This window comes from Thermococcus gammatolerans EJ3 (assembly GCF_000022365.1).
In the GTDB taxonomy this organism is placed as follows: Archaea; Methanobacteriota_B; Thermococci; order Thermococcales; family Thermococcaceae; genus Thermococcus; species Thermococcus gammatolerans.
Genome location: NC_012804.1, coordinates 223,381 through 332,226, shown reverse-complemented (window position 1 = coordinate 332,226; position 108,846 = coordinate 223,381). Strand labels below are relative to the sequence as shown.

Below are 108,846 nucleotides of genomic sequence, written 5' to 3'. Positions count from 1 at the left end.
TGTTCGAGAGAATTCTCTACCCAACGGACTTTTCGGAGGTTTCTCTCAAGGCCCTCAGAGAGTGCCTGCCTGAGATAGTGAGACCCGGGGTTAAAGAGCTTCATCTGCTCCATGTTCTCGATATCACCACCCTTGACGTCGAGGCATTCTCATTGCAGGAGGTTTACGAAGAAAAGCTTGAGAAGCTGAAGGGGGATATCAAGGGCATGTTTCCGGAAACGGAGATAGTGACGTACGTCTCGATCGGAATCCCGTCACTTGAGATAGCAGAGTACGCCAGCGGCAAGGGAATAGATCTCATAGTGACTCCCACCACCGGGGAGAACATCTGGAGGAGAATGTTCCTGGGAAGCACTGCCTCAAACCTCGCCAGAGCCACGAAGAAGCCGGTTCTACTCCTGAAATATGAGAAAAAAGAGGAAGAGATTCTGCCAACTTTTCCATCGTGCTCGGGGATCTTCAGCAGGCCCCTCGTTGCCCTGGATTTCTCAAAATGTTCAATCAGGATCGTGAAGACGGTGAAGAAGTTCGAAGAGCTGATAGAGTCGGGAATACTTCTCCACTCTGTGGACTACGGGGGCATAGACGAACTCGAGCACAACATCGAGATAGCCAGAAAGAACCTTGAGAAGACTGCAAAGGGAATTAAAGCCGAATTCGAGCTTGAAGTGATGGTGGGGACCGCGAGTCAGGCCATAATAGGAACCGCCCTGGCCAAGAAAGCAACCATTATCGTAATAGGCAAGAAGGGCAGGAGCTTCCTCAAGGATTTGATCCTCGGTAGCACAGCGGAGAGGGTCATGCGGGACTCAAAGATCCCTGTCCTTCTCGTTCCATGTGATTGACCTCAGACTGGAACGGCTTCCTCATCGCTCGGTAGCTACCCTGTTGCCATCATCGGTCGTTGCTTCCTCTTTTTCCTGCCTTATAAACCTACTCCTTCGTGCTTTCACCCGTCATAACGGCCGAGGCTATCATATGGGCCAGCCTCAGAGGTTCCGGTATCAAACCGGTCTTCGTCGTCGTTCTCACGATCTCGGCCGCAGTTTCGGGGGAGAGCCCAACGGTCTGAAGGTAGAGCTTTCCGGGGATGAGCTCGAAGAGCGGGGGTGCCCTCCTGAGGACTTCAAATCTCTCCCTCCAGTCCGGGAAATGCTTTCTGAGAGCTGCCTCCATGGCCCTCAGATCGGGTTTCTTCCTGATGACGACGAGTACGGGAAGGCCCGTCTCGAGGTAGAGTTTATCGAGGTCAACGATGTTGAAACCCCCGTAGGTGACCCCCTTGAGCATAATCACCCTCAGATCCTTGAAGCGGGAGTTCACAACGGCGTCGATCAGCTTCTCGGTGGCGTCTGTTCCATCGACCGTTATCCACCTGCTCAGAACCCCGACGACTTCCCTAGCCCCCTTCATCACGACTCCTACGAGGATCGTCCTCCCGTGGGCAACCTTTGAAGAAAAGGAGAAAGTCCCGTCATCGAAGCCAACGACGCGTATCTCGGGTTTGACTTTCCGGATCATCCAAAGAGCACCTTCTCCATCCATTCTGAGTACTCTCTGTTGAGCTTATCGAGATCGATCCTCGCTATCATAGGGATCTCGTAGGGGTGGAGCTCCCTGAGCGTGTTTTTGAGTTCCTTCCACTTGCTCACATCAGTTTTAAGGATCGCCCCGATCTCAGTGCCTTCCTCGATCTTCCCCTCCCAAAAGTACATGGAGTGGTGTTCCCTGAGGTTTGCGCAGACGATCAACTTTCTCTCAAGCAGCTCCCTGGTGATTCTTTTGGCACTCTCCCAGTCAGGAAACGTCGTGTAGACGAATATCGCCTCCATGAGACACCCCCGGAAGTATGTAAGCGGGTAAAGCTTAAATCCCTTGTGGAGAAATCCCCCCGGGATGGTGCATGAGGAAGGTTAGGGCGCACCTAAGAATATACGGACGCGTTCAGGGTGTGGGCTTCCGCTGGAGTATGCAGAGGGAGGCCAGAAAGCTCGGCTTAGCAGGATGGGTGAGGAACCTGCCCGACGGAAGCGTTGAGGCAGTCGTTGAAGGGGACGAGGAAAGGGTCGAGGCATTAATAGGATGGGCCCATCAAGGACCGCCACTGGCAAGGGTGACCCGCGTTGAGGTAAAGTGGGAAGAACCGGAAGGGCTCGAGGGTTTCAAGGTCATCGGGTAGAGAGACGCTCAAGCAATGCCCTCTTGGGGCAGTACTCCACCTCGCAGTACTCACACACGAATTTCGTCTTGTCCTTTTCAGGCGTTCTTATGATCAGCCTTCTAAAGCCTTCTGTTTCTTTGATTTTAACGAAGGCATCCACCGGCAGGGTTCCATCTATGACTATGTACAGCTTGCTCGGCTCCTCGCGGAGGTTCCTGCTGAAGACTTCCATCACCGGGACGTTGTGATCGTGCAGGAGTTTGAGGACTCTGTAGAACCCTTCCATGTACCTCTCCTTGTCGAGTTCGATCTCAAGCACCTCCCATCCCATGAGAGGTGCCACGTCGATAAGGCTTGGAAGTGGGTTTAGTTTCTCAAATATGAGCCTTAGAGCGGGTGTTTTCTCGATGTATTCAACCGTGTGGTATATTATCTTCCTGTTCACACCGATGACCCTTGCGAGCTCACTTATCGGGATCTCCACGTTCCTGAGGTATATCCTGCCGTTCTTCACGGAGAGACCGTTCTCGAAAAGGAACTCCACAACCTTCCTCCTCGCAGGGTAGTTTTTGAAGTACTCCTCGAGTATCAGCATCATTTTTGTTCACCTCTTACTCAAAGGTGGGTAGAAATGGATATTTAAGCTTTTCCCCGAAAGGGTTTTATCACAGTGCCCCGACATTTACCTGGTGCCATCAATGCTCGACCCCTTCGGGAGGAGGGCCCGTAAAATCATTGAGGACTTCGGTGGAATCGAGGCCTTCCTTGAGAGGATTCCAGGGTATGTGGACGTGGAGGAGGTTCTGGAGAGGGTTACGTGGGAGAATAAACCCCCCGAGAACGTTCTGAACGCCGAGGAGTGGAAGGACCTGATGACCTTTTACGCCCTTCTTGGAGCGCTTGCACTATCACCGTACGGTTTCGAGATGGAGCTCGTCAGGGACAAGAACGCCGAGATATATCTGACGAAACTTAGAAAGGCTGAAACTCTAGAGGACATCTCGCTACGAGTCAAGAGTGTCTCCGATGGAGAGATCCCGGAAAAAGACCGCATGATCCTTGAAAAGAGCAGGTACCGCGAGCTTGGAGAAGAAGAGCGGAAGAGACTGCGGATAGAGTACAAGATGTGGCTGAGGCACTTCATTCCCCTCTGGGAGGGGAGCCTGAAGGACGTCTACATAAGGAACAGCTGGGCCTATCTCCGCAGGGAGGAAGTCCTCAGCCTGTGGACAAAGGCCTTTGAGAAAAACTTGGAACGGGCCGTAAACGTTCTCTACGACGTCAGGGATGATCTCCCGGAGTTCTACTCAATCCTGAGGGAAAGGCTAGCCGAAATCGCAAGGGAGAAGTTCAAGGAGAGGATAGAAGCCATAGGTTCGACAGGCTCTCAGCCCCTTCGGCCTGATCTATTTCCGCCCTGTATTAAGAAGGCACTCTCCGGCGTCAGCAGCGGAATGAGGAACTACGCCATAACGGTTCTCCTCACGAGCTTTCTCAGCTACGCCCGTATATGCCCAAACCCCCCTCGGAGGAACGTCAGGATTAAGGACTGCATTGGGGATCTGAGCATCATCGAGCGGGAGATACTCCCCCTCATCATCGAGGCAGGAAACCGCTGTAAGCCACCCCTTTTTGAGGACCAGCCGAACGAGATCAAGAACATCTGGTACCACTTGGGATTCGGTTTTACGGAGAGACCGAGCCTCGAAGACAGCGGAAATTCAACGTGGTACTTTCCACCGAACTGCGACAAAATAAGGGCGAACGCACCCGCACTGTGCAAACCGGACAAGTACTGCAGGGGCATCAAGAATCCCCTGACGTACTACCTCAGGAGGCTGTACCTGGAACGCAAGGAGGGTGGTGAATGAGCCTGTTTCGGGAGGTCACGCCAGAAGAAAGAAAGGCCTACTACCAGAGGGAATGGAGCGCGGAAATGCTGCCAGACTTCATAGTGGAAACACTCGAAAACAGGGAGTTCGGCTTTGACCACACCGGGGAAGGCCCGAGCGACAGGAAAAACGAGTTCAGCGACGTAAGGGATCTGGAAGACTACGTAAAGGCCACCGCTCCCTACGCCATGTTCTCAAGCGTTGCACTCTACGAGAAGCCCTCCGAGATGGAGGGATGGCTCGGAGCCGAGCTCGTCTTTGACATAGACGCAAAGGACCTGCCCCTTAGGAGGTGCATGGATCTGCACCCCAGCGGCCAGGTGTGTCCCCTCTGCCTTGAGGACGCCAAAGAACTCGTTCTCGACACTCTCACGATCCTGAAGGAGGACTTTGGATTCGAGGAGATCCACGTGGTTTACTCCGGGAGGGGTTACCACATAAGGGTGCTCGACGACTGGGTTCTCGATCTTGACTCCAAGGCCAGGGAAAAGATTCTGGCCTACGTCAGCGCGGCCGAGGAGATAACGTTTGAGGACGTCCAGTCCCGGAGGATAATGCTCTCCGCGGGCTACTTCCGGGTGTTCAGGCTTCGTTTCGGGTACTTTCTCAGGAGGATAAACCTCAACCACCTGCTCAACGTGGGGATCAAAAGAAGACAGGCGGAGGCCATTCTCGAGGAGAGGGATGAGATCTACGAGGGCTTTGTGAGGAAAGCCATGTTAACAGCATTTCCCCAGGGTATTGGATACAAAACGCTCATGAGGCTCTTCTCGTTGTCAACGACGTTCTCACGGGCATACTTTGACGGGAAGGTCACCATAGACCTCAAAAGAATCCTAAGGGTTCCCTCAAGTCTCCACTCCAAGGTGGGGATGGTGACGACCTACATCGGCGACGACGAGAGGAAGCTTGAGAAGTTCAACCCCTTCAGAGACGCTGTCCCCGAGTTCAGGAAGGAGGAAGTGAAGGAAGCGTACGAGGAGTGGGAGAGCTCACTATGAACCGAGGAAAGGCACAGATAGCGCTTGCGATGCTTATATGGGGAAGCGTCGGAATATTCGGCAGGCTCTCGGGGCTTTCTGGCCTGGGCGTTGCCTTCTCCAGAGTTTCGCTTGGAGCGGTAGTTCTTCTTCCAATCCTCGGCCTCAGGGGAAAGCTCGGAAATGCCTTGGGGGAGCTGAGAAAGAGGCCGTATCATATGCTTGCGCTCGGGACGGCGCTGGCTCTGAACTGGGTCTTCCTGTTCACGGCCTTCAACCACACCACCATTGCAAACGCGGTCCTCGTTTACTACACCGCCCCGGTTCTGGCGACGCTGATTTCGTGGCGCTTTCTCCATGAAAGGCTCGACGCGAGAAAGGTTCTGAGCCTTGCCATAGCATTTACGGGACTGCTTCTCATAGCCTCGTCTCAGAGAATCAGCCTCTCTGACAGGGATTTCATAGGAATTGTGTTCGCGTTTCTGGGAGCGCTCTTCTACGCCCTGATTCCGAACCTCGGCAGGTTTCTGAGGGGCGTTGACGGGGAGAGCTTAACCTTTCTCCAGCTGGCAATAGCTTCTGCCGTTTTAATTCCTTTTGTGGTCCTTGAAAACGTTGGAAGCCCAGTCTGGTGGACAATAGCGGTTCTCGTCCTCGTGCATACTGTTTTAGCTCTCTACCTCTACATGGACGGGCTGAAGAAGGTGGAAGTTAAGGACGCCGCCCTGCTAAGCTACCTTGACCCGCTGAGCGCGATAGTTTACGCGTTCTTGGTCTTCGGAGAAGTGCCGGGAGTTAGGACCGTGATAGGTGGCGCCCTCATTCTGCTTGCGTCGGCGCTGGATTTGGCGAGGGGGTCGTAGCCCGCCTTCTGTATCAAGGGGGCATTCGACTGAGCGGCCTACCACGGGGCTCACACCGGGAACTCATCGCCCCAGCTACGGCCTTGCACCCCGCGGGACGGCCGTTTCACCGCATCCCCCGGGATCGTCTGCGGGTTAGCTCGGTGCCCGTCGCCGGGCCCTTCGCACGCGTCATCCACATCCCCCGGGGGCCGTGTCGTTTCTGCGCCGTTGCCCTCCCTCTCGGGAGGTGCCTTGCGGCACCGCGGCCCCGGTGCGGTGGGCGGAACTTCCTCGGGAGTGCCCCGAGAGCCCCCGACCCCCTCGCCGTGAGGGGGTAGAAAAGGGAGAATAAAAAGGTTTGGCTCATTTCTTCTTTCTGACCTTGGAGACGGGTTTTCTCCTCAGCCTCCGCGGAAGTTCCCTGTTCTCGATGAACCTTGGAAGTTTCGGCCGCTTAAACCTGCCAAGGGGAGACTTTCTCTTCGGCCTGGGCCTAACCCTGGGCTTCCGGGCCCTCTCCCAGGGACTGACGTACCCCTCCTCCTCACGGGATCCTAGAAAGATGCCAGCTGCCAGGATAACTACAACAATAACCGCCAGAACGACAATCACATAAGTCACTGAGCTACCCTTTCCCCCACCACCGGTCTGGGAACTCGTGTTCATTGACGACGTCGATTCTGTGGAAACTGGCCTTGGAGGCACTTTCACGATGCCGGTTTTGGTATCGAATGTTTTTCCATCCCCCAAAAGCATAAAGCTGTACTCAACCGTCGAGTTCCATGCCAGCTGAAAATCAAAGCTCTCGACGGTGGTGCCCGGTCTCAGCAGCAAACTCTTGGAGTCAGAGTAAAGGAGAACACCGTTGGAGGTCAGGTTGTAGAGGAGCCTAACCTTCATGGAAATGTCGTTTGGGTTCGTGATATTCACTTTAAGTCTCAGGGTACTTCCGTTTAACTCCCTTCCCAAGCCGGCTATGAATGGATAACCCAAGACCCTGTAGGTTCCCGTTGTATTGGCAAGAGAAACGTTATCGTGATAAAGTTCCATCATGAACATTAGCTCCCCGGTTTTCTTTGTGGGCAGGTCTACCCCCACAACCTGAGCCCCGGGATGTAGGGAAAGGGGAATAACCTTGGAAAGCACGAGGGAATCATCCCCCCAAACCGTGACGTTGAGGTTGGCCTCCAGTTCCCTCTCAGAGAGCACGGTAACGTATGCCTTCAGATCATCCCCTAGAAGAACGGAGTCTCTGCTCAGGGAAACGTTAATGTAATCGATGCCAGTGGAGACGTGAATAACACGCCAGAAATATTCCTTGCCCCGTATGGACGAAACCGTGAAAGTTACGTTGTAGTCACCGCTTCTCCAGTTCCATTCGACGGGGATTCTCCTCTCGATCTTAACAGTGCCGGGAGAGATCACTGAATGGCCGGTGGCGGTGTAGACAAGCTCACCCGTTGGGAGAAAGGTAACGTTGGTCCAGTGGACGAAGCCAGTTGGAGTGTTCCCAATGTTCTCTACTGTCGCCCTCAAGACGAGGGTTTCACCGTTGAAAGGATCAGGGGAGGGTGCGTTAGGCCTCTGAAGGATGTAAAGCCGGGCAGACTTTAAAACTATCGGGTTGTCACTGACACGAAGGGGCACCTTAAGGATGAGATCGTGGAGGGAACCGTCCTCAGCCATGCCCCTGAAGTGGAGAATCAGGCTGTAAAATCCGGGAGCAACGTTTGAGGAAACGGAAATGTTGAAGGGAAGCTCCTGGGATTCGCCGGATTTCCAGTTCTTAAAGACAGTGTAGATTGGGGTGAAGTTTATCAGATCCTTCGGACGGCCCGAGACGGTGTATTCGATGTAAACCACGGCTGTGAAGTTGAAGGGGGCTTCGTTGATAACTTCAATCGAATCGGATAAGAACTCCCCCGAGAGAACCGTTATTACATCCCTCGTAGTCAGGGAGGGATTATCGCTGGATGAAACCGGTGGAAGGGAGAATAGCGCCGTAAAGAGCACGATCAAAGTTAAAAACCCGAGCGAACGCATAGCCATCACCACCTTCGAGACTGATATGATAGGAGCGGCCCGACTTAAAAATATTTCGAGGGTTTAGAATAATCCCTAAAGGTTTGAGATACTTGCGTACATTAAAAAGAGGCCTGTCATGACCAGAACGAGGGAGAAAAGAAGTCCCAGCCGGTATATCATGTTGGAGCGAAAGTGCCGAAAAACAATGGCATGGATGGTAAGGAGCATGAGCCCATAGAGAAAGGCAAAGATCCCCAGTGCCATCCGGACGTCTATCCTCAGGATGAACAGGATGCCCAGCACAGCCCCCGCAAAAACGGTTATATGGGGTATCGTGAAGAAGTAGTAATCCCTCAGGATCCTCGTGTTTTCGTCCATCTCCATCACTCCGATATAAACGCATACGTTGTCGTGGTTGGGAGACGCCTTCTGATCCGGGGCAGGAGGTATCTGGGATACAGGGCCTCGGTCTTCTCGTTCAGGGGATCGTACTCACCAAGGATCTCATCTATTACCCTGACCTCCAATCTCCCCCTGACACGGAAGTAGCCCCGGTTAAGGGTGCTTATCTCAAGGATTATCGGGAGCTTAAGAAGTCTTGACTCATCTCCCAGGAGGGAGGCAAGGTACAAGAGCTCGTCCCTCTTGAAGTGATGATCGCTTCCATCCCTCAGGGTTACCCTTGGATCCTTCATATTGAGGAGCTCCCCAAGGGCAACCCTCCTCCGCGGCAGGTGAAGGTTAACCCTGAATATCTCCTTCTGGAGTATCTCCTCGGCGGTCGGCATGGTGATATAGAGGGGCCTTTAACTGAAAAACTTTGGTAAACACAAAAATGTCTATTTTTGACATAAAGATGATATTGATAAACAAATTTAACTCAAAACCTGTTCCTGCCCCAGAATTTTGCCGTTCTGACAAAAATTCATTCAAAAAGGTTAAATAGGTCATATCTTTCAGAAAATGCGTCATGATAATGAACATACATTCATAAAGGTGGTGCAAAAATGAACGAAATAAAGGGCCTCAGGGGAACCACTGGGGCACTCCCGATGGAGAGACCGAGGCCACACTTCATCCAACTGGTTTTCGTGGACATAAACGGCATTCCAAAGGGGATGGAGATCCCGATAACAAGATACGAGGAGGCAATCGAGGAGGGCATAGCCTTCGATGGCTCCTCGATTGCTGGGTTTCAGGGGATAGAGGACAGTGACCTCCTTTTCAAAGCCGATCCAAGCACCTACGCTGAAGTTCCCTGGGAGGGTATAGCGAGGGTCTACGGCTACATCTACAAGGATGGAAAGCCCTACGGGGCTGACCCGAGGGGAGTTCTTAAGAGGGCCCTCGAGATGCTTGAAAAGGAGGGGTTTAATGCATACATCGGGCCAGAGCCCGAGTTCTACATCCTAAAGAAGAACGGAACCTGGGAGCTCCACATACCTGACATCGGGGGCTACTTCGACCTCGTGGCCCTTGACAAGGCGAGGGAGCTGAGGAGAGAGATAGCCCTCTACATGCCGGCCTTTGGTCTCATTCCCGAAGTACTCCACCACGAGGTTGGAAAGGCTCAGCACGAGATTGATTTCCGCTACGACGAGGCACTCAAGACGGCCGACAACATCGTGAGCTTCAAGTACATCGTCAAGGCCGTCGCTGAAATGCGCGGTTTACACGCTACGTTCATGCCGAAGCCCCTCTACGGCTATCCGGGCAACGGGATGCACCTCCACATAAGCCTCTGGAAGGACGGAGAGAACGTTTTTATCGGCGAGGACGGGCTGAGCGAAACGGCGCTTCACTTTATGGCGGGAATCCTTAAGCACGCGAAGGCCCTAACAGCGCTGACCAATCCAACCGTAAACAGCTACAAGCGCCTCGTTCCAGGCTATGAAGCACCGGTTTACATCAGCTGGGGTTACAAGAACAGGAGCACACTAATTCGCGTCCCGGCCTTTTCTGGAAACGGGGCCAGGATAGAGTACCGCTGTCCCGACCCGAGTGCCAACCCATATCTGGCCATAGCCGCCGTACTCATAGCAGGCCTTGATGGAATCAAGAGGAAGCTCGAGCCAGAGGCATACGTCGAGACCAACGTTTACGAAATGAGCGAAGAGGAGAGGAACAAAGCTGGAATCGAGACCCTGCCAGGAAGCCTCGGAGAAGCTTTAGAAGAGCTCAGAAGGGACAAAATAATCAAGGAAGCGCTGGCCGGGGCATACGAGAACTTCATAGCCTACAAAGAGAGGGAGTGGAGTGAATACGTTGCATACATTGAAAGCAGGGAGCTTCCACTGGAGACTAAGAAGGTCACCGAGTGGGAGCTGGAGAGATACTTTTACATCTGAGCCCTCCCGTTCCTCCCTTCCCTCAAGTGCACGAGGACCGAGGCCCCTATTATGAGAGTCCCACCAAGGAGCTGGAGTGGGGTAAGCTTCTCTCCAAAGAGAAGGTACGCGAGGACTATCGCCACCACCGGCTCAACGGTCGCCACTATACTGGCCCTGCTGACCTCGACTTCCTTGAGGGCGTGGTTGTAAAGGGTGTAACCAAGGAAAGTCGGGAAGAAGGCCAGACCGAGGAGGTAGGGAATAGCACCTGTCGGAACGGAGAACTTCGAAAAGGGGGCTAGGAAGAGCAGGCCAAAGAGCAGGGTCATGAAGAGAACCCTCTCGGGCCTCTCGTTTCTGACACCGAACTTGGCCAGGACTCCATAGAGAGCGTAGGTGAAGCCCGTCGCTATTCCCGTAAGGAGTGCAACGTTGCTCACCTTGAAGTCCACGTTTCCCGCAACTAGGATGACCCCCACCAAAACCATTACCAGAGCGGTTATCTTCTCAGCAGTTATAGGTTCCCTGAAGATCAGCCTGCCGAGGATTACCGAGAAGGCCGGGGCGGTGTAAATGAGCAGAACCGCGAAGCCGACAGAGGAGATTTTGACGGTGTAGAAGTAGAGGGTGTAAAAGGCGAAGACCCCAACTAGGCCATAAACCGCGTAGAACCACAACTTCTCGCGGATGAAGGGATTTTCGCGGAGGAAGAGGGACACGTAAGTGCCGAGGATTACCAGCGCAAAGAGGACGCGCCAGAAGACCATCGTAAAGGGATCAACCTTGTAGCGGTAGATGTAAGTGGCGAATATACCTATCGTTCCCCAGGTTGAGGCGGCGAGAAAAACGAGAATGTAGCCGCGCTTCATCGGCTCACCTCACCCGGATCTAAGGTCGCTCATCATCCTCATGTAACCGAGCACTGAGAGCACCAGTCCTGTCAAGAAGAACACAAAGGCTATCAGTGATGCAGGTGCAAATGGGTAGTCAACGGCCCGGGAAGTGTAATCATAACTGACGTTCCCTGAAATAAGCTCAACGTGAGGCCGCGAGTTCAGGGTCAGGTTAAGGGTATCGTACACCTGATAGGTGATGTTGTTGACCTTAACCTCGCCGTACTTTGATTTAAGCACGAGAGTTCGGTTGTAGTAGTAATAGTCCCGTTCAAAATTGCTGTTGCCCAGCACGTTCAGTCCAGGTTTAAGCGTTCCGCTCTCGTGGTAGCTTTTATCAACGCCATAGGTCCCCGCAAGGGCTATAATAAGCGCTAGAAAGAGGAAGGTAAAGCCCACCTTGATGTGAGGGTACCTAAAAGCTAGCCTCAGGGGTTCGAGAACCATTTTGACCACCGATAAAAAGTGAAGAAGGGTCAGAACTTGCCCACAAGATGGCACTCGGCCCAGTGGTTGTGTTCGTACTCGATGAGCTTTGGCTGCTCAACGTCACACAGACCCTTCTGGGCGTAGATACACCTCGGGTGGAAGCGGCATCCGGGTGGAACGTTGGCGGCGCTTGGAACCTCACCCTTGATGGGAAGTTCCTTGATGACCTTTCTCCTCTCTGGCTTTGGTTCCGGAACTGCAGCAAGCAGGGCTCTTGTATACGGGTGAAGCGGGTTGTCAATAACGCGCTTTGCTGGACCCATCTCCACAATCCTTCCGAGGTACATGACTGCCATCCAGTCGGCGAAGTACCTTGCAGTGGACATGTCGTGGGTGATGTAGAGATAGGTGACGCCCATCTTTTCTTTGAGTTCCTTCATCAGCTCAAGGATCTCGGCGCGGATTGAAACGTCGAGCATCGAGACCGGCTCGTCGGCGACGATGAAGGTCGGGTTGAGAATGAGGGCCCTGGCTATAGCAACGCGCTGTCTCTGACCACCGGATAGCATGTGCGGGAACCTGCCAACGTAGTCCTCCGGCGGGGTTATCTTAACCATCTCAAGGGCCTTGTAGATCAGCTCCTCACGCTCCGCCCTTGTTTCACCGATACCGTGGATGAGAAGCGGCTCCTCGAGAATATCAAAGATCCTGAAACGGGGGTTCATAGAGCTGAAGGGATCCTGGAATATTATCTGAACCTTACGCCTGTAAGCCAGTACCTCCTCCTTTGTGACTATGTCTGTAACGTCCTGCCCCTCAAGGTATATTCTCCCGTCGGTTGGCTCAAGTAACTTAACTATGAGCTTTCCTGTCGTTGATTTACCACAGCCGCTTTCACCGACGAGGGCAAAGACCTGCTGCTTCCCTATCTCAAAGCTTATGCCATCAACGGCCTTGACGTACCTCTGGGGAGCACCCTTGAGGGTATCGATGAAACTCCTCTTAATCGGGAAGTATTTCTTAAGGTTTTCAACTTTAAGCACCGGCTCGGCCATTTCTCACACCTCACAGCAGCCAGCATGCGGCATAGTGATCCTTATCAATCTCCTTCAGTTCAGGCTCCTGCTCCTTACAAACGTCCATCGCGTAGGGGCACCTCGGGTGGAAGCGGCAGCCCTTCGGCGGGTTAATGAGGTTGGGCGGCTGTCCCGGGATGAACTCGAGCTTTTCAACGTCCTCATGGAGCCTTGGAATAGAAGCGAGTAATTTCTGTGTGTACGGGTGAGCGGGCTCGTAGTATATTTTCTCACTGTCGCCGATCTCAATGATCTTCCCCGCATACATGATGGCAACTTTGTCACTGATCTCAGCCAAGATGCTGAGGTCGTGGGTGATGAATATCATTGAGAGGCCAAGATCCTTCTTCAGCTTCTTCATCAGGTTTATGATCTGGGCCTGAACAACGACGTCCAGAGCCGTTGTTGGCTCGTCCGCAATGACAACGTCGGGCTCAAGCAGGAGGGCGGAAGCTATAATGACACGCTGCTTCATACCACCGCTCAGCTCGTGTGGGTAGCGGTAGACGATCTCGGGGTCGAGACCTACGAGCTCAAGGTATTTCTGAGCCCTGTCCAGGGCCTCGTCCTTGCTCATACCCTTGTGGAGGACTAAAGGCTCTATCATCTGGTACCCAACGGTGTAAACTGGGTTAAGGGCGTTCATGGCTCCCTGGAATATCATCGAAATCTTCTGCCAGCGGATCTCCTTCCTGAGGACATCTTCCGGAAGACCAACGATTTCCCTGCCGTCAATCTTGATGCTTCCGTCGACTATCTTCCCCGGAGGGGTTGGCATTCCCATGAGGGTAAAACCAAGGGAGGACTTGCCGCAACCGCTCTCACCGGCAAGTCCCAGGACTTCTCCTTTTTTGAGGTCAAAGCTTATGTCGTCGACGGCACGGACCATACCCCTGTTCGTGAAGTAATACATCTTCAGGTTTCTAACCTCGAGGATGTTCTTTGCCATTTAAATCACCTCACAGCCTCCTAAGCCTCGGGTTGAGTATCCTATCAAGCGCCGTACCGATCAGGACGAAGGTCAGGCCAACTAGGGCTATTCCAAGCCCAGGAGGAAGAACCCACCACCAGTAGCCCTTCGTCGCCGCGAACTTCATCTGGGCATCGTGAAGTATCTGTCCCCAGGTAACCTGAGTTGGATCGCCGAGGCCGAGGAAGCTCAGGGATGCCTCACTGATGACCGCTACGGGCACACCCAGGGCTATAACCGCGAAGGCGTAGGGCAAGAGCTGCGGGAGGATGTGCTTGAAGACTATCCTCCCCGTCCCGGCGCCGAGAGCTTTGGCAGCCTCAATGTACGTCTGCTCCTTGATCTGCAGTGCCATACTGCGCGAAATCCTAGCCACTCCCATCCATCCAAAGACCACAAGTAGCACCACTATGAGGGAGAGCCTTATGTGACCCAGCGTTGCTCCTATGAGGATGAGGATAGGCAGGGACGGTATGCTGCTGAAGAGCTCGTTTATACGCATGAGGATCTCATCAGCGTTGCCGCCGAGATAAGCGCTCGTGACACCATAAACGAGCCCTATTATGGTGCTCAGGAGGGAAACTGTTATACCGATGACCAGGGATATCCTGCTGCCCCAGACGATAGCTCCCCAGAGATCCCTTCCGAGGTAGTCCGTACCCATGTTCCCGTAGACGCGGCCGAGGAACGTAACCGTTATGTTGCTTACGTCAACCTTAGCCTGGGGGTAATCCCTGATAGTGATCCTGAGCGTGTAAGTGCCGTGAAGGGGTTTGGGGTTCATAATGATCTCTTCAACTACGCTCTCGTTTCCGCTGGTCTTGTAGGCGCTGGGATCGACAACGGCAAAGAGTGGTCTGACCATGTCCTGTATCAGAATAACGCTCAGGGGAACCTCATCGGGTGATATGGTCTTCCCGGTCGTGGTTTCGTACAGCCACATGTAAACGTTCTTGGCTATCTCACTGTCCCTTCCAATGGCCACTGTTATGCCAGAGCTGACCTCTTTGTTGTTGACCAGCTGCACTGATTTCCCGTCCGGTCTGTCGAGGTATATGTTCATCTTGGGTTTGAACGGAGTGCCCCCCGATTTTTGGAGCTGGAATCCCTTAATGATTATGCCCTTAGGACCATCGTAGTAGCCCTCAGGAAGGGTGTAGGTAGCCTTTATCTCCACTGTTCTCCCATTTCTGGTAATCTGAAGATCCTTTGAAGTGTAGACAACCTGACCCATAAGGTCGTGGGAAGTGAACTTGTTGTACCACGTTGGGGGAACTGTCTGGGGATACTCCTCCCAGTACTGGGGATCCTTCCATTTCTCAGGGAAGTTGGGCATCGTTATCAGTGGAGCGGCGGCGGCCACAATAATTAGGAGGATAAGAAGGGCAAGACCGAGCATTCCGGTCTTCTCACGCTTGAACTCGTTGACGAAATCCTGAAGGCTTTCTTTGAAATCAACCCACCTCATTTTATACCACCTCACATCTTAGCGGATGCACCAACCTTAACACGCGGGTCGAGGAATCCGTAGATCATGTCAGCGAGCACGACACCGGCAAGGTAGAGCACGACCGAGAAGTAGGTCAGTCCAATAACTATGTTGACTTCACTCTGGTTGAGTGCCTGCCAGTACAGCATCCCCATCCCTGGATACTGGAAGACCTGCTCACTGATGATGGCACCACCGAGGGATCCGAGGAGTGAGAAGATAACCATAGTGACTATCGGGGGCGCCGCGGCACGGAGGGCGTGGCCGTAGATGACCTTCCTCTCTGGAAGGCCCTTTGCCCTGGCCGCCATAATGAAGTCCTCCTGGAGTGTACCGATCATGATGTTTCTCGTTGTCCACGCCCAGCCACCAAAGGCGACAAAAACGTACGTGAGAATTGGAAGGGCCAGCTTGTGGATTTTGTCCCAGATCGTGTCCGTTGGCATGAAGTTGGAGCTCAGCGGGAACCACCCCAGCTTGTACGCAAAGATCAGGATGAACATCATCCCAGTCCACCAGAGGGGGAGACTGTATGTAACGAGGGCGAAGATAGACAGACTCCTGTCAAAGAGGCTCCCCGGGTTGTTGGCGGCACGGACGCCGAGGAAAATTCCCAGTATCATCGTTATTATTGAAGCTGTCGTGAAGAGGATTATACTCCTTGGAAGGTACATGAGAATGATCTTCCGGACATCATTGGTTCCGCCTATCGTCAACTGGCTCTTTCCGAAGTCCCATTTCAAAGATCTCCAAGTTTTTTCGAGCACCTGACCCCAGTATCCCTTGTCAAGGTTGTACTGCTCGCGTAGCTTTTTCTCGTATTCCTTCCGCTTCTCCTTGTACACTTCATCCCCAAGGGTCTGCCTTATCTGCTTGCCCGTAGTTTGATCCCACGCACGCAAAGCTTCCCTCATGTTGGCCTCGTTCTGGTCGATCGTAACCTTCACGAAAAGGGCGGACATTATAAAGGTTGCAATAATCAAAACAATAAGGGCGTTTATAATTCTAAAGACGAGGTACTTCCCATATCCCATTTTAGGCACCTCCACGCTTGGAATCTGAGGTGATCTTTTTCAGTCTTGTAAAACCGGCTTTAAATACCTTACTGAACACAAATGAACATTTGCACCAGAATAGTCATGGACGACGAGTGAACTCAAGCTCCAGAATGGAGAAACAAAAAGAGGGGAAAGGGGGTCACTTTCTCCTCCTGAGGAGGAGTGGGATTATTGCGAGGCCTATGAGGGCCGCTGGACCACAGATGCCTCCACCGCCCTCAGAAGTCGTCGTAGTCGTAGTAGTGGTCGTAGTAGTCGTGGTCTCGCCTCCTCCTGAGGTCGTTGTCGTGGTCTCGCCGCCACCTGACGTTGTGGTCGTGGTTGTTGTGGTGGTCTCCGGAGGAGCGTTGAGCTTGCCAACGAACGTCAGGAACTCCCTGACGGTAACGGTGTTCTTGTGACCGTGCTCCGGACCCATGCCGTTCGGAGTCCATCCGTACCAGTTGGTGTAGAAGAACGCCATGTAACCGTCAACCCACTGGCTCGGCAGACCGCTGGTACCCCAACCACCGGTGTAGAGGTTCCACTTGTAGTTGGCTGGATCCTCAGCAAAGACTACGGCACCAGCCTTCTTCCTGTCCCAGAGGAGCTTCTCAACCTTGAAGCCGAACTTGTCCTCAAGGAGCTTGGAGACGTAGAGACCGATCTCCTTCCTCTCGTCCTCGATACGGATGATGAACTTAATGGTGACCGGCTTGCCGTCGAAGTACCAGTAACCGTCAGCCTTCCTCTCGAGGGTGTGGCCGTACTTGGCAACCTGCTCCTTGGCCTTCTCCATACCCTCGTTGAGGAGGTAGAGTGCGTAGTCCTCGTCTCCGGCGGTGCTCATTCCAAGGGCCTGGTAAACAGGCTCGAAGTACTTGTCGGCCGGGTGGCTCGGCCTGATGCAGCCAAGCATAGCCTTGCCGCTACCCTGGTAGATGTTCTGCACGATATAGTCCCTGCTGACGAGCCAGTTGAGGGCATAGCGGATCTCCCTGACGGCGAACGGGTTGAAGTAAACGTTGTCACCAACGGTGACGATCGGAGCGTCCTTGTCCGGGTCGTGCCAGTCGTTAACGGTCAGCTCGTTGTAGGAGCTGGCGCTCTTGAAGAGCTTGAGCTTGCTTATGACGTCCTCACCGAGACCGCTGTAAACACCGGACGGGAAGGCGAACATTCCAATGTCGTACTCGCCCTTGGCGATCTGGAGTATGACGGTCTCCTGACCCTGAACACCAATGTACTCGATGACGTCCGGAACCGGGTCAATCGGAAGTCCGCTGTCCTTACCGAGGACGTTCCTCTCGCCGGTGAACTTCTCGAGCTTGAGGTAGAGGGCGTTCGGGTCGTACTTGACGAGCTTGTACGGACCGTTGCTTATGAAGAGGTTGCCGTAGTTGTTGAAGAACTGCTTGTCGGCGTTGAACCTGTCGGTGGCAGCGTTCCAGTCGATGTCAGTCACGTTGCCCTTGAAGTCACCGTTCATGATGGCGTCCATTATCTTGATGATGTCTTGATCGTGCTCCTTGGTGAGGAGGTCAAGCCAGAGTATTCCCTCACCGGAGCTGCTGAAGGAGTAAGTCTTGTCGATGCCGTACTTCTTGGAGTTGGCGACGAGCTCGCCCATAGCCCAGTAGAGCTCCCACGGGAGGCTCGGGTAGAACATGTAGTAAGCCGCTATCTGGTCGTCGGCGAGCGGGTGGACGTACTTACCGTAAACGGTGTAACCGTTGTCGGTGAACTCGAAACCGAGGATGTTCTGGAGACCAGCTGCCGTTGAGGAGAGTCCCTCATCATAGTACGGGTCTCCAGGATAGTCTTCATAGGCCCAGGCGTAGTAGAAGGCAATGTAGTTCTTTATGTCGTCGATGCTTCCCTTGACGCCGTTGTGCCACTCGCCAACGTCACAGGTGTAGGTGACCTTAACCTTGTAGTCCTCGCCTTTGTGAGCAGCAATCCAGCCCTGGGTCTGGTTGTAGATAACGGCATCGTCCGGAACCTTACCTGGGGTCTTGTCGATCTCCCAGGTGCACCTGTACGGGGAGTAAATACCGTCGAAGTTGGTGGCTCCACCATAGTCGGTGACGAGGGTTGAGACCCTAACGCTGTAAACGTCGTTGAGACCTCCAACGGGGTTGAAGGCGCTCATGAACATGGCTCCGGTTGAGGCGAACTGGGCGATCTTGAGCTTTCCGTCAGGGGTCTTGGCGGTCATCGGGCTCCAGCGGGTTCCGAGACCGACGTTGGGGTCTGAGACTATCTCCTTAACTCTCTCCTTGTTGGCCGGGAAGAAAGTCCAGGTCTCGACGAGGAAGACACGCGGGCTCTCGAAGATACCGAGACCCATGTTGATCTTCGCAAGATCCCAGAACTGGTCAGGGTTCGTAACATCAAAGGTCTTGTTGTTGAACTCGTGGGTGAAGTATGAGGTCAAGTATGCTGAGTCATCAAGGGTCATGTCGAGGATCCCGTCGAGATCCTCAGCGGTTTTGTAGTACTTGGTCTCGAATGCCTGGAGGGCGAATTTAATGTAGTCGTCGTCGCTGTACGCTGCAGCCGGGCGCACAAAGAAAACACTAAACACCATCAATCCTATTATAAACAAACTGAAAACCTTCCTGTTCATATTCCACTGCCTCCTTTCAGTTTTGGCAAGTCTGCCTTCTCTAGGCCATGGCAGCATTAGTTTATACATCTGATCCCTTTTAAGGATTACGATACTCAGAAGGCTATCACCCCCAGGGATAAAGCCTTAGGGCGTCAATTGACGAAAAGGAGAAAGCTGACGGTCGATACAAACGTAAAGGTTTTAACGAACTAGAACCAACTCAACGCGGGCTTCAATGCACGAGCTCGTTTTGACCGGAAAGTTCACGCTCAAAGGAGAAGTCGTGAGAGGAAGTATAGGAATTGACGAAGGCAGGATATCTGCTATTTACGCGCGTAAAATCCCTGGAGAAGAAACGATAGACCTTTCCCAGTATCTAATCCTGCCAGGTTTAATAGACACCCACGTCCACCTAAGGGACTTCGAGCAGAAGGAAAAAGAAACCGTTGAGAGCGGGACGAAGGCTGCTCTACATGGAGGAATCACGGCCGTTTTGGACATGCCCAACACAAAGCCGCCGGTCATGGACTCGAAGACATTTGAAAAACGTCTTGAGCTCTTCCAGAGGAAGGCCTACACCGACTATGCCCTCGGCTTTCTGATAAGGAGCAACTGCGAAGAGGCCAGAAAGGCCGGGGCCGACTTCTACAAGGCCTTTATGGGGGCCTCAACGGGTGGGATTTACTCGGGAGATTTTGAGGGCGACTACGCCTGCTCGCCAGGCGTTTTAAGCGTCCACGCGGAAGATGCGGAGCTAATCAGGGAGAACCCAGAGAGACCATCCAGGGCCGAGGAAGTAGCTATAAAAAGGGCCCTTGAGAGTGCTGAAAAGCTTAAAAAGCCCCTCAACATCTGCCACGTCTCAACGAGAGGAGGGATTGAAGCAATACTTCAAAGAAACCTTCCCTGGGTGAGCTTTGAGGTTACCCCACACCACCTGTTCCTAACGAGGGAGGACTACAAGAGAAACCCACTCCTGAAGGTCTATCCTCCGCTGAGGACGGAGGAGCACGTTAAGGCGCTCTGGGAGAACTTTTCCCGGATTCCGATAATAGCGAGCGACCACGCGCCACACACAGTGGAGGACAAGGAAGCGGGAACGGCGGGGATTCCGGGCCTTGAGACTGAGGTAGCTTTGCTCCTCGATGCGGCCAACAGGGGGATCATAAGCGTCTTTGACATCGTGAAGAAAATGCACGACAACCCGGTTAAGGTTTTCGGAATCAGGGGACGGGACTTTGCCATCGGAAACGAGGCCACATTTACGGTCGTTGACCTTAAGCGGGAGTGGACTGTCAAACCGGAGGAACTCTATACAAAGGCCAAATGGAGCCCCTGGGAAGGAAGGAAGCTGAAGGGGAAGGTCGTGATGACGATTCTCCGCGGAAGAGTCGTTATGGAGGATGGTGAAATCGTAGGAAAACCGGAGGGGGTTCGTTTGAATGTACAGCGTGGTTGAGCTGAGGGAGACCTGGGAGGTTGCAAAGAACGTTAGGGCCTTCAGGCTCTCAAAGGGGTTCGACTTCACGCCGGGACAGTTCGTCATGGTCTGGCTTCCAGGGGTTGGCGAGAAGCCCTTCAGCCTGGCCTGGAAGGACCTGCTCGTGATTAAACGCGTCGGGCCATTCACGTCGAGGCTCTTCGAGTTGCAGGAGGGGGATAGACTCTGGATTCGCGGGCCCTACGGGAGAGGCTTTGAGAGAAAATGGAACAGAGTAGCGCTCGTTTCAGGGGGAATTGGCATTCCACCGCTCTACGCGCTTGTAAGGGCCTGGAGAAATGAGTTTGAGGGGATAACGCTAATCTACGGCGCCCGCTCGAAGGAAGAACTGGCCCTCCTCGATATCGAGGACTACGTGGACGAGGTTGTAATCACTACCGACGATGGCTCGGCCGGCAAAAAAGGCTTCCCAACGGACGTTTTGGCGGAGAGAAGGGGAGAGTTCGATGGGGTTTACGCTTGCGGTCCAGAACCGATGCTCAAGGCTGTTCTGAGGATCATGGACTACGAAAACGTCCAGGTCTCGGCGGAGCGCTACATGAAGTGCGGAATTGGCGTCTGCGGTTCCTGCAACCTCGGGAAGTACCTCGTGTGTCGTGACGGTCCAGTGTTCGAGGGAGAAAAGCTGAGAGGGGTAATGTAACAACCGAAAGCTTAAATCATAAAGGGCCGTAAAATGAATCCGGGGGCCTTCAATGCAGAAGGAAGAAGTGATAATCGAAAAAAGTGGCATTAGGGAGGATCTTCTCTCCTGGAACATAAAAGAAGTTGTCGCTCTTGCCGAGAACTATGACGAAGCGTTCCATATTGTTAAGGAACTTTTAAGGGACAAGAACCCCATCGTGAAAACCAACGCGCTTCAGGTCATCAAGGAGATGATAAAGAGGGGCACGCTGGATCGGAGGAAGGTAACCGAGGTGGTAGAGGATATCGTGGAGCTCGCCAAGGACAAGGACGAGAGGGTCTCCCTCAAGGCTATAGAGGTCCTCAACCTTCTCCTAGAGAAGGAGGAACTGGACGAGAATCAGTACGAGCTTGTCACCGATGCCCTTATGGACATAATCAAGAGAGGTGCCCCCCTACTAAGTGAGTACGCTTCAGAAGGTCTTGGAAAAGCAGGTGCTAAAGTCCTCAAACTGGCAAGAAAATTAATAGGATGGCTGTTCTCCCTTATAAAATCTTCAAAGGATAGACAGGTTCAGAGTGCTGCTATCGCCGCCCTTACCGAGATGGCAGCGAGAACGGAGGATAAGAGGATATTCAACGAGATCTTTGACAACATGGCCGATCTTCTTGATCACATCGATCCATACATTCAGGAGAGAGCCCTCCTCGCGCTCGACAGAATGCTTTCCAGAGCGGAAATACTGACGAAGAGAAATAAGATAAAGGCCATGAAAAAAATCAGAGAGATCAGCAATGACGTTCGCCTTGCTTCAAAGGCAAGTCTGATCCTCGAGAAGCTGGAGAAGATAAGCGGAGAGGAAGAAGAAATTCTAACCAAGCAAGAACTCAAGAAAAAGCTGGAGATAAGTGAATACGGGCCGGATGACGTTGAAAGACTCCTTGACGCCGGTAAAACTGATATCGTAGCCGAGCTGGCAAAGATAGATCCGATAGTCATGTCGATGATCCTGGAAATGCTGCACTCCGACGATCCCGTGAGGAGAATGGACGCCCTCTGGGTTCTCTCAAAGGTAACCTCCCAGCTAACACCAACGGACGCTTACTCAGTGCTTCCCGTTCTTGCGGAATTCCTGAAGAGCAGAAATCCCTGGGCGAGAAAAACTGCCGCGGAAACGATGGCCGACATATATTCGCTCTATCCCGGAACCGCACAGTTCTTCACGTCACTTCTTGATGTTCTGCTTAGATCCTCCAGAGATGCAGACGTTGAGGGAGCTCTCGAGCTGATATTTTCCCTTCAGCACCGTCTCCCAACGCCAGAGTTCGAGATGGCAATGGTCTCAATACTCTCAGACCTCCTCCGGAGGAAGGAAACGAGGGCAGTGACGCTGCGCTTTATGGCCAGAGAGGCCCAGAGGCTTATGGATTTTGACTACGAGGGGCTTATCCAGCTGGAAAATGCCCTAAAGGAAATCTACGGGGATGAAGGTGGGAAGTACGACAACATAATCGCCTCGCTGATAGACCTCATCGAAGACCTCATAAAACTCAAGAAAAAGGAGTCAGGATCCCTCGGTCAGCTGTAGTATTGCCTCCGCTATGTCCCCTTTCGTTTCTTTCAACGCTTTTAGCGCGGTTTCCCTGTCAACGCCGGCCTGCTCCATGACGAGCTCGATGTCCTCTTCGGGAATCTCAATTACCTCCCTTACCTCCTCACTCCCGGGGACAATCTGATAGGTCTTCTCACCCTGAACGACCATGACCGTAACTACGGGGTTCCTGAGGACTATTTCCTTGCCCTCAAGCTTGAGAACAACCTCCTTAACGCCTTCTAACTCTTCCATCTTTATGCCGAGTTGCTTCATGAGCTTCTTCATCTGTCTCGGGTTCATTCCCATCATCCTGACCACCAGCTAAGGTTCGCGGGGGCTCTTAAAAGGTTGGCGGAAGATTTTAACGGCCTTCTTCGAAAGGTCTCCGGTGGTGACGATGCCCCACCGTCCGGAGGCGACGTAACCCTTAGAACCCTCGCGGCGGCGTTTCTTCTCACGGCCCTTGGCGGGGTGGCGCTCTACGTTCTCGCGGACTACCTCAAGCGCTACGCCGAACGGAAAGAGAAGGAAATTGAGGAGGAATTGAGGGAGCTCGAAGACTCTGGAGACGTTTACTGACCCCCTGAAGGCCAGCTTCAGGAGCGGCGGGTAACGAGGGTACCAAAGAATATAAGGAAAGTCAACCCCTTTAATTCTCAGGGAATTGTGAGGTCTCCTCGTTGGCCTTAAGGATTCTCTGCCTGTACTCCTCGTACTTCTTCCTCGCTTCTTCTGCCTTCTCCTTCTCGCCGAGGTACTCGTAGGCCTCAGCCACGTGCTTCCACCACATCGGGTCATTTTCAGCTTCCTTGAGGCAGTACTCGAGGAACTTCTGGTAGGCCTCTCTCGCGAGCTCTTCCCTTCCGAGCTTCCTCGCTATGTTGCCGACGTCCTCCCAGAAGACGCCCTCCTCCTGGGCCTCCTTGGTGTAGTACTCAAGGGCCTTCTCCCAGGCTTCCCTGGCCTTCTCCTCGTTTCCTAGTTCTTCGTAGAGCTTGGCAACATCTTCCCAGAACCAGGGCTCCTCCTCGGCGTACTTTTCAAGCGCCCTGGCGGCCCTCTCCATGTTTCCTGCCTTCTTCCAGTACTCGTGGGCCTCCTTCAGGTAGTAGGTGTCCTTCTCCTTCTCATAGAGCTTTTCGTAGAGCTCAGCTGCCTTCTCGTACTTTCCAGCTTTCTCGTAGGCCCACGCCGCGCTCTCAAGCCAGCCGAGCTTGAGGTACATCTCGGCGGCCTTCTCGTAGTTTCCGGCCTTCTCGTATTTCCTCGCGGCCTGCTTGTAGCGTCCCATCCTCTCAAGCTTTTCAGCCGAGCGGAAGCGGTCCGCTATGCTCAAATCGGGCTCGCTTATATACCAGATTCCGAAGGCGAAGAGCAGGATGAAGAACGCTATGATTCCTCCAACGATTTCCAGCTTCTGCCAGGTGAGCACGAGGTAGGAGCCGTAGCCCGCTATCGCGGTGAGGACTGCCAGAATGGCCCCGTACTTCCAGCTCTCGGCGTAAAGGGTCAGCGCCGTGAAAAACAGCAGTGCAAGCGTGAAACCTACGAAGCCTACCGCGAGGATTAACTGTAGCAGTTTAACCCATCCCCATTCGTACACTATGAAGCCCGCTATCGCCAGAACAGCTATCAGGAAGCCTATTATGTAAGCCTTCAGCCTGTCCATTCCTTCACCCCCTCAAGTTCGAGCAGGAACTTCTTTTCTTCAATCCCAAGGTTATAGTGGCCGATGCCCTCTCTGGAGACAACCCGATGACAGGGGACGATTATTGGATACGGGTTTCTCTTCATCGCCCCACCGACCGCTCTCGGCGACGTTTCAAGGGCCTTCGCAAGGCTACCGTAGGTTATAACGGTGCCTCTTTTAACGTTTTTCGTGAGCCATTCGTAAACGCGCCTCTCAAAGGGCGTTACGCCCTCGAAGGAGAGCTCGGGCAAAGCCTTCTCGTTCTCTAACTCGCCGATGAGAACGCGGTAGACGAGCTCGGTGTAGTTGCTCGGCTGGACGTCGAGGGAAACTCTAACGTCCCTTCCCCGCAGGAATTCGGCGAGGTTTCTGATTCTCTCCAAAAGCTCGCCCCTCGTGAAGGCGAAGCTTATCCCCTGAATCCTGCCGTGAAAGATTACCCCAATCCAAATGTCTCTCCCGTTGACCCCAAACCTCTCCACCGCGAGCATTCAGCATTCCTCCAGCCTCTTAACGGCCCTTCTCAGCGGGCCTATGAGGGTGTGCACCTCCCGACCATAGAGGAAGGCCTTGCCGACTGCCTTCCGGAAGACCTTGACGAAAACCTCTCGCCTCTCCTCGTCCTTAGGATACTCGAGAACTTTTAAAAGCTCGGCCCACACCCTAACGAGCGCCTCCTTTTCATCTCTCGTCGCAGGTTTTAGGGCTTCGACAGAGGGTTCGGGCCTGGTCTTTGAAAGCTCGTAGAGTATAACCGCAACCGCCTGAGCTAAATTCATGACGGGATAATCCTCGCTCGTCGGAATCGTGACGATTAGGTCGAGCCTCTCAAGCTCCTCGTTCTTAAGCCCTATGCTCTCCCGGCCGAAGAACAGACCGACCTCGCCGGTGTAGCCCTTCAGGGTTTCCCTCAGCTCCCAGGGATAAAGCGGTGCGCGGTAGGATATGAACCTCCTTCCGGGCTTTCCGGTGGTTCCAACGGTCAAATCGAACAGTTCTAAAGCTTCCTCGAAGGTTTCCACGATGGTTGCGTTCTTGAGAACATCCCTTGCGTGGACCGCATAGCTGTAGCTCTCCTCGCTTAAGTTAGGGTTCACGAGGACTAACCTGGAGAAGCCGAAGTTCTTCATCGTCCGCGCCACCATACCTATGTTCGCAGGCCCCTCTGGCTCGACGAGAACGACACTCGGCATCATAACGAAAGGGTTTAAAGAGAGGTGCATTAAAGGCTTCCGGTGAGAGAATGAGGAATAGAAACGAGCTCATCCCCTTCGCGGCCGGCATAGTGCTCGCCGCGTACCTCGTTCAACGTGTTCCCACAGAGGCCGTGAAGTACCTCGTTCCCTATGCCCTCCTGCTCATCCCAGGAATAAAGAGAAAAAGCCTTCCCTTCGCGGCTTCGTCGCTCTTCGCACTGGCCTTTCTCGAGTGGCTCCTAGTTCACGATTACATTGCAATCATCGTCATGGGAATGGCCCTTCTTGAAACTCCCATCAGGATGGGAAAACAGCCCGTAAAGCTCTGGGAAAGGGTTATCAACGTGATTGTAGCGGGTGCAGTGGCATACGTTTCCGTGATTTCACCGGAGACGGCCTTCAAGATCGTGGGGGTGCTAACGGCAATCGGACTCCTCTCGAGCAACAGGTCGATCTCAGGGGGTGCGCTCGTTACTGCCTCGGCGTTTTTCGTAGGAATAGCACTTAGCGGAACGAGCGACATGAACCCAGACCTTTTCATAGGAGTGGGAGCGCTGCTGCTTCTTTATTCGCTCAACCATCTGAGGAAACTTCTGAGGTGAGATCATGAGGATTTACGTACTCGGAGCGGGAAGCATAGGCTCCCTCCTCGGCGCGCTTTTAGCTAAAGCCGGAAACGACGTCCTGCTCATCGGGAGGGAAGAGCAGGTAAGAGCTGTGAACGAGAGGAGATTGAAAGTTATCGGCGTTGAAGAGTTTGAGGTGAAGGTTAACGCCTCCCTCCACGCACCGGACGAGCCACCTGAGCTTCTCCTCCTCACGACGAAGTCCTACTCAACGAAGACCGCCTTAGAGTGCGCGAGGAACTGCATAGGGCCAGAGACATGGGTTCTAAGCGTTCAAAACGGCCTCGGAAACGAAGATCTCGCGATGAAGTACACGGACAGGGTAATCGGCGGGATAACCACCAACGGCGCGATGCTCGTCGAGTGGGGGGTTGTCAGGTGGACGGGGAAGGGAATAACGGTCATCGGAAAGTACCCGACCGGAAAGGCCGAGTTTGTTGAAAGGGTCGCGAGGGTCTTCAATGAGGCAGGAATAGAGACGGAGGTCACGGAGAACGCAGTTGGCTGGAAGTGGGCGAAGGCGATAGTTAATTCCGTCATAAACGGCCTTGGCACCGTGCTGGAGGTCAAGAATGGGGCTTTGAGAGAGATCCCGGAGCTTGAGGGGATTTCAATCGAGATAGCACGGGAAGGCTGTATGGTTGCGCAGCAACTCGGCATCGAGTTCGAGGTTCATCCGCTTGAACTGCTCTGGGACACGATAGAGAGAACGCGGGAAAACTACAACTCGACCCTGCAAGACATAATGCGAGGAAGGAAAACGGAAGTGGACTACATTCACGGCAAGATCGTTGAATACGCCCACTCCGTTGGCCTTGAGGCCCCGAGAAATGAACTCCTGTGGGCGCTCATAAAAGCAAAGGAGGGCAAGATAGATAAACCCAACTTCCGTAATATTTTCGGGGGATGAAGATGGCGATCTTCGGTGGAAAGGAGAACGACGTTTTCAAGGCATTGAACGACCACCTAGAGGTCGTCCATGAAACGCTGAAGGCTTTTAGGGCGCTTGTGGAGAGCTACCTTGCGGGCAGAATCAACGAGGCTGAGAAGTTCGAGAGGGAAGTCAGCGAGCTCGAAACCAAGGCGGACAAGCTGAGGAGGAGCATAGAGATGATGCTCTATGAGGGAGCCTTTCTGCCTGCCAACAGGGGAGACTACGTCAGGCTGAGCGAGCTTGTCGACCAGGTCGCCGATGCGGCCGAGAGCGCTGCCCACACGATAATACTGGCAAAACCCCGCGTTCCCGGTGAACTCTCCGGAGAGTTTTTAGCCCTCGTCGATTCCGGCATAGACACCTATGAGAAGCTCATGAAGGCTGTTAAAGCCCTCAACACCGACGTTGACAGGGCGATGGACCTGGCGAAACAGGTTGAGGACGCGGAGGAAAAGGCCGATGAGATCGAGTACAACCTTAAGAAGCACGTGTTTGAAAGCGAGGAAATAACCACCTACGCAAAGATAATATGGAACCAGATCATAACGAAGATCGGTGATATAGCGGATCGTGCCGAGGACGCATCCGATCAGGTCCTGCTCATGTCAGTAAAAAGGAGGGGGTGAATAAATGAAAGTTCTCGTTGCGGCGCCGCTGCATGAGAAAGCCCTGGAGGTTTTGAAAAAGGCCGGTTTTGAGATTCTCTACGAGGAGTATCCCGACGAGGAGAGGCTCGTTGAGCTCGTCCGCGATGTTGACGCGATTATAGTAAGGAGCAAGCCGAAGGTGACGAGAAGGGTCATCGAGAACGCTCCCAAGCTCAAGGTCATTGGAAGGGCCGGTGTTGGCCTCGACAACATAGACCTCGAGGCCGCGAAGGAGAGGGGCATTAAGGTCGTCAACAGCCCGGGAGCGAGCTCAAGGAGCGTTGCGGAGCTCGTCTTCGGCCTGCTCTTCGCGGTGGCCAGAAAGGTGGCCTTCGCCGACAGGAAGATGAGGGAAGGCGTCTGGGCCAAGAAGCAGTGCATGGGAATCGAGCTCGAGGGCAAGACCATCGGAATCATCGGCTTCGGAAGGATAGGGTACCAGGTGGCAAAGATAGCGAAGGCCTTTGAAATGAACGTACTCCTTTACGATCCGTATCCTAACGAAGAACGTGCAAAGGAGGTCGGCGGAAGGTTCACCAGCCTGGAAGAGCTCCTCAGGGAGAGCGACGTGGTAACGCTCCACGTTCCGCTCATCGATGCCACCTACCACCTCATCAACGAGGAACGCCTTAAGCTCATGAAGAAGACCGCGATACTCATAAACGCCGCCCGCGGAGCGGTCGTCGACACGGAAGCACTCGTTAAGGCCCTTCAGGAGGGCTGGATTTACGGAGCGGGCCTCGACGTCTTCGAGGAGGAGCCGCTTTCGAAGGATCACCCGCTCACGAAGCTCGACAACGTGGTTCTAACGCCGCACATCGGAGCATCCACCGAGGAGGCCCAGATGCGCGCTGGCGTTCAGGTCGCGGAGCAGATAGTCGAGATTTTGAAGGGCTGAGGCCCTTTCCCTTCTTACTTCTGACGCCCGCTGAACCAGGTTCGGTGTTCTCGGGGCAGATACTACCAGTATAGTTGTGATAGTCTGGGCGAAATGTTTACCAGTATAATGGTAGAGTTTTGGCTGAAAGTTTACCAGCATAGCGATGAACTTTGGGGAGTTCTTATGGCATTCTCGCGTCAATCTTTTTAACTCCCACGCCCAGCTTAAACAGGTGAGTGCCTATTGATAGAGGCAATCGTCGAGGCGATAAGGCTCGCGGTGACAAGGATTCCAGACGACGTCGTTTCCGCTTTGAGAGAAGCCTACGAGCGCGAGGACAACGGGGTAGCGCGCTTCAACCTTGAGAACATCCTGAGGGCGGTAGAGATTGGCAGAACCGAGTCCATACCCGTCTGCCAGGACACGGGAACGCTCACCTTCTTCGTGAGGGCGGGAGTTGGTAGCCCTTTCCTTGGCGAGCTGAGGGGATGGTTAATCGAGGCAACGAGGCTCGCGATGGAAAAAGTCCCGCTCAGGCCCAACGCAGTGGACGTTCTCACGGGAAAGAACTCGGGCGACAACACGGGCAGGGGCGCTCCGATAGTCCACTGGGAGCTTACCGAGGGCGATGAAATAGAGATGGCAGTTCTGCCCAAGGGAGGTGGAAGCGAGAACTGCTCCGCCTTGGCAATGCTCACGCCAGGCGAGGGCTGGGAAGGAGTTAAGCGCTTCGTCGTCGAGAGGGTTAAGGCCTGCGGTGGAAAGCCCTGCCCTCCGGTTGTTCTGGGCATAGGCGTCGGCGGTGGCGCCGATTACTCCCTCCTGCTAGCGAAGAAGGCCCTCCTCAGGCGGGTCGGCGAGAGGAACCCTGACGAAAGGATTGCGGAAATCGAGGGGGAGCTTCTGGAGGAAGTAAACGCCCTCGGAGTCGGCCCGATGGGGATGGGCGGGAAAACGACCGCGTTGGATGTCAAGATAGAGGTCGCCCACAGGCACCCCGCGAGCTTCCCCGTTGGCCTAATAGTCCAGTGCTGGGCCAACAGGCGGGCCTTCGTGAGGATAAAGCCCGACGGGAGGGTCGAGGTACGGCAGTGAGGCTGAGAACCCCGCTGAGCATGGAGGATGTCCTTAGACTGAAGGCGGGGGACGTCGTTTACCTATCGGGGGAAATCGTTACCGCGAGGGACTCGGCCCACAGGAGAATTCTGAGCCTTCCGAAGGAGGGACTGCCCTTCAACCCTGAGGGGGCCGTAATCTACCACTGCGGGCCCGTCGTGAGGAAAACCCACGGGAGCTACGAGATAGTCTCGGCAGGGCCGACGACGAGCGCGAGAATGAACCTCTACCTCGACGGGGTTCTTGACCTGGGCGTCAGGGGGATAATTGGGAAAGGAGGAATGAAAGCTGAGCCGTTCAGGGGCAGAGCGGTTTACTTCGCCTTTACTGGAGGGGCCGGCTCGCTCGCGGCAAAGAGCATAAAGCGCGTTAGAGCCGTCCACTGGCTCGACCTTGGAATACCTGAGGCCCTCTGGGTTCTTGAGGTGGAGGATTTCCCCCTGCTGGTCGCAATCGACGCGCACGGGAACTCGCTCTACCGCTAAAGCTCCTCGCCGAGTCCCATCGGCTCCTCCCCAAAGATTCTCTCGTCCATTTCCCTCAGCTTCGGGCTGATCAGGGGCTCGAACTCCATGTTGGCGAGTATGTCCCTCTCGACGTCCACCCCGGGAGCGTATTCTTCGAGCACGAGGCCCTTCCTTGTGAGCCTGAAGACGGCCCTTTCCGTTATGTAGACCACTTCCTGCCCCTTTTCCAGTCCGAGGCTGGCGTTGTAGACGACCTTGTAAACCCGCCTCACGAACTTCCTGACGTTCCCCTCGCGGATTATCTCCAGGCGTCCGTTTCTCACCCGGAGCTCCTTCTTTCCGGCGGTGAAGTGTCCCGCGAAGAACATCCGCGGTGAGCCGTATGATATCACGGGGAATCCGCCCGGGCCGGGAAGCCTCCCCGGGAGGAGCGAGGGGTTAACGTTTCCCCTCTCGTCCACCTGCATGAAGCCCAGGCTGGCCGCGTCTATCACTCCCCCCTCGTAGTTGGCGAACTGGTCGGGCTGGGAGATTATCGCGAATGGCCCTATTGAGGCGCCGAAGTCCGGGCCGCCGAGGGCTATCCCGCCGAAGGGGCCGGATTCAACGGTGGTGAACACCCACTCGGAGAGGCCCTCCTCAATGGCGACCCCCGCAATTCTGTCCGGGATTCCTATGCCGAGGTTAACCAGGACGGGCCTTTTGAGCCTCTTCACGAGGTTTATCATCTCGAGCAGTATCCTCCTCGCGATAACCTTCTTGGTGCTCAGCTCCATGGTTTCGCCACCCTTCAGCGGCGGTATCACCTCCCCCGAGATCCTAGGGTCGTAGGTGATGTTGGCGCTCTGTCTGTGGTACTCCTCTGGGGAAACGACCACGTAGTCAACGAGCGGGCCGGGAACCCTGACGTTCTGCGGGTTGAGGGACGGATACCTCGCCACCCTCTCCACCTGGGCTATGACGATTCCCTTGCCGGGTTCGGCCTTCGCGGCCTGAGCTAAGTTGAGTATCTCCGTGAAGGCCCCTTCCTTTTCTGTGGTGACGTTTCCAATCTCGTCCGCGGTTGTGCCCCTGATGAGGGCAACGTTTGGCTTTGGGGCACGGTAGAACAGGTACTCCTCACCGTCTATCTCGACGACGTCTATCCTGCAGCGTTTCTTCTTCCTCGCCAGCTCGTTGAGGTAGCCCCCATCCTCCCTCGGGTCGAGGAAGGTTCCTAGGCCGACCTTCGTGAGGACGCCGGGCAGACCCCTCGAGACTTCCCTGAAGAACCACGAGGCGGTGCCTATTGACCACGTGTAGCCTTCTATCTTATTCTCCTCTATGAGCTTCTGGAGGTAGGGCGACCAGCCCGGATAGGTTACCAGCATCCCGGCTAGGAAATCCTGATCCTCGTCGCGGTAGAGCTCTTCGAGTATCCTGTCAAGCACCCTTCCGGGGGCAGTTGGAATTGGGTTTACCTCGAGGAAGATGCCCTTAGGGTGGCCGGTCTTCCTGTAACGTTCGAAAAGCTTGAGGAGCAGGTACTCAGGGGCAACCAGAAGGTTGAAGCCTGAAACCGCTATAACAGCTCTATCTGGAACAGCTTGGACGGCAACGGTTGATTCTACGACCTTCATACCCATTACCCCTGCCGCTTATTGTTCAACTTACGGCGGCGGGGCTTATATGGTTACCGCCATCCGAGGGGCGCGATTCCTCCGGCAGAACTTCTCCAAACAAATCCAATCTTCTCCTCTACTTCTGCAAGGCCCTCTCTGAGCTCCAGTAACTGGGTGTGTATGCCGAGAGAAGTGTCTCCTTCGTGAGCGGAACATCCCCGCGCGCCTATCCTACCCCAGTAGCTAATTGGCATTTGCATGTTAAAAGTTATCCTTTTCCAGTGGAAATTAAACCCAAACATGTCCAACAATGCACCGCGATGAACCAAAACTTTTTAAAGTCAACTAGTCCCCACTATAAGCGGGTGTGGGCCGGTAGCTCAGCCTGGTACGAGCGCCGCCCTCGCAAGGCGGAGGCCGCGGGTTCAAATCCCGCCCGGTCCACCATAGAAACCTTTTCTGACAAAATTTTGCAACAGCCTCTGGGAAAGGCTGGGGAAATGACCGCCCCTCCTCCAAATGAGCAAAAAGTTAGTCGTACACTCTCAAAGGGGTTTATTTTCCTTGACGCCCTTCGGGCGTCGATTTAAAAGTAAACCCACAACCAGGGACAATTTGATGAGTTCCCACTCTCAAACTGCCAACTGAAGAAAAAATCACTCGAAATATAACATTCCAGAAGGAGCTACGAACCTTGGTCAAACTTCGCCTGCGCGAAGTTTGTAACTGGTGGGCCCGCGGGGATTCGAACCCCGGACCTCCACCTTGTAAGGGTGGCGTCATAACCGTCTAGACCACGGGCCCGCCCGAAAGGGAAAAACTGAAGTGGGATATAAAGCTTTCGCTAAACTTCCTCCAAAATCTCCTCAGGAGCCCCAGCGAACTCAACCAGATACTCAGCCTCAACAACGTGGAGCCTTCCCGGCACGATAAGAACGTGCGGCTGTCTCCCAAAGTCCTCATGGATCATGTCTTTAACGTAGCCCGCCCTTATCGTCGGGTTCAACGAACCTGCTCTGGCCAAAACCACGACGAGTGTTTCCGGCGTAAAGATTCCCTCCTTCTTCATATCCTCAACCTGAAGGAGTATTTCCATCGCCTCATTAGCTGTCATATAACGGTTCTGCTCGGCCTTTATGTCAAGGAAAAGAAGGGTGTGCAGGCCACGCTCCCTGTTTTCTTTAATCACGTCGTAGTAGCTCGTTGGAAACCAGTTCCTCTCGGGATAAGCGACGGTCGCGCTCTTTCCAAACTTGTAGATCTGAAGTCCCGTCACTGCCACAGCCGAGTATATGCTGGGGGCGTGGATTACGTAGCTCTCAACACCTGCTTTCTTCGCCCGGATTCTCAGGTCGGAGTGAGTGGTAGCCACCATTGGATCGCCCGCCGTAAGAAAGGCAACGTCTTTCTCCTTGGCCTCAGGTAGAACAATTTTTTCAAAGTTCAGCTCGACATCTTCCCGGCTCAACCGGATTATCGGCTTTCCTATGAGCCCTTCAATCCTCTCCATAGTTGTGCCGGCCAAAAGCGAGGTGTAGAACTCGGCGAAGATTTTATCGCATTTCCTGGCCGTTTTGAGGCCCTTGAGCGTTATGTCCCTCTCATCGTATAGTCCGAGGCCGATGAAGTATAGCGCCATAGTTACCACCGGTTCAAGAAGGGAGTAAGGACTTAAAAAGAAAACGTGAGTTCAGATGATGAGGGACACCAAGTCCCTTATTGCCTTCTCGGGATCCTTAGCTTTGGTAACACCGCTTGCAAGCAGAACTCCAACGCTTCCGAGCTCAAGGGCCTTCTTGACATCCTCGCCAGTGCTTATTCCTGCACCAGTGAGGACTTTAACCTCAGGGTTAACTTTCTTGACGAGCTCAACTGTATCAGTTATGACCTCCGGCTTGGCCTTGCTGACGGGGATGCCGGTGCCTATAAGTTCTGGCGGTTCGACGGCAACGTAGTCTGGGCCGAGAGCTGCCACCGCAGCCGAAACGGCTGGATTGTTGGAGCAGACCATCGTCATAAGTCCAACTTCTTCGGCTCTTCTAATGCTCGCCTCAAGGTCCGCCAAGATCATCCTGTTCTCGGAGTGGTTGAGGAGGGTTCCAACGGCCCCGGCTTCCTTAACTGCCTCGGGAAGGACGTGACCGGTGTGGCTTCCGGGCTTAATCGGGTCTATGTGCTGGGCGAAGACCGGGATCTCAACGCTCTCCGCTACCATCCTGAGGTCGGCGAGCTGGGGCGCGACGACTATGGTTATCCCCGTCTCTTTGTAGACCTTTTCAGCGGCCTTCGCTATTGCCAAAGCTCTCTTTCCGGTTGCCTCGATGTAGGTCTTGAAGTTAATCGCTATAATAGGTTCCTTCAGCTTCGTCATGGGTATCACCGTTGGTGTTATGGGTTTGATCCTTAAACGTCTTTCCCAAGAGATAACCACAACCCATCGTAACAACCTACACAAAAGAGTTAAGTATCACCGGGCCCAGTATAAAGCGGGGATGGTCATGAACAAAGCGCTGTTAGTGATGGCCATAGTAACGCTGGCCCTCTTTGGATACGCCGTCAAAACGGCCCACCTGCCACCCGCGAGCGTTTCATACCATGAAGTTTTCTACAAGGACAACACAACGGTGGTCTTCGTCGAAAAGGACGGGTGGGGCCTCTTCGAGATTGACCTAAAGCCCAAAGTCAAGGACTTCGAGCTGAGCATGAGCTTTCCCAAAGGAACCGAGTACCTCGTTGAGTACAACGGGAAGCAATACAATGGGACGAATGAGTTCAAGGTAAAGGTCACCAAGGGGGGCACGATGTACGTCCACTTCAAGGTGCCCCTCGACATCGTGAACTCGATCTACCACCAGAACGGAAAGGCGGAGATAAAGGTGCACATGGAGAAAATCCCCTTCTGGCGGGACGACTACACCTTACACCTGATCCCCAGGAAGGAAGACTGACCGTCCAAGGAATGTTCCCAACTCCCCGAGCGTTTCTTTTTCATCGATCAGCCTCACCCGTAGTCCTATCTCCTCCGCGTAGCTGAGAACCCAGCCAGGGCTCGCTTTGAAGGGCGTTACAATCCAGAGCTCTGGAAAACCGGCACGGTGAGCCTTGACAACGTCGTAAAGAACCCTCTGGGGGAACCACTTGAAAGAAGCCTCGAGCTCTATCGCCAAAACCTTTTCTTCGCTCTCAAGTATTGCAACGTCTATCCTCGTCCCGTCCGGCGTTCGGTATTCTGGAACGGCCTTGAAGCCGAGCTCATCGGCGAGCGCGATTATCTGACGTGTTAGGGTTTTGACCTTGATTGGGGACACCTCGTGAGTTGAATCAAGAGGAGAAAAGAAAAGCTCACCCGAGCCTCCTCTTGACCTCCTCTATCGCCTCCTCTGCCTTCAGCGGGTTCTTTATCCTGCCCTGGGCAAGTTCTTTCCTTCCGCCACCGCCACCGCCGGCGACGGAGGTTATTATTTTCGCCAGCTCTCCCGCTTTAAGGTCAAGGCCGTCGCCAACGGCAACGACAAAGTGACCCTCCCTGCTGATGAGGACTACAACCCTCTTCTCCTTCCTGAGCCTGTTGGCGGCCTCGCGGAGGTCGTTCATCGTGCCCTCAACCACAGCTCCGATGAACTCAATATCGCCAACCTTCTCGACCTTGTTCTCCAGCTCGTAGACGAGAAGCTTTGCCAGCTCTTTCCTGAGCTTCTCGACCTCTTTCCTTGCTTCCTTCCACTCGTTGAAGAACCTCTCCGCCGTCTCTGGCACCTTCTCAGGCGGGACGCGGAAGATTTCGGCGGTCTTCTTGAGAAGCCTCTCGGTCTCCTGCATCCAGTCGATTGCCGCTTCTCCCGCCGCGAAGATTATCCTCTCAACGCCATCCTGTATGCGCTCGGTCCGCAGAATCTTAATCGGGCCGATTAAACCTGTGTTCGGCAGGTGCGTTCCACCGCAGGCCTGGACGTCCCAGTCCTCTATTTTAACGACCCTTATCGTTCTTCCGGGAACGACGCCGCCCTGATAAAGGCGGAAGCCGTACTTCATCTCCGCTTCAGTCCTCGGAAGCCACTCCCAGGTCACCTTCCTGTTCTCCATGACGACGCGGTTGGCGAGCCTCTCAATTTCCCTGAGTTCCTCCTCGGTTATGCGCTTGTAGTGGGAGATGTCCAGCCTGGCCCAGTCGGTGTGGAGCTGACTTCCAGCTTGCCAGACGTGCTTTCCTAAGACCCTGACGAGCGCGCCCATGAGGACGTGCGTTCCCGTGTGGTGGCGCATGTGCTGTATCCTCCTGTCCCAGTCGAGCTTCCCATGAACTTTGGCACCTTTCTTGAAGAGCTCCGGTTTATCAACGCGGTGGAGGATTACCTTCCCGACCTTCTGGACGTTCGTAACCCTGACTTCTTCCCCATCAACCTCGAGCGTTCCGGTGTCGTAGGGCTGACCGCCACCTTCGGGGTAGAAGGCCGTCTGGTTGAGCACGACCCAGTCGTCTATGACCTTAACGACTTCTGCATCGAACTCCTTCATGAAGGGGTCCTCGTAGTAGAGCGTCCTCGTCTCGGGTAAGTCCTTAACGAGTTCGAAGTCCACTACATACTCAGCGACGGTCTTCTTCTCGGTCTTCTCGGCCTGTTTAGCCACGAGCGTGTAGAAGTTGTCGGGAATCTCGACCTTTATGCCCTCCTTCTGAGCCACTTCCGCCACTATCTCAGGGGTAAGGCCGTGGCTCTCGTAGAAGAGGATGAGCTTTTCGAGCGGAAGCTCGTTTATGCCCTTCTTCTTGAGCTTCGCTATCTCTCTCCTGACGAGGTCGCTTCCCCTCTTGAGGGTCTCGTGGTAGCGCTTCTCTTCAACGTTGATTATGTCGAGGATAACATCCTCCATCTCCTTGAACTCTGGGAACGTCGGCGAGAGCTCCTTTATGTGCATCGCGACGATTTCAGCGAGCGGAACTTCGAGGCCGAGCTCCCTCAGATGTCTTATGCTCTTCCTTATGAGGAGCCTCGCGAGGTAGCCGGCCTTGACGTTGGACGGGATTACGCCGTCGGCGAGCATGAAAGTTAAGGCCTTGGTGTGGTCGGCTATCGCGTAGATGAGCTCGTAGGGCCTAACAGCCTTCTCAAGCTCCTCGACGGTTATTCCAACGCGCTTGGCAACCTGCTCGCGGAGGTAGCGCAGGTCACCCATGTCCTCGATGTCAAACATTCCAGCGAGGCGGGAGTTCTCCATCAGAATTCTCTCATCTATCTTTTCAACGCCCGCCATCTTCTTGAGCGGTTCGATGACGTAGCCGAGGACGGCGTCGTAAGCGGTGGGCGTGCCGTGGCTCATCCAGACGAGCCTCTCAAGACCGTAGCCGGTATCGACAACCTTCGTCTCCATCGGGACGTAGTAGTCTCCCTTTATCTCGACCACCTGGCTCGGGTCGGCGTTTTCTGGGGCCTTCTTGTACTGCATGAAGACGAGCGTTGCCACTTCCAGACCGCGATAGAGCACCTCAAAGGCCGGGCCCGCGTTCCCACCGCCCGCCCAGGGGTTCTCCTTGAAGGTAATGTCCTCTGGCTTCATTTTCAGTTCCTTCGTGAAGAACTCGAAGGCGAGCTCAACGGTCTCGTCCATCCAGTAAATCGGCTTCCCCGGGTAGTTGAAGGCGTGGTGGGCCATCATCTCGAAAATCGTAAAGTGCCTGCCCGTGATTCCGACGTTGTCTATGTCGGTGAAGCGAATCGAGGGCTGGCTTATGGTGAGCGGGTTGGCTGGAGGGTCGGCCTCACCGCTGATTACCCAGGGCTGGAAGTCCATTATACTCGCTCCAACGAGGAGGACATCGTCTCTCCAGCGCGGAAGAACCGGGTAGCGCTTGACCCTTCCGTGGCCGTGCTTCTCAAAGAAGCTCAGGAACTTCTCGCGCATCTCGTCAAGGGTGTACTTCTTCGGTATGCCAGGCTTTCCTATGAACCCGTACTCGTCACACGGCGGGTCGCCACAGGTTTCCCTGTCCGGGTCAAGCGTCCAGAAGTATTTACCGCACTTAGGGCACTTCTTCCTTACCCAGCCTTCCTCTTTAAACATTCTCGTGGTCATGTCCATGCCCATGCTCTTCACCCCTTAAGCTGGAACTAAAAAGAGGCCAACCCTATTAAGGTTTTTCTCCACAGTTCTGGCCAGAATCGGGATCCTCAAGCCCCTCTTCCTGAACTATTACAAACGGTATCTTGAGCTTTTTCAGGAACTCGATTATCTGTTTCTCCCTCCTCTCAAGGAGTTCTATCTTATACCTGAGGCTCGTGTTCTCAATGCTAAGACTTGTAACCTCTTCCGTCTTCCTTTTGAGCTGCATTCTGAGCTCTATTATCTCCTCTTCAAGCTCGCGAATCGAACGTTCGAGCCTCTCGATCTCCTCTATGTACTCTCGACAGAGACGCCGTTTTATCATGCCGGTCAGCCCCGCGAAACCTCTTCACAGATCAGGGGGCTCCAGACTCATCATCCCACCATATCTTCAGCTACCCACCTGGGCTCAAGGTCTCATAAGCCTTTTCATTGAGCAATCGAATATGAAGGAAATTTCCTTTATAAATTTCAAGATTAAGGTTTAAAAGGATCAATTACATAGGTGTACTGATCAGTGGCTACATGCACAATGTACGTGGTAGAAGAGCAATACTGCACATGACACAGATAAGAGGTGTTGAAAATGAGTGCCATTGTGGACTTCATAAACTGGCTCGATGGGGAAGTCTGGGGCGTCCCCATGATAGTGCTGCTGGTGGGTACCGGCATATTGTTAACAACTATTCTAAAGGCGATACAGTTCAGAAGACTGGGGTGGGCGATACGCTTCACCCTGTTCGAGGGGCGCAAAAAAACGGGAGAGGGTGACATCACGCCGTTTCAGGCGTTGATGGCAACAATATCCGGAACGGTTGGCATCGGTAACATCGCTGGCGTTGCAACGGCCATACACTTCGGCGGTCCGGGGGCGTTATTCTGGATGTGGATAACCGCGCTCGTGGGAATGGCCACGAGGTATTCGGAAGGTCTACTCGGCGTCGCCTTTAGAGACAAACTGCCAGACGGAACGCAAATAGGCGGAACTTTCAACTTCCTAGAGAAGGGCTTTGCCATGAAGAACATTCCGAAGACGGGCAAATACATAGCGGCTGTCTTTACGCTCCTCTTCGCGGTATTCGTGGGTCGCGACGCCATGAAACTAAGCGGTGCGACGCAGGTAGGAGCAATAATAATTGCGGTGCTGTTCGCTATTCTCGGTCTGTTCCTGCTCAAGGACGACGCGTACCCAACGCTCGGCAAGGTTCTTGCGGTGCTCTTCGCACTGTTCGCATCGATCGCGGCCTTTGGAATTGGAAACATGACCCAGTCAAACTCAGTCGCTGATGCGTTGAAAACGGCCTTCCACATCCCCATGTGGGCCACCGGACTTGCCCTAGCAGTCCTGACCTTCATAGTCGTCATCGGCGGTATCAAGAGGATCGGCGAAGTGGCTGAAATGCTCGTTCCGTTCATGGCAATAATTTACTTCATCTTCGCCATAGGCGTGTGGATCAAATTCGCAGGAAAACTCCCATCTGCCTTCGCCCTCATAGTCAAGGACGCCTTCACCGGCCAGGCAGTCGCAGGTGGAGCGATCGGTCAGGTTGTGCTCTGGGGAGTCAAGAGGGGCCTGTTCTCCAATGAGGCAGGTCTCGGTACGGCAACGCTCGCCCACGCCGCAGCTAAGACCGACCACCCGTCAAGGCAGGCCCACGTGGCAATGCTCGGTCCCTTCATCGACACCCTCATAATCTGCACCCTCACCGGCGTCTCAATAGTCGTCACTGAGGCTTACCTCGACCCCAACCTCAACGGTGCCCCGCTGACCCAGGCTGCGTTCGCAGCAGCGTTTGGACATGCTGGTGAAATAATGGTGGCAATAGGCATAGTCCTCTTCGCGTACTCCACGATACTCGCCTGGTCGTTCTACGGCAGGCAGAACGTCATGTACCTGGCCAAGTGGCTCGAGAAGGATCCGGAGAAGTTCGCGAGGCTCTATCCCAGGCTCCACCTGATATACAACCTGCTCTTCGTCGTCTTCATCTACATCGGGGCCGTCACGAAGCTGGAAACCGTCTGGAACTTCTCGGACATGATGAACGGACTGATGGCAATTCCGAACCTGATAGGCCTTCTCGTGCTCTCCTGGTACGTCAAGGAGAAGACGGAGGAGTTCATCTCAGCCAACCCGTGATTTCCTTTTTTTACACTTTTAACGGCCGGAGGGGAGGAAATGTATTCTGATTACCCGCGAATAGTTGTTAAACCGCCCGGCCCAAGGGCGAAGAAACTTATAGAGCGCGAAAGGAGTGCCATCTCGCCGGGTCTCGGCGTCAAGCTCTTTCCCCTCGTCCCAGAGAGGGGCAGGGGTGCCCTTATTGAGGACGTTGACGGGAACGTCTTCATAGACTTTCTGGCGGGAGCGGCCGCCGCTTCCACCGGCTACTCCCATCCCAAACTCGTGAAGGAAGTTCAGGAGCAAGTAGCTAGGATACAGCACTCGATGATAGGATACACCCACAGCAAGCGGGCAATAGAGGTCGCGGAAAAGCTGATCGAAATGGCCCCTATCGAAAGACCACTCGTACTCTTCGGAATGAGCGGGAGCGACGCTGTTGACATGGCCCTTCAGGCGGCGAGGTTCTCCACAAGAAGACCGTGGATTTTATCCTTCATAGGTGCCTATCACGGGCAGACATACGGGGCAACGTCGGTGGCGGCCTTTCAAAGCTCACAGAAGAGGGGCCTCTCCCCGCTGGTGCCCAACGTCGTGTGGGTTCCTTACCCGAATCCTTACCGGAACCCCTGGGGAATCAACGGCTACGACGAGCCCGACGAGCTGATAAACCGCTTTCTGGATTATCTGGAAAGTTACATATTCGCCCACGTCGTCCCGCCGGACGAGATTGCACTTCTGATAGCCGAGCCGATACAGGGCGATGCGGGGATCGTCGTTCCTCCCGAAGGATTCTTCGCTGAGCTCAAAAGGCTCTTGGACGAACATAACATACTCCTCGCGATGGACGAGGTTCAAACGGGAATCGGGAGAACGGGAAAGTGGTTCGCGAGCGAGTGGTTTGGGGTGAAGCCTGACCTCCTCATCTTCGGCAAGGGCGTGGCGAGCGGCATGGGTTTGAGCGGCGTAATTGGGAGGAGGGAGCTCCTCGAAAACCTGACGAGCGGTTCCGCACTCCTAACCCCGGCGGCAAATCCTGTTGTGAGCGCGGCCGCCAAAGCAACGCTGGAGATAATAGAGGGGGAGAACCTTTTAGAGAACGCCCTCCGCGTCGGCGAGTTCATTAAAAAGCGCCTCGGCGAGATGAAGGAAGATTACGAGGTAATTGGGGACGTTCGCGGGAAAGGCCTGATGAGAGGGGCGGAGATCGTTAAGCCCAATGGAAAGCCAGACCTTGAGCTCACGGGGAAGATATGCTGGCGCGCCTTTGAGCTTGGGTTAATACTGCCCAGCTACGGCATGTTTGGAAACGTAATCCGGATTACGCCGCCCCTCGTCATAACTGAAGAGATTGCCGAGAAGGGCCTCGAAATAATGGAGAGGGCCCTAAAGGACGCACTGGCGGGAAAAGTGACCCACAGAGTTGTGACATGGCATTAAACCTTTGAAAAAAAACCTTTTCCCTTATATTTAAAAATGATTTCAGAGGCCGAGGAGCTCGAGCAGCTCCTCGACGATGCCTTCTTTTTTCACGACCCTCTGCTCGCCCGTTTCCATGTCCCTTATCGTGACGTTGCCGTTCTCAAGGTCCCTTTTCCCGATGAGAACCACGTACGGCACGTTGAGCCTGCCAGCGTGGTCGAGGGCCTTCCTCAGCTTCCTTCCAGTGAGCTCTACATCAGCTTTAACACCAGCCCTTCTGAGTGCAGAGACGACCTCGACGGCCGTCTTCCTGAGCTCAACGTCCTTTCCGATGGGAATCACATAAACGTCGGGCCTGAGCCTGATTTCGGGTATGAGGCCCTTCCACTCGAGTATCGGGATGAGCCTCTCTATGCCTATTGCGAAACCCGTCGCTGGCGTAGGCTTGCCACCGAAGACCTCGATGAGGTTGTCGTAACGGCCACCACCGCCAATCGAGCCGATTCCAAGGTCGTTCGGCGCTATCGCCTCAAAAACCACGCTCGTGTAGTAGTCAAAACCGCGCGCTATTCCGAGGTCAATCCTAATCCATTTCGAGACTCCATAGGCGTCGAGCAGGTCAACCAGCTCGTAGAGGCGCCTTATCTCAGCCTTGGCTTTCTCGCTCGTAAAGAGCTCCTCGGCCTTTGGGAGAACCTCGTCAGGTTCCCCTTTAATCTCGACGAGCGAAAGTACCTTTTCAACGTCCTCATCGCTCAGCCCGAAGTCTTTCAAAGCTTTGACGAACTCCTCTTGGGTAAGCTTGTCCTTCTTGTCTATGAGCCTCATGAGCCCGATATCGTCTTTGACGCCGAGCATCTTGGCGAACTCGTCGAGCAGAACGCGGTCGCCGATGTTCACCGTGAAGTCCTCAAGGCCTGTGGCGAGGTAGCTCTCGGTGAAGAGCGCTATAACCTCAGCGTCAGCCTCAACCTTATCGCTCCCGATGAGCTCAACGCCCGCCTGCCAGAATTCCCTAAAGCGACCGCTCTGCGGTTCCTCGTAGCGGAACATATTGGCGATGTAGTACCACTTGATGGGCTTGGGGGCCGTCTGGAAGGCTGAAACGTAGAGCCTCGCGACGCTCGACGTCATGTCCGGGCGGAGCGAGATGTCCCTCCCGCCCTTGTCGAGGAAGGCGTAGAGCTGTTTTACAACCTCCTCACCGCTCCTGAGCTTGAAGAGCTCAGTGTATTCGAAAGTTGGCGTGAGAACCTCGTGAAAGTTATAGCGCTCGAAGACCTCGCGAATCCTCTCGAAGACCCATCTCCTCTTCGCCATCTCCTCCGGTAAAAAGTCCCTCGTCCCCTTAACGCGCTCAACTTTCATCCCTCTCACCTTTTCGGAAGAGGGAAGGGAGGAGTTAAAAGGTTATCCCGACAAAGTTTGACGTTTATCCAGAAAATGTCATGAGGAGGTATATCCCGACGACGCCCTCGACCATCATCTGAGCCCCAATGGCCATTATGAAGAGACCGATTATCCTGATAGTAACGCTCAGGAAGGTTTTGTTGACGGACTTCATCATGTAGAGCGCCACGAACATCGAGAGCGCAACGACTGCAATCGCTATGGCCGTTGCGGAGAGCGAGACGAGGTAGCCGTACTCGGCGGTGAGTGTTATTACCGCAGTAATAGCGGCGGGACCAGCAATGAGGGGCATCGCGACGGGGACGGCGGCCAAAGCTAGAATATCACGCTCCCTCTTCAGCGTGAACATTCCACCGCCTTCTAAAGCCTCGAGACCAATTTTGAAGAGAACGAAGCCCCCGGCAACCTTCAGGGCGTTTATGTCGATGTGAAAAATCTCCTGGAGGATTATCTGACCTGCCACCGCGAAGCTCGCCAGGAGAAGGAAGCCTATCAGGTTGGCTCTCACGATTAGGGCCTTTATGTCCTCTATGTGAAAATCCTCGCGCAGGAAGCTAACGAGGAGTATCTTGTCGCTCGGGTCAATCATGATGAGCATCAGCAGTGCCGAGCTGAGTATCGTTGAGAACTCGCTCATGCTGGAAGCTGGGGAAAGCAATTTAAAAACCTATGCCAACCCAGGGCGAGCGATGACGAAACCGGCACTGGCTGAGTCGTGATGAACACTCGGTTGGCGGAGCTACCTTGAATAGAGCCACTTGAGCAGGGGCGGCGTTATCACAGTCGTAACGAACACCATGAGAATCGCCACGGTCAGGGCGTCGGGGCCTATTATTCCGCTCCCCATAGCAACGGCCAGCATAGCCAGCTCAACACCCATCCTCGGAATCATCCCGACGCCTATCCTGAGGGAGGACCCCCAGTCAAAGCCGGCCAGCCTGGCGCCGAGGCCGCAGCCGACTATTTTGCTCACTATGGAGGCAATGGTGTAGAGAACCGCGAAGAGGCCCGCGTGGAGGATGTAGTCCAGCTCTATCTTCATCCCGACCTCGACAAAGAAGAGCGGGATGAAGAGGGAATAGCCGAGGACGTTCATGTGGTCCATTATCGTCTTCTTCTTGGAGCTCTGGCCGAGGGCGAGGCCCGTTAGGTAGGCACCGAGAATCGAGGCGAGGTTCAGGTGCTCGGCGAGGAAGGCGAAGACTATGAGGAAAACAAGGGCAAAGGCCGTCTCGCTCTCGGGCAGGTCAACTCTGGAGAGAATGCGAAAGACCCTGTCCGCGAGGCCGGGCCCGAAGTAGAGGAAGAAGAAGAGGAGCAGAGAGACCGAGAGAACGACCTCGGCGAGGCTCGCGTAGTTGACCTCGCCTCCCTTTATCATCGAAATCGCCACAGTGAGAACAAGGATTCCGAGGACGTCATCCACGACCGCAGCCGCTAAAATCGTCGTCCCCTCGCGCGTGTTGAGCTTCCTCATCTCCATGAGCACCTTCACCGTTATGCTCACGCTCGTCGGTGTCATCATCGCGCCGTAGAGGATTGCCTCGTGGAGGGGGACGAAGAGGTAAGCCACGGCAAAGCCAAAGAGGAAAGCGACCAGAACGCCGAGGCTCGCAACGACAACGCTCTGCTTTCCAACGCGCTTGAACTCCTCAAGCTCGCTCTCAAGACCAGCCATGAAGAGAAGCAGGAGGACGCCGAGGTTGGCGAACTGGCCTATCACCGGGTTAGTTTCGAAGAAGATGCCAATCAGCAGGCCCCCGAATATCTGGCCGAGGACAACGGGCTGACCCAGTCTCTCGAAGAGATACCCCATCAGCTTCGCCGTCGCGAGCATTACCGCTATCAGGAGGAGTATCTCCATGCTACCGCCCCTATTCCCTTGAGAATGCCCACTTCAGGAGGAACGGCGTCACTATCGTCGTCACCAGAACCATCGTGACCGGTATGGAAAACGTCCCGCTGTCGAAGACGCCCTCGTTGAGGGCCACGTTGGCCATGATGAGGGCCACCTCCATACGGGGTATCATGCCAACGCCCACCTGAAGGGACTCAATCGGTCTGAACTTCGAGACGAAGGCACCGAAGCCGCAGCCGACCACTTTACTCACTATCGCGAGTATGGCGTAGATTAGGGCAAAGGTTCCCGCGTGGGCTAAAACCCGCACGTCGCTCTCTATGCCGATGCTCACGAGGAACACTGGAATGAAGAGGGAGTAGCCTATCGTCATGAACTTTCTGTCAACTTCCTTCGCCTCGTCGGTGCTCGCCACGAGAAGACCTGCCAGGTAGGCACCGGTTATGCCCGCTATCTGGAACTGCTCGGCGAGGTAGGCGAAGATTAGCATTATCGCTATGGCAAAAGCCGTAACGGTCTCAGGTAAAGTAATTCTCTCCGAAAGCTTCAAAGCCTCCCTGACGGCGGGATTGCCGATAAGAAGGCCAATGCCGAAGTAAAGGACGACCTCGCCGAGGATTATGAGGAGGTCCTTGAAGTAGACGCTCCCCCTGGTGTTTATTCCAACGAGTATCGTGAGCACGATGATGCCGAGGACGTCGTCAACGACGGCAGCAGCTAAAATCGTCGTTCCAACCCTCGTGCGGAGCTTCTTCATCTCCATGAGTATGCTCGTTGTGAGACCGACGCTCGTGGCAGTCAGAACTCCACCGAGGAACATGGCCTGTATGTTCGAGTACCCCCAGGCCAGAGCCCCAACATAACCGAGGATGAAGGGTATGAGAACGCCGAGGGATGCTATTATGAAAGCGGGAATACCAACGTGCTTGAACTCCTCAACGTCGGTCTCAAGGCCCGCCAGAAAGAGCAGCATAACGACGCCGAGGTCGGCCAGAAGCTTCACGGCCTCGTCGAAGCCGACCAGTCCCAGAATGGACGGCCCGATTAGAATCCCGCCAATCAGCTGGCCGAGGGCCGCTGGAAAGCCGAGGCGAACGGCGAGGTAGCCGAAGAGCTTCGCAACGATTAGTATCAGCGCCAGCTCTAGGAACACGTCCATGATTATCATCCCTCTGCGGTTTTAGGGGTTCATGACGAGACTATGCGTATCAGACGGATTATGTCCTTGACCTCAAGGATGCCGTGAACGCGGTTTTTATCATCAACCACCGGGAGGTGGTGCTTTCCGGTTTCGAGCATTATCCGTATCGCCCGCCCGAGGTTCTCATCGACGTGAATCGTTATGGGCTTGCGAACCATTATGTCCTCCACGCGGGAGGCGTTGCTTATGGAGTACTTTTTGAGCAGGTTTATGCCCACTATGGAGTACCTCCTCGGGGGTTCGAAGAAGCGGAGGAGGTCCTTCATCGTGATGAAGCCGAGGAGTTTACCTTCATCGTCAACAACCACCGCAGAGCTCTCCTCACCCCTGAGGCTTTGGACGAGCTTTGATAAGGACTCCTCCGGGTGAAGGGTCAGGAACTCCCTGTCCATTACGAGCTTCACGGGGACCTTTGAGATGTAGCGGATGTTATAGCTCAGCTCATCCTTGCGCTTGAGCTGGAGCATTCTGCGCTTGGTGTGAATGAGATGAACTTTCTTCGCCTTGCTCCACTTTCCGGGGGGCACTTCCATCGGTAGGCGCACCATCTTTTATCTTTCCATCCAGAGCGTTTAAACCTTTCGAACTTTCCAGATTTTATATACTATCATTGATAGTATGTGAAATTCGGATAGAAAAAAGTTTTAAACCTTCCAGTATTATAACTCTTGGTGGTTTTCATGAAATGGAAGGGAGTAGCTTTGATAGCAATGCTCTTCCTTAGTATGTTTTCCGGAGTCGTGAAGGGAACTACAGCTTCAAGCGGGGCATCAAGTAACGATTTGAATGAAAATATAACAGCGTTCAGCATTTTCTGGGAAACCCTCGGTTAGGAAGCCCAGCTCGTTGCAATCGTTAACTCCACCGGAAACAACGTAACCGATCTGATACAGAACTCCATACTCGGTGAGGAGAACGCGGCCAACATCTCCGCCCTGATCTGGGAGGCCTACACCGAACTCAGGAGAAGCGGCGTAAAGATGGACTACTCGGAGGACGAGCTCAAGGACATGGCGAGAGAGATCGCCCAGAACGGTCTTCCGGATGAAGTCGTTGATGAGCTCCGTTCCTCAGGCTGGAACGATGAGGAAATAAAGGCTCTTGAAGAATACATAAAGGAAAACACAGACTCAATAACCGGTTCCTTCAGCATGTCCGCCTTCCTCCAGGCGCTCTCGGATTCGTTCATCTTCACCGGGTGGAAGTACGCCAAGTACGAAACCTGGGCGGTTGAGAGGGAGTTCTGGCCTGCCTCGCCATCTCAGGCTCCATCTGGAACGCTGACCTCGAACCCGCTCGTCAGCACCTCCTCGATCCGGAGCGCTATCATAAATCAGAACCCGAACTCGCTCGTTTACGCCGTCAGATCCACTAAGAGCGACGTCGTGGACACAATTTACTCGGCCAGCATCTACTACTCAAACGGGGGCATTGGATTCTCGATGGTAACAATAGACAGCAGGGGGAAGACCGTCAGACGGTACAGCTGGGAAAATGCGCTCAAAGCGTACAGAACTCTCGGCGAACTCTACACCATCGCCGTCGCGATAGAGAAGGGCAACTCCAATCCGGAGCTCTGGGGCTTGGCAAGGCAGAAGTACGATGAGCTTGAGGAGTACATGAAGGTCAGGCTCGTCTCGACTTCCTTCACACCGAACCCCTCGCCGCCAAGGCCGCGTCCTATGCCAACTCCCCTCCACCTCTCCACCCCCGAGCCGCTAACTTCCACCTCATCCCAGGAGCCCGTTTTCAGGATAAACGCCGTTCGCGTCGTCAGAGCCTCTCATGATGCGAACCCCATTAAATACCACGTCGCCATCGATTACACCGTGAGCGGCGGACAGGTCGTTGTCTACAACGTCACCTTCAACACCGGCAGCGAGGAGCAGGCGGTAACCCCGGGAATCCTCGATCCCGGGAGTGGAACAATCGAGAGCGGAAACCTCACCACCTCTGTCGGAGTCCTCGACGGCTCGCTGAAGGTCAAAGTCAGCGGAATAGTCACGATAACTTACAGGCCGGTAACCGGTCCGGGAGGAGAGAATGTCGTGATAAAATCCACATCATCGGTCGAAAGCGTTAGTGAGCCCGCCACCCTGGACTACGGTGACGAGACTACCTCGATAAGGGTGATAAAGCTCGAATACACCGGAACCTTCGACCTCATATCCCAGCTCGACCCCGAAAAGGTTAAGGTGAAGGTGATGCCATCGAAGGACGTGGCCGAGGTGGGCGACTCGATAACCTTCAGGCTCAGAATCGAGAACGGAAACACCCTGCCGGTTAGGGGTTACTACACCCTCTACGCCCAGGTGCCTGATGGTTCGGGCAAGAGGACGGTAAGGCTCGGCGGCGGGAAGCTGACCCTCGGAGCGAACAAGGAAACAGAGGTAACGGTCTCCACCGTCCCCTACCCTGAACCCGGCAGGTACGAGTACTTCGCGGTGTTCTCCTACGCCGGCTTTCAGGCGGAAGACAGGGGCAGCGTCCTCGTCCAGAGGGAAGACGATCCCGGGAAGGTGTACATTGAAGGGGTCGAGGTTGATCCCGACCTGCCAAAGGAGTACGAAACCGTTAACTTCACAGTAACTCTGGGCAACACCTATCCCACCGCAGAGGACTTAAAGATCGCCCTCTACATCGACGGCAGAGTTGTAGACCAGAAGAGCGTGGAAATTCTCGCGAACTCCGAGAACAAGGTTGTTCTCAGGTGGTACTCTGCCGAGAAGGGAGATCACCACTACTATATCGAAGTCAACAGAACCCTCGGCGACATAAACCTAGGGAAAGTTGATACGTACTCCGGAAACATCACCGCGTTTGACGGAGACTTTGGTGTCTCGTTTACGGTCTGGCCAAGGACGCTTGACGGTGGAGGTAGGGTATGGTTTACCTTAAAACTAAGGGTGTATCACTCAAAGTATGACTTCAAAGATAATTCAAATGACCCATTGCCTGATATTTTAATGTCTACCTCACCCACTGTTACATATCATATCAAAATTGTTGACCAAAATGGAATTGTGATTAAGAACTTCAATTATGACATACCGGACAAGGCAGGAGTATATACCCTCTGGATCTCCGGCCCAATACTTTATAGAACCGGTAACTACACATTTAAACTCGTCGTCGACGATTTCATTTACAACGAGGAAGGTAAACCCCTCGGCCTTGGAACGGAAGAACAGAGGGAAGCAAAAGTAGAAGTGACTCCCCCAACCACCAAGAAAGCATTTATGGGGTGTGACAACATGAAGCTATCCGCGGAGAAGGGCAACTTAGTCTTAGACATGAAATGCGAAGTATACTTCACAAACCCCACAGACGTCGAATGGAATATCACCCGCATTGATATTGACCCCAGTCGCATCCTTGCAACAGAGCGTACGAAAGATGTGACCATTGGAATACCAGCTGAGACAATAATAACACGTAAGGTGGCTCCCGGGGGAGTTGGAGAGTTTTAAGCTTGATTACCATGGTGTCCTGTCAGAGAGCAACTTACTCCAAACGGCATTTGATTTGAAGGATTTAGCAGGGTTCAAAGTCCCAGTGCAGGTCAACTTCACGGTCTATGCCAACGGTCACCCATACGTTGTAACGTCTAATGGAACCATCCTCGACCTGGGATACACAGTAACCCAATACGTGACAATAACCATTAATCATGACAGAGTAATAGAACATATTGCAATTCCTGTAACTATCGGAATAACTACTACAATTGCAGCTACGTATATACTTGAATCTACTGAGGCAGGAGCCGCCCTTGGTTCAGTTGTGCCTGGGGCTGGAACTTTAGTTGGAGCGGCATTGGGATTTATAGCAGGAGTTATAGCGTATGAGTATCTTGATGCACCGTAAAGGAGGTTAATTCAAATGAGATTCATAAGGAGTTTCCTTTCGGGATTTTTTCTTATCCTTTTGTCCTCCCTTATTATGGTGAGGGTTAGAGGACTTGAAAGCGGGCTGTATGTGTTCGCAATAAACGTGATGTTCATCCCCATGTGGGGAACAATGGTTCTCTGGTCCAGAGGCACAGGGAAAAATCTGCTAATCAAGCTCATCACATTGACATCTCTCCTCTCGTCAGTAGGTGCTCTGGGAGTGATAGCTCTCGTCTACAATGATTTTGAGAAAGCAACCGGGGTAATTGTCTCATTTTTGGCATGGTATCTGCTCTTTATTGCTCCCATGTATTGTGCAAAGAAGAGTAGGGAAAGAAGTGGGGAACAACTCAGTTATCCCCCAACCGATGCAAAGTACTTCTGGGTGTTTCAGTGGATTGATACAGGCATTCTCGCCGTTAAGTCTGACGAGCCGCTAAAAGTGTTTCTGTACTTACTACCAGGCCTAATTGGAGGTTACCTGATAATCCTCGGGCTCATAGAGGCTAAACGTGCGGGTGACAGCATGGGAGATTCTTAAGATGGCCCAAGGATTCATTAGGGGAATAACAAAGAGGTGGTGATTTAAAATGGTTGTTGAAATTTCAACGTTGTTCCTCTATCTTTCTCTTGTTTTCGTGATGGCTATAAGCGCTAAAACAAAATCTTGCCATTTAGGACTGGCAATTTTGGTATTTTCATCAACATTCATAGCTGGGAGTGAATACAACAACACATATATCGCAGTTATTTCGTGGTTAGCACTATCTGCATTGTTCTCTTATTTGTTCTACTTGGAATATGAAAGACCCCTTTCTAAACGTGAAGAGAATGAAAGTGTTAGTGACGTTATATTGGGGTACCTATTAGGATTTTTCATATTAGTGCTTCTTAAGTCTCATGGTGCTGGTTGGATCCTTTCCCTTCTAGCTAGCTATTGGGTGTTCCATTTAATGCTACTAATAGACCACAGGGAAAATAGAAGAGCCTTTTATCTCCTTAAAGTTCCCTATGTTGTCTTATCGTGGGGTGCCTTAGTCGAGGAGTTTGGATTTCAAAGGGAACTAATACCTTTCCTCATTGCTTACTTGGTTGTTTTCGTCCTATGGCTGAAGTTCGATCTCCCGAGAATATGGAGGCCTCCAAGGATAACTTAATTGTGCTCAATGAACAGAAGAATGAGGAGGACCCATGAAGCGGGAAATTAATATTGGAAAAGCCAATCAGCAGTTTGCCGTTGAGTTGGAGGCTTTCCCACGGAGTTGACGGGTGGTGGGATGGTGTACTTCACGGTGAAGGTCAGGAATTACAGGCCTGATAAGCTGGACGTGCGTGGATTCATCGAGGACGAGGCTGGAGCCGTTATAGTTAAGATGGGGGACAGTGGGGTATACACGATTCCAGCCAGGGAAGAAAAGAGTTTTAGCTTCTCATACACCCTCTATGGAATCGCAAATCACACTTTCAAGCTCTTCATCGACAACACCGACGGTAAACCAAACGGCAACGGAGATGAAAAGTGGAAGAAGGTGAAAGTGGAAGTGAAGCCGATAAAAGGCATCGGATTAAAGCAAGTGGGAGTTGAATGCGACAACTTATACTTTAAATATGATATGGGCAATTATAAAGCAAAGCTGGCTTGTAAATTTGTAATTTACAATGGATACAATTTCAGCTTGGAAGTGAATGGCAAAATTATGGCAAAAATGAATGCATCAGTACTAAACAAATACCTACAATCCGATAGTTTAGTTACTTCTATTAATCCACATACAATATCTGCAGGTCAATATTTTGCCATAAACTCCACAGCATACTTTGAGATATCAAAGTCTAGTCTTCCTAGGCTCATAAGGGTACTAAGTGGTGCTGGGTTAATCTTCCCATATTGGGAAGATGCCGCAAATGATATCAGAGTAGAAACAGAATTCTATGGGGCAACAATTCCAATAGAAATAACGTATGATGTGCCATTTGATAGAATTGGGATTCAGCGTTTCACTTTTATAGAGAGCACATATATAGAAGTCGATCAGATAGCAGTAGTTACAGATGTTGCGACTGATGTATTCTTAACATATGAACTCAAGACAAAAACCATACCCCTGGCTGATATTGAGTTCATCCAGAATGCCCTTAATAAACTTCCACCGAGCATCAGACAAAAGGTAAGCCCAATCACTAACCCTCTCCTCCAGCAGATAAGTATTAATTGGCTTGCCAATTGGATGAAAGAGAAGTTGATAACTGAATGGAGGGGGTAATCGTTTATGGGTGATTTGGGATTGAAAAAGTCATTTCTCCTTCTCTTTCTCTTTTATCTTGGGATAGCTTTCATTTTAAATTATGAGAATGTATCTGTCGAGTATATAATATCCCTAGTGGTTTTTCCATTGGCACTTGTGGTTATGATTCTTTTGTTGTTAGGATTCAAGGACGACGTATTTTTTGGATTCTTCTTTTTGCTTATCGGCTTTGTAGCAGCTACAAGTTTGAGAGTTCCAATATTGATTAAGCTACTTGTCATTTTTGGTGTTCCAGTGTTTTGGTTTTTGTTGTACCTTGACCTTAAAGAGATGGATTGGATTGGCTCTCTGGTGTATAAAATCTTGCATCTAAACTGGAAGAAAAGACTGTTACTGCTAATTGCGGATTCTGTCTTTATCCTGACGATTACATTGGAGCTGTTGAAATGCTCTTCTATGTCCATAACGGTTAAAATTTTCATCCTCTTGGCATGCGTAGTGGTTTTTGTGATTTTCGCAAAAATATCTCAGGAATACAAAGATGTGAAAACTAAAAAAGATATCCTCAGAGTATCGGCATGGCTCTATGTTTTTATTTACGTTATTGTCAAAATGGGTTTTGATGCAATATGCATGCTGCTTCAAATCATCGCCCCTCTCGCGTGGGTGGTCTTACTGGCGTTGATAATAGTTCAATCCAATTAATATTGACCCTAATCAAACGGAGGTTTTACTTGTGCCTCCTATCCACATTCCAGGAAACAAGAGCATGCTTGACTATAGGTACATATACAATCCTGCCATTGGGAATTTGCTTGGACGGAGACAAATTACACATTAGAAATTCAGCTTGACATGCCATATTCCTCAGAATGACACGACTAGTGCACTTCATGAGAAGTTAGGCTGGCCGTAGAGGTGTTAACCATGAATAAGTGTGAAAGCATGATACTCTATGGGGTTACCTCTCTTTTCATTTCTTCTGTCCTAATTTCCCATTTTGGAGTCCTTAGAGGAATTTACGTTCTCTCAGCAAACCTAGCAGTGCTTGTTCCATGGTTGAGCCTTATGGCTCTCGGGAGTTCGGGGAGAGCTAACGAATTCCAAAGGAGAGTTGTTCTCTTTCTCAGTGGAATCTTCACTGTAAGCCTTCTGATTTTAGGGTCGAGTTTTGGAGCTTGGGATGCCGTTTTGGACATAACAGAGGTGTTCGGGCTTTTCATGACATTCCCGGCCATAGTTTTGGTTTTCAAGTGGAAACTGTCAAGGATGGGGAAGAAACTTCAGTACCCACCACGAACGGTGAGAGAGTTATGGTTCTTCCAGTGGATAGCGGACATCTCAATAGCCCAAAAGGCTTCTAATCCGGTATGGGTTTTTGTTTTTCTCCTTCCGTCTCTCTTGGGTGGCTATCTAGTTTATAAGGCGTTTGAAAATTATTAAGGCAATCCTTATGATTAACCTGGCCGTGATACTCACCAGTGCTTTTGTTATTGGGTTAATGATGGCAGTGCTCCTCTTTGTAATCTTCGCCGTTCTTCATGGCTTTGTGCTACTGGTCGACTACGGTCTAAGCAGGGGGCCGGTTGCTCCCAGCGCAGATTCAAGGCTAAAGTACTTTGGGATACTCCTCGGGTTCTTCTCCATGAACCCGCTTATTGAGGGGCTCTCGACTTCAAACTGGGTTGAGGCATTCGCCGCGTTAACGCTGGTGCTTGGCGTGTACATAGTGTTTGAGGACGTGAGTAATGAACTTTATCATATTAATGTTAATTAACATGGAGAAACATTGATAAATTAACCAAAAACTTGCCAAAAGATTTTTAAGGCCAAAGTCATAGACCTCGGCAAGGGAAATATGGTCTCCGGGAACGGAAGCGGAAGGTTCTACGATGTTGTGATTATCGGAGCAGGTCCCGCAGGACTTTTCGCGGCCTACGAGCTGGCTGAAAAGAGCGACCTGAGCGTTCTCGTCATTGACGAGGGCGGAGACGTAAAACAGAGAGTTTGCCCCATGTTCGAGCTCGGTTATTGCGTCGAGTGTAAACCCTGTCACATAATGAGCGGTGTTGGAGGAGCTGGCGGATTAAGCGACGGCACGATAAACCTCCGCCCGGACATCGGAGGCGATCTGAGCGAGCTGACAAACGACGAGAACTACGCCTGGCAGCTCGTCTGGGAGGTCGACCAGATTTTTCTAAAGCATAAAGCACCGAGGAACCTCTACAAGGGCGACCCCGAGCAGGTTAGATACTGGGAGCAGAAGGCGGCGCAGGCGGGAGTTAAGTTCGTCCCGATAATCCAGAGGCACATAGGCTCGGACAGGACGCCCGAGGTTATAGACGACATAAAGAGGCACCTTGAGAGCAAAGGAGTTAAGTTCCTCCTCTGGACGAAGGCTTTGGAGTTCGGCCAGGGCTGGGTGAAGGTTAGGCGCGGAAAGGAGGTCTTCGAGATTAAAGCCCGCTACATCATAGTCGCTCCCGGGAGGGGTGGAGCCGACTGGTTCCACGAGGTGGCCCAGAGGATAGGGCTTAAAGCCCGTCACGGCCCGATTGACGTTGGCGTCCGCGTTGAGGTTCCGGCCATAGTCATGGAGCCCATAACGAGCATAAACCACGACCCCAAGTTCCACATCTACACCGACACCTACGATGACTTCGTTAGAACCTTCTGCACCAACCCGAACGGCTTCGTAGTCGAGGAGCGCTACGACGGCTACGTTGGAGTAAACGGACACTCGATGCACGAGAAGAAGAGCAACAACACCAACTTCGCCTTCCTGAGCAGGATAGAGCTCACCGAGCCGGTCGAGGACACAACGGCATACGGCAAGAGCATAGCTCAGCTAGCAACAACGATAGGCGGTGGAAAGCCCCTTATTCAGCGCCTCGGCGACCTGAGGAGGGGCAGGAGGAGCACGTGGGCGAGGATAAGGAGGAGCGACGTCGAGCCGACGCTGAGGAACGTGACGCCGGGAGACATAGCGATGGCCCTGCCCCACCGCGTTGTTACCAACATAATCGAGGGCCTTGAGAAGCTTGACAGGGTTCTGCCCGGCGTTGCCAGCGACCACACTCTCCTCTACGCGCCGGAAATCAAGTACTACGCCATGAAGGTCGAGGTGGACGAGAACCTTGAGACCAGTATCGAGGGAATCTTTGCGGCAGGAGATGGAGCCGGCCTGAGCAGGGACATAGTCAACGCCGCCGCGACAGGTTTGCTCGCCGCTCGCGGGATACTCAAGAAGGAAGGCCTCCACACGGAGAAGGACTTCAGGAAGCCCGGGAACTGGCGTAAAATAATCGAGGAACTGCCGTAAAATTCAAAAAAGTTTAAGCCAAGATGTTTCCAAATAAAACATGGGTGGGAGCTATGGGAATAATCGGGAAGGTAATTGGGGCGGTCTTCATACTCCTCATTATCTGGGGCGGATACATTGCATACGCCCTGAACAACGCATCCCCCAAGGTTTCGGTGGCGTGGGGCGAGGTAACTGAGGAAAAAACGGAGATCATAATAAACGCGAGCATTGGAAAGCCCCTGCTGGTTCCCGTTAGTATCGATGAGCTGAGGTTTCTGTTCATGGGCATGCAGATCGGAAGACTCGGTGAATTCAATTACTCCCCCTTCGGAACCAGGATTCAGGCCAGCCTTGAAATGGATAATGAGAAGATCGTAGACGCGATCCTGAAGTACTTTGAAAAAGGAGAAAGGGGGAACCTAACGGTTGTGATCAAGCCAAAGATGCTGTTTCTCTCCAAGGAGGTTGAGGTCAGCCAGGAAATAAACGAGAAAGTTCTCGAAAAGATCCACCTGAAAGCCCAAAGCCAAAACATAGCGGGGCTTTCGATCATCAAGACCCCAGAGCTGAAGGACACAGTGGTAAGGTACCTGGGAAGGGAGGGCAACAAAGCCGTCTTTATGACGGATCTCGTTCTCTACAACCCCAACCCGTACCCATTGCCAATACTTAAAACGAACTATAAGGTGTGGGTGAACGGCCTAAAGCTTGGGGAAGGGGAGTCCCTCAAAACAACGGTCATCCCAGCTGGGGGAACGGTAAAGCTCCCAGTCAAAACGTACGTTCTCGTCTCGAACATCCCAAAGGCATGGGAGATGCACGTGAGGAACAACGAAACGAGCATCGTACGGGCGGAGGTGTTCCTAAGGTTGCAGATATCAGTGCCGGGGTTCTCCGGAACAAAGGATGTAACGCTCAAGACGATTGACCAGACTGTAAAAACGGACATAATGGGCGAGATAAACCGGGCACTTTCCGAGGTCTGAGCTCAAATTTTTAAACTCCTCTCCCCCTTTTCTTCCGGTGGGAGAGATGAAGGTTAAGGAAATTCACGAGTTTCTCAACAGGCTATGGGACGACATATTCACGCTCAACGATGAACTCAAAGCCGAGCTGACGGGGAAGGGCTTCAAGGTGGAAGATGTAGAGGAGGTCTTTGGAGCCTACATATTCCTCGACGGCGAGTGGGTCAGAATGGACTACCCCCACCCGGCCTTTGAGATAAAGCCTCAAATTGAGGTCGGGGCGACGCCTGAGAGTTACTACTTCGTCGTTGCCGTTCCAAAGGAGAGGATAAGCGAGGGGTTCCTTAGCCTGTTCCTTGAACTCTTCCCAAGGAGCTTCATCTATGGGAGCGAGAACTTCCTGAGCGACGTCTACAACTGGAGGCGCGACGGAAGGGTCTCGCCGAGGGAAGTCCTTGAGAGGATTGAGGGGAGCGAGGAGAAGGTCTTCCAGTTTGAGGCGAACTTTGGAAGTGTAGAAGCGCTCAAAAAAGGCCTTGAGAGGCTGATTGACGTTGGAAGGGAATGGGAAATCTTCGACCTTTGAGGCATTTCCGGCGGAGCTCAGGGAGTACTACAGGGAACTCTTCGGGAGTGAGGCAGAGGAGATAATGGCATCGCTCAGAACGCCGGTTGAGAAGTACTACATTCGGGTGAACACCCTAAAGACGAGCAGGGACAAGCTGATGCGAATCCTCAGGCGGGAGGGACTAAAGCCGAAGAGGAGCCCCTACCTCAAGGAGGGCATATACTTCGAGAGGGAAGGCCCCAACTTTCCAGACGACTACGAGCCCGGGGTGAAGGTCGTGAGAGCCAACAAGTTCGCGAGCGAGAGCGTCTACCAGGGGGCGAACCTCTACGCGCCGGGAGTCCTTCAGGCAGACAAGAGCATAAGGCCCGGCGACGAGGTCGAGATTAGAGACCCGAGGGGCCTGCTCGTCGGAATCGGGATTGCTAAAATGAGCGCCAAGGAGATGGTAGTTTCGATGAGGGGTTTGGCCGTTGAGGTTACCCTGCCAAAGTTCAGACTCCCAAGTTTAAGTGAACTCCAGAGCTTCAAGGAGGGCCTGTTCTACGCCCAGAGCTTACCGTCTATGGTGGTCGCCCACGTCCTCGAGCCGAGCGAGGAGGAGCTGATAATCGACATGGCGGCCGCTCCCGGCGGAAAGACGAGCCACATAGCGCAACTGCTCCAGAACAGGGGCGAGATAATCGCGATTGACAAGTCGAGGAACAGGCTGAGGAAGATGGAGGAAGAGCTAAAAAGACTCGGCGTCAAGAACGTCAGGCTCATCAGGATGGACGCGAGGAAACTGCCTGAACTCGGGCTTCAGGCCGATAAGATACTCCTCGACGCCCCTTGCACCGCTTTAGGAATAAGGCCGAAGCTCTGGGAGAGCAGGACGCCGAAGGACATAATCGCAACCGCCCGCTACCAGAGGGCCTTCATCTGGGCGGCTATAAAATCTCTAAGGAGAGGGGGAGTTCTGGTTTACTCGACATGCACGCTGAGCTACGAGGAGAACGAGGCCAACGTGAAGTTCATGCTTGAGAAGGGGCTAAAGCTGGAGGAGCAGGCCGTTTTCATAGGCTCCGAAGGAATCGGACTTGAGAATGTTCAGCGCTTCTACCCCAACAGGCACTTGACCCAGGGCTTCTTCATAGCAAAGCTCAGGAAGGTGTGAGGAATGAACTGGAAAAAGATTCTGCCCTTCGTAGCAAGCGTCCTCGTCATCATTGCTCTCGTGTGGTGGGCCGGAACGGAGGGAGTGCTCCGGGTACTGGGACGAACCAACGTTTATTACCTCCTCATAGCCGTTCTCATGTACTTCGGGGGAATAGTCACGTGGGCCATGAGGTGGCACGTCATAATAAAGGGGCTCGGGATAGAGGTCCGGTTCAGGGATACGCTCGCGGCGCTCTTCATCGGTGTTCTTTTCAACAACCTAACCCCCGGGGCCAGGGGCGGCGGCGAGGCCTTTCGGGTGTATTACCTGGTTAAGCGCTCCAAGGGCAGCTACGGCCAGCTTTTTGCAACTGTCACGGCCGATAGGATACTGGATCTGATTCCGGTTATGACAATGCTCCTCATGGCGGCGGTCTACGTATACTCGCTCGGCTTCACGGGGCTCTTCGCCGTGATACTCTTCCTGACTCTTATGCTGGCTGGTCTAACTGGACTGACCACGCTGATCATAACGAGCGAACGCAGGGTCAGGAGAATACTCTACATGATATTCAACCTCCTGGCAAGGCTAATTCCGTCGAGGATCAAAAAGCACGAGGAGAAGTTTAACTGTTTGGTGGACACCAACATCCCCCATTTCACCGAGGGGCTCAGGGTGGTGGTCAGGGACAGGAAAACGTTCATACTCTCAACTTTCTACTCATTCCTGACGTGGATCTTCGTTGTGCTGAGAAATTACCTCGTCTTCCTTAGCCTCGGCTATAAAATAGGTCTCCTGGCAGTTGTCACCGTGCAGATGATAGCCACAACGGTTGGGATAATAAGCGTGATCCCCGGTGGGGCGGGGATAATCGAAGCCGTAACCTCGGGAGTCTACGTAGCCCTGGGGGTCACAAGAGAGATGGCAGTGACCTCGAGCATACTCGACAGGATGATATCATTCTGGCTCCCGCTGGTACTCGGGGCGATCATCGTAACCCACCTTGGCCTGAAACCGAAAGAGAGCTAGAACCTCTTCTTGAGGCGGAAGGGATACCTGGGATAAATCTCGTGGGAAAAGCGAACAAAGCGGGCTTTTCGCGGCGATTTCTTTATCTTGATCTCCGTGTCCGGGCTGAGATGGGTGTAGAACTGACCATCGACCGTAAGGATGAGCCCCCTCTCGGGGGGAAGGGGAACGATCTCTATCTCACTGGAGGAGGGCACGACCATAGGCCTGGAACTGAGGGCTATGGGGTTTATTGGGGCTATAACGAAGAGCTCAAGCCTTGGATCGACGAAGGGACCTCCGGCGGAGAGTGCGTAGCCCGTGGAACCGGTCGGGGTCGAAACGATAACTCCATCGGACCTCACCTCATCGGCAAGACCACCATCAACGTAGTACTTGAGGTGGACTATCTTGCCTGGAACGCCCGTGAGGATTGCATCCTCATTGAGGGCATCGGGAACGGAGTTTTCACCGTTTAAATACGTCCTGAGCTTCATCCTTTCGTCTATCCAGTAATCCCCCTCCAGAAGACGGCTCAAAGCGAAGAAAGTCTCATGGGGCTCGACCTCCGTTAGAAAGCCCAAGGTACCCATGTTTATGCCGAGGATCGGAAAGTCCTTCTTCGTCTTGTGCTCGATCCTCAGTATCGTCCCGTCCCCACCGATCGCGATTATAAAATCGACGTCGAACTCCTCAAGGGGAACCACATCACCTTCCTCGAACTCGGGGAGGTTCTCAAAAGTTTCCCTATCTACCAGAACATCGTAGCCGCTAACCTTCAGAAAGTCATAAACACGGTAGGCAAGTTTTAGAGCGGCCTCCCTGTCCCTTCTGGCAACTATACCGAACCTCATCGCCCCACCTAAGCAATATGATACCTCACCATCCCTTTAAGACTTTCGACCCGCAAAGTTTTTGTGGGACAGATCCAAGGGCCAACGATGAGCGTGAGAAGAGGAACAGCACTAATCCTGGCACTGGTTCTTCTTGGAGCGGCCTGGACCCAGCCAGTCAGAGGAAAGAGCGAGCAGAACGTCTTTGACATGGTTATGCTCATCCAGGTGAATCCGGATGGAAGTGCCCATTTCGATATCTCCGCAAGGCTAACAAACCCAGCCTACCGCGAACTTGTGAAGAACGAAACCGACTTCACAAAGCTCGTGGAAGAGCTGGTTTACAGGAACCTGGTGGAGGATCTGCACGAAAGGTACGGAAACTTCACGGTTTATCTACCTTCATCCGGTCCGGTCGAGATCACCGCTAACTGGAGCGCGAGGGTGAACTTTTACATCGTTCCGTTCCTCACGAAGGGCAAAAGGGGTCTCGAATGCCCCTACTCCGGCCCACTCGACTTTGTGTCCGGAGGAAAGGTGTACTCCTTCGAGTTCAGGAGGATAATCCTCGTTTTACCCAGAAACTGGACGGTTCTGTATACGTTTCCATCTCCAGCAGACAGGGCCAAAAACGTCCTGATATGGGAGAACGCCGACTACCTCCCCATGATCGGGGTCTCCACCGGGAGCCCCGGCGAGGGAACCAGCAAACCCCTCTCCTGCAACCCCCTCAGGATAGAGCTCCACTATTCACCGGAGGAGGGAAAGGTGTTCTTCAACGCAACTTACATGTGTGAAGCCGGTCTCCCCGCACTGCCCGGTGCCAGAAACGTGACCTACATCAAAAGGGGCAACGTCACGGAGGTCAGGGGCTACTTCGTACCCAGGCTGGAGTACGATGAGGGACTCTTCCGGAGGGAGTGGAGGGCGGAGATAGAGCTGCCCGAAGAGTTCCCGCAGGTGGTGGGTGGATCCCGGGGGAAAAACGGAAGCATCGTTATAACTGTGGAGAGATCCTCCGCGGGCATTCAAACTGCAGTTCCCGTAATCTTTATCGCGGTTATCATAGCACTCTGGAGGTGGAAAAGATGAGCCTTGACTTCTTTTTCTATCCGAGGGGTGTAGCGGTCTTTGGATCCTTCAGAAAGGGTGCAATCGCCTACGAGATACTTAGAAACATCGTCGAGGGAGGGTTTGAGGGGAAGATTATCCCCGTGAACCCAAAGGGTGGAAGCGTCGAGGTCGCGGGGAGAGTCTTTGAAATCCGTGAGAGGCTTGACGAACCCGTCGATACCGCCATAATCGCGATTCCGGCAAAGTTCGTGCCGGGACTCATTGATGAAATCGGCCCCCGGATCAAGGGCGCCGTAGTGATAAGCGCCGGCTTCTCGGAGGTTGGGAACGCTGATCTCGAACGCGAACTGGTTGAAAAGGCTAGGAAGCACGGCGTCAGACTCATAGGCCCGAACTGCGCCGGAATCTTCGGCGTTCACGGGAAGTTCTTCGGCTCCTTTGAGGTTAGGGTAAAACCCGGCGGGTTGGCTTTAATCAGCCAGAGCGGAGCCTTCGGCGGCGCGGCTTTGGCAATGGGCAACGAAGAGGGCATCGGCTTTTCGGCCTTCGTCTCCTACGGAAACGCGGCAGATCTGAACGAGAGCGACTTTTTGGAGTACTTTGCGGACGATGAGAACACGAAGGCGATAGCGCTTTACATTGAAGGGGTTAAAGACGGCAGACACTTCTTGAAGGCGCTCAGCTATGCGAGCAAGAGAAAGCCGGTCATAGTTCTCAAGGCCGGTAAGAGTGCCAGTGGAGCTAAAGCTGCCGCTTCTCACACCGGCTCTCTAGCCGGGAGCTACGAGATTTACAGGGCCGCCTTCAAGCAGGCCGGAGCTATCGAGGTCGAGGAGATGGAGGAGCTCTTCGACGCCGCTAAAGCCTTCGAGATGTATTCAATGGCCGGGAAGAGGGTGGCCGTAATCACGAACTCCGGCGGGCCCGGTGTTCTGGCTACCGACAAGCTGGAGAGACTCGGCCTTGAGATTGCAAAGCTGAGCGAGGACACCGTTGCGAAACTCCAGTCCTTCCTTCCAGAGCAGTGCTCCACCAGAAACCCGATTGACCTTATCGCAGATGCGGACTACGAGCGCTATAAAAGAACGATTGAAATTGTCTGCAGGGACGGGAACGTTGATTCAATTCTCGTAATCTGTGTCCCCCCTATTTTCATCCCAAGTGAGGAGATAGCCAAAGCCGTAATAGAGGCGGACTGCGACAAGCCGGTTATAGTTAACTTCATGGCCGGTGAACTCGTTCGGGATGGTGTGAAACTGCTGGAGGAGCACTCCATAAAGAACTTCCCAACTCCAGAAAGGGCCGCGAGAGCTTTGGCATGGCTCGCAATGAGGAAAAAAAGAGGGGGATTAATCCTTTTTCCCCACCCTCTCAAAGAGCTCTTTCACCTCGTCAAGGGCCCCGGTTTTGGCAAAAACTATGAGCGAACCTTCCTCGGGAAGCTTGGTATCGCCGGAGGGTATTATGAGGTTGCCCTTTTTGTCGTAGACGGCAACGATGAGAGCATCCTTTGGGAGGTTGAGTTCCCTGACGGTTTTCCCAGCGACCCAGCTCTGGGGAGTTATCTCAAAGCGAACTATCTCGGCCCCTTCCCTCGGGAAAAGAACCCTGTCAAAACCGGGGGTTGAAATGTTGCGTGAGATGTACTCCGCCGCTATTTCCTCGGGTGAGATTATAAAGTTGAAATACTTCTTGAGATCCTCAACCCTCTCGAAGATCCTCTTGTTCTTGGGGTTGCTTATCCTCAGGGCAGTATAGACGTTGGGGTTGAGGTTCTTGGCGAGTATGCAGGCGAGTATGTTGGCGTCGTCTTTCCCCGTGAGGGCGGCGAATGCGTGGGCCTGCTTTATGTTGGCCTCCTCAAGGGTTTTGGGGTCGGTGGCATCGCCCATTATCACCAGACCGTTTATCTCAAGGGAGAGATCCTGGGCCCTTCGCCGATCGAGTTCAATAACGGTAACGTCGTGGCCGTCCTCCTCAAGCATCTTGGCCACAAGATAGCCGACCCTCCCGGCGCCCATTATCACAACGAACATACACATCACCACCGCTGAAATTGAAAACGGAAAAAGAAAGGGTCACTCAAGCGAGAGCAGATACTTGGCTATCTCCGCGTAGGCTGGCCTCGTGACGAGGACTCCGATGAGGACACCAAGGATTGTGGTCACGGCGAAGCCCTTGAGCGTTCCAACGAAGTAAACCAGCAGGAAGCTCATGGCCACTATCGTAGTTGCAGCCGAAGCAAAGATAATGAAGAATGCCCTTGCCATTCTCCTGAGGGCACTCATCCTCCTGGTTACTCTGCCTGCCGTTCCCCCAAGGAGTTCGTCGGTAATAACGATCTGCTGATCAACACCGGTACCGATCGCGGCTATGATACCGGCTATACTCGGAAGGTCGAGGTTCCAGCGTATGAGGGCGGCTATACCGAGGATTATGATCACCTCAAAGAGGCTGGTGCTCGCAACGGGTATCGCTATCCTCCAGCGCCTGTAGTGGAAATAGACTATGAGGAGAACCGCGATCAGCGCGCCGATCCCCGCTATAATCGCTTGCTTCTTGAAGCTGGCACCGAGAGTTGGTGAGATGTACTCCTCACTGACCACGTGGAGCTTAACGGCGAGGGAACCGCTCCTCAGGACACTGTATATCTTCCTAGCCTCCTGGAGGGCTTCCTCCTTCGTGGGGGCACTCCCGCTGAGTTTAAGTCTCGTCGTTTCACCTTTCGCCGGGTCGAACTTTAGTACGTATGGTCCGTAGAGGTTGAGGATTCTTTTGACGAAGTCTTTCAGATCCTCACCCTGCTGGGGGGTGTAATGGGAAACCCTCAACTTTAGATCCTTGGAGAGTACCAACTCCCTAACATCGTTGTAGAGTTCTTCCGGAACGTCTGCGAGGATGATCTTGTCCTTGCCCAGGGCAGTAGCGTTCTCAACGATGTCCTCAGCGGTCTGGTTGGAGTACTCCACGACGGTAATGTTGAAGGCCTCCTTAAGCCTCTCAACGAGGGGTTTTGGTGTTCCTTCGCTTGGTGCTCCCATGAAGTCCCCGGAGTTCATTTCCTGGTAAACCCTTGGTGAAACAACCAGGAGCGAGTTCACCGGCGGGTCAAGGTAAATGTCAATGGGCCACCCCAACTTACCAGCCGCGATTTTCTTGAACTTGTTCTGTGCCTTTCCGGACAGCTCAAACCCTACGTACCAGCAGGTCGGACATTCCTGAAGATCCAGACCGTAGTCGCTTGAGTGAACCGTAACGTCGGTACCGGTCGCAAAGATAACCCCGTTGAATTCCATGTAGAGAACACCCTGACTCTCAATGAGATCCTTTATCTGATTGGCTTCATCCAGAGTGACGTTGGCGATCTTGACGACGATTAAACTCTGCCCCGTCTCTGGATCGTGCTGGGCCTCAATCGTTATGTCCTTGACACCGAACGTGTTAAGCCTGTTCTGGAGGGAGGTTATTATGCCGTTTAAGGTGTCTTTGCTGACGGGTTTTTCGGGTTCGGCTATGAGTGCAACTCCTCCACCTATATCGATACCGTACGTCAATCCCTTGATTGACATGGAAACTACCGAACCAATGAGGAACAGTATGAGAAGGAGAACCCTCCAGTTAAGGAGCAGGGCTTTAACGCCTTTTTTACGGGCCATCATTTACCCCTCCTGAGCTTTATGCTAAACTTGAGGGGACTGGCTATGTACCACCTCAGGACACCGGCGTTGAAAATCCAAGTGTTCATGAAGTCCGCGAGAAGACCGAAGATGAGAACGATGGTTATGCTGTCGATGACCTCGGAGGTCGAAACGAGCCACAGGATGAAGAGTGCACCCAGTGTGGTCGTGCTCATCGTGAACCCTGTTGAAACGGCGGAGAGGTAGGCATCTTCGATTGTGTCCTCCTTTCTCCTGAGCAGCCGGGTTGTCAGGAGGATGTTGCTGTCGACAGTATAACCGATGAGCATCAGCAACGCCGCTATCGTAGCGGTGGTGAGCTCTATACCCAGGATACCCATTGTCGCGAGGGCTATGACCATGTCCGAGAAGGCCGAGAATATTATCGTGCCCGATGGAACGGGATCGCGGAAGAACAGGAAGACAACTATCGCCATTCCAATAAACGCGTATATGACCGCTTTGATTCCCTGTTTCTGTGCTATCTTCCCGAAGGTCGGGTCAACGACTCTGGGCGTTACGTCGGCGTCCTTGTATTTCAGCCGTATGGCATTTGAAATCTCGTCTGCGATCTTACTTGGAGCGGTTTTTGCGGGAGCGTAAATTCTTATTCCAGACAGACCCGTTATCGGGTCTTTGAACTCCTCGGCTCTAACATCTATCCCCGTTTTCTCCTTAACGTAGCTCGCAAGCTCATCAGGGGATGCGGAAACGTGGTAGACGGTTACGACAACACCACCCTTCAGGTCTATGCCCTTCTCTGGGAAGTGAACGGCCAGAATCAAAGCCGCCACTAAAAACACGACGAGCGGATAGAGGACCATTTTTCGCGGTTCCATCCTCACAAGGAAGGAGAGCCGCTTCCGCTTGGTTTCAAGTATTTCGTCGGAAGGTTTCTTCTTAGTTTTCTGTTTCTTGGTTCCCATACCAACACCCCACTGCTCTTTTCCAAAGGGCAGTGATCACTCTCTGAACCACTAGGGATAATGAAGGCCAGCCAGTTTTAAAATTAGTGGTTGCAATCGGCCCGAAAAGAAGGGGCCAAACCCAAAATTGAGCCAAATGGCTGGTAATATTGCCTATTGGTCAGAAACTTCCATTAAATTTCTAAAACTGCCAGAAACTAACAGTTCTATGGATTACCGGCCAGATCTCAGCCGGTTAAAACCAAAAAAGCCCGCTCAAAACTCTTCAATTTGGGATTAACTTTAAAAAGGGAAGGTCATAGCCTCTCCTCGGGGTGAGAGCCATGAGCGAGATTGAGACCATCGGGTTCCACTACGTTGTTGAGGCCGCCGGTTGCGATCCTGAGATCCTCGGTAACGCTGACAGGATTAGGGAGATATTCCTCGAAGCGGCGAAGGTCGGCAACATGGAGGTCAAATCCAGCTATTTCTTTAAGTTCTCACCTACAGGCGTCAGTGGCGTTGTCATCGTTGCAGAAAGTCACATATCAGTTCACACATGGCCGGAGAAGGGCTACGCAGCTCTTGATGTTTACACCTGCGGAACCAAGGCTGAGCCCGAGAAGGCCGTTGACTACATACTCGAGAAGTTCAGGGCCAAGTACGCCCACGTCTCCGAGATAAAGCGCGGGATAGAAGAAGACGACGACACGTTCACCCACATGATAATGACCTGGGAGGAGAGCCTCAGAAAGAATGGAAACGGAAAGGGATAAGTCACAGCAGTTTCTCTATTTCCCTTATCCTTTCGAGGGTATCTCCTAGTATCTTCCTGACGTTCTCAAGCTTCGCCTTGAGCTCCCTGTTCTCCGCTTCAAGGCCCTTGACCTTCTCCTCGAGCTCCTTCACTTTGGCCTCAAGCTCCTCCTTCTCCTTCTTGAGCTTCTCGTACTCCTCGAGGGCGACGAGCTGACCGCCCTTGGCGAGAACCTCAACATTCCTGACGAGCTCGTCCAGCTTGCCCTGTTTTATGAGCTCATAAGTTTCCCTGACGAGCTGTCCTGCTTTTGTCTCGCCCTTGAGGTGCTTCCTGACAGTTGCTTCTGTCCTGCCGAGTTCTTCAGCGATTTCCCTGACGGTCATTCCAGCTTTTTCTCTCGCTATGGCTCCAGCCGCTACCGCGAGGCTGTCAACCCACGTCAGCCTCTCGGCCGGGTCCTTTATGAGCTCTATCACCTCTGGTCTGAAGAGCGTCGCGAAGAGCAGTATGCTCTCGAGCCTGTGTATCTCCTCCCTTCCAACGGGGTTCAGCGGGACCTCCATACCCCCTCACCTCCTTTCAGTTTTCACTCAATCTCGACTATGGCCTTTCTTTTGAGAACCTTGTCGGGGTAAACGACTATTCCCTTGTCGGTTATCTCGAACGGGTGCCTCCTCATGCTGTGGCTCGTTCCCCGCATCTTCCAGACTATGAGTGAGCGCTTGAGCTCGCCATCGATTTCGTCGAGATCGAGCCTTATTATGCCGTCGACGCCGTGTTCAACACCTGGCCCGCCGAACCCGCGCTCGCCGACACTTATCTGGCTCACGAGTATGCTCGTAACTCCAAGACCGGCCAAAACGCGCTTGAGCTGCATCACGATGCTCCTCGCCATCGCGGGCTTGTTGATGTAGAGCGTCGTAACCGAGTCTATAACAACGCGCTTGGCCCCAATGTCCTTCACGGCCGTTCTAAGGACGTCTATGAACTCCCTGATGTCCGTAAGATCGTGAACGATGTACTTCTCGTACTCCTTGCTCTTGCCGATTCCAGCGGTGAAGGCATCGACCATCGCGAACAATCCTTCTTCCTCGTACTTCCTCACGTCCCAGCCGAACTGGGCCATGTTCTGCCTTACCTGAACTGGGTGCTCCTCAAGGGCAACGTAGATGCCGGGCTCGCCCATCCCAAGGCCGTTCCACAGGAACTGCTGGCTGAATATGGTCTTTCCAGTCCCGGGTCCACCGCTGAGCAGGACGACGTTCCTCTCGGGAATTCCCCCGTGAAGGATTTCGTCCATGCCAGGGATGCCCGTCTTAACTTTCCTGATCATGAGCGCCACCCCCTTTAGTAACTTTTAGTTACCATTAACCTCTACGCAAAAGGTCTTAAAAAGATTACGTCCGGTTAGAAAAGTTAGCGCTTCCGCCTCAGGAACTCCCCAACGTCGGTAACGTTCAGGATGAACTTTTTTCTGCTCTCCGCGTTTATCCTGCCAATGCCGAGGATAACCCCGTTCTCATCGTAGATAACGAGCTTCTTAGTACCCTGCCAGACATATTTCCGCACACCGCTCCTCGGCACGTCCTTGCCAGTTGTGAATAGGAAGCCCGCCTTTGGGCTTAGAACCGCGTAGTTCTTCTCGACGTTAACGAAGTAGAAGAACTCGACGTTTGGGTAGAACTTTTCAACGAGGTTGTCAACCTTTATCGTGCCAACGAAGGTCCCGTAGGCGTAGGGCTTTACCCTAAACTTCTCTATTTCCGCCCACACCCTCTCGTTGACGGCGTAAACGTCCCTGAATTTACCTTCAACGACGGCGAAAAAATGGTGCTTTAACTCGCCGTACTTCTCGGCCTCGCGGAGGATTAGGTCGTACTCCCATGCCGAGGCACGGCGGTAGCGAAGGGTCTCACTCATCCTTCTCCCCCTCAAGCCGCTCTATCAGCTCTGCAAAGCCGTCCATATCGGTTTTCTCAAACTCCCTCTCGAACTCAATTCCGAGTTCGGCTATCTCCTCGGGCGTTATCGTCGTTTCCGGATTTTCGGCGTTTATTCCAGGACAGCTCTCGTCGTAGTAGAGCCAGAGGGTTTCGCCTTTGTGATGGAAGGGCCTCTCGCTCTTAACGCCAAGGGGCTTTCGCGAGACCATGAAGGGGTAGATACGGCATATAAGCGGCCTGACCGCGTGAATCCTGCACTTCCCGGTTTCAGGGTCGTGGAAGACGCAACCCAAATCCCACTCCCTAATCGCGAGAACGAAGCGTATCTTGTCGCCTTCGATCGAGAACGTCACGAAGTCCTGAGGATCGTGGCCCGCTTTTGCTATTCGCTCAACGTCCTTCAGAGTGAGGTAGACGTGCCTCCCCCTGCAACAGTCGAGGCAGTAGAGACAGCGGAAGCCAACGGGTTCAGTGAAGGGTTTTGGCTTGAAGCGCATGGCAACTACCCCTTCCCGAGGGAGACCAGGAAATAACCCACATCCTTTCTGCCGAGATAGCTGACCGTAAAGTTCACCATCTCGTAATTATTTACCTCTGTCCTTTTATGGAACACGAGCACGTTGCCTTCAGTGAGGTACCAGTAAAGTTCACCGCTCTCGCGAGCACCCCTCTGGTAGAAGGAATAGTAATCAAGGGAAACCGTGTCGCTGCAGTTCACCTTGAGGATCCATCCCCTCTCAATGCCCCCCCACACCCAGAGATCAACACACCAGCCGGGGGTGGTAAGCCTTATCGTGACGTTGGCGGGCGTCATCTCACTGCAGTGGAGTATGAAGGGGTTATAAAAAGCACCGAAGGCGATCGCGTTTTTGTACGAGACCCCGTCTATACTCATGTTGGAGGCCATAAGGGGCTGTCCTTTGGGGACAGAAACCTCAAAGACAACCTCCTTGTGAAGTAAGGGGTAGAGAATAGCCCCCAGTATCCCAAGGAACACCACTGAAAAAACCAGGACGATCTTTATTGAGGACCTTTCCTCGTATGAGAGCTTCCGTCCTAATCGCATTCATACACCCCTGGAGGTGTTAACTCCCGAACTTCTTTAAATCTTTGCCTAAGTGTTCAGGTGCGCGTCGAACTCCCTGCTCTTTTTATACTCTGCATAGCCCTTATCAAGCCTCTTCGCGACGTAGGGCCCGTTCTTCCGGTAGCCGAACTTTCTGTAATACTCCCTCACGCCGACACCGCTGATAACGAGCATCTTCTTAACCTCGAACTCCTCCCGAGCAATTCTCTCGGCCTCGGCCAAGAGCTCCCTTCCGTATCCGCGATGCTGCCACTCATAGCGTGGCTTTCCTCCAATCGGCACGAGCGGGCCGTAAACGTGGAGCTCCCTGACTATGGCTGAGGGACAGCAGTTTATCTCCTTCCTGTGGGCATTCTCGCTCGGAATTCTAAGCCTGAGGAAGCCGATTAGGATGTCGTTCTTGACGTCCTCGAAGCTGAGGAATATCTCCCTTCCGCCAGCGGCATCGTAGTCCTCGCGGAGGAGCTTGATGTGCTCGACCTCGGGCTGGATTCCGAACTTCTCCATCATGTGGCCGACTTCCCTAAAGCGAATCTCCCTCGGCCTTATACCGCGCTTTATCAGCTCGTTGAAGACCAGCTGACCGAGGTTGGAGTGCTTAACGCCATCAACGATGAGCTGAACCGGAATGTCGCGCTGGATTCTCATTACCCTAACCCACTTCGGGAAGAGCTTGTAGGCCTCGACGAGGAGTTCAACGGCTTCCTCCGTGCGGTAGGGGCGGTATTTACCTTCCTTCCACCAGCGGTAGAGCGGGGCGTCCTTGGTTACGAGCGTCGGATAGATTTTCAGCATATCGGGCCTGAAGCGGGGGTCTTCGAATATTGTGCGGAAGGTGTACAAATCTCTCTCAAAGTTGCTCCCAGGCAGACCGGGCATTATGTGGTAGTTGATTTTCAACCCAGCGTCTCTCAAAAGTTGAGTGGCCTTTACTATCTCCTCGACGCCGTGACCTCTCTTAGTTCTCTCGTGGATGAAGTTGAATATCGTCTGGACGCCCAGCTCAACGCGCGTGGTTCCCAGCTTGAGCATCCTGTCTATGTGCCTCTCGAAGGCCCAGTCCGGGCGGGTCTCTATGGTTAGGCCGACCATTCTGACCTTAGCTTTCTCGTTCTTCCTCTGCTCGTCTTCAAGGTAGTAGTAGGGCTTCGAGTGGGTTTTCTGCCAAGCCTCACGGAACTTAGGGTCCTCCTCAAAAACGGACTCGTCCTTCTTCACTATCAGCCTAATCAGCTTCTCCTCGAGGTTCTCAATGTCCTTGAAATACGGAAAGTCGTTCATAGCCTTGAAGGCGCACTTGACGAACCACTCCTGGTAATCCAGGTCAACCGCCGGAAACGTTCCGCCCTGGATTATGACCTCGACCTTGTCAACGTCGTGGCCGATATCGGTGAGTTGCTTTAACCTGCGCATCATGATGATGTAGGGATGATAAGCGCTCTGGATTGCCCTCAGGGCGGAAGGCTCCCTTCCAGTGTAGCTTTGAGGTGAACCGACGCTCGGCCCACCGGGACAGTAGATGCATCTGCCATGAGGGCAGGGAAATGGCTTCGTCATCATGGCGACGACGGCGACGCCGCTTATAGTTCGGGTTGGCTTTCTCTTGAGCAGTTCCCTGAACTCCTCGCGCCTCTCCTCTGGAATGGCCTTAAGAATGTCCGAGTTGCCCGGAATCTTTGAGAGGTGATACTTTCTCGCCACCTTAATCTTCCAGCGGTTGAGCTCGTCCCGGCTCTTAATCTCACCGCTCATGACCAGTCTCGCCAGCTCGTTAACGGCCTTTTCAAACTCCTCCATGACAACACCTCTCGCTCGATGTAGGGCGGAGTTTTAAAAGGTTTGCCGGAAAGTTTATATTCACTTAGTGAATAATTCAGTTGGTGAATAAAATGCGCTTCATCAACAGGGAGCGCGAGATGGAGCTCCTCCTGAAGGCTAAGGAACGCTCTAGGAGAAAGCTCTACAGCGTTGCCATCTACGGCCTCAGGCGGGTGGGGAAGACGAGACTACTGAGGGAGTTCCTGAGTGAAAACGATTTGTACTTCTTCGTGAACCGGGGCAAAAGCTCCGCCTTGCTCCTGAGGGAGTACTCGGAAATCCTCCGGGGAAAAGGCATTCTCTCCAAAAGAGAAGAGCTCAAAAGCTGGGACGACTTCTTCGAGGTCCTATTTGAGCGTTTCACCGGCGCGGTGGCTTTCGATGAGTTTCAGGACTTTCGCTTCGTCGAGCCTTCAGTCTATTCAACGCTTCAGCGGTTCATGGACGAAAATGAAGAGAAACCCATGCTCCTTATCTTCACAGGTTCAACAATTGGAATGGTAGAGAGACTCTTCAAGGACTCCAAAGAGCCCCTCTACGGAAGGATAAAGCGGGAGCTTCGCCTAGAGCCTCTCGACATCAGGGGAAGCTACGAGATGGCGAGGGAAGTTGGAATAGAGAACCTTGACGACTTCATAACGCTCTACTCGGTTTTCGGTGGCTTTCCCCGCTACTGGGTGGCCGTTGAGGACGAGGGTCTTGAGGGGGAGAACGCGGAAAGGATTCTTAAGGAGCTAATCTTCAGCTATTCGGCGCCCCTCGAAGAGGAGGTCCCCAGGATACTCTCGCTGGAGTTCGGGAAGCGCTCGGGGGTTTATTACGACATCCTTGAGGCTATAGCCAACGGCTCGACATCGCCGAGCGAGATTGCCGGCTACCTAAACAGAAAGGAGACCTCGATAACGAGACAGCTCCACGAGCTGGTGAACTACTTCAAGCTCGTTGACTACGATAGGGCAGTTTTGGGAAAGGGAAGCGTTCTCTACATAAGGCATCCCTTCCTGAACTTCTGGTTCCGCTTCGTCCAGCCGAGGCTGAGCGAGTACGAATTGAACAGGGAGAGGCTATGGGAAGATGTTAAAAGGAATCTCCCGGACTACGTTGGCAAAAGGTTCGACTTCGCCTGCAGGGAGCTGTTAAGGCTCAGCGGAAACTTTCTCCCATTCCAACCGACAGTTATAGGAAGACACTGGGGCCGTTACAGAGAAGGCGGGAAGAGGAAGGTCTACGAAATCGACATCATTGCCCTGGACTCCGAGGGGAGAAAAGCCATTTTTGGAGAGTGCAAATGGAGAAAGAGGACCCAGAACGCTGAGAAGCTCCTTGAGAAACTCAGAGGGAAGGTAGAACTCACCGGCTGGAGGGGAGAGGTTTATTACCTCTTAATCGCAAGGAAGCTCAGGAACGTTCCGGAAAACGTTATAGCCCTTGATGAAAAAGGTATCAAAAACCTGCTGGAGGGAGAGAAATGAACCGCGACGAGCTGGTCGCTTTCCTCGACGAATACCTTCAGATTTCGGCGTACCCCGACAAGTCGAGCAACGGCCTCCAGGTGGAGGGAAAGGAAGAAGTTAATAGGGTAGCGTTCGCCGTTGACACGACGCTCAGAACCATCGAGAGGGCCGTTAATGGAAAGGCCGACATGCTGGTAGTCCATCACGGAATGATTTGGGGCGGTCTTAACTACATAACAGGTATCCACTACAAAAGGCTGAAGGCGCTAATCGAGAACGGCCTGAACCTCTACGTGGCACATCTGCCCCTCGATGCGCACCCAGAAGTCGGCAACAACGTCGGCCTGCTCCGCCTGCTCGATTTAGAGCCCAAAGGGCCCTTCGGCGAGTACAAAAGCCTGAGCATAGGCTTCTACGGCGAGTTTGAAGAACCTCAGCCGATTGAGAAAGTTGCCCAAATAATAGCGGAAAAGCTCGACACAACAGTTAGAACCTACGAGTTCGGGAGGAGAGTTATTAAAACAGTTGGTGCGATAAGCGGCGCCGGTGCCTTCGCCTTGGAAGAAGCCTACAGAAAGGGGATAGACCTCCTGATAACGGGGGAATTCGGCCACGCGGATTACTTAACAGCAATCGACCTGCCCCAGAGCGTTTTGGTTGCGGGGCACTACAAGACGGAGACCCTCGGCGTTAAGGCCCTGATGGAGCTCATTAGGGAGCGCTTTGGTCTCGATGTCTTCTTCATAGACGAGCCGACTGGCCTCTAATTATCCTTCTTTAGGGGGTTCCCGAAGGGATCGATGAGGCCGGCCCGTATCAAGGTGGAGCTTATCTTCGGCCCGATCCGGCTCTTCACGAGCTTTATCGTCACTATCTCAAGGGGTTTGAGGCCCCTCTCCTCACGGGCCCGATTCACAAGGAGGGCGCCCTTGTAGGTTTCTTCACTCACAACAATGGCCTCAAGGCTTTTTATTCTGTCCGCAAAGCCGATTGCGGTGTTTATCTTAATGATGCGGTAGTTGGTGTAACCGTTCACCTCAAAGAACTTGAGAAGATCCATGAGGCGAAGCTCGTAGGGAAGGATCTTCTCGGCGTAGGGCTTGTTCCTGATCATCTCGTCCGATGTTAAGCCGACGTAAACGTAGCGGCCGACTTCAAAGGCCTTCCTCAAGAGGGCCTTGTGGCCCAGATGAAGCCTGTCAAATGTCCCACCAACCACAACCTTGCGGTAGGGCTTTCTCATGGCGGACCCTCACAGGGGTTCAAACTCCCTCAGGAGAAGCGCACGCTGCCTCTCGTCAAGGGCGCTCTCATCGACAATGACTATAAGCGCGGCACCCGCGGGGATCAGGTAATCCTTCAGGTTGATGAGAAACTTGTAAACGGCTGCGAAATCGTTGTAGAGGAGCAGGTACTCCAGGCAGTCAATGAGCACGATCGCGTTCGGGTTCTTGCGAATGAACTTGAGTGCGTGCTCCTGAATCACGTGAAGCTTCGTCGGGGAAATCCCCTGATCCGTTGCCTGGGTCACCCAGACCGGAACCACGAACTCCATCCCCTGATAGAGGTGGGGGTTCCTCGTGAAGACGAGCGTTGGTAACTTTGCCGATTTTATGAGTTCCATCACATCCACAAACTTAGATTTGGAGCCAAGGGCAATGTAGGCCCCCTTGAGCTCTGCCGCTGCCTTTGTATGGGATGAGTAGGACGAGAGCCTGAAATGTAGATAACTTTCCTCTAGAAGTAGCACATACCTAATCATCGTGTATATGACGCCCACTATTGCAGTTCCATAAAAGAAGGATAGAAATGCATTGAGATAGGGGATCCTGTAGAAATCGCCCACCAGATCAACAAACCTCCCAACCACCGCAAACCCAAGAAACACTGCAGCGTTCCTGATAAATGGCTTTAGCTCGGCAGTATAGCGGTTCCACCTTCTGAAGAAGAAGAACCATATGTAAGCCATCGCGAAGAGGAGGACGACGTCGTACACTACCTCGTACAGAGGAACTATCAGCTCCATGTAACATCAACCTCATCGGTTCTAAATTTCTGTTTCACTACGGTGTCTGAGATCTTAAACCTTACGCCACCAAGGTACATTCTAAGACCAGTGTAAGCGATCATGGCCCCGTTGTCCCTGCAAAGATCATAGGGCGGGACGAAAAACTCCACGCCGCGATCCTCGGCCATTATCTTAAGCATCTCCCTCAGGCGGTTGTTAGCTGCCACTCCACCAACGAGAACGACCTCATTCTTGCCGGTATGTGCCACTGCCCTTTCAGTTACTTCGACGAGGGCTGAGAAGGCAGTTTCCTGGAAGGAATAGGCCAAGTCCTCAACGCGGTACCTGCCGGTGCGGTACTTCCTCACGGCTTCCGTCAACAGCCCGGAGAAGCTTAAATCCATTCCCTTAACCGCAGAGGGAAGCTCGATGTATCTCTCACCCTTAAGCGCAAGCTTCTCTATCTTCGGCCCGCCGGGAAAGCCTATGCCGAGTTCGCGCGCGAAGGTGTCTATCGCGTTTCCTATTCCAATGTCGAGGGTCTCGCCGAAAACGCGGTAGCGGCCGCCTTCAAGGGCCAAAACCTGGGTGTTTCCACCGCTGACGTAGAGTCCAACGGGATCCTTAACGCCGAACATCTTGGTTATCTCGACGTGGGCTATGCAGTGGTTGACGCCGACTATCGGCTTGTTGTACTTTATGGCCAGGGCCCTCGCGGCTGTGGCGACAACTCTCAAAGCCGGCCCAAGACCGGGGCCTTGGGAGAAGGCTATGACGTCAACGTCCTCCATCGTTATTCCAGCCGTCTGAAGGGCCTTTCTGAGGAGGGGCTTTAAGAGCCGGGCATGGTGCTCTGCCGCTTCCTTCGGGTGGATTCCGCCCTTTTCGGTGGTGAGAGTGTCGAATACGTTTGCGAGGACTTTTTTCTCAGTAACGATTCCTATGCCGAGGGTATGGGCCGTTCCCTCAATACCAAGGGCTATCATACACACGGCCAATATCAACCCCGGTTAAAAAGGTTTGTGGAAGTGGAACGATCAACAGAGATGTCATAAGAGGACACGGGAATAGCAAAAATGTACCCATCAGGTTCAGGGTAATCGTCCCCCAAGTAAGAGCAGAGGGTGAGGGTCTTTCGCGTGTCAACGGTGGTTAGATAGGGTACTCCATGCCAGCGGGAGATGCCGAGGTGCCTTTTTCTCAGGCCCATCCTCATCACCGCAAGGAACCCGATCCTCCCACCCTTCACTATCCTGCTTCCGTTTACGGAGAGGACTGCTACCACAGTTTCCGGAAGCCTGTGATCGGTCGCAACGACGGTGATCCTGCCAAGGTAACGAAGAGGTGGGAGCTCGCTTTCCGGAAGGTAACAGGTGGAACTGCCAGAGAACCCATCGGTGTCAACAAAGGCCCCAATGTCCTTGAGGGACCAGACGGTTCCATCCCCTCTGGAAAATGAGACTTGACCTCCTTTGGGGGCGATGCCGAGTTGAAAGGCCTCCCCCTTGTCATCGAGGGTGTAGTTGATGAAGAACATGAAAACATCCTCACCACTGATGTTCCCCACAGGAACCACGTCAGAGAGGGTCATGAAACTTGGAACGGATGTTCCGTTATATACCGTGTACCAGATGTCTATGGTATAGTTCACCGGCTGCGGATCATCCGGCTCTTGACAAGTGAAAACACGGAAGATCAGCGGAACGGGGACGCTGCGAGAGTCCCGGTATGGGATAAACTCAGGTCCCCTAAATTCAAAAGTAAAGGGTCCGGATTTTATTTCCTCCTCAGGCCAAGAAAGGTAAGAGACATACCTCTCAACAACCAAGTCATAGGTGGCGTATACTTCTGGGGTTTTCAATTCACGGTATACAGAAAAGCCATAACCAACCAGCAGAGCGAAAATAAGAACAATGATGAGCCAGCTTCTTTTAATCTTGACCATTAGTACTCACCAACTCTGAGAATTTTAAGGAGTTTATAAGTCTTGCGATAGTAAGAGATGACTTTTTAAACACTCCAGCAAACTGAAGATGAGAGATATGAAGGCTATAGGTGTCATAAGGTACTCGCGAAGGGAGAGGCTCAGCAGGGAGGAGTTCGAGGAGCTCTTGAGGAGCGCGGGTTATGAGGTTCTTGCCGTTCTTGAGCAGAACCGGGAGGAGCACCCTCGCTACAACATCGGAAGGGGAAAGCTCGAGGAGCTCAAAGAGCTCGTCAAGGAGCTCAGACCTGACAAGGTGATCTTTGCAAACCGTTTAACCCCTTCTCAGGCCTACAACCTCTGGAAGGAGCTCCGTGTTGAAATCCTAGACAGGTGGCAGCTCGTGCTGGAGATATTTGAAAAGAGGGCTCACTCCAAGGAGGCCAAACTTCAGGTCGAACTTGCAAGTCTTCAGTACGAGGTTCCACTCGTTAAGGAGGCAATACGGAGGATAAAACTCGGCGATAGGGCAGGCTTCAAGGGGATGGGTGAGTACCAGACCCAGCAGTACCTCAAACACATCCGTTACCGGATGGGGAAGATAAGAAAGGAGCTTGAGCGCGTTAGGGCAGATAGGGGGGTCAAGCGAAAGAGGAGGGAAGAACTCGGGTTCCTTCTCATAGCACTAGCAGGTTACACGAACGCGGGCAAATCCACACTCCTCAACGCCCTGGCTGGAGAAAGCGTTGAGGCCAGGGATCAGATGTTTACAACCCTCGACACAACTACCAGGAGGTTCAAGCTTGGAAGGAAGAGGGTTCTCCTGACGGACACCGTCGGGTTCATCGACAACCTGCCCCCCTTCATCGTCGAGGCCTTCCACTCAACCCTTGAAGAGATAGTAAAGGCCGACATCGTTCTCCTCGTCATAGACGCGAGTGAGCCCTGGGCAGAGGTAAGGAGAAAACTACTTGCCTCAATAGAAATCCTCAGAGAACTAAAAGCCCTTGATAAACCGATGGTGATCGTTCTGAACAAGATTGACCTGACGAATGATGAAGATGTGGAGGAGAAACGACGGAGAATAATGGAAATAGCAGATGAGCTGGCACCGAGCGTGAGGGCGGTAGTAAAGACCTCAGCAAAGCTCGGCATTCTGGAAGAGCTCAAAAGGGCCCTTGAGGAGATAATCCCCTCCCTTCCGAAGTACAGGAGGTTCAAGATACTCATCCCATCAACCGTTGACCCCGGAAAGGTTCTAGGGCTCCTGGAATCGATCGGGGAAGTTCTAAGCGTTTCCTATGGAGACGAAGTTGAGGTCGAAGGACTCGTGCAGGTTGGAATGATAAAGGAACTAACGAGACTGGGGATAAAACTGGAGCATCCCTCAAACGAGGCCCACTAGGTGGAAGAGCCGGAAAACTATCAGCGATATCAGGACGGCTACAGTGGGAGTGGCCACCCAGCCGAAGAGTATGTCCTTGATAACCCTCTTATCAACGCCCTCCCCTGTTATTAACCCAACCCCAACAACACCGCCCACTATTGCCTGACTGGAACTCACAGGCAGGCCGAGAACGTTTGCAAGGCTCACTGATATAGCCGAGCCAAACTGCGCGGCGAAGGCAGAGATAGGTCCCAAGGCGGTTATCTTCTTGCCAACCGTGTGCATAACCGCATAGCTGAATGTGAGCGATCCCATTGCAAGGCTTAAAGCGACTAAAATGCCAGCCGTTCTTGGCTCGAGAAAACCCGCTCCAACGATCGGACCGGAGGCGTTCGCAACCTCGTTGGTTCCAAAGTTAAAGGCCATGTAGGAACCACCAAGAATAGCCAGGGCCTTATAGAGGGCTTCAATAGTAGATATGCTCTTTATACTGGAGACAACGCGCGAGTAAAACTTGTAGAGAATTGCCGCGAAGATTCCCGAGAGAACCGGTGAGAAAACCCAAGCTCCGGCGATCTTCCCCATCGTTTCCCAGTTGACTGGAGCCCCAATGCTGAGGCCAACGCCGAGGACCCCGCCCACTATTGCCTGGGTCGTGGAAACGGGCAGGCCTTTGACAGTCGCTATGGTAACCCACACACCGGCGGAGAGAAGGGCTATAACGGCCAGTTCAACAGTAAGATAGCCAGGGGGGACTATGCCTTTTCCCACGGTCTTCATGACCTTGTACCCTTTGAGGTATGCACCTAAGAGAGTGAAAATAGCTATGGTAAGTGTCGCCTGGCGAAAGCTCAGTATTCCCGCTCCCACAGCGGTGCCCATGGCGTTTGCGGAATCATTGGAACCTATGTTCCAGGCGATGTAGAACGCCACTGCAACCATAGCGATGGCCACTGCCTCCATCATTATCCCCCCTATATAGTCTATATGGTGATGCATAGTCTATTTAAAAGTTTTTCGAAGGTTCTTCGGGAAGCTCTGCCGCTAAAAAACCATTGCCGACCTCTTCTGTTCACGATTACCCAGCGGGTACCTCCTGGGGGAGATTAAGGCAATACCGAAAGGCAAATAAATGCAACGGTTGAAAACTCATTGAAAAAACCCCAAGGAGGCAGGAAGTATGATCGAGATACGTTTTCACGGTAGGGGTGGACAGGGTGCAGTTACCGCTGCGAACATTCTGGCCTCAGCGGCCTTCAAGGAAGGAAAGTACGTCCAAGCATTCCCCTTCTTCGGTGTTGAGAGGCGTGGAGCACCGGTTACAGCTTTCACAAGAATAGACGACAAGCCGATAAGGATAAAGACCCAGATCTATGAGCCGGACATCGTCGTAGTGCTCGATCCAAGCCTTCTGGAGACTGTAGATGTTACGGCCGGTCTCAAAGATGGCGGGATCGTTATCATAAACACGGAGAAGAGCAAGGAGGAAGTCCTTGAAAAACTCAAGAAGAAGCCGGGCAAGCTGGCCCTCGTCGACGCGACCAGCATAGCCCTCGAGGTTCTCGGCCTTCCAATCACGAACACGGCCATCCTTGGAGCGGTCGCGAAGGCAACCGGCCTAGTGAAGCTCGAGAGCGTTCAGGAGGCAATTAAGGAGACCTTCTCCGGAGCCCTCGGCGAGAAGAACGCCAAGGCAGCCGAGGAAGCCTTCAACAAGACCACTGTCTACGAGCTCTAATTTTACTTTAACCCTTTTGAGGAGGAGGGGAGGAGTTTGAACACGCTGTTTGGTGAGAAAAAGACCGAGGCAAAGAAGATCGTCTTCACATCGGTTGATCAGTATCCTGAGGCACCAATAAGCCTCGCCACAACGCTAAGCAACTTCACCGGTGACTGGAGGACGTTCATCCCGGTAATAATCGAAGAGAAGTGCGTCAAGTGCTACATCTGCTGGAAGTTCTGCCCGGAGCCAGCAATCTACATCCGTGAGGACGGCTACGTTGGCATAGACTACGACTACTGTAAGGGTTGTGGAATCTGCGCGAACGAGTGCCCGACCAACGCCATAACGATGGAGAAGGAGGAGAAGTGATATGGCCGAGTACAAGCCTATTAGAAAGGTTGTGAGCGGAAACTACGCGGCCGCTTACGCGGTGAAGCACGCGCGCGTTCAGGTCGTCGCCGCTTACCCAATCACCCCTCAGACGAGCATCATCGAGAAGATAGCCGAGTTCATAGCGAACGGGGAGGCCGATATTCAGTACGTTCCCGTCGAAAGCGAGCACTCGGCCATGGCCGCGAGCATTGGAGCTTCAGCCGCCGGTGCAAGAGCCTTTACCGCTACCTCCGCCCAAGGTCTCGCTCTGATGCACGAGATGCTTCACTGGGCAAGCGGTGCGAGGCTTCCCGTCGTCATGGTCAACGTTAACCGTGCCATGGCTCCCCCGTGGAGCGTCTGGGACGACCAGACAGACAGCCTCGCCCAGCGCGATACTGGCTGGATGCAGTTCTACGCGGAAAACAACCAGGAAGTCTACGACGGCGTCCTGATGTCCTTCAAGGTAGCCGAGACCGTTAACGTGCCCGCGATGGTTATAGAGAGCGCCTTCATACTGAGCCACACCTACGACGTCGTCGAGATGATTCCGCAGGAGCTTGTCGACGAGTTCCTCCCGCCGAGGAAGCCCCTCTACGACCTGGCGGACTTCAGCAGGGCAATCTCGGTCGGTGCACTTGCAACCCCCAACGACTACTACGAGTTCCGCTACAAGCTCGCGAAGGCGATGGAAGATGCGAAGAAGGTCATCAAGGACGTCGGTAAGGAGTTCGGCGAGCGCTTCGGCAGGGACTACAGCGAGATGATTGAGAAGGGCTACGTTGACGATGCGGACTTCGTTTTCATGGGCATGGGCTCCCTCATGGGAACCGTTAAAGAAGCAGTAGACCTGCTCAGAAAAGAGGGCTACAAGGTCGGCTACGCGAAAGTTAGATGGTTCCGCCCGTTCCCGAAGGAGGAACTCCTTGAGATAGCCGAGAGCGTTAAGGGCATAGCCGTCCTTGACAGGAACTTCTCCTTCGGCCAGGAGGGCATACTCTTCAACGAGGCGAAGGGCGTTCTCTACAACACATCAGCGAGGCCGATAATGAAGAACTACATCGTCGGACTCGGTGGCAGGGACTTCACCGTTCCTGACGTCAAGGCCATAGCCGAGGACATGAAGAGAGTTATCGAGGCAGGAAAGCTCGATAGAGAGGTTGAGTGGTACCACCTCAAGAGGTGAGAATGATGGAGATCCCCGAGAGCATTAAGAAAAGGTTGACCATTCCCGCTGAGGAGCACTTCTTTGCCGGCCACACCGCCTGTCAGGGTTGCGGTGCTTCACTCGGACTGCGTTACGTCCTCAAGGCTTACGGCAAAAAGACGATTGTTGTCATCCCCGCGTGCTGTTCAACCATCATAGCCGGGGCGTGGCCCTACAACACCCTCGACGCCAACCTCTTCCACACCGCCTTTGAGACGACTGGAGCCGTCATAAGCGGTATCGAGGCCGCTCTGAAGGCGAGGGGAATAAAGGTCAAGGGCGAAGATGGGGTAATGGTCGTCGGCTGGGCCGGCGACGGTGGTACCGCCGACATAGGCCTTCAGGCTTTGAGCGGATTCCTTGAGAGGGGCCACGACGCCGTTTACATAATGTACGACAACGAGGCCTACATGAACACGGGAATTCAGCGCTCAAGCTCTACCCCCTACGGAGCCTGGACGACGAACACCCCTGGAGGAAAGATGCACTTCCTCGAGAAGAGGCACAAGAAGAAGGTCATCGACATCGTCATAGCGCACGAGGTTCCCTACGCTGCGACCGCGAGCGTTGCGTTTCCAGAGGACTTCATAAGGAAGCTCAAGAAGGCCAGAAAGATACCGGGACCGAGCTTCATCCAGCTCTTTAGCCCGTGCCCGACGGGCTGGCGCTCGCCGACCGACAAGAGCATCGAGATAGCAAGGCTCGCCGTTCAGACGGCTTACTTCCCGCTCTTCGAGTACGAGAACGGGAAGTACAAGATCAACATGCCCTCACCCAAGAAGGAGCCGAAGCCGATTGAGGAGTTCCTCAAGCTCCAGGGTCGCTTTAAGTACATGACCAGGGAGGACATCGAGAACCTCCAAGCCTGGGTGCTCCGCGAATGGGAGAAGCTGAAGAAGCTCGCCGAGGTGTTCGGCTGAGCCCGTAACTTTTAAGTTTTGTGCTGATAACTCACTCGAGGTGATAAATATGGCTGAGAGCCCGTTTAAGGCCGACATTGAGAGGGTTCAGAAGGAGTATAGCGAAAAGATGACTCCGGGAGCTATTGCCTACATCCCGGGGAGTAGCGTAATCAACAAGACCGGCTCGTGGAGAGTCTTCATGCCCGAGTTCTACAGGGACAAGTGCGTTCGCTGCTACCTCTGCTACATCTACTGCCCCGAGCCTGCCATCTACCTCGACGAGGAGAACTACCCGGTCTTCGACTACGACTACTGTAAGGGTTGTGGAATCTGCGCGAACGAGTGCCCGACCGATGCTATAGTTATGGTTAGGGAGAGCAAGTGAGGTGGTGAAAGATGCCGATTAGAACCGTTATGAAGGCGAACGAAGCCGCTGCGTGGGCCGCGAAGCTTGCCAAGCCGAAGGTCATAGCGGCCTTCCCGATTACACCGTCAACCCTAGTTCCCGAGAAGATCAGCGAGTTCGTCGCTAACGGCGAGCTCGATGCGGAGTTCATCAAGGTCGAGAGCGAGCACTCGGCCATTTCAGCCTGCGTCGGTGCTTCCGCCGCTGGCGTCAGAACCTTCACCGCGACCGCTTCGCAGGGTCTGGCTCTGATGCACGAGGTGCTCTTCATCGCCGCTGGAATGCGTCTTCCGATAGTCATGGCAATTGGAAACCGCTCTCTTAGCGCTCCGATTAACATCTGGAACGACTGGCAGGACAGCATAAGCGAGCGCGACACCGGCTGGCTCCAGTTCTACGCCGAGAACAACCAGGAAGCTTTGGATCTCATCCTGATAGCCTACAAGGTCGCCGAGGACGAGCGCGTTCTCCTCCCGGCGATGGTTGGCTTCGACGCGTTCATCCTCACCCACACCGTCGAGCCCGTCGAGATTCCGGACCAGGAGGTAGTTGACGAGTTCCTCGGCGAGTACGAGCCCAAGCACGCCTACGTTGACCCGAAGAGGCCCATAACCCAGGGTACTTTAGCGTTCCCAGCCCACTACATGGAGGCCCGCTACACCGTCTGGGAGGCCAACGAGAACGCGAGGAAGGTCATAGATGAAGCCTTTGCCGAGTTCGAGAAGCGCTTTGGTAGAAAGTACCAGAAGGTCGAGGAGTACCGCACAGATGACGCCGAGATAATCTTCGTCACGATGGGCTCACTCGCCGGAACCGTCAAGGAGTACGTTGACCACCTCCGCGAGAAGGGCATCAAGGCCGGAGCGGCGAAGCTCACCGTTTACCGCCCGTTCCCGATTGAGGAAGTCCGCGCTTTGGCTAAGAAGGCCAAGGTTCTGGCTCTCCTCGAGAAGAACGTCACCTTCAGCGTTGGAGGAGCCCTCTTCCAGGACTTCAGCAGGGCCCTGATAAACGAGAAGGAGAAGCCGATTATCATCGACTACATCGTCGGTCTCGGTGGCAGGGACGTCACGTTCCAGAACCTCGACGAGGCCCTGGCTATAGCGCAGAAGGCCCTCAATGGAGAGGAGTTTGAGGAGGTCAACTGGATAGGCCTCAGGAAGGAGATACTGTGAGGTGATGAAGATGGCCGTTAGGAAGCCCCCTATCACAACTCGCGAGTACTGGGCGCCCGGTCACGCCGCGTGTGCCGGCTGTGGCTGTGCAATCGCTCTTAAGCTCGCCACAAAGGCCTTCAGCGAGGCTATGGAGGAAAAGTACGGCGACCCGAACGCCTTCGCCATAGCCCAGGCCACGGGATGTATGGAGGTCGTTTCGGCGGTCTTCCCCTACACCGCCTGGAAGGTTCCATGGGTGCACGTAGCCTTTGAGAACGCGGCCGCCGCCGCGAGCGGTATTGAGGCCGCCTGGAAGAAGAAGGGACTCAAGGGCAAGATACTTGCCATAGGCGGTGACGGTGGTACCGCCGACATAGGCCTTCAGGCCCTCAGCGGTATGCTCGAGAGGAGACACAACGTCGTTTACCTGATGTACGACAACGAGGCCTACATGAACACGGGAATTCAGCGCTCAAGCTCTACCCCCTACGGAGCCTGGACGACCACCTCACCTCCCGGCAAGTACTCCATCGGTGAGGACAAGCCCAAGAAGTGGGTCGCCCTCATTGCTGCGGCCCACCAGGTTCCATACGTCGCCACCGCGAGCATAGGCAACCCCTTCGACTTCGTCAGGAAGATGAAGAAGGCCGCTAAGGTCGACGGCCCGGCCTTCGTCCAGGTTCACTGTACTTGCCCGACCGGATGGAAGAGCCCGCTCGAGAAGGGCGTTGAAATAGCTAGGCTCGCCATCGAGACTGGAATATGGCCACTCTTCGAGATCGAGAACGGCGACTTCCACAACATCAAGATACAGAGCCCAGGAGGAGGCGCGAAGGTCAAGCGCGAGGGAGGCAAAGTAGTTGCCATCGAGTTCAAGAAACCCATAGAGGAGTACCTTAAGTTGCAGGGCAGGTTCAAGCACCTCTTCAAGAGGCCAGAGGCAATCGACCAGCTCCGCGAGCAGATAAAGGCCATGTGGAAGGTCCTCGGCGTCGAGGTCACGCTTCCAAAGCCGGAGGAGTGACCTTTCCATCCCCCTTTATCTGTTTTTCAGAAAATGAAAGCAAAAAGCCCAAAATCACCCGGCTCAACATATCCTCGGCACGGGGTCGCCTTCGGGCGGCTCCATAAATCTCTTTCCGCCGATTCCGGTCTCTAAGAGAACTTTCCCCCTGTATTCTTCTATTACCTCCCCTATTATCGCCGCGTCTTTCCCTCTCTCCGTTTTCCTCATTGCCTCAAGGGCTTCCTCCGCATACTCCCTGGCGACGACCATAACCACTTTCCCCTCGTTCGCAACATCGTAGGGGCTGATTCCCAACATCTCGCTCGCGGCCCTCACCTCGGGCTTCACGGGTATTGCATCTTCCCTCACGAGGATTCCGACGTTGCTCTTACGGGCAATCTCGTTGAGGGCGTTGCTAAGCCCGGCCCTTGTCGGGTCCTTCATCGCGTGTATATTTTCCCAGCCAATGGCCTTGGCGACGGCTTCAACGACCTCCCATATGGGAGCTACGTCGCTCTTTAGCTCGGTCTCGAAGGCTATCCCCTCCCTGTGGCTCATCAGCGCTATCCCGTGGTCGCCTATCGTCCCGCTGACGAGGACTACATCCCCAACCTTCGCCCCGGCGTCGCTTATCGGCCTCTCCGCGATTCCAACCCCCGCGGTAATCACGAACATCTCTATCGGCTCTTCGACCACCTTGGTGTCGCCCGTGACTATTGGAACGGGAACTTCTCTGGCGGTTTCGTCCATCGAGCGGAGAACCCTCTCAAGGACTTCCATATCGAGGCCTTCTCCAATAATCATCGAGTTGGCCAAGGCCAAGGGCTTGGCCCCCATCACCGCCAAGTCATTGACTGTTCCACTAACCGCGAGCCTTCCTATATCTCCACCCGGGAAGAAGAGCGGTTTGACCGTGTGGCCGTCTATCGTAAAGACTATGTACTTATCGCCAAAGGGTATTGTCGCCCCGTCGTCCAGAGCGTCCAGCCCTATTCCACCCGCGCTCTTCAGTGTTAGGGTCTTCAGTATGACGTTTCTCAGGAGTTCCTCCATTATTTCCCCGCCAGCACCGTGTTCGAGCTTTATCTTTTCACCCATTTTCAACCCTCCAGAAAGCCTTTCGATGAGAGGTAGCTCCTCGTAAATCCAAGGAATTCTTCGGCGCGTCTTATGTTTTCGCGCGCCTCTTCCTCGGTTATATCAACCACGAAGGAGTAATCCGCGGTCTGTCTGAGATTAAACGCGGTGCGAAGGTGCGTGAAAAACTTGTGGGGAACTTCGCCGGTCTTCACGAACTCCCTGCCGAAGAGTGCTATGACTGCAGAGTGCTTTGAGACGCTTATTCCCTTTGTCAGCAGAATCGCCTCGGCGCAGTAGAACATCGTGTAATAGGCCCGTGAGAGCGCGAAGGCATAAAATCCCTTCTCCAGCAACGTTTTCGACGCCTCAAGACTCTCGTGGGCTTTTTTCAGCATTTCCTCGTATTTGTTCATACTTTGATACCCTCCACGTGAACGTTCTGAATCAGCGGGTCGTGTTCCATTCCCGGACTGATAGGATAAACGATGAGCGAGATAACTAACCCTTTCTCCAGAACGTATTTCTCTGTAATTTCACTGAGTCTGTCGTACTCTTCGAGTGTTACCCTTCTCCTGACTACGACTAAAACGTCAACGTCGCTGTCTTCCCTTGCCTCACCCCTCGCGTACGAGCCGAAGAGGATGACCTCGACTAAGTCGTCGCCGAGGATATCTCTCAGCCTTTCCTTCACCTCGCGTAGGATTTCGAGGAGCTCTTCCCTCGGGATTACGGGCATTAGAGAACCTCCACCTCCAGTTCTGAAACATCAGCGATGTCCTTGAAATCGGAATCATAAGTTATGAGCTTCTCGCCGTTGGCTATACAAATGGCCGCTATCATAAGGTCCGCGAACTGCTTTGGTTTTCCAATTTCTCTAAGCTTTCTCTGGAGCTCTATGGCTATCGCCACTGTCCTGCGTGTTATCAGGAGGATTTCTCCGTTAAACTTTCGATAGCTTAAAACGGGAGGATACTCAACGGCAGTGACCTCCGTGATGTTTTCCGATATTTCTTCTCCTGTCTTGACTCGTCTCATGACCACGTTGGTGTCAATAACTGTCATTTATCCTCGCCTTTTCCTTTTTTCTCATCTCAGCGAGCAGTTCCTCATCGTTTTCGAGGAGAACGTCCTTGGTAGTGCTATAGGTCTCGACGAAACGGAGGTACGTCTCCCTATCCACCCTACCGGAGGCGAAGGCCCTCTCTATCTCTTCTTCAACCATACGCTCTATCCGTTTGATGAAGTCGTCGCCAATCCAGTCCGGAACCCTAATCGTGATGACCTTCCCCATGACTCCCACCGCATCTATTTGGGTCGTTCCACACTTAAACCTTCACAGCATCAAATCCTCCTTCGTCAGATAGCCCTCTAAGTAAAGTCCGCCGAGGAAGGCCTGGCCGACGTTTATCCCGTTGTCCCCCCTCGGGACTTCGGTTGTAACGTGGAACCTAAGGCCCGACGCCTCAACCGCCTTCCTCACGGTTTTCACTATCAGCTCGTTGTAGGCAACACCTCCGCTCATCACGACGTCCTTCACGCCGAATTCCCTGGCCTTCTCAATGGCAACCCCTGCAAAGGCCCTTGCGAGGGCCAGGTGAACCGAGTAAGCTATGTCAGCTGGCGAGGCTTTTTCGAGGACATCGAGAGCCTGAGTGAAGAGCTCTTCAACCCTTATCAGCTCGCCTTCAATCGGGACGGTAAAGCCGAGGTCGTTCTTGCCCTTCATGGCAAAGCTCTCGAGCTTCATTGCAGGTTCACCCTCGTAATGCCTTCTGTAGGCCACGTTGAGCAGAACCGCGAAAGCATCCAGAACCCTGCCCGTCGAGGAAGCGTAGGCGAGGTTTATGCCCTTGGCGAGCTGGTTCAAAGCGACCGAGAACTCAACCTCGCCGTACTTTAAGCTTTCTATCGCCTTCGGACAGCACTTCCTTATGACCCCTTCAAGCGCGTCTATGCCATAAACCTTGCTCAGTATTCCCATAAGAGCCCTGAGCGGGTAATAGCTCGCCAAATCCCCGCCCGGGAGAGGATAGTAGTCTATGTGCGCCAGTCTTTCAACGTCCTCATAGCCCAGATAGAGCACCTCACCACCCCAAACGTTTCCATCCGTCCCGTAGCCGACTCCATCAACGGCTATTCCCACAGCTGATTCGAGGTTCTTCTCGGCCAGAACGCTCGCTATGTGGGCGTAGTGGTGCTGAACCTGGAGGAGCTCAACCCCCATCTCGTTGGCAAGCTCCATAGCGAGTTTTGTGGTGTTGTAGGTCGGGTGGAGGTCGGCGACGATTAAATCGAACTCCTTAACCCTTAGGATTCTCTTGAAGTGCTCTATCGCTTCCCTCATGAACTCAAGAACCTCGACCTTCCCCGTGTTGCCGATGTACTGGCTAGGATAGACCTTCCCGTTCTTGGCCACGCCGAAGGCGTTCATAAGTTCGGCGCCAACGGCTAAACCGCGGTAGTTGAAGGGAATCTCTATCGGCAGTGGCACGAAACCTCTGCTCCTCCTTATCACTGCCCTCCTTCCGTCGACGAAGCGAATCACGCTGTCGTCCGCCCGGTTGAGTATCTTCCTGTTGTGGAGGAGCAGGTAGTCGGCCATATCCCTCAGCTCTTCAAAGGCCCTCTCGTTGTCCTTGACCATCGGCATTCCCGGGTAGTTGGCTGAGGTCATAACGTAAACCTTCGTTTTGCTCCAGTGGAAGAGTATGTAGTGCGTTCCCGCGTAAGGCAACATGACGCCGATTGTATGCAGACCGGGCGCAAGGTTCTCGGGCAGGGGAAAGGGCTCCCTCTTGCGGAGCGTTATGATTGGTCTTCTATAGCTGGTTAACTCCTCCTCTTCCTCCCTGCTCACGTAGGCGAAGCTTCTGACCGTCTCAAGGCTATCGGCCATTATAGCGAAGGGCTTCTGGGGCCTGAAGGTCCTCTTCCTCAGCTCTGCAACGACCTCCTCGTTGGTCGCGTCGCACGCTAAGTGAATGCCACCGATTCCCTTGATGGCGACGATGTAGCCCCTGTCTATCAGCTCCGCCGCCTTTCTCAGTGGGTCTCCAGTAATTTCCTCCCCGTCGCTCGTGTAGAGACGGTAACTCGGCCCGCAGACGGGACAGGCTATCGGCTCGGCGTGGTAGCGTCTGTTAAGCGGGTCCTCGTACTCGCTCCTGCAGAAGTCGCACATGGGAAACTCGCGCATCGTGGTGTTCTCGCGGTCGTATGGCAGGTCCTCGATGATTGTGAACCTCGGCCCGCAGTTGGTGCAGACGATGAACGGGTACATATAGCGCTTGTTCGTCGGGTCGAAGAGCTCCCTCAGGCAGTCCTCGCAGATCGCTATGTCAGGAGGGATTATCGAGTCCCCTCCCCTTCCACCCTTTGAGCTCTTCTCGATGTAGAACTCCGGAAAACCCTGGGGCGGGATTTCTTTCTTCTCAAGCCTATCAATCCTCGCGAGCGGGGGCTTCTTGCGGTGGATGTCCCGTATGAAGGCCTCTATGTCCTCCTCCCGTCCCTCAACGACTATCTCGACTCCCGCATCCCCAAGGTTCTTGACGTAACCCCTCAGGTTGTGCTCGTGAGCTATTCTATAGATGAACGGCCGGAATCCAACGGCCTGAACTATTCCCTGAACGTGAATACGGTAGGCCTTCATGGCTTTCACCGCTTTTTCTCGGTATTTGGAGCCTTTATAGATTTCCAAAACCAAAAGTTGAAAACGAGAGGGGAGTTTTGAACCTTTGGTGTTAGAACAACGCCCCGTACTTGTAGAAGATGTGGCAGGTTCCCTCGTAGGACACCATGCAGGGCCCTATCGGGTGCCTCGGCGTGCAGGTCTTGCCAAAGTGCGGACAGTCGGTTGGCATCGCCAGACCCCTAAGCACGGCGCCGCAGAGACAGCCTTTTTCAAGGTCTGGCAGGTTTTTCGGCACCTCGACGCGGTAGGAGTTTCTTATTTCGAGCTCTTTGAACTCGTCCCTGACCTCAAGGCCAGTCTTGGGAAACACGCCGAGGGCGCGCCACTTTGCATCGACCACCTTGAAATACCTGTTCATGAGTTCCTGCGCGACAACGTTGCCCTCGTACTTGACGGCGCGCTTGTACTCGTTCACCACCCTCGCGTCTCCTTCCTTGTACATCCTTATGAGGAGCAGAATCGCGAGGAGGACGTCGTTAGGCTCGAAGCCCGCTATGACCTGTGGGATTCCATACTTCTCGCTCAGGAACTCCCAGCCCCTGACGCCTATTATCGTCGAGACGTGACCCGCATCTATGAGCGCGTCTATCCTGCTCTTCTGCTTTATGAGAACCTCTATTCCCTGGGGCGTGAGCCTGTGCACGGAATAAATCTTGAAGTTCTCGATGTCCTCGTTGACGACGGCGTTAAGCATCCCGGCTGTTGGGGCGGTTGTCGTTTCGAAGCCAGGGCTGAAGTGGACGACGGTTTTGTCGGGGTTCTCCTTGGCCATCTTATAGGCATCGTAGATAGAGTAAACGACCCTCACGTCGTAGCCCTCGCTCTTCAAGTCGGCAAAGCTTCCCATTGGAGTGGGGATTTTGTACATGTCACCGAAGGTCGTGAGGATTATCTCGTCTCCCTCCTCACGGGCCTTTTTCATAATCAGCTGCATCGCCACGATATCTTCAACCGGTGTTATGCAGACCGGACAGCCGGGTCCGCTGACTACTTTAACGTTCTCTGGAAGGAGCGAGCGAATTCCAGAGCGGGTAATCGTGTCCTCGTGAGTCCCGCAGACGTGCATTATCCTTATCTCGCCGTCGAGGGTTTTTGCCTCTTCCTTGATTTTCTCCACGAGCTTTTGAGCTATCTCTCTGTCCCTGTAGGGGGCAAGAACCGACTGCAGGCTCATCTCAATCACCCGGGTAGTAGTAACCTCCAAGTGCGTTTTCCTCGGCTTTGAAGACCTCCTCCCAGGCGCTCAGTATCTCCTTGGCCGTTTGCTCGTCAACCTTCTCTATTATGAAACCCGTGTGAATAAGCACGTATTCACCGGGCTTGACATCGGGCATCAAATCAATCCTCGCCTCTCTCTTAACGCCCCCGAAGTCAACCCACGCGGTTCCCTTCTCCCTGTTAACTTCCAAAACCTTAGCGACGGTTGCCAAGCACATGAGCTTCACCTACCCAGGGTTCTCGACCGGGTTATTTAGGCCTATCTAAAACTTCAGGTTTGAAACCGTGAAGGTCAGTTCGAGTTTGCTCGAGCGGTGGTAGGAGCACCTCGCAAGGGTCTCCTCAGCCTCTTCTCTCGTGACCTTCTCAAGGACTATGCCGTAGTAAATCTTTACGTAGTCCCCAGGTTTCACGTTCCTCACGAAGTCCAGCTTTGCTTCTCTGAGCTGGCCATCAACGTCGACTATCGCCTTTCCATCCCTGACTTCAACGACCCTTCCAGCTAACATCAGGGCCATGGTTACCAACCAAAGGTGAAGGAAAACGATTTATAGACCTTTTCCTGACCAGTCAGTCAGGTGACTGGCATGGAGGACATGATGAAGCAGATGGTCAAAGGAGTGAAGAGCAAACACGGATTTGAGGAAACCCTCGAGAGGATTAAGAAAAAGGTTGACGAGCTGGGCTGGAGCGTTATCGGGGAGTATGACTTCACTGAAAAGCTCGGAATAAGGTTTGCAATCGTTGAAATCTGCAACAAGGAGTTCGCAAAGAAGGCCCTCGAAAAGCCCGAGAACCGCTGGATTTCAGCCATGATGCCGTGCAAGTTCTCCATAATAGAGATGCCTGACGGTGTGTACGTCTTCGGTATGAACATGGGGCTTTTCGCAAAGATAGTTCCTGGAGAGCTCGGGGAACTCCTCTCAGAGGTCGCAAAGGTAGATGAGGAGCTAATTAATTCGGTTCTGTGATTTTACAGACTCTTTTTTGTTCTCTATGTTATGTCCACCGAGCGGAAAGTTTAAATTCCCTTCTGCACATAGCTGTCCATAAGGAAATGACCGTGTAGTCAGAAGGGATGGGAATGGTCACAAAGTCCCCCGGTAAAACCCGCGAGAAGCTCGTTTCCGCGGCAATGGAGCTCTTCGCGAAGAAGGGCTTTGATAAAACGACGGTAGACGAGATAGTCGCCAGGGCGGGAGTTGCCAAGGGGACGTTTTACCTATACTTCAAGAGCAAGGACGACCTCATAAAAGAGCTCGCCTTCGAGGTAATGCCCATAATGGCCATGCCGTCCTTAAACGACCCTTACATTACTGTTTCGTTCCCGACACTTGAGAGCTACCTTCTCCAGCTTGGGAGAGAGTTCCTTAGCTTTTATTCAGAGAACTACCGGGCGGAGATCTTCTTCCACATGCTCTCGGTTCGCGAGAGGATGAAGAGCATTGACGATATCTATCACCAAGCCTGCTCGGAGCTTTTAAGGGAAGGAGCGAGGAGAATTACTGCTTACGTTAAAGTGGGTTTTGAGGACGCGCTCATAGCGTTTCAGGTGTTTTTAGCCTCTTTGATGCACTATCTCCATGCAGGGGATTGTCTGGGCTTTTCAAGGGAGCACTATCTCAAGAAGGCCGTTGACGTCGTCCTTAACCACCTTCGTCTCTCGGCCAGTGTTTGAAACACCCATTTAACACAGTTTTCCACATTAGTTCATTCTGTTTCGGCCATTGCAGAAAACTATTTAAGGTCTTGACGTTCATTCTAAATGACTGGTCAGTCATTAGAAGGGTGATAGCCATGGCAGAGAAACTCGTACCTGTTGTATGCCCCTGGTGTTCAGTCGGCTGTCGCTTCTACGCGGTCAGCGTTAACGGCTACATCAGGAAGATCGAGTTCGACTACGACCACCCCACCGTCAACCGCGGAAAGCTCTGCCCCAAGGGCGTTGCTTCCTACCAGTTCATCAACAGCTCTAAGAGACTCAAGAAGCCGCTCAAGCGCGTTGGAGAGAGGGGAGAAGGGAAGTTCGAGGAGATAAGCTGGGATGAGGCCTACAGGATAATCGCAGAGAAAATCAAGGAAATCAAGGAGACCTATGGCCCCGAGGCAATAGCCTTCCTCGGAAGCGAGAAGATAACCCTCGAGGAGAACTACCTCGTCCACAAGCTGTCAAAGGCAATAGGAACCAACCACCTCGACTTCCCGGGAAGGTACTGCCAGTACTCCAACGCCCCTGCGAGAACCAAGGTGTTTGGAAGCGCTCCGGCCACGAACCCCTTCGAGGACGTTGCCAAGGCCGAGCTGATAGTCATCTGGGGCCACAACCCTGCTGAAACCGCGCCGGTCTTCTTCGGTCAGTACATCGAGAAGGCCGTCCTTGACAACGGCGCCGAGATGGTTGTTATTGACCCACGTGCCACGAGGGGCCACAAGTACGCCTCAATCCACCTTAAGCCCTATCCCGGAACCGACCTTGCGATAGCCCTGGCCATGCTCAACGTTGTCATAAGCGAGGAGCTCTACGACAGGGAGTTCGTCCAGGAGAGGACTGTTGGCTTCGAGGAGCTCAAGGAGTCCGTTAAGGACTACACCCCAGAGTGGGCCGAGAAGATAAGCGGTGTCCCAGCTGAAGACATAAGGAAGGTCGCGAGGCTAATAGCGACGAAGAGAACGGCCCTTCTCGTCAACGAGGGTCTCAACCAGCACGTCAACGGCTTTGAGTTTGCCCTCGCCCTTGCGAATCTCATAGCGATCACCGGCAACATCGGCAAGGAAGGCGTCTGGAGCGGTGTCTTCCCGGGAGCGCAGTGTGGATTCTGTGCGGCGATGAGCGGCATCGCCCCCAACAAGCTCCCCACTGGAAAGCTCGTTACCGACGAGGCCGCGAGAGCTGAGCTCGAGAGGCTCTGGGGCTTCAAGATACCCGACTGGGTTGGCCTTGACCTCACCAGCATGATACGCGAGATTGGTAACACAATCAAAATGATGTACATCGTCGGCGGCAACATCGCCAAGTCTGCCCCGAACAGCAAGTGGGTTCAGGAGCAGCTCAAGAAGCTCGACTTCCTCGTTGTGCAGGACATATTCCTCACCGAGACGGCTAAATACGCCGACATAGTCCTCCCGGCGGCAGCATGGTTCGAGAAGACGGGAACGGCAATAAGCGCCGAGAGGAGGGTTCAGAGGACTTACAAGGCCGCCGAAGCCCCCGGTGAAGCAAAGCCCGACTGGCTCATTCTTGTTGAGCTAGCCAAGGAGCTCGGGCTCGGTGAGTACTTCAAGTACGAGCACCCGGACGAGATTCTCAGGGAAATAAACAGCGTTATTCCGGTCTTCAAAGGCGCAACTCCCGAATACCTCGCCGAGCACCCCGAAGGATGCTTCTTCCCGTGCACAGAGCCAGGGGAGGGAACGAAGATCCTCTTCAAGAAGGGCTTCAAGACGGCAGATGGAAAGGCCCACCTCCAGCCCGTCAAGTGGCGTGAGCCGCCGGAGATGCCCGACGAGGAGTACCCGCTCTGGCTCACCAACTTCAGGCAGGTCGGCCACTGGCACACGGGAACGATGTCCTTCGAGAGCCCCAGCCTGAAGAAGCGCTGGCCAGAGGAGTACGTCATGATTAACCCGAAGGACGCCGAGAAGTACGGCATAAAGAGCGGGGACCTCGTTAAGGTGGAGACCAAGCGCGGAAGCGTTCTCGTGAGGGCAGAGGTCACTGAGCACGTCAGGGAGGGCGTTATAGCGATGCCCTGGCACTGGAACGTCAACGTCCTGACCCTTGAGGAGACCCACGAGATAACCAAGATGGCAGAGCTGAAGGCCGTCGCGGCCAGGGTTAGTAAGGTGGAGGAGTGAGGTGGTTGGAATGAGCAAGAAGATTTTCCTCGACTATAAGCGCTGTATCGGCTGTAAGGCCTGTGAAGTGGCCTGTGAAATGGCTCACGGCGAAGCCCGCATCAGGGTCTTCGAGTTTCCCGACCTCTTCACCGTCCCCTTCAACTGCCGCCACTGTGAGAAGGCCCCCTGTCTCAACGTCTGTCCGACAGGAGCGCTCTTCAGGGACAAGGACGGAGCTGTTGCCTTCGACCCCCTCAAGTGTATCGGCTGTCTCATGTGTGCCGTAGCCTGTCCATTCGGCGTCCCCAAGCTCGACGAGGAGAACAAGATCATGGACAAGTGCGACCTCTGTGCCGACAGAAGGGCAGAAGGTCTGCTTCCAGCATGTGTCTCGGCCTGCCCAACTGAGGCCCTTAAGTTCGGCGATGTGAACGAGATACTCTGGAACAGGGAAGGAAAGGTAGTTGCCAATCTGAAGAGCTCGGCCGAGAAGGGAGAGGGCGAGAAGGCCTACGTCATCCTCTGATTAATTTTTTTCAATGGAAACCAAGGGTTAAAAACCAAGGGGTGGTGAAAAGTGAACGGCACCGTGTTCATAGTCTCGGCACTCTTGCCCTTCCTGTTGCTGCTCATATATAGGACGGAGGGCAGAACCGCCGATGGCCTCGCAATCCTGATAACTGGCCTTACACTGGCAATAAATGGCTTTGGGGCCTACGCCTTCTTTGGATCCGGGGCTGATAAGGTTTACCACTTCTCCTACGCCTCCGGGAACAAGCTCGGGGAGGTATTCGGCCTCAACGTTGACGTGGCATCGGTCTTGATGGGCTTCGTTTCGATACTCACCGCATTCCTGCTCGTACTCTACGCGGCCGACTATCTGGGACCCTCGAACAGGGGATTTCCCCTCAACGAAGGCAAGGGGCGCTTCTACGCACTCCTCGGACTGCTCGTGGGTTCAAGCATGGCGTTCATATACTCAACGAACCTGGTTCAGTTCGCCATCTTCCTTGAGCTGATGGCGGTGGCGCTGTTTTACCTCGTGAACTTCCATGGAAACGCGGAAGGAAAGGCATTGAAGGCATTCCTCGTCCTGAACCTCGGCGTTTTCCTCCTGCTGCTCTCGATCGTCCTTCTCGGCAACGGGCAAGAACTTGCAAATATGGGCTCGCTCTCCCAGTCAACGAAGGACAAGGTCTTCGCGATTCTCACCTTCGCGGCCTTCGCGATGAGCTCGCAGTTCTTCTTCTACTCGTGGCTTCCGGATGCAACGGCAGGGCCCGTTCCGGCATCAGCATACATCCACGCGGCTTCAGTAGTTCCGCTGGGAAGCTTCATGCTCTTCCGCGTTATCCAGTACATGAACCCAGGCAGGGGCGACTTCTGGCTCCTGGGAGCGCTCACCGTGGCGCTGATACTTCTCATGATGATATACTACCCGCTCCAGCGCGACGCCAAGAGGCTCATAGCCTATTCCACGATAGGCCAGACGGGCGTTTCGTACATAACACTGGCCTACGCACTCCTCGGACACGACGTCGGCCTGCAGATAGCCATCTACCAGGTCGTTAACCACGCCTTCGTAAAGGCCCTCGCCTTCATGAGCGTTGGTGCCTTCGTGTACTCCCTCGGAACGACAGACCTCAAGGGCATAAGAGGAATAAAAAGAAGCCTTCCGTGGGCCAGCGTTGCCTGGTTCCTGAGCTTCCTCGGATTGGCCGGTGTTCTTCCGCTCGGCCTGTTCTTCAGCAAGGCTTTCACAATCATGAGCACACGCGAGATAGGGGGCATTGCCTCCTGGCTCTTCCCTGCGGTAGTTCTCTTCGATGCGGCCATCTTCCTCGTGGTTGTCCTCCTGTGGTTCAGGGAGATATTCTTCGGTGAGCCAGAGCCAAGGGCAGAAACGGGTGAACCAAAGCTCATGATCGCTGCAATGGTCGTTCTGATACTCATAGGCATCGTTGCCCCGTGGATAACGCTGGACGTTGTCATGAAGATAAGCTTCATGGGGTGATGAAAAATGTTCCTTGAGTACGCTATCATAGCCTTCATCATTGGCGGTGTGATAGGCCTCGTTAGGGACTACAGGGTAAGTGTGAAGGCCTCGAGCTTCATGGCGTTCCTGGGGTCACTCGCACTCCTCGGTGAGGTCTACCACGTCTACACCAACGGTCCAGAGATGTTCAGTCTCTTTGGGATCCCCATGAACGTGAGCGGTCTCTCAAACGTCTTCCTGCTGATCATAGGCATAGTGGGCGTCGCGGCTTCGCTATTCGCGATCAATTATATGGATCTCTTTGAGAAAACGGGAAAGGGCTGGGTGTACGCGATAGCCTACAACACGTTCCTCGCCAGCATGACACTCGTCGTCACCGTTGACAGCATGGAGTACTTCGTTATGAGCTGGGAGCTAATGACACTCAGTTCCTTCATACTAGTCTTCTTCAGCGAGAAAGCGAGGGACGTCAACGCGAGCGTCAAGTACTACATCACCATGCACTTCCTCGACACGATCCCGCTCTTCCTCGCCCTCGGAACGGCGTACTCACTTATCGGAAACTTCGAGGAGCTAACGTTCGAGAACATAGGGGCGGCTCTCTCCACACACCACACATCACGTCTTGTGTTTGCAGGACTTTTGATGATCGCATTCACTGCCAAGGCTGGGTTATTCCCCTTCAGCTTCTGGGTTGCAGAAACCTACAGGGCAGCCCCATCCCACGTTTCGGCAATAATGGCAGGAGCTATGGAGAAGATGGCACTCTACGGAATCCTGGCGCTTGTATGGAAGACAGCGGGAATCGAGGGAGACGCAGGCATCATCGTAGCCCTCGCGGGCATGATCACAATCACGTACGCAACTCTGTACGCGCTCAGGGAAAACAACGCCAAAAGACTGCTCGCGTACTCTTCAATAAGCCAGATGGGCTATATATGGCTGGGGATCGGTATAGGGATGGTTCTCGTTCCAAAAGGTGGTTTCCTTGGGACGATAGGGGCACTCGGAGCCTTTGCCGGCCTCTTCCACGCCCTCAACCACGCCATATTCAAGGCCTCACTCTTCCTCTCGGCTGGGGCAGTTGAGTATAGGACGGGAACCGTTGACCTCAACGAGCTCGGCGGCCTCGGCAGGAGGATGAAGTTCACGGCCCTAGCGGCACTCTTTGCATCGCTCGCCATAAGCGGTGTTCCCCCCTTCAACGGCTTCATAAGCAAGTGGCTCATCTACGTCTCAGGTTACAGTTCCTCAAATCCCTTGCTCATATTTGGAGCCGTGTTAGCGGTCTTCTTCAGTGCTGGAACCCTTGCGTATTCAATGAAATTCTACGGAGCTCAGTTCGGCGGTGAGATGAAGCGCTACGAGAACGTCGAGGAGGTTCCGGCGGGAATGCTCCTCGGCCAGTGGATCCTGGCAGGTCTAACCCTAATCATTGGAGTGTTCCCCAGGATAGTGGTCCCAATCCTCAACGAGCCGTTCAACGCACCCCTCACCGAGAACATTTACAGAATAGGCTTCGGCTCGGTGCTCTTCTCGCCGGTGATCTTTGTGATACTCCTCGGCGCACTCGCGGCTGCCCTGTACCTGACCTTCAAGCCAGAGTTCGGAAAGGAAACGAAGCCCTGGGACTGCGGTTCAACAGAAATAGACGAGGACGAGTACAGGACGAACGCCGAGGGCTACTACAACTGGTACGAGAAGAAGATAGGCTCTTTCTATCGCCTCGGCGACTGGTTCTACACCGTTGGAGCTGGAGTAATCCACTACATAACCAGGGCTTACCTCTGGATGGCGAGCTACTTCACCAAGGTAGTCGACACCCCGTACACAAAGGTTGAGACCCTCGACGACCTCCGCGAGAGGGAGATAATGAACATAGACGAGGAGGCCCTCAAACCGTTGCTCAGACTGCTCAGGATCGTCAAGAACGTCCTGCCAGGAATGAGACTTGGAACTTTCGTGGTACTGACCCTGGTAGTCATCGGGGCCGTGATAGGAATCCTGATAGCCCTGTGAGGTGATGGAAATGGAGACAACGATCAAAGTTGGATTCGAGCTCGTTGGGATCCTCATCATCTTCCTCCTGCCGCCGTACCTTGACGGAATAGCGAGAAGGGTCAAGGCGAGACTCCAGTACAGGCGCGGGCCGCCGCTCATGCAGACCTGGTACGACCTCCAGAAGCTCTTCAACCTTCCATCCGTTAAGCCAACGAAAAGCTTACTCTTCACCGCAGCCCCGTTCCTGGCCCTGGCCTCTGCTATCTCAGCAGCACTGCTCCTGCCCTACGGGAACGTCATACCAGTGGACTTCGGCTTCAACTTGGTGGTGTTCTTCTACGTAATCCTGATGGTCAGCGTCTTCCTGATCCTCGGGGGCCTGAGCGTCCAGAACGCCTTCAGCCACATAGGAGCTACCAGAGAGGCCCAGCTCATCCTAACGGTGGAACCGCTCATAGCCATTCTCTACGGCGTCCTTGCTTACAACGCCGGCTCCCTTAACATAGCGGACATCATAGCCAACCTGCATCTCACACCGTCGCTCGTGCTCGCGTACATAGCCCTTGCCTACGCGCTCTACGTTGAGAGCGGCTTTGTCCCATTCGACGTTGCGGAGGCAGAGCAGGAAGTCATAGGCGGTCCGCTGGGTGAGTACAGCGGAAGGCTCCTCGGGGTCTTCTACTACGCGATACACATCAAGCGCTTCGCCCTGCTGTGGTTCTTCGTCAGCCTGCTAACGATGCCTTGGATCGGGCCGATAAACACCCCAGAGAGAGCGGCGCTCGTACTGGCCCTCCAGTTCATCCTCACCGTTGCATTCTATCCGATCATAGCGGCCCTCGAAGCGACAAACGCAAGGCTGAGAATAGACCAGGTCGTGAAGATGAACGTTAGGATGTTCTTCGCCGGCTTGGTGATCCTGGGCATGGCGTTCATGGGGTGGTGAATATGGTAACGACGAGGGATTTGGAGGCTCACTTCGAGTTTGAGTGCAGGGCCTGCGAAAACGGCCACTGCAGGAAGGCTGATGTCGAGACAATTCTTACCGAGAGAAAGGGCCTGAAGGAGTTTTACGAGGCCTTCAAAGAGCATATTAGAGAGTGCAAGAGGATGACCTACGGGCAGTACATGTTTGTCATTGACAGGGAAGTTCTTCCGGATGCGGTCCTCTGGTGGCACAACCACCCTGAGTTCAAGGAGACACACCTTTCAACCGCCGTCGGAACCGACGAGAGGCCACTCAACGGCAAGTTCGTCTACATGCCCTTCCTCAACGTCCAGGTTGAACCGCAGAACATGGACGAGAACTACTGGGTCTTCCTCAAGGCCTACATGCCCGCCGACGACCCGAGCTTCCCGAGCGTGGCAGCAAAGCTCCCCGCGGCGCTCTGGATAGAGAGGGAAGTCAAGGACCTGCTCGGCTTCAACCCAGTTGGCCACCCAGACCCGAGGAGGCTCATCCTTCCTGAGGACTGGCCAGAGGGAGTTTACCCGCTCAGGAAGGACATGGACTACAGGCACTCGCCGATGGCCGAGGTGAAGACGGAGTACAGAGAGACACCGGAAGGAACGACGCTCGTCCCGATGGGTCCCGTTCACGCGGGCATAGAGGAGCCGGCCCACTTCAGGCTCTTCGTCAAGGGCGAGGAGATAGTTGACGTTGACTACCGCGGCTTCTACTCCCACCGCGGAATAGAGAAGACCGGTGAGGGAAGGCTCACCTACAACCAGGTTCTCTTCCTCGCCGAGAGAATCTGCGGAATCTGTGGCTACCAGCACTCCGTCAGCTACGCTATGGCGGTCGAGCGCTTGGCTGACGTGGACATACCCGACAGGGCGCGCTACATAAGGACGCTGATGCTCGAGCTGGAGAGGATTCACAACCACCTGCTCTGGGTAGGCATTGCCGCCCACCTCGTCGGCTACGACACGGGCTTTATGCACGCGTGGAGAATCCGTGAGCCGGTCATGTGGCTCGTTGAGAGGCTCACCGGAAACAGGAAGCAGTACGGAATGAACATCGTCGGTGGAGTTAGAAGGGACATTCTCGACTACCGCAAGGAGGAGATTCTCAAGGTCGTCAAGCAGATACGCGAGGAGACCAAGAAGTTCCTTGACATCGCCCTGAACACCAACACCTTCATCAAGCGCGCCGAGGGAGTCGGAATCCTGCCCTACAAGGTCGCCAAGGCCTACTCCGTCCTCGGACCGACCGCTCGCGCGAGCGGAAGGAGGATTGACACGAGGCTCGACCAGGCGACGAAGACCGCGATGGCCTACAACGAGGTCGACTTCAAGGTTCCGGTTTACAAGGAGGGCGATGTTCTGGCCAGGGTTCTCGTCAGGATGGACGAGCTCTTTGAGAGCCTCTGGATAGTGGAACAGCTCATCGACCAGATGCCCGGCGGAGACATAATGGTTCCGATTGGCGATTTACCCGAGTATGAAGAGGCGTTAGGATTCACCGAGGCCCACCGCGGTGAGGTCGTCCACTACGTCATGACCGGCGAGAAGAACAAGGTCTACCGCTGGAAGGTTAGAGCTCCGACCTACAACAACCTGCCAGCTGTGCCGGAGATGCTCAAGGGCTATCACGTCGCAGACGCACCGCTCATCATAGCGAGCATTGACCCGTGCTACTCCTGTACAGAGAGGGTTCAGTTCGTTGACGTCGAGACGGGCAAGGTGAAGGTTCTGACCGAGGCCGAGTTCAACGAGCTCTCAATCAAGTACAGGGGGGTGTTCTGATGGCCGAGAGCCTCTCCTACACCGAGAAGCTCAAGAAGTGGAACCGCTTCGAAGTCGAGAAGTTCAGCAAGAAGGCCCCTGTCACCACCCCCTATCCTTTTATTGATATCGAGAAGCCACCCGAGTACAGGGGAATCCCGCACATCAACCCCGAGAAGTGCATAGGCTGTGGAGCCTGTGTCAACGCCTGCCCGCCCGATGCCCTAATCCTCGAGTGGGACAAGGAGCACGGCGTTAAGAGGCTCACCTTCAACGCGGCGAGATGTATAAGGTGCCACCGCTGTGTTGAGGTCTGCCCGACTGGAGCTATGGAACCGACTAACATCTTCGAGATAGCAACCGACAACAAGGAGGACCTCGTTGAAGTAGTGGAGCACAAGCTGGCCTACTGCGAGGAGTGTGGTGAGTACCTCGACTTCACAGAGAGGCAGATTGAGTACGTTAAGGCGATTCTGCCCAAGGAAATCATCGATATGTACGCCCTTGAAGACAGAATCGGCCTGACCCAGGAGGCAAAGATGCGCAAGACCGTCGAGAAGCTCAGGGAAACCGAGGGCAACGCATATCCAGCGTTCATACTCGTGAAGAAGGGGGGTGAGGAGTGATGGGAAGAAGGCTCAAGTCGGTCTGGGTCTATCACGTTGATGCGGGCTCATGTAACGGCTGTGACATCGAGGTGCTCGATGTACTCAGCCCCTACTACGACCTCGAGAGGCTCGGTGTCAAGGTCGTCCCCAACCCGAGGCACGCGGATGCGCTCTTCATCACCGGTCCGCTTACAAGGCAAACGAGGATAGCGCTCAAGAAGGCCTACGAGGCTATGCCCCCCAAGCCGAGGATAGTGGTTGCCGTGGGTACGTGCGCCTCGAGCGGTGGAATCTTCTACAACAGCTACGCCCTCTACAACACCTCCCCCCAGCGCGGAAGAGACAGGCTCAGGAGCGGTGGGCCGGAGATGATAGTGCCGATAGACATGTACATCCCCGGCTGTCCGCCGAGTCCGGAGGAGATACTCTACGGCGTGGCCCAGCTCCTCGGCATCAAGGAGAAGAAGATGAAGGGCGAATACTGGATTGCGCTCCCGCCGAAGGAGACACCGAGCAAAGAGAACGAGGTCGAGTTCAGAATCCCCGACAGGCCGATACCGCTCCGCTACTGGCTCACCCTTCGCGAGGAGCTCAGGCGCGTCATAGGCTACTACGACAGGGAAGCGGTTCTCAACGACTTCATGGCGTTGGTCGAGAAGGCCTTCGAGGATGAGAACCCGAGGGAGAAGCTCCACGACCTCGTCACGGGATACTTCCTCAAGGAGAAGGACTCCAGGGTAAAGGTCGCCATGCGCTTCCTCGAAAACGAGTTCTGGAGGCTGTACGACGAGTATCACTCTCTCGGAGAGGCCCTCAGGAAGAAGTACCCCGTGACGGCGGGTGTCTGAGATGCCCTGGAAGCTCTACCGCTTCAAGTACGAGGACTACCCCGAGTATTCGGCCAGGATTACGGGCCACTACGCAGGCGACCTGCTAATCATCGAGGAGGAGGGCGAGCTGAGCGAAGAGGCCGTGAAGCTCATAAAGTCCGCTCTCGGAATAGACGAGAACACGAGGGCCTTCGACATTGAAGTCAGAGACGTGCTGAGGCTCCCGATTAAAGAGTTGCCCGAGAAGGACAGGAAGGTCCTGCTTGAAGCGGCTGAAAAGCTCGACTCCGAGAGCAAGCTCCACATCGAGTACCGCTACCAGCCGACCTTCGATTAAACTTTTATTTTTCCAGGACTTTTCTCAGGTGGTGGTGAGATGAACGAGGCAAAGCTAAAGATGGCCAAGGAGGAGTTGATAAAGAGGGTCAAGGAGTTCTACGGGGACAACCTTCTCTCGATAGTCTTCTACGGGAGGCACCTCCGCGACCCGGACTTTCCAGAGATAGACGTTGTCGTCGTCATAGACAAACCCTACGACCCTGTGAAGATGAACCGCATGGCGGACTTCGTGGAGAACATCCGCGACCCGATAGAGGAGAAGTACGGCTACCACGTCTCCTTCGAGCTCTACACGCGCGAGGAAGCTGAGAACTTCCACTCGGGCTACCTCGACGTTGTGGTGAACTACGAGGTCGCCTACGATAAGGATAACTACTTCCAGAACCTCATGAACGACATGCTGAACCCTAAGAAGGCGATGGACTACGTGAAGTACATCAGCACCATCGAGTACATCCAAGTCGACGAGGAGAGGAAAGAATGATCGGAGCTGTCTTGGCGGGCGGAAGGGGAAAGCGGTTCGGGGGCGACAAGCTACTCTACAGAATCAACGGCAAGCCTTTGATTCTTTACACCATCGAGAGGCTTGAAACCGCTAAAAAGATAGACGAGATAATCTTAGTTGCTTCAAAGGACAACGCGGAGAAACTGGAAAAGCTCGGCTACCGCGTGGTCGTTGATAACCTGCTGATAGGCCCGATGGGAGGAGTTTACACGGCCCTAAGCCTCGGCGATGCCTTCGTCGTTGCCGGCGACATGCCCCTCCTCGTCCCCGAGTTCGTTGATTTCATCATATCCGAATTCAAGAAGAGCGGAAAAACTGCCTGCGTGCCGAGGTGGGAGAACGGCTACCTCGAACCCCTTCACGCCGCTTATTCCAGCGCTTTCCGCGAAGTCCTTGAGGAGAAGATAAAAGCCGGAAACTACGCCCTCAACAGGGCAATCCGTGAGGTCAATCCCTGCTACCTCCCGATAGAGTCCCTCCCCGAGGAGTGGCGCGAGAGCTTCTTCAACGTGAACACGAGGGAGGATTTGGGAAAATTGCACAAGGGATAAATAAAAAAGCTTCCAAAGATTCATGGTGGGACCATGGACATTGAGATTACGGAGAAGAAAATAGTACTCAATCGCGAGCTCAGCGAGCTGGATAAATTTGTATTTGATGTCATAGATGTTCTTGAGAGACACGTCCGCTACGTTATAGTCAGTGGATACGTTACCATTCTTTTCGGCCGCTCGAGGGGCACCGAGGATGTCGATGTCGTTATAGAACCACTCCCCCAAGAGGAGTTCATTTCCATGTGCGAAGACGCGCAGAAAGCTGGCTTTGAGTTTCTCAATCCCGAAGCCTGTGAGGGTCTGTACGAAATGCTTGCCGGCAGGCTTGGAATACGGATGGTCAGAAAGGGTGAGATAATCCCAAACGCCGAAATAAAGTTTCCCAAGGATGCCTTCCACAGGGAGGCGCTCGAAAAGAGGATTCCCGTCTGGTTCAACGGGCGGGTGATTTACATATCTCCAATAGAACTCCAGATAGCGTACAAGCTCTACCTCGGCACTGACAAGGACTTAGAAGATGCTTTCTTCCTCTACGAGCTGTTCAAAGAGAAAATTGACTGGAGGGCGCTCAATGACTATGCGGGGAGGCTCGGTGTTGAAGTTCCGTTCTAAGCGCGATTTGGAAGAGAGGCTCGCATTCATCAGGCTTTACGTGAAGAGACTGAAGGAGAACCCCGATGAGGTCTTCAAACAGCAGGTGAGGCTTGTGAACTCTTTCCTTGCCTCCGCCAAGAGCTTCCCGCTGAGCAGGGAGGAGTACTTGAAAATGAAGGGCGAACTGCGGAGGCAATAACCCGACTCTTAGGTAATACTCCCTCGGTTGGTGTCCAAAAGGAAGAGAAACCAATCCCTGCTTGTCTTTTAGGTTCTTATTCCCTTTTTAGAATCCCCGCCAGCAGTTCCGCTAATCTCTCGGCGCGCTTCTTTATCAGCTCGCTCGGCTCCTGGAAGAGGCCCGTCGAACCAGGCTGACAGCCTATGAGCACGAACTCCGCCTTGACCATCGTCTTCATGAACTGGGTTACGAACTTCAGCGGAAGGCCGTGCGTCGATATTGCCTCGCCGAGCGTTCCCTCCGGGTCGGCTGTGATGTACTCGCCGACTTCACCGCCGAAATCAACAGCATCCACGAAAACCACCAGGTCGGGCTTAAAGTTCGCTATCTTACCAGTGTAGTTCTCCGGAACCTCCCCGCAGTTCAGCACGAGGACGTCGGGGTTGTCGAGCAACTCCTTCAGCCTCTCCGCGACCAGAACGCCGAAGGCGTCATCTCCCCTGATGTCGTTCCCGATTCCACATATGACAACTCTTTTTGCATTCTGGAAGAGTTCTTCGAGGTTCATATTTTCACCCCAGAACTTCCCCATGAATTCATTCTTCGGCCTTAAAATTTTAACCGCTTTGTTGTTGAAATGAAGAAGTACTTCATGTTTTTGAGATAACAAAATCAGCGTTTCTCATTGCAGGCCATATCAAAAAGAATTTAGCACTCAATAAGAAGGCTCTTTGGTCTCTAGTTTTTGATTGGAGGCAGAATTTAAAAGATGACCTTTATCACCGCTCGGCTTGGTGTTGGTCTGTGCTGGCCCGATCTACCGCGCCTAGACGTCTGAAGAGGAAAACGTAGCTCAGCGGGCCGAGTATCGCCTCACCGATGACACCAACAAGCTCGAGCAGGATATCATAGATTATCAACCAGAACGCCAAAAAGCCGAGTACGGCCCTTTTCTCGTCCCCGTTAAGGGAAGCGAAGAACAGGACGAGGGCGAGCGTTCCAACTGTGCTGGTTGCGAGCGGTGGAAGGGCCTTGGGGAGGAATGCAAGGCTCGTGAAAATCATTGCTCCCGAAAGAAAGCCAAGGATAAATGGATGCGCTGGTGTGAAGGGAACATCAATGCTCCCAAACTTTCTGGCGAGAAGTAAGAGCGCGAGAGCAGAGAAGAGGGCCACTGAATACTGCGCAGGGGAAGGGACATAGCTGGTGAGGTGTGCGAAGGCAAAGGCCGAGGCGCAGAAAGCGAGTGTGGTCAGTAGGACTCCTCGTTTTCCAATGAGAGACTTTCCGCGAAGTTCGGGATAGAGCAGTTCCACTACCAAAATTGGAATAGCTATGCTCATCGTGGTGTGGTAGATTGTCAGGAGAACGGCCCAGCTCGCGTTCACGCCGAAGACCCTGCCGTAGTCTCTGAGAGCTCCGAGGTCAGGCCAGTCTGGGTCGAACCATGAACGGATTATAACTCCTTCCTCGACGACGCCGTAGAGGGCGCCTAAGAGCATGAGTCCAGCCTGTCCACCACCGAACCTCACCCACGCTTCGCGAATCAGGAGAACGCCAGAACCGTAGAAGAGCCAGAGGAAAGGAAAAGAGAGTGGTTGAACCACCAGCTGGAGCGGATGTGTTGAACCACCGAGAACTTCGGCCAAGAAAGGTGAGAGAAAGGTAAGGAGTAATAGTGTTCGGGTCTCTCGTCTCATAGGCTAAACTTTCCTTCTCGGTTAAAACTTTATGCGTGAACTTTCTGGAGTTAACTGGCAAAAATAAAACATTGGAACAAAAGAAGAGAAATCACAGCTTCTCAGCAAGCTCCCTTATCTTCTCCGCGAACTCCGTCTTCATGAGCTCCTCGACGTTGCCGACCTTTGCGTCAAGCTCTGGGTAGAACGGTATGCCGACAAGGTATGGGACGTTGTGGCGCTCTGCGAGCTTCTTGACGTCTTCCTCCTCATCGAGCTTCATGTTCTCAACGACGCCGAGGACTTTGTGATTCTCCTCAAGAAGGAGCTGGATGAGCTTTTCCACGACGTTGAGGGCGAGCTTCGACGGGGTTGCAACGACCAGGAACTCACCCCTCTTGAGGAAGCGGAGGACATCCAACAGCTGGTCGCCGAGTCCAGGTGGCATGTCAATGACGAGGTAGTCGAGCTCATCCCAGCGCGTTATCGTCAGGAGTTCGATGAGGGCGTCGCTGATTTCCTTACCGCGGAGCGGTGTCGGCCTGTCCTCGGTGTAGTAGGCTATCGTCATGAACTTTATCCCGTGAACGGTAGGCGGGACGACGCCCCTGTCCTCCTCCGGGAACTCCTTCGGCTCGAAGCCGAGAATCACGTGGTCACTTGCCCCGTGAAAGTCGAGGTCGAGCAGACCGACCCTATGACCCTTCTCGGCCAGGGCCAAAGCGAGGGTCGTCGAGACGAGCGATTTTCCAACGCCGCCCTTTCCGCTGACGACGGGGATTATCCTCTTGACCTTCTCAAGCCTCGCATTTATCGCTATCTCGCGCGGGTCGATCATGCCTCTCCCTCCTTCTCAATCATTATTCCAGCCACGTAAACGCCCCTACCCTGGACGACCTCAAAGTCGTGGCTTCCGCACTTCGGGCAGGCAAGGAAGGCGTGAACGACCTCAGGAATGAAGTGGATGTCCTCCTTTATGCGCTCGTCGAAGCGGTCCTTGACCTCCTTGAGCTTCCAGGTGTGCCCGCAGTTGCGGCACTTGAAGACGGCCTCTTCCTCCTCGAAGATTATCTCGGCCCCCTCGGCAATCGTCCCCGCGAACATCTGCTCCATAGCGAACTTCACGATATCTTCTGCAACGTCCTGGAGTTCGCCGAGAACTACTCTAACGGCCTTTACCCTCTTTGCCCCCTCCCTCTGGGCGTAGTCCAGGACTGTCCTAACTATGGCATCAGCCAGCGCCCACTCGTGCATGGTATCACCAAGATAGCATTGGAGTGTTACCTTAAAAAGGGTGAAGTTTCAAACCTGAGGTGAGGGTGGTAATATGGGCGTCGTAAGGTTCGGTGTGTCCATACCCGAGGAGCTCCTCGAGAAGTTCGACAGGATAATCGAGGAGAAGGGGTACGTAAACAGGAGCGAGGCAATAAGGGATCTCATCAGGGACTTCATAGTACGACACGAGTGGGAAGTGGGCGATGCGGAAGTCGCGGGGACTATAACGATGCTCTACAACCACGATGAGGCCGATGTCGTCAAGGAACTCCTCGATCTGCAGCACGACTACCTCGATGAAATAGTTTCGAGCATCCACGTCCACATGGACGAGCACAACTGCCTCGAAGTCGTCATCGTGAAGGGAAAGGCGAAGAGAATAAAGGAGATAGCCGACAGGTTGTTGAGCCTCAAGGGAGTTAAGCACGGAAAGCTCGTGATGACCGGAACGGGAAGAGAACTTGTGTGATCGCTCTCCCATTCAGGCCTTTTCCAAAAAATTAAAAACGTGTTACTGATTCCAATTTTGGTGATACCATGAAAGTGCTCGTGAGCGGTAAAGGCGGATGCGGAAAGAGCACGATAAGCGCGATGCTCGGAAAGTACCTGGCCGAGAGGGGCTACCATGTCCTCATCATAGACGCCGACGAGTCAAACCCCGGCCTCTACAGGATGCTCGGCCTTCCGAAGGTGAAAACTTTGGCTGAACACCTCGGAGGAAAGAAGAGGGCCAAAATCCTCATGGCAGCTGAGGGTCAGGGAGAACTCGACGAGGAGCTCTTCGACTGGACGCTCGACGATATCCCAGCGGAGATTTTGGCCAGGAAGGGCAACCTCGCAGTCCTTACGATAGGGAAGATTGAAGAGGCGGAGGAAGGTTGCGCCTGCCCCTATGGATTCCTTGTCAGAAAGCTCCTCGAGGGCATAAAGCTGAAGGATAACGAGATCATCATCGTTGACACCGAGGCCGGCATAGAGCACTTCGGTAGGGGCGTTGACAGGTACGTTGACGTTGTCATCGACGTCGCAGAGCCATCGGCCGAGTCCATAGAGCTGTCGAAGAAAATAAAAGCGCTAAGCGAGGGTCTCGGATTGAAACACGTCCTTGTTCTTAACAAAGCTTTGCCAGGCGTCGAGGAGGATCTGCCAGTTAAACCCGACGTGGTGATTCCCTTCGACCAGAACTTCATACTCAACAGCTTGAAGGGCAGGGAAGTTGAACCGATAGCGCAGATAGAGGAG

At 53.6% G+C, this 108,846-nt stretch carries 119 protein-coding genes, 2 tRNA genes, 1 other RNA gene and 1 pseudogene (2 of these 123 cut by a window edge); 64 read left to right on the top strand and 59 right to left on the bottom strand.

The window, feature by feature from the left end; genetic code table 11:
• Positions 1–845 carry the 3' portion of a universal stress protein gene (locus TGAM_RS01770; protein ID WP_015857969.1) on the top strand. Its footprint begins 1 nt before the window's first position, so only the last 845 of its 846 coding nucleotides appear in the window; the start codon is cut by the window's left edge — 2 of its three bases fall inside, at positions 1–2; it ends in the stop codon at positions 843–845.
• Positions 846–933: 88 nt separating this feature from the next.
• On the opposite strand, the gene TGAM_RS01765 is transcribed toward TGAM_RS01770, so the two are convergent.
• Both TGAM_RS01765 and cutA read right to left on the bottom strand, forming a co-directional pair.
• Positions 934–1,521: an endonuclease dU gene (locus TGAM_RS01765; RefSeq protein WP_015857968.1), complete on the bottom strand. Its 588-nt coding sequence runs from the start codon at positions 1,519–1,521 to the stop codon at positions 934–936.
• Positions 1,518–1,832 carry a divalent-cation tolerance protein CutA gene (gene cutA, locus TGAM_RS01760; protein WP_015857967.1) on the bottom strand — a complete coding sequence of 105 codons (315 nt, stop codon included), beginning with the start codon at positions 1,830–1,832 and terminating at the stop codon, positions 1,518–1,520. The genes TGAM_RS01765 and cutA overlap by 4 nt, the downstream gene beginning before the upstream one ends.
• 71 nt (positions 1,833–1,903) lie before the next feature.
• On the opposite strand from cutA, the gene TGAM_RS01755 reads away from it, so the two are divergent.
• Entirely contained in the window at positions 1,904–2,179 is a 276-nt protein-coding gene (locus tag TGAM_RS01755; protein WP_015857966.1) for an acylphosphatase, read from the top strand.
• Here the strand turns inward: TGAM_RS01755 and TGAM_RS01750 are convergent.
• On the bottom strand, positions 2,169–2,759 hold the full coding sequence (locus TGAM_RS01750) for a hypothetical protein (protein WP_015857965.1): 591 nt from the start codon (positions 2,757–2,759) through the stop codon (positions 2,169–2,171). The genes TGAM_RS01755 and TGAM_RS01750 overlap by 11 nt on opposite strands.
• A 100-nt stretch (positions 2,760–2,859) precedes the next feature.
• Between TGAM_RS01750 and priL the strand changes: the two genes are divergently transcribed.
• Genes priL through TGAM_RS01735 form a run of 3 tightly spaced genes read left to right on the top strand, consistent with a single transcriptional unit; the run spans position 2,860 to position 5,896 of the window.
• Complete coding sequence (gene priL, locus TGAM_RS01745) at positions 2,860–4,032, top strand: DNA primase large subunit PriL (RefSeq protein ID WP_015857964.1); 1,173 nt, start codon at positions 2,860–2,862, stop codon at positions 4,030–4,032.
• Positions 4,029–5,054: a DNA primase catalytic subunit PriS gene (gene priS / locus TGAM_RS01740; RefSeq protein ID WP_015857963.1), complete on the top strand. Its 1,026-nt coding sequence runs from the start codon at positions 4,029–4,031 to the stop codon at positions 5,052–5,054. The genes priL and priS overlap by 4 nt, the downstream gene beginning before the upstream one ends.
• Positions 5,051–5,896, top strand: a complete 846-nt coding sequence (locus TGAM_RS01735) for a DMT family transporter (RefSeq protein ID WP_048811009.1) — start codon at positions 5,051–5,053, stop codon at positions 5,894–5,896. Before priS ends, TGAM_RS01735 begins: the two co-directional genes overlap by 4 nt.
• Here TGAM_RS01735 and rnpB read toward each other — a convergent pair.
• From rnpB to TGAM_RS01720, 4 genes are all read right to left on the bottom strand, one after another.
• An RNA gene (gene rnpB / locus TGAM_RS10985) (RNase P RNA component) lies at positions 5,882–6,203 on the bottom strand. The two genes, TGAM_RS01735 and rnpB, sit on opposite strands and share 15 nt — an antisense overlap.
• A gap of 38 nt (positions 6,204–6,241) precedes the next feature.
• Positions 6,242–7,927 carry a COG1470 family protein gene (locus TGAM_RS01730; protein ID WP_238516262.1) on the bottom strand — a complete coding sequence of 562 codons (1,686 nt, stop codon included), beginning with the start codon at positions 7,925–7,927 and terminating at the stop codon, positions 6,242–6,244.
• 69 nt (positions 7,928–7,996) lie between these two features.
• The gene (locus TGAM_RS01725) at positions 7,997–8,287 is read right to left on the bottom strand and encodes a hypothetical protein (RefSeq protein ID WP_337998395.1); all 291 of its coding nucleotides are present in this window, start codon (positions 8,285–8,287) and stop codon (positions 7,997–7,999) included.
• A complete protein-coding gene (locus TGAM_RS01720) occupies positions 8,287–8,691 on the bottom strand; it encodes a DUF61 family protein (protein WP_015857959.1) in 405 nt (134 codons plus the stop codon). Before TGAM_RS01720 ends, TGAM_RS01725 begins: the two co-directional genes overlap by 1 nt.
• 219 nt (positions 8,692–8,910) lie before the next feature.
• On the opposite strand from TGAM_RS01720, the gene glnA reads away from it, so the two are divergent.
• Positions 8,911–10,251 (top strand): type I glutamate--ammonia ligase, encoded by a 1,341-nt coding sequence (gene glnA / locus TGAM_RS01715; RefSeq protein WP_015857958.1) that lies wholly within the window; start codon positions 8,911–8,913, stop codon positions 10,249–10,251.
• Here the strand turns inward: glnA and TGAM_RS01710 are convergent.
• From TGAM_RS01710 to TGAM_RS01680, 7 genes are all read right to left on the bottom strand, one after another.
• Positions 10,242–11,102, bottom strand: coding sequence for an EamA family transporter (locus TGAM_RS01710; protein ID WP_015857957.1), 861 nt, complete (start codon positions 11,100–11,102; stop codon positions 10,242–10,244). The genes glnA and TGAM_RS01710 overlap by 10 nt on opposite strands.
• Before the next feature lie 9 nt (positions 11,103–11,111).
• A complete protein-coding gene (locus TGAM_RS01705) occupies positions 11,112–11,573 on the bottom strand; it encodes a hypothetical protein (RefSeq protein WP_048811006.1) in 462 nt (153 codons plus the stop codon).
• A 29-nt stretch (positions 11,574–11,602) separates the two neighbouring features.
• Positions 11,603–12,610, bottom strand: coding sequence for an ABC transporter ATP-binding protein (locus TGAM_RS01700; RefSeq protein WP_015857955.1), 1,008 nt, complete (start codon positions 12,608–12,610; stop codon positions 11,603–11,605).
• A gap of 10 nt (positions 12,611–12,620) precedes the next feature.
• Positions 12,621–13,580 carry an ABC transporter ATP-binding protein gene (locus TGAM_RS01695; protein ID WP_015857954.1) on the bottom strand — a complete coding sequence of 320 codons (960 nt, stop codon included), beginning with the start codon at positions 13,578–13,580 and terminating at the stop codon, positions 12,621–12,623.
• A 10-nt stretch (positions 13,581–13,590) separates the two neighbouring features.
• Entirely contained in the window at positions 13,591–15,069 is a 1,479-nt protein-coding gene (locus TGAM_RS01690) for an ABC transporter permease (RefSeq protein WP_015857953.1), read from the bottom strand.
• Between the two features lie 11 nt (positions 15,070–15,080).
• On the bottom strand, positions 15,081–16,124 hold the full coding sequence (locus tag TGAM_RS01685) for an ABC transporter permease (RefSeq protein ID WP_015857952.1): 1,044 nt from the start codon (positions 16,122–16,124) through the stop codon (positions 15,081–15,083).
• A gap of 163 nt (positions 16,125–16,287) precedes the next feature.
• On the bottom strand, positions 16,288–18,717 hold the full coding sequence (locus TGAM_RS01680; protein WP_238516232.1) for an ABC transporter substrate-binding protein: 2,430 nt from the start codon (positions 18,715–18,717) through the stop codon (positions 16,288–16,290).
• A gap of 256 nt (positions 18,718–18,973) precedes the next feature.
• Here TGAM_RS01680 and TGAM_RS01675 point away from each other — a divergent pair, with 256 nt between their 5' ends.
• The 3 genes from TGAM_RS01675 to TGAM_RS01665 are packed head-to-tail and all read left to right on the top strand — an operon-like array spanning position 18,974 to position 22,452.
• Entirely contained in the window at positions 18,974–20,197 is a 1,224-nt protein-coding gene (locus TGAM_RS01675) for a dihydroorotase (RefSeq protein ID WP_015857950.1), read from the top strand.
• The gene (locus tag TGAM_RS01670) at positions 20,181–20,882 is read left to right on the top strand and encodes a dihydroorotate dehydrogenase electron transfer subunit (RefSeq protein ID WP_048811005.1); all 702 of its coding nucleotides are present in this window, start codon (positions 20,181–20,183) and stop codon (positions 20,880–20,882) included. The genes TGAM_RS01675 and TGAM_RS01670 overlap by 17 nt, the downstream gene beginning before the upstream one ends.
• A 52-nt stretch (positions 20,883–20,934) precedes the next feature.
• Entirely contained in the window at positions 20,935–22,452 is a 1,518-nt protein-coding gene (locus TGAM_RS01665) for a HEAT repeat domain-containing protein (RefSeq protein WP_015857948.1), read from the top strand.
• Here TGAM_RS01665 and TGAM_RS01660 read toward each other — a convergent pair.
• A complete protein-coding gene (locus tag TGAM_RS01660; protein ID WP_015857947.1) occupies positions 22,429–22,767 on the bottom strand; it encodes a nascent polypeptide-associated complex protein in 339 nt (112 codons plus the stop codon). The two genes, TGAM_RS01665 and TGAM_RS01660, sit on opposite strands and share 24 nt — an antisense overlap.
• A 39-nt stretch (positions 22,768–22,806) precedes the next feature.
• On the opposite strand from TGAM_RS01660, the gene TGAM_RS01655 reads away from it, so the two are divergent.
• Positions 22,807–23,037 (top strand): hypothetical protein, encoded by a 231-nt coding sequence (locus TGAM_RS01655; protein WP_048811004.1) that lies wholly within the window; start codon positions 22,807–22,809, stop codon positions 23,035–23,037.
• Positions 23,038–23,107: 70 nt separating this feature from the next.
• Here TGAM_RS01655 and TGAM_RS01650 read toward each other — a convergent pair whose 3' ends face one another.
• From TGAM_RS01650 to TGAM_RS01640, 3 genes are read right to left on the bottom strand one after another with little or no spacing between them, the layout of a single operon-like run.
• Entirely contained in the window at positions 23,108–24,127 is a 1,020-nt protein-coding gene (locus tag TGAM_RS01650; RefSeq protein WP_015857946.1) for a tetratricopeptide repeat protein, read from the bottom strand.
• Positions 24,115–24,639, bottom strand: a complete 525-nt coding sequence (otg, locus tag TGAM_RS01645) for a methylated-DNA--protein-cysteine methyltransferase (protein ID WP_015857945.1) — start codon at positions 24,637–24,639, stop codon at positions 24,115–24,117. Before otg ends, TGAM_RS01650 begins: the two co-directional genes overlap by 13 nt.
• Positions 24,640–25,341, bottom strand: a complete 702-nt coding sequence (locus tag TGAM_RS01640; RefSeq protein WP_094745796.1) for an RNA methyltransferase — start codon at positions 25,339–25,341, stop codon at positions 24,640–24,642.
• Positions 25,342–25,391: 50 nt separating this feature from the next.
• Here TGAM_RS01640 and TGAM_RS01635 point away from each other — a divergent pair, with 50 nt between their 5' ends.
• The 6 genes from TGAM_RS01635 to TGAM_RS01610 all read left to right on the top strand — a co-directional run bounded on the left by TGAM_RS01635 (position 25,392) and on the right by TGAM_RS01610 (position 30,032).
• Positions 25,392–25,946 (top strand): hypothetical protein, encoded by a 555-nt coding sequence (locus tag TGAM_RS01635; RefSeq protein WP_015857943.1) that lies wholly within the window; start codon positions 25,392–25,394, stop codon positions 25,944–25,946.
• Positions 25,947–25,950: 4 nt separating this feature from the next.
• A complete protein-coding gene (locus TGAM_RS01630) occupies positions 25,951–26,880 on the top strand; it encodes a 2-dehydropantoate 2-reductase (protein ID WP_015857942.1) in 930 nt (309 codons plus the stop codon).
• 2 nt (positions 26,881–26,882) lie between these two features.
• A complete protein-coding gene (locus TGAM_RS01625) occupies positions 26,883–27,530 on the top strand; it encodes a TIGR00153 family protein (RefSeq protein WP_015857941.1) in 648 nt (215 codons plus the stop codon).
• Between the two features lie 4 nt (positions 27,531–27,534).
• A complete protein-coding gene (locus tag TGAM_RS01620; protein ID WP_015857940.1) occupies positions 27,535–28,449 on the top strand; it encodes a hydroxyacid dehydrogenase in 915 nt (304 codons plus the stop codon).
• Positions 28,450–28,674: 225 nt separating this feature from the next.
• A complete protein-coding gene (locus TGAM_RS01615; RefSeq protein WP_015857939.1) occupies positions 28,675–29,526 on the top strand; it encodes a fumarate hydratase in 852 nt (283 codons plus the stop codon).
• Positions 29,523–30,032 (top strand): FumA C-terminus/TtdB family hydratase beta subunit, encoded by a 510-nt coding sequence (locus tag TGAM_RS01610; protein WP_015857938.1) that lies wholly within the window; start codon positions 29,523–29,525, stop codon positions 30,030–30,032. Before TGAM_RS01615 ends, TGAM_RS01610 begins: the two co-directional genes overlap by 4 nt.
• On the opposite strand, the gene TGAM_RS01605 is transcribed toward TGAM_RS01610, so the two are convergent.
• Positions 30,029–31,633 carry an acyl CoA:acetate/3-ketoacid CoA transferase gene (locus TGAM_RS01605; protein WP_238516231.1) on the bottom strand — a complete coding sequence of 535 codons (1,605 nt, stop codon included), beginning with the start codon at positions 31,631–31,633 and terminating at the stop codon, positions 30,029–30,031. The genes TGAM_RS01610 and TGAM_RS01605 overlap by 4 nt on opposite strands.
• Before the next feature lie 53 nt (positions 31,634–31,686).
• Positions 31,687–31,923 (bottom strand): hypothetical protein, encoded by a 237-nt coding sequence (locus TGAM_RS01600; RefSeq protein ID WP_048811003.1) that lies wholly within the window; start codon positions 31,921–31,923, stop codon positions 31,687–31,689.
• A gap of 61 nt (positions 31,924–31,984) precedes the next feature.
• Between TGAM_RS01600 and TGAM_RS01595 the strand changes: the two genes are divergently transcribed.
• Positions 31,985–32,062: transfer RNA gene (locus tag TGAM_RS01595), tRNA-Ala, on the top strand.
• 280 nt (positions 32,063–32,342) lie between these two features.
• Here TGAM_RS01595 and TGAM_RS01590 read toward each other — a convergent pair.
• The 3 genes from TGAM_RS01590 to tpiA form a co-directional block, all read right to left on the bottom strand.
• Positions 32,343–32,419: transfer RNA gene (locus TGAM_RS01590), tRNA-Val, on the bottom strand.
• Positions 32,420–32,459: 40 nt separating this feature from the next.
• Positions 32,460–33,254, bottom strand: a complete 795-nt coding sequence (gene dph5 / locus TGAM_RS01585) for a diphthine synthase (RefSeq protein WP_015857935.1) — start codon at positions 33,252–33,254, stop codon at positions 32,460–32,462.
• Positions 33,255–33,305: 51 nt separating this feature from the next.
• Positions 33,306–33,986 (bottom strand): triose-phosphate isomerase, encoded by a 681-nt coding sequence (tpiA, locus tag TGAM_RS01580; RefSeq protein ID WP_015857934.1) that lies wholly within the window; start codon positions 33,984–33,986, stop codon positions 33,306–33,308.
• A 121-nt stretch (positions 33,987–34,107) separates the two neighbouring features.
• Between tpiA and TGAM_RS01575 the strand changes: the two genes are divergently transcribed.
• Positions 34,108–34,563: a hypothetical protein gene (locus TGAM_RS01575; RefSeq protein ID WP_238516230.1), complete on the top strand. Its 456-nt coding sequence runs from the start codon at positions 34,108–34,110 to the stop codon at positions 34,561–34,563.
• On the opposite strand, the gene TGAM_RS01570 is transcribed toward TGAM_RS01575, so the two are convergent.
• From TGAM_RS01570 to TGAM_RS01560, 3 genes are read right to left on the bottom strand one after another with little or no spacing between them, the layout of a single operon-like run.
• Complete coding sequence (locus tag TGAM_RS01570) at positions 34,534–34,923, bottom strand: hypothetical protein (protein WP_015857932.1); 390 nt, start codon at positions 34,921–34,923, stop codon at positions 34,534–34,536. The genes TGAM_RS01575 and TGAM_RS01570 overlap by 30 nt on opposite strands.
• A gap of 34 nt (positions 34,924–34,957) precedes the next feature.
• Positions 34,958–37,699: an alanine--tRNA ligase gene (alaS, locus tag TGAM_RS01565; protein WP_015857931.1), complete on the bottom strand. Its 2,742-nt coding sequence runs from the start codon at positions 37,697–37,699 to the stop codon at positions 34,958–34,960.
• A 43-nt stretch (positions 37,700–37,742) separates the two neighbouring features.
• Positions 37,743–38,039 (bottom strand): hypothetical protein, encoded by a 297-nt coding sequence (locus tag TGAM_RS01560; RefSeq protein WP_015857930.1) that lies wholly within the window; start codon positions 38,037–38,039, stop codon positions 37,743–37,745.
• Positions 38,040–38,300: 261 nt separating this feature from the next.
• Here TGAM_RS01560 and TGAM_RS01555 point away from each other — a divergent pair, with 261 nt between their 5' ends.
• Both TGAM_RS01555 and TGAM_RS01550 read left to right on the top strand, forming a co-directional pair.
• Positions 38,301–39,851, top strand: a complete 1,551-nt coding sequence (locus TGAM_RS01555) for an alanine/glycine:cation symporter family protein (protein ID WP_048811001.1) — start codon at positions 38,301–38,303, stop codon at positions 39,849–39,851.
• Positions 39,852–39,890: 39 nt separating this feature from the next.
• Complete coding sequence (locus TGAM_RS01550) at positions 39,891–41,273, top strand: acetyl ornithine aminotransferase family protein (RefSeq protein ID WP_015857928.1); 1,383 nt, start codon at positions 39,891–39,893, stop codon at positions 41,271–41,273.
• 42 nt (positions 41,274–41,315) lie between these two features.
• On the opposite strand, the gene hisS is transcribed toward TGAM_RS01550, so the two are convergent.
• The 5 genes from hisS to TGAM_RS01525 all read right to left on the bottom strand — a co-directional run bounded on the left by hisS (position 41,316) and on the right by TGAM_RS01525 (position 46,272).
• Complete coding sequence (gene hisS / locus TGAM_RS01545) at positions 41,316–42,623, bottom strand: histidine--tRNA ligase (protein ID WP_015857927.1); 1,308 nt, start codon at positions 42,621–42,623, stop codon at positions 41,316–41,318.
• Positions 42,624–42,687: 64 nt separating this feature from the next.
• Entirely contained in the window at positions 42,688–43,302 is a 615-nt protein-coding gene (locus tag TGAM_RS01540) for a MarC family protein (RefSeq protein WP_015857926.1), read from the bottom strand.
• 102 nt (positions 43,303–43,404) lie between these two features.
• A complete protein-coding gene (locus TGAM_RS01535) occupies positions 43,405–44,529 on the bottom strand; it encodes a cation:proton antiporter (protein WP_015857925.1) in 1,125 nt (374 codons plus the stop codon).
• A 10-nt stretch (positions 44,530–44,539) separates the two neighbouring features.
• On the bottom strand, positions 44,540–45,682 hold the full coding sequence (locus TGAM_RS01530; protein ID WP_015857924.1) for a cation:proton antiporter: 1,143 nt from the start codon (positions 45,680–45,682) through the stop codon (positions 44,540–44,542).
• A gap of 29 nt (positions 45,683–45,711) precedes the next feature.
• Entirely contained in the window at positions 45,712–46,272 is a 561-nt protein-coding gene (locus tag TGAM_RS01525) for a CBS domain-containing protein (protein ID WP_015857923.1), read from the bottom strand.
• Positions 46,273–46,395: 123 nt separating this feature from the next.
• Between TGAM_RS01525 and TGAM_RS11205 the strand changes: the two genes are divergently transcribed.
• The 14 genes from TGAM_RS11205 (at position 46,396) to TGAM_RS01460 (ending at position 58,864) form a co-directional block, all read left to right on the top strand.
• Positions 46,396–46,557, top strand: a complete 162-nt coding sequence (locus tag TGAM_RS11205) for a hypothetical protein (RefSeq protein ID WP_169302021.1) — start codon at positions 46,396–46,398, stop codon at positions 46,555–46,557.
• Between the two features lie 147 nt (positions 46,558–46,704).
• Entirely contained in the window at positions 46,705–49,194 is a 2,490-nt protein-coding gene (locus TGAM_RS01520; RefSeq protein WP_015857921.1) for a hypothetical protein, read from the top strand.
• On the top strand, positions 49,181–49,591 hold the full coding sequence (locus TGAM_RS01515) for a hypothetical protein (RefSeq protein ID WP_048810999.1): 411 nt from the start codon (positions 49,181–49,183) through the stop codon (positions 49,589–49,591). Before TGAM_RS01520 ends, TGAM_RS01515 begins: the two co-directional genes overlap by 14 nt.
• A 15-nt stretch (positions 49,592–49,606) precedes the next feature.
• Positions 49,607–50,155 carry a hypothetical protein gene (locus TGAM_RS01510; RefSeq protein WP_015857920.1) on the top strand — a complete coding sequence of 183 codons (549 nt, stop codon included), beginning with the start codon at positions 49,607–49,609 and terminating at the stop codon, positions 50,153–50,155.
• Positions 50,156–50,204: 49 nt separating this feature from the next.
• A complete protein-coding gene (locus TGAM_RS01505; protein WP_015857919.1) occupies positions 50,205–50,771 on the top strand; it encodes a hypothetical protein in 567 nt (188 codons plus the stop codon).
• 120 nt (positions 50,772–50,891) lie between these two features.
• Positions 50,892–51,878 carry a hypothetical protein gene (locus TGAM_RS11315; protein WP_048810998.1) on the top strand — a complete coding sequence of 329 codons (987 nt, stop codon included), beginning with the start codon at positions 50,892–50,894 and terminating at the stop codon, positions 51,876–51,878.
• A 6-nt stretch (positions 51,879–51,884) separates the two neighbouring features.
• Positions 51,885–52,565 (top strand): hypothetical protein, encoded by a 681-nt coding sequence (locus TGAM_RS01495; protein WP_015857917.1) that lies wholly within the window; start codon positions 51,885–51,887, stop codon positions 52,563–52,565.
• A gap of 222 nt (positions 52,566–52,787) precedes the next feature.
• Complete coding sequence (locus TGAM_RS01490; RefSeq protein WP_048810997.1) at positions 52,788–53,303, top strand: hypothetical protein; 516 nt, start codon at positions 52,788–52,790, stop codon at positions 53,301–53,303.
• Between the two features lie 25 nt (positions 53,304–53,328).
• Positions 53,329–53,637 carry a hypothetical protein gene (locus TGAM_RS01485; RefSeq protein ID WP_148206243.1) on the top strand — a complete coding sequence of 103 codons (309 nt, stop codon included), beginning with the start codon at positions 53,329–53,331 and terminating at the stop codon, positions 53,635–53,637.
• Positions 53,638–53,718: 81 nt separating this feature from the next.
• Positions 53,719–55,182: an NAD(P)/FAD-dependent oxidoreductase gene (locus TGAM_RS01480; RefSeq protein ID WP_015857914.1), complete on the top strand. Its 1,464-nt coding sequence runs from the start codon at positions 53,719–53,721 to the stop codon at positions 55,180–55,182.
• 53 nt (positions 55,183–55,235) lie between these two features.
• Positions 55,236–56,150, top strand: a complete 915-nt coding sequence (locus tag TGAM_RS01475) for an LEA type 2 family protein (RefSeq protein ID WP_015857913.1) — start codon at positions 55,236–55,238, stop codon at positions 56,148–56,150.
• A 46-nt stretch (positions 56,151–56,196) separates the two neighbouring features.
• On the top strand, positions 56,197–56,715 hold the full coding sequence (locus TGAM_RS01470) for a DUF3201 domain-containing protein (protein ID WP_015857912.1): 519 nt from the start codon (positions 56,197–56,199) through the stop codon (positions 56,713–56,715).
• Complete coding sequence (locus tag TGAM_RS01465; protein WP_015857911.1) at positions 56,684–57,853, top strand: RsmB/NOP family class I SAM-dependent RNA methyltransferase; 1,170 nt, start codon at positions 56,684–56,686, stop codon at positions 57,851–57,853. Before TGAM_RS01470 ends, TGAM_RS01465 begins: the two co-directional genes overlap by 32 nt.
• Before the next feature lie 3 nt (positions 57,854–57,856).
• Entirely contained in the window at positions 57,857–58,864 is a 1,008-nt protein-coding gene (locus TGAM_RS01460) for a flippase-like domain-containing protein (RefSeq protein ID WP_015857910.1), read from the top strand.
• Here the strand turns inward: TGAM_RS01460 and TGAM_RS01455 are convergent.
• Entirely contained in the window at positions 58,861–59,697 is an 837-nt protein-coding gene (locus tag TGAM_RS01455; protein ID WP_015857909.1) for an NAD(+) kinase, read from the bottom strand. The two genes, TGAM_RS01460 and TGAM_RS01455, sit on opposite strands and share 4 nt — an antisense overlap.
• A gap of 87 nt (positions 59,698–59,784) precedes the next feature.
• Between TGAM_RS01455 and TGAM_RS01450 the strand changes: the two genes are divergently transcribed.
• Positions 59,785–60,768: a hypothetical protein gene (locus TGAM_RS01450; protein WP_048810996.1), complete on the top strand. Its 984-nt coding sequence runs from the start codon at positions 59,785–59,787 to the stop codon at positions 60,766–60,768.
• Positions 60,765–62,084 (top strand): annotated as a pseudogene (locus tag TGAM_RS01445) (acetate--CoA ligase family protein); the annotation flags it as partial. The gene TGAM_RS01450 and the pseudogene TGAM_RS01445, both read left to right, overlap by 4 nt.
• 15 nt (positions 62,085–62,099) lie before the next feature.
• Here the strand turns inward: TGAM_RS01445 and TGAM_RS01440 are convergent.
• The 3 genes from TGAM_RS01440 to TGAM_RS01430 are packed head-to-tail and all read right to left on the bottom strand — an operon-like array spanning position 62,100 to position 65,353.
• Positions 62,100–62,786, bottom strand: a complete 687-nt coding sequence (locus TGAM_RS01440) for a potassium channel family protein (RefSeq protein ID WP_015857906.1) — start codon at positions 62,784–62,786, stop codon at positions 62,100–62,102.
• Positions 62,787–62,828: 42 nt separating this feature from the next.
• Positions 62,829–64,406: a preprotein translocase subunit SecD gene (locus TGAM_RS01435; protein WP_015857905.1), complete on the bottom strand. Its 1,578-nt coding sequence runs from the start codon at positions 64,404–64,406 to the stop codon at positions 62,829–62,831.
• Positions 64,406–65,353 (bottom strand): protein translocase subunit SecF, encoded by a 948-nt coding sequence (locus TGAM_RS01430; RefSeq protein WP_015857904.1) that lies wholly within the window; start codon positions 65,351–65,353, stop codon positions 64,406–64,408. The genes TGAM_RS01435 and TGAM_RS01430 overlap by 1 nt, the downstream gene beginning before the upstream one ends.
• A gap of 332 nt (positions 65,354–65,685) precedes the next feature.
• Here TGAM_RS01430 and speD point away from each other — a divergent pair, with 332 nt between their 5' ends.
• Complete coding sequence (gene speD / locus TGAM_RS01425) at positions 65,686–66,108, top strand: adenosylmethionine decarboxylase (protein ID WP_048811383.1); 423 nt, start codon at positions 65,686–65,688, stop codon at positions 66,106–66,108.
• Position 66,109: 1 nt separating this feature from the next.
• Here speD and TGAM_RS01420 read toward each other — a convergent pair whose 3' ends face one another.
• The 6 genes from TGAM_RS01420 to TGAM_RS01395 form a co-directional block, all read right to left on the bottom strand.
• Positions 66,110–66,655 carry a hypothetical protein gene (locus TGAM_RS01420; protein WP_015857902.1) on the bottom strand — a complete coding sequence of 182 codons (546 nt, stop codon included), beginning with the start codon at positions 66,653–66,655 and terminating at the stop codon, positions 66,110–66,112.
• A 23-nt stretch (positions 66,656–66,678) separates the two neighbouring features.
• Positions 66,679–67,425, bottom strand: a complete 747-nt coding sequence (locus TGAM_RS01415) for a KaiC domain-containing protein (protein WP_015857901.1) — start codon at positions 67,423–67,425, stop codon at positions 66,679–66,681.
• A gap of 83 nt (positions 67,426–67,508) precedes the next feature.
• Positions 67,509–68,012: a PUA domain-containing protein gene (locus tag TGAM_RS01410; protein WP_015857900.1), complete on the bottom strand. Its 504-nt coding sequence runs from the start codon at positions 68,010–68,012 to the stop codon at positions 67,509–67,511.
• Positions 68,005–68,532, bottom strand: coding sequence for a YkgJ family cysteine cluster protein (locus tag TGAM_RS01405; protein ID WP_015857899.1), 528 nt, complete (start codon positions 68,530–68,532; stop codon positions 68,005–68,007). The genes TGAM_RS01410 and TGAM_RS01405 overlap by 8 nt, the downstream gene beginning before the upstream one ends.
• A gap of 5 nt (positions 68,533–68,537) precedes the next feature.
• Positions 68,538–69,101: a hypothetical protein gene (locus tag TGAM_RS01400; protein ID WP_015857898.1), complete on the bottom strand. Its 564-nt coding sequence runs from the start codon at positions 69,099–69,101 to the stop codon at positions 68,538–68,540.
• 48 nt (positions 69,102–69,149) lie between these two features.
• Complete coding sequence (locus TGAM_RS01395) at positions 69,150–70,919, bottom strand: tRNA uridine(34) 5-carboxymethylaminomethyl modification radical SAM/GNAT enzyme Elp3 (RefSeq protein WP_015857897.1); 1,770 nt, start codon at positions 70,917–70,919, stop codon at positions 69,150–69,152.
• Positions 70,920–71,011: 92 nt separating this feature from the next.
• Here TGAM_RS01395 and TGAM_RS01390 point away from each other — a divergent pair, with 92 nt between their 5' ends.
• Both TGAM_RS01390 and TGAM_RS01385 read left to right on the top strand, forming a co-directional pair.
• Positions 71,012–72,412 carry an ATP-binding protein gene (locus TGAM_RS01390; RefSeq protein WP_015857896.1) on the top strand — a complete coding sequence of 467 codons (1,401 nt, stop codon included), beginning with the start codon at positions 71,012–71,014 and terminating at the stop codon, positions 72,410–72,412.
• Positions 72,409–73,161: a Nif3-like dinuclear metal center hexameric protein gene (locus tag TGAM_RS01385; RefSeq protein ID WP_015857895.1), complete on the top strand. Its 753-nt coding sequence runs from the start codon at positions 72,409–72,411 to the stop codon at positions 73,159–73,161. The genes TGAM_RS01390 and TGAM_RS01385 overlap by 4 nt, the downstream gene beginning before the upstream one ends.
• On the opposite strand, the gene coaD is transcribed toward TGAM_RS01385, so the two are convergent.
• Genes coaD through TGAM_RS01365 form a run of 4 tightly spaced genes read right to left on the bottom strand, consistent with a single transcriptional unit; the run spans position 73,158 to position 76,347 of the window.
• Positions 73,158–73,637 (bottom strand): phosphopantetheine adenylyltransferase, encoded by a 480-nt coding sequence (gene coaD / locus TGAM_RS01380; RefSeq protein ID WP_015857894.1) that lies wholly within the window; start codon positions 73,635–73,637, stop codon positions 73,158–73,160. The genes TGAM_RS01385 and coaD overlap by 4 nt on opposite strands.
• A gap of 9 nt (positions 73,638–73,646) precedes the next feature.
• The gene (locus TGAM_RS01375; RefSeq protein WP_015857893.1) at positions 73,647–74,420 is read right to left on the bottom strand and encodes a DUF835 domain-containing protein; all 774 of its coding nucleotides are present in this window, start codon (positions 74,418–74,420) and stop codon (positions 73,647–73,649) included.
• Complete coding sequence (locus TGAM_RS01370) at positions 74,411–75,388, bottom strand: bifunctional N(6)-L-threonylcarbamoyladenine synthase/serine/threonine protein kinase (protein ID WP_015857892.1); 978 nt, start codon at positions 75,386–75,388, stop codon at positions 74,411–74,413. The genes TGAM_RS01375 and TGAM_RS01370 overlap by 10 nt, the downstream gene beginning before the upstream one ends.
• A gap of 14 nt (positions 75,389–75,402) precedes the next feature.
• On the bottom strand, positions 75,403–76,347 hold the full coding sequence (locus TGAM_RS01365; RefSeq protein WP_015857891.1) for a hypothetical protein: 945 nt from the start codon (positions 76,345–76,347) through the stop codon (positions 75,403–75,405).
• Between the two features lie 97 nt (positions 76,348–76,444).
• Here TGAM_RS01365 and hflX point away from each other — a divergent pair, with 97 nt between their 5' ends.
• Positions 76,445–77,731 carry a GTPase HflX gene (gene hflX, locus TGAM_RS01360; protein ID WP_048810995.1) on the top strand — a complete coding sequence of 429 codons (1,287 nt, stop codon included), beginning with the start codon at positions 76,445–76,447 and terminating at the stop codon, positions 77,729–77,731.
• Here the strand turns inward: hflX and TGAM_RS01355 are convergent.
• On the bottom strand, positions 77,714–78,676 hold the full coding sequence (locus tag TGAM_RS01355; protein WP_015857889.1) for an inorganic phosphate transporter: 963 nt from the start codon (positions 78,674–78,676) through the stop codon (positions 77,714–77,716). The genes hflX and TGAM_RS01355 overlap by 18 nt on opposite strands.
• Before the next feature lie 217 nt (positions 78,677–78,893).
• Between TGAM_RS01355 and TGAM_RS01350 the strand changes: the two genes are divergently transcribed.
• The 7 genes from TGAM_RS01350 to porB are packed head-to-tail and all read left to right on the top strand — an operon-like array spanning position 78,894 to position 84,504.
• Positions 78,894–79,451, top strand: a complete 558-nt coding sequence (locus tag TGAM_RS01350; RefSeq protein WP_015857888.1) for a pyruvate/ketoisovalerate ferredoxin oxidoreductase subunit gamma — start codon at positions 78,894–78,896, stop codon at positions 79,449–79,451.
• A 36-nt stretch (positions 79,452–79,487) separates the two neighbouring features.
• On the top strand, positions 79,488–79,805 hold the full coding sequence (locus TGAM_RS01345) for a 3-methyl-2-oxobutanoate dehydrogenase subunit delta (protein WP_015857887.1): 318 nt from the start codon (positions 79,488–79,490) through the stop codon (positions 79,803–79,805).
• Between the two features lies 1 nt (position 79,806).
• Positions 79,807–80,994 (top strand): 2-ketoisovalerate ferredoxin oxidoreductase subunit alpha, encoded by a 1,188-nt coding sequence (porA, locus tag TGAM_RS01340; protein ID WP_015857886.1) that lies wholly within the window; start codon positions 79,807–79,809, stop codon positions 80,992–80,994.
• A gap of 5 nt (positions 80,995–80,999) precedes the next feature.
• Positions 81,000–81,935: a 3-methyl-2-oxobutanoate dehydrogenase subunit beta gene (locus TGAM_RS01335; RefSeq protein ID WP_015857885.1), complete on the top strand. Its 936-nt coding sequence runs from the start codon at positions 81,000–81,002 to the stop codon at positions 81,933–81,935.
• Positions 81,936–81,984: 49 nt separating this feature from the next.
• Positions 81,985–82,302 (top strand): pyruvate synthase subunit PorD, encoded by a 318-nt coding sequence (gene porD / locus TGAM_RS01330; protein WP_015857884.1) that lies wholly within the window; start codon positions 81,985–81,987, stop codon positions 82,300–82,302.
• A gap of 11 nt (positions 82,303–82,313) precedes the next feature.
• On the top strand, positions 82,314–83,498 hold the full coding sequence (gene porA, locus TGAM_RS01325) for a pyruvate synthase subunit PorA (RefSeq protein ID WP_015857883.1): 1,185 nt from the start codon (positions 82,314–82,316) through the stop codon (positions 83,496–83,498).
• Positions 83,499–83,508: 10 nt separating this feature from the next.
• Positions 83,509–84,504 (top strand): pyruvate synthase subunit PorB, encoded by a 996-nt coding sequence (gene porB / locus TGAM_RS01320; RefSeq protein WP_048810994.1) that lies wholly within the window; start codon positions 83,509–83,511, stop codon positions 84,502–84,504.
• 63 nt (positions 84,505–84,567) lie between these two features.
• On the opposite strand, the gene hypE is transcribed toward porB, so the two are convergent.
• From hypE to TGAM_RS01275, 9 genes are all read right to left on the bottom strand, one after another.
• Positions 84,568–85,584, bottom strand: coding sequence for a hydrogenase expression/formation protein HypE (gene hypE / locus TGAM_RS01315; protein WP_015857881.1), 1,017 nt, complete (start codon positions 85,582–85,584; stop codon positions 84,568–84,570).
• 2 nt (positions 85,585–85,586) lie between these two features.
• Positions 85,587–85,979 (bottom strand): HEPN domain-containing protein, encoded by a 393-nt coding sequence (locus tag TGAM_RS01310; protein WP_015857880.1) that lies wholly within the window; start codon positions 85,977–85,979, stop codon positions 85,587–85,589.
• Positions 85,976–86,302 (bottom strand): nucleotidyltransferase domain-containing protein, encoded by a 327-nt coding sequence (locus tag TGAM_RS01305; RefSeq protein ID WP_015857879.1) that lies wholly within the window; start codon positions 86,300–86,302, stop codon positions 85,976–85,978. The genes TGAM_RS01310 and TGAM_RS01305 overlap by 4 nt, the downstream gene beginning before the upstream one ends.
• Entirely contained in the window at positions 86,302–86,628 is a 327-nt protein-coding gene (locus TGAM_RS01300) for a type II toxin-antitoxin system VapC family toxin (protein ID WP_015857878.1), read from the bottom strand. The genes TGAM_RS01305 and TGAM_RS01300 overlap by 1 nt, the downstream gene beginning before the upstream one ends.
• On the bottom strand, positions 86,615–86,857 hold the full coding sequence (locus tag TGAM_RS01295; protein ID WP_048810993.1) for a hypothetical protein: 243 nt from the start codon (positions 86,855–86,857) through the stop codon (positions 86,615–86,617). Before TGAM_RS01295 ends, TGAM_RS01300 begins: the two co-directional genes overlap by 14 nt.
• Positions 86,858–86,899: 42 nt before the next feature.
• Complete coding sequence (gene hypF / locus TGAM_RS01290; RefSeq protein WP_015857876.1) at positions 86,900–89,218, bottom strand: carbamoyltransferase HypF; 2,319 nt, start codon at positions 89,216–89,218, stop codon at positions 86,900–86,902.
• 91 nt (positions 89,219–89,309) lie between these two features.
• Positions 89,310–90,434: a hydrogenase formation protein HypD gene (gene hypD, locus TGAM_RS01285; RefSeq protein WP_015857875.1), complete on the bottom strand. Its 1,125-nt coding sequence runs from the start codon at positions 90,432–90,434 to the stop codon at positions 89,310–89,312.
• A gap of 1 nt (position 90,435) precedes the next feature.
• Positions 90,436–90,696 (bottom strand): HypC/HybG/HupF family hydrogenase formation chaperone, encoded by a 261-nt coding sequence (locus tag TGAM_RS01280; protein WP_015857874.1) that lies wholly within the window; start codon positions 90,694–90,696, stop codon positions 90,436–90,438.
• A gap of 45 nt (positions 90,697–90,741) precedes the next feature.
• The gene (locus tag TGAM_RS01275) at positions 90,742–90,996 is read right to left on the bottom strand and encodes a HypC/HybG/HupF family hydrogenase formation chaperone (RefSeq protein WP_015857873.1); all 255 of its coding nucleotides are present in this window, start codon (positions 90,994–90,996) and stop codon (positions 90,742–90,744) included.
• 69 nt (positions 90,997–91,065) lie between these two features.
• Here TGAM_RS01275 and TGAM_RS01270 point away from each other — a divergent pair, with 69 nt between their 5' ends.
• The 15 genes from TGAM_RS01270 to TGAM_RS01200 all read left to right on the top strand — a co-directional run bounded on the left by TGAM_RS01270 (position 91,066) and on the right by TGAM_RS01200 (position 104,668).
• The gene (locus TGAM_RS01270; RefSeq protein WP_015857872.1) at positions 91,066–91,449 is read left to right on the top strand and encodes a DUF302 domain-containing protein; all 384 of its coding nucleotides are present in this window, start codon (positions 91,066–91,068) and stop codon (positions 91,447–91,449) included.
• Between the two features lie 107 nt (positions 91,450–91,556).
• Positions 91,557–92,156 carry a TetR/AcrR family transcriptional regulator gene (locus TGAM_RS01265; RefSeq protein WP_048810992.1) on the top strand — a complete coding sequence of 200 codons (600 nt, stop codon included), beginning with the start codon at positions 91,557–91,559 and terminating at the stop codon, positions 92,154–92,156.
• 119 nt (positions 92,157–92,275) lie between these two features.
• A complete protein-coding gene (gene fdhF, locus TGAM_RS01260; RefSeq protein ID WP_048810991.1) occupies positions 92,276–94,333 on the top strand; it encodes a formate dehydrogenase subunit alpha in 2,058 nt (685 codons plus the stop codon).
• Positions 94,334–94,343: 10 nt separating this feature from the next.
• Positions 94,344–94,841: a 4Fe-4S dicluster domain-containing protein gene (locus TGAM_RS01255; RefSeq protein WP_015857869.1), complete on the top strand. Its 498-nt coding sequence runs from the start codon at positions 94,344–94,346 to the stop codon at positions 94,839–94,841.
• A gap of 51 nt (positions 94,842–94,892) precedes the next feature.
• Entirely contained in the window at positions 94,893–96,329 is a 1,437-nt protein-coding gene (locus TGAM_RS01250) for a hydrogenase 4 subunit D (RefSeq protein WP_015857868.1), read from the top strand.
• A 6-nt stretch (positions 96,330–96,335) separates the two neighbouring features.
• The gene (locus tag TGAM_RS01245; protein ID WP_015857867.1) at positions 96,336–98,330 is read left to right on the top strand and encodes a proton-conducting transporter transmembrane domain-containing protein; all 1,995 of its coding nucleotides are present in this window, start codon (positions 96,336–96,338) and stop codon (positions 98,328–98,330) included.
• Between the two features lie 4 nt (positions 98,331–98,334).
• Positions 98,335–99,258, top strand: a complete 924-nt coding sequence (locus tag TGAM_RS01240) for a respiratory chain complex I subunit 1 family protein (protein WP_238516229.1) — start codon at positions 98,335–98,337, stop codon at positions 99,256–99,258.
• A gap of 2 nt (positions 99,259–99,260) precedes the next feature.
• Positions 99,261–101,060, top strand: a complete 1,800-nt coding sequence (locus TGAM_RS01235) for a hydrogenase large subunit (RefSeq protein ID WP_048810990.1) — start codon at positions 99,261–99,263, stop codon at positions 101,058–101,060.
• A complete protein-coding gene (locus tag TGAM_RS01230; RefSeq protein WP_015857864.1) occupies positions 101,060–101,665 on the top strand; it encodes a 4Fe-4S dicluster domain-containing protein in 606 nt (201 codons plus the stop codon). The genes TGAM_RS01235 and TGAM_RS01230 overlap by 1 nt, the downstream gene beginning before the upstream one ends.
• A complete protein-coding gene (locus TGAM_RS01225) occupies positions 101,665–102,495 on the top strand; it encodes an NADH-quinone oxidoreductase subunit B family protein (RefSeq protein WP_048810989.1) in 831 nt (276 codons plus the stop codon). The genes TGAM_RS01230 and TGAM_RS01225 overlap by 1 nt, the downstream gene beginning before the upstream one ends.
• Position 102,496: 1 nt before the next feature.
• Entirely contained in the window at positions 102,497–102,814 is a 318-nt protein-coding gene (locus TGAM_RS01220; RefSeq protein ID WP_048810988.1) for a hypothetical protein, read from the top strand.
• Positions 102,815–102,853: 39 nt separating this feature from the next.
• On the top strand, positions 102,854–103,300 hold the full coding sequence (locus tag TGAM_RS01215) for a hypothetical protein (RefSeq protein WP_015857861.1): 447 nt from the start codon (positions 102,854–102,856) through the stop codon (positions 103,298–103,300).
• Entirely contained in the window at positions 103,297–103,872 is a 576-nt protein-coding gene (mobA, locus tag TGAM_RS01210) for a molybdenum cofactor guanylyltransferase MobA (RefSeq protein WP_015857860.1), read from the top strand. The genes TGAM_RS01215 and mobA overlap by 4 nt, the downstream gene beginning before the upstream one ends.
• A gap of 33 nt (positions 103,873–103,905) precedes the next feature.
• The gene (locus tag TGAM_RS01205; RefSeq protein WP_015857859.1) at positions 103,906–104,487 is read left to right on the top strand and encodes a hypothetical protein; all 582 of its coding nucleotides are present in this window, start codon (positions 103,906–103,908) and stop codon (positions 104,485–104,487) included.
• Positions 104,468–104,668 (top strand): hypothetical protein, encoded by a 201-nt coding sequence (locus tag TGAM_RS01200; protein WP_238516228.1) that lies wholly within the window; start codon positions 104,468–104,470, stop codon positions 104,666–104,668. Before TGAM_RS01205 ends, TGAM_RS01200 begins: the two co-directional genes overlap by 20 nt.
• 76 nt (positions 104,669–104,744) lie before the next feature.
• Here the strand turns inward: TGAM_RS01200 and TGAM_RS01195 are convergent, their stop codons facing one another.
• The 4 genes from TGAM_RS01195 to hypA form a co-directional block, all read right to left on the bottom strand.
• Positions 104,745–105,218: a hydrogenase 3 maturation endopeptidase HyCI gene (locus TGAM_RS01195; RefSeq protein WP_015857857.1), complete on the bottom strand. Its 474-nt coding sequence runs from the start codon at positions 105,216–105,218 to the stop codon at positions 104,745–104,747.
• 211 nt (positions 105,219–105,429) lie between these two features.
• Entirely contained in the window at positions 105,430–106,350 is a 921-nt protein-coding gene (locus tag TGAM_RS01190; RefSeq protein WP_015857856.1) for a hypothetical protein, read from the bottom strand.
• Between the two features lie 91 nt (positions 106,351–106,441).
• Positions 106,442–107,167 carry an Mrp/NBP35 family ATP-binding protein gene (locus tag TGAM_RS01185; RefSeq protein WP_015857855.1) on the bottom strand — a complete coding sequence of 242 codons (726 nt, stop codon included), beginning with the start codon at positions 107,165–107,167 and terminating at the stop codon, positions 106,442–106,444.
• On the bottom strand, positions 107,164–107,583 hold the full coding sequence (gene hypA / locus TGAM_RS01180) for a hydrogenase nickel incorporation protein HypA (protein WP_015857854.1): 420 nt from the start codon (positions 107,581–107,583) through the stop codon (positions 107,164–107,166). Before hypA ends, TGAM_RS01185 begins: the two co-directional genes overlap by 4 nt.
• A 73-nt stretch (positions 107,584–107,656) precedes the next feature.
• Between hypA and nikR the strand changes: the two genes are divergently transcribed.
• Both nikR and TGAM_RS01170 read left to right on the top strand, forming a co-directional pair.
• Entirely contained in the window at positions 107,657–108,073 is a 417-nt protein-coding gene (nikR, locus tag TGAM_RS01175; protein WP_015857853.1) for a nickel-responsive transcriptional regulator NikR, read from the top strand.
• A gap of 68 nt (positions 108,074–108,141) precedes the next feature.
• Positions 108,142–108,846 carry the 5' portion of an ATP-binding protein gene (locus TGAM_RS01170; protein WP_015857852.1) on the top strand. The gene runs 24 nt beyond the window's last position, so only the first 705 of its 729 coding nucleotides appear in the window; its start codon is at positions 108,142–108,144; the stop codon falls past the right edge of the window.

What these genes read in the sequence shown, in the direction of transcription:
- TGAM_RS01550 (WP_015857928.1), top strand. Translation starts at nt 39,891, where the DNA reads ATGTATTCTGATTACCCGCGAATAGTTGTTAAACCGCCCGGCCCAAGG.
- TGAM_RS01675 (WP_015857950.1), top strand. Translation starts at nt 18,974, where the DNA reads ATGCACGAGCTCGTTTTGACCGGAAAGTTCACGCTCAAAGGAGAAGTC.
- TGAM_RS01185 (WP_015857855.1), bottom strand. Translation starts at nt 107,167, where the DNA reads ATGATCGACCCGCGCGAGATAGCGATAAATGCGAGGCTTGAGAAGGTC.
- TGAM_RS01415 (WP_015857901.1), bottom strand. Translation starts at nt 67,425, where the DNA reads ATGATCAGGAAAGTTAAGACGGGCATCCCTGGCATGGACGAAATCCTT.
- tpiA (WP_015857934.1), bottom strand. Translation starts at nt 33,986, where the DNA reads ATGACGAAGCTGAAGGAACCTATTATAGCGATTAACTTCAAGACCTAC.
- TGAM_RS01420 (WP_015857902.1), bottom strand. Translation starts at nt 66,655, where the DNA reads ATGGAGGTCCCGCTGAACCCCGTTGGAAGGGAGGAGATACACAGGCTC.
- TGAM_RS01280 (WP_015857874.1), bottom strand. Translation starts at nt 90,696, where the DNA reads ATGTGCTTGGCAACCGTCGCTAAGGTTTTGGAAGTTAACAGGGAGAAG.
- TGAM_RS01625 (WP_015857941.1), top strand. Translation starts at nt 26,883, where the DNA reads ATGGCGATCTTCGGTGGAAAGGAGAACGACGTTTTCAAGGCATTGAAC.
- TGAM_RS01540 (WP_015857926.1), bottom strand. Translation starts at nt 43,302, where the DNA reads ATGAGCGAGTTCTCAACGATACTCAGCTCGGCACTGCTGATGCTCATC.
- TGAM_RS01510 (WP_015857920.1), top strand. Translation starts at nt 49,607, where the DNA reads ATGAGATTCATAAGGAGTTTCCTTTCGGGATTTTTTCTTATCCTTTTG.
- TGAM_RS01560 (WP_015857930.1), bottom strand. Translation starts at nt 38,039, where the DNA reads ATGATAAAACGGCGTCTCTGTCGAGAGTACATAGAGGAGATCGAGAGG.
- TGAM_RS01265 (WP_048810992.1), top strand. Translation starts at nt 91,557, where the DNA reads ATGGGAATGGTCACAAAGTCCCCCGGTAAAACCCGCGAGAAGCTCGTT.
- TGAM_RS01395 (WP_015857897.1), bottom strand. Translation starts at nt 70,919, where the DNA reads ATGGAGGAGTTTGAAAAGGCCGTTAACGAGCTGGCGAGACTGGTCATG.
- TGAM_RS01700 (WP_015857955.1), bottom strand. Translation starts at nt 12,610, where the DNA reads ATGGCCGAGCCGGTGCTTAAAGTTGAAAACCTTAAGAAATACTTCCCG.
- TGAM_RS01440 (WP_015857906.1), bottom strand. Translation starts at nt 62,786, where the DNA reads ATGTTCGTTGTGATAATGGGCGCCGGGAGGGTCGGCTATCTTGTGGCC.
- TGAM_RS01490 (WP_048810997.1), top strand. Translation starts at nt 52,788, where the DNA reads ATGAATAAGTGTGAAAGCATGATACTCTATGGGGTTACCTCTCTTTTC.
- TGAM_RS01505 (WP_015857919.1), top strand. Translation starts at nt 50,205, where the DNA reads ATGGTTGTTGAAATTTCAACGTTGTTCCTCTATCTTTCTCTTGTTTTC.
- TGAM_RS01190 (WP_015857856.1), bottom strand. Translation starts at nt 106,350, where the DNA reads ATGAGACGAGAGACCCGAACACTATTACTCCTTACCTTTCTCTCACCT.
- TGAM_RS01665 (WP_015857948.1), top strand. Translation starts at nt 20,935, where the DNA reads ATGCAGAAGGAAGAAGTGATAATCGAAAAAAGTGGCATTAGGGAGGAT.
- TGAM_RS01245 (WP_015857867.1), top strand. Translation starts at nt 96,336, where the DNA reads ATGTTCCTTGAGTACGCTATCATAGCCTTCATCATTGGCGGTGTGATA.
- TGAM_RS01535 (WP_015857925.1), bottom strand. Translation starts at nt 44,529, where the DNA reads ATGGAGATACTCCTCCTGATAGCGGTAATGCTCGCGACGGCGAAGCTG.
- coaD (WP_015857894.1), bottom strand. Translation starts at nt 73,637, where the DNA reads ATGAGAAAGCCCTACCGCAAGGTTGTGGTTGGTGGGACATTTGACAGG.
- TGAM_RS01685 (WP_015857952.1), bottom strand. Translation starts at nt 16,124, where the DNA reads ATGGGATATGGGAAGTACCTCGTCTTTAGAATTATAAACGCCCTTATT.
- TGAM_RS01430 (WP_015857904.1), bottom strand. Translation starts at nt 65,353, where the DNA reads ATGGGAACCAAGAAACAGAAAACTAAGAAGAAACCTTCCGACGAAATA.
- TGAM_RS01385 (WP_015857895.1), top strand. Translation starts at nt 72,409, where the DNA reads ATGAACCGCGACGAGCTGGTCGCTTTCCTCGACGAATACCTTCAGATT.
- TGAM_RS01530 (WP_015857924.1), bottom strand. Translation starts at nt 45,682, where the DNA reads ATGGACGTGTTCCTAGAGCTGGCGCTGATACTAATCGTTGCGAAGCTC.
- TGAM_RS01225 (WP_048810989.1), top strand. Translation starts at nt 101,665, where the DNA reads ATGGGAAGAAGGCTCAAGTCGGTCTGGGTCTATCACGTTGATGCGGGC.
- TGAM_RS01305 (WP_015857879.1), bottom strand. Translation starts at nt 86,302, where the DNA reads ATGCCCGTAATCCCGAGGGAAGAGCTCCTCGAAATCCTACGCGAGGTG.
- TGAM_RS01735 (WP_048811009.1), top strand. Translation starts at nt 5,051, where the DNA reads ATGAACCGAGGAAAGGCACAGATAGCGCTTGCGATGCTTATATGGGGA.
- TGAM_RS01220 (WP_048810988.1), top strand. Translation starts at nt 102,497, where the DNA reads ATGCCCTGGAAGCTCTACCGCTTCAAGTACGAGGACTACCCCGAGTAT.
- TGAM_RS01455 (WP_015857909.1), bottom strand. Translation starts at nt 59,697, where the DNA reads ATGAGGTTCGGTATAGTTGCCAGAAGGGACAGGGAGGCCGCTCTAAAA.
- TGAM_RS01400 (WP_015857898.1), bottom strand. Translation starts at nt 69,101, where the DNA reads ATGCGATTAGGACGGAAGCTCTCATACGAGGAAAGGTCCTCAATAAAG.
- porA (WP_015857886.1), top strand. Translation starts at nt 79,807, where the DNA reads ATGGCCGAGTACAAGCCTATTAGAAAGGTTGTGAGCGGAAACTACGCG.
- dph5 (WP_015857935.1), bottom strand. Translation starts at nt 33,254, where the DNA reads ATGGCGCTATACTTCATCGGCCTCGGACTATACGATGAGAGGGACATA.
- TGAM_RS01470 (WP_015857912.1), top strand. Translation starts at nt 56,197, where the DNA reads ATGAAGGTTAAGGAAATTCACGAGTTTCTCAACAGGCTATGGGACGAC.
- TGAM_RS01255 (WP_015857869.1), top strand. Translation starts at nt 94,344, where the DNA reads ATGAGCAAGAAGATTTTCCTCGACTATAAGCGCTGTATCGGCTGTAAG.
- TGAM_RS01300 (WP_015857878.1), bottom strand. Translation starts at nt 86,628, where the DNA reads ATGACAGTTATTGACACCAACGTGGTCATGAGACGAGTCAAGACAGGA.
- TGAM_RS01705 (WP_048811006.1), bottom strand. Translation starts at nt 11,573, where the DNA reads ATGGTTCTCGAACCCCTGAGGCTAGCTTTTAGGTACCCTCACATCAAG.
- TGAM_RS01495 (WP_015857917.1), top strand. Translation starts at nt 51,885, where the DNA reads ATGGGTGATTTGGGATTGAAAAAGTCATTTCTCCTTCTCTTTCTCTTT.
- TGAM_RS01390 (WP_015857896.1), top strand. Translation starts at nt 71,012, where the DNA reads ATGCGCTTCATCAACAGGGAGCGCGAGATGGAGCTCCTCCTGAAGGCT.
- hypF (WP_015857876.1), bottom strand. Translation starts at nt 89,218, where the DNA reads ATGAAGGCCTACCGTATTCACGTTCAGGGAATAGTTCAGGCCGTTGGA.
- hypA (WP_015857854.1), bottom strand. Translation starts at nt 107,583, where the DNA reads ATGCACGAGTGGGCGCTGGCTGATGCCATAGTTAGGACAGTCCTGGAC.
- TGAM_RS01765 (WP_015857968.1), bottom strand. Translation starts at nt 1,521, where the DNA reads ATGATCCGGAAAGTCAAACCCGAGATACGCGTCGTTGGCTTCGATGAC.
- TGAM_RS01750 (WP_015857965.1), bottom strand. Translation starts at nt 2,759, where the DNA reads ATGATGCTGATACTCGAGGAGTACTTCAAAAACTACCCTGCGAGGAGG.
- TGAM_RS01710 (WP_015857957.1), bottom strand. Translation starts at nt 11,102, where the DNA reads ATGAAGCGCGGCTACATTCTCGTTTTTCTCGCCGCCTCAACCTGGGGA.
- TGAM_RS01235 (WP_048810990.1), top strand. Translation starts at nt 99,261, where the DNA reads ATGGTAACGACGAGGGATTTGGAGGCTCACTTCGAGTTTGAGTGCAGG.
- alaS (WP_015857931.1), bottom strand. Translation starts at nt 37,699, where the DNA reads ATGGGCATGGACATGACCACGAGAATGTTTAAAGAGGAAGGCTGGGTA.
- fdhF (WP_048810991.1), top strand. Translation starts at nt 92,276, where the DNA reads ATGGCAGAGAAACTCGTACCTGTTGTATGCCCCTGGTGTTCAGTCGGC.
- hisS (WP_015857927.1), bottom strand. Translation starts at nt 42,623, where the DNA reads ATGAAAGTTGAGCGCGTTAAGGGGACGAGGGACTTTTTACCGGAGGAG.
- TGAM_RS01375 (WP_015857893.1), bottom strand. Translation starts at nt 74,420, where the DNA reads ATGGAGCTGATAGTTCCTCTGTACGAGGTAGTGTACGACGTCGTCCTC.
- mobA (WP_015857860.1), top strand. Translation starts at nt 103,297, where the DNA reads ATGATCGGAGCTGTCTTGGCGGGCGGAAGGGGAAAGCGGTTCGGGGGC.
- otg (WP_015857945.1), bottom strand. Translation starts at nt 24,639, where the DNA reads ATGCTCGCGGTGGAGAGGTTTGGGGTCAACGGGAGAGACATTTGGATT.
- TGAM_RS01650 (WP_015857946.1), bottom strand. Translation starts at nt 24,127, where the DNA reads ATGGACAGGCTGAAGGCTTACATAATAGGCTTCCTGATAGCTGTTCTG.
- TGAM_RS01670 (WP_048811005.1), top strand. Translation starts at nt 20,181, where the DNA reads ATGTACAGCGTGGTTGAGCTGAGGGAGACCTGGGAGGTTGCAAAGAAC.
- TGAM_RS01270 (WP_015857872.1), top strand. Translation starts at nt 91,066, where the DNA reads ATGGAGGACATGATGAAGCAGATGGTCAAAGGAGTGAAGAGCAAACAC.
- TGAM_RS01630 (WP_015857942.1), top strand. Translation starts at nt 25,951, where the DNA reads ATGAGGATTTACGTACTCGGAGCGGGAAGCATAGGCTCCCTCCTCGGC.
- priS (WP_015857963.1), top strand. Translation starts at nt 4,029, where the DNA reads ATGAGCCTGTTTCGGGAGGTCACGCCAGAAGAAAGAAAGGCCTACTAC.
- TGAM_RS01460 (WP_015857910.1), top strand. Translation starts at nt 57,857, where the DNA reads ATGAACTGGAAAAAGATTCTGCCCTTCGTAGCAAGCGTCCTCGTCATC.
- TGAM_RS01310 (WP_015857880.1), bottom strand. Translation starts at nt 85,979, where the DNA reads ATGAACAAATACGAGGAAATGCTGAAAAAAGCCCACGAGAGTCTTGAG.
- TGAM_RS01475 (WP_015857913.1), top strand. Translation starts at nt 55,236, where the DNA reads ATGGGAATAATCGGGAAGGTAATTGGGGCGGTCTTCATACTCCTCATT.
- TGAM_RS01635 (WP_015857943.1), top strand. Translation starts at nt 25,392, where the DNA reads ATGAGGAATAGAAACGAGCTCATCCCCTTCGCGGCCGGCATAGTGCTC.
- TGAM_RS01575 (WP_238516230.1), top strand. Translation starts at nt 34,108, where the DNA reads ATGGTCATGAACAAAGCGCTGTTAGTGATGGCCATAGTAACGCTGGCC.
- hypE (WP_015857881.1), bottom strand. Translation starts at nt 85,584, where the DNA reads ATGGGTGAAAAGATAAAGCTCGAACACGGTGCTGGCGGGGAAATAATG.
- TGAM_RS01295 (WP_048810993.1), bottom strand. Translation starts at nt 86,857, where the DNA reads ATGGGGAAGGTCATCACGATTAGGGTTCCGGACTGGATTGGCGACGAC.
- TGAM_RS01335 (WP_015857885.1), top strand. Translation starts at nt 81,000, where the DNA reads ATGGAGATCCCCGAGAGCATTAAGAAAAGGTTGACCATTCCCGCTGAG.
- TGAM_RS01525 (WP_015857923.1), bottom strand. Translation starts at nt 46,272, where the DNA reads ATGGTGCGCCTACCGATGGAAGTGCCCCCCGGAAAGTGGAGCAAGGCG.
- TGAM_RS01640 (WP_094745796.1), bottom strand. Translation starts at nt 25,341, where the DNA reads ATGCCGAGTGTCGTTCTCGTCGAGCCAGAGGGGCCTGCGAACATAGGT.
- TGAM_RS01275 (WP_015857873.1), bottom strand. Translation starts at nt 90,996, where the DNA reads ATGGCCCTGATGTTAGCTGGAAGGGTCGTTGAAGTCAGGGATGGAAAG.
- TGAM_RS01405 (WP_015857899.1), bottom strand. Translation starts at nt 68,532, where the DNA reads ATGCGCTTCAAGCCAAAACCCTTCACTGAACCCGTTGGCTTCCGCTGT.
- porD (WP_015857884.1), top strand. Translation starts at nt 81,985, where the DNA reads ATGGCTGAGAGCCCGTTTAAGGCCGACATTGAGAGGGTTCAGAAGGAG.
- TGAM_RS01450 (WP_048810996.1), top strand. Translation starts at nt 59,785, where the DNA reads ATGAGCGTGAGAAGAGGAACAGCACTAATCCTGGCACTGGTTCTTCTT.
- TGAM_RS01720 (WP_015857959.1), bottom strand. Translation starts at nt 8,691, where the DNA reads ATGCCGACCGCCGAGGAGATACTCCAGAAGGAGATATTCAGGGTTAAC.
- TGAM_RS11315 (WP_048810998.1), top strand. Translation starts at nt 50,892, where the DNA reads ATGGTGTACTTCACGGTGAAGGTCAGGAATTACAGGCCTGATAAGCTG.
- TGAM_RS01660 (WP_015857947.1), bottom strand. Translation starts at nt 22,767, where the DNA reads ATGATGGGAATGAACCCGAGACAGATGAAGAAGCTCATGAAGCAACTC.
- hypD (WP_015857875.1), bottom strand. Translation starts at nt 90,434, where the DNA reads ATGAGCCTGCAGTCGGTTCTTGCCCCCTACAGGGACAGAGAGATAGCT.
- TGAM_RS01730 (WP_238516262.1), bottom strand. Translation starts at nt 7,927, where the DNA reads ATGGCTATGCGTTCGCTCGGGTTTTTAACTTTGATCGTGCTCTTTACG.
- TGAM_RS01520 (WP_015857921.1), top strand. Translation starts at nt 46,705, where the DNA reads ATGGACTACTCGGAGGACGAGCTCAAGGACATGGCGAGAGAGATCGCC.
- TGAM_RS01605 (WP_238516231.1), bottom strand. Translation starts at nt 31,633, where the DNA reads ATGAAGGTCGTAGAATCAACCGTTGCCGTCCAAGCTGTTCCAGATAGA.
- TGAM_RS01215 (WP_015857861.1), top strand. Translation starts at nt 102,854, where the DNA reads ATGAACGAGGCAAAGCTAAAGATGGCCAAGGAGGAGTTGATAAAGAGG.
- TGAM_RS01195 (WP_015857857.1), bottom strand. Translation starts at nt 105,218, where the DNA reads ATGAACCTCGAAGAACTCTTCCAGAATGCAAAAAGAGTTGTCATATGT.
- TGAM_RS01555 (WP_048811001.1), top strand. Translation starts at nt 38,301, where the DNA reads ATGAGTGCCATTGTGGACTTCATAAACTGGCTCGATGGGGAAGTCTGG.
- TGAM_RS01435 (WP_015857905.1), bottom strand. Translation starts at nt 64,406, where the DNA reads ATGGCCCGTAAAAAAGGCGTTAAAGCCCTGCTCCTTAACTGGAGGGTT.
- TGAM_RS01350 (WP_015857888.1), top strand. Translation starts at nt 78,894, where the DNA reads ATGATCGAGATACGTTTTCACGGTAGGGGTGGACAGGGTGCAGTTACC.
- TGAM_RS01725 (WP_337998395.1), bottom strand. Translation starts at nt 8,287, where the DNA reads ATGGAGATGGACGAAAACACGAGGATCCTGAGGGATTACTACTTCTTC.
- TGAM_RS01680 (WP_238516232.1), bottom strand. Translation starts at nt 18,717, where the DNA reads ATGGTGTTTAGTGTTTTCTTTGTGCGCCCGGCTGCAGCGTACAGCGAC.
- porB (WP_048810994.1), top strand. Translation starts at nt 83,509, where the DNA reads ATGGCCGTTAGGAAGCCCCCTATCACAACTCGCGAGTACTGGGCGCCC.
- porA (WP_015857883.1), top strand. Translation starts at nt 82,314, where the DNA reads ATGCCGATTAGAACCGTTATGAAGGCGAACGAAGCCGCTGCGTGGGCC.
- hflX (WP_048810995.1), top strand. Translation starts at nt 76,445, where the DNA reads ATGAAGGCTATAGGTGTCATAAGGTACTCGCGAAGGGAGAGGCTCAGC.
- TGAM_RS01205 (WP_015857859.1), top strand. Translation starts at nt 103,906, where the DNA reads ATGGACATTGAGATTACGGAGAAGAAAATAGTACTCAATCGCGAGCTC.
- TGAM_RS01620 (WP_015857940.1), top strand. Translation starts at nt 27,535, where the DNA reads ATGAAAGTTCTCGTTGCGGCGCCGCTGCATGAGAAAGCCCTGGAGGTT.
- TGAM_RS01755 (WP_015857966.1), top strand. Translation starts at nt 1,904, where the DNA reads ATGAGGAAGGTTAGGGCGCACCTAAGAATATACGGACGCGTTCAGGGT.
- TGAM_RS01365 (WP_015857891.1), bottom strand. Translation starts at nt 76,347, where the DNA reads ATGGTCAAGATTAAAAGAAGCTGGCTCATCATTGTTCTTATTTTCGCT.
- nikR (WP_015857853.1), top strand. Translation starts at nt 107,657, where the DNA reads ATGGGCGTCGTAAGGTTCGGTGTGTCCATACCCGAGGAGCTCCTCGAG.
- cutA (WP_015857967.1), bottom strand. Translation starts at nt 1,832, where the DNA reads ATGGAGGCGATATTCGTCTACACGACGTTTCCTGACTGGGAGAGTGCC.
- TGAM_RS01410 (WP_015857900.1), bottom strand. Translation starts at nt 68,012, where the DNA reads ATGAGTGAGACCCTTCGCTACCGCCGTGCCTCGGCATGGGAGTACGAC.
- TGAM_RS01690 (WP_015857953.1), bottom strand. Translation starts at nt 15,069, where the DNA reads ATGAGGTGGGTTGATTTCAAAGAAAGCCTTCAGGATTTCGTCAACGAG.
- TGAM_RS01370 (WP_015857892.1), bottom strand. Translation starts at nt 75,388, where the DNA reads ATGATAGCCCTTGGTATTGAGGGAACGGCCCATACCCTCGGCATAGGA.
- TGAM_RS01480 (WP_015857914.1), top strand. Translation starts at nt 53,719, where the DNA reads ATGGTCTCCGGGAACGGAAGCGGAAGGTTCTACGATGTTGTGATTATC.
- priL (WP_015857964.1), top strand. Translation starts at nt 2,860, where the DNA reads ATGCTCGACCCCTTCGGGAGGAGGGCCCGTAAAATCATTGAGGACTTC.
- TGAM_RS01695 (WP_015857954.1), bottom strand. Translation starts at nt 13,580, where the DNA reads ATGGCAAAGAACATCCTCGAGGTTAGAAACCTGAAGATGTATTACTTC.
- TGAM_RS01355 (WP_015857889.1), bottom strand. Translation starts at nt 78,676, where the DNA reads ATGGAGGCAGTGGCCATCGCTATGGTTGCAGTGGCGTTCTACATCGCC.
- TGAM_RS01240 (WP_238516229.1), top strand. Translation starts at nt 98,335, where the DNA reads ATGGAAATGGAGACAACGATCAAAGTTGGATTCGAGCTCGTTGGGATC.
- TGAM_RS01230 (WP_015857864.1), top strand. Translation starts at nt 101,060, where the DNA reads ATGGCCGAGAGCCTCTCCTACACCGAGAAGCTCAAGAAGTGGAACCGC.
- glnA (WP_015857958.1), top strand. Translation starts at nt 8,911, where the DNA reads ATGAACGAAATAAAGGGCCTCAGGGGAACCACTGGGGCACTCCCGATG.